This window comes from Arthrobacter sp. D2-10 (genome assembly GCF_054161285.1).
In genome coordinates this window covers 3486752-3598876 of sequence record NZ_CP096431.1, presented here as the reverse complement: position 1 = coordinate 3598876, position 112125 = coordinate 3486752, and the positions used below count along the sequence as shown (strand labels likewise).

Here is a 112125-nt window from a genome sequence, read left to right as displayed (position 1 = left end):
GGCAAGATAATGCTCGACGTCGATGGCCGCGACACATCCCGAACCGGAGGCTGTGATCGCCTGGCGGTAGGTGGGATCAATGACGTCCCCCGCTGCGAAGACGCCCGGGAGTGACGTCTTCGAGGTGCGGCCGAGCACGGCGATGGTGCCCTCCTCGGTCAGCTTCAGCTGATCCTTGACGAGGTCGATTCTGGGATCGTTGCCGATAGCGACAAACACGCCCGTGACAGCGAGTTCGCGGGTCGAGTCATCCACAGTACTGGACAGCGTCAATCCGGTGACCTTGTCGGCGCCGTGAATCGCGGTTACTTCAGCATTCCACTCGAACCGGATCTTTTCGTGAGCCAACGCTCGGTCTTGCATGATGCGGGAGGCCCGAAGTGAATCACGACGGTGTACGACGGTGACCGACCGGGCGAACTTGGTGAGGAAGAGTGCTTCCTCCATAGCGGAGTCGCCGCCTCCGATAACCGCGATGTCCTGGTTCTTGAAGAAGAATCCGTCACACGTTGCGCACCAACTGACGCCGTGTCCGGAGAGCCGCTTCTCGTCTTCGAGTCCAAGCTCCCGGTAGGCCGACCCAGTGGAGATGATGACAGCGCGTGCCCGGAAGGTTTCTCCGGTGCCGATAGTCACGGTCTTGATATCGCCCGAGAGGTCAACCGAGGTGACGTCCTCGAACAGGATTTCAGTTCCGAAGCGGGCTGCCTGCTTCTCAAAGTTCTCCATGAGGTCTGGTCCCATTACCCCCTCAGGGAACCCGGGGTAGTTCTCCACATCGGTCGTGTTCATCAGCTCTCCACCGGCGGTGACTGAACTGGCGATCAGCAGAGGTGAAAGGTTCGCCCGGGCGGTGTATACGGCGGCTGTGTAGCCAGCGGGACCGGATCCGACGATGATGACTTCGCGGATGTCGTCGGACGCTTTACTTCCGACTTGTGTCTCGGTGCTCACGGAATGAAGGAACCTTTCTATCGGTCAGAACGACCAAACCTGATAGTCCGATCGCGATCACTTGCATCAACGACACTCCGACCTGCGTTATTCCGCGAGATCGAAGAGCCAGGCGCAGGCGCTAGGAGATATTGATCTCTGCGATGCGCATACCCCAGGGGTACTGTGCCTGGACGTTTGAGAGGCGGGGCAGCTGCGTGAAGTTCACGATTACATACTGAGCTGTAGGCGGTACACCGTCGACATCCGGCACACTGAAGGTTGCTGATGGACTGGTGAACCCCGACTGTGCCACCTGGGTAGCGCCGTCCAGCGTAGGTTCGTCATTCAGCAACACGGTAAAGCTGCCGCCCGAACTGTTTAGCTGTTCAATCACGATTTCGGAGACGTTTGACGGCTCCTCCAGCTCAACTACCAGCGCCATATTCTGGGCCAGTCCACCGAAGGTCTCGTTCGCATAGACCAGGGTGCCCCAGAAGCTTGCGGGGTTGTCGTCGATGATTGCGGGAAGATCGGCGTCTGTCTGCGAGTTGAGTTCGGGATTGTCCGGTACAAGACGGGTGACATTCACTGCTACCGGCTCCACCAGTTCAGGCTCAGGAGTGGCTGAACTGGACGCAGGAGGCGTTGCGTTCTCACTGGCGGAGGCTTCCGGGCTGCTCTCTGCAGTTCCACTTTCGTTCGCGACCGGTGGGTCGAAGACAGGCCGAAGCTGAGTTACCGCAAGTATGACGGCGGCGACAATGACAATAGCGAGGACGATACCGACCAGCAGCCTGGTGAAGCGTGGATTGTTCTCGCGGTCCTCATCGTCGGCGTAGTCCTCGTACGCGTCGTCGTCGTCGTACTGGGTTGCGCCGGCGGCAGCACCACCGGCCGCAGCCCCCGCGGGAAAGCGGGACGGCGGCCGCCGGGAGGAAGCTTCCTCTGTGCGGTCCTGTTCGTCTTCAGACCAGAGGGAGACCTTCGGGCGCTGATTCTGCTCGTCCGCCGCAATCACACGGGGAGGCGCGCTCGGCGGCGGGGGCACACTGGCGCCGCCGGCGGGGCGGGATGCCGATATGTTCTGGGGAGCGGTGCCAGGCTCTGAGCGAGTTGACCCAGCCGCCGCAGCACCTGCAGCGGCGCCACCTGCCGCTGCACGCCCGAAGCGCGGCATTCTGGCCTTGGGGAGGCGTGAAGGGCGACGCTCCTCCTCGTGGTCATAATGATCGTCGTCGTCGTACGTTTCCGGCTCCGTGGAGCGGGCCACGCCAAAGATCTCCGAACCGAGCGTGTCCGTGAAGAACGGCTCGATGTAGGGTGCGTCCTGCTGGATCACGAGGTCCAGCAGGTCCGCAGCAGGAGCGCGGTTGGTGACGAGGTACGTGCCGGCGTCGGTGATTCCAAGATCGAGCACCTGAATGTTTCCTGGCCGCTCGCCGGTGGCAACTTCTCGCGCACTGGTAGCAACCTGGCCGGCATTGGAGGGCGATGCCACGAGTATGCTTACCGGCCGATTCAATACCTGATCGACGCCGTCCAACACCAGGTCCTTCTCAGCAGAGGACAGTACGTAAGCGGTGACCTTATAGCGGCCGCCCAGTACTGAACCAACATCTACTGCTTCTGGCACGTGTTCCTCCCGGATGTGGATACTTTGTACCAATGCTACCGGTGACTCCCGGGCCGATTTGCGTCTATGCCCCGGTGTCGCCCCCTAGCGCCGTTTGAAGCGAGACAGGAGCGGAGCAAGGAAGTCACTCAGCTCTGTGACTCGCAGGACCTTCAGCATGGTTACGTATACGGCCACCATCAGGGGACCTGCCACCAGAAGTACGACGGCGGCACTGCCGACAGACTGCCACACGAATCCATTGGGCTGGTAGCCACCGAAGAGCCAGAGGATGCCGGCGCCGACAGCGGCTGATACCAGCCCGGCGATGCTAAGCCGCACGTGGACGTCGTAGATGTGTCCGGCCCCGTAGCTCCCGATCTGCCGCACAAGGAAAAAATGACTGACGATGACGGCGATGATGTTGCCGACCGTGAAGCTCAGGGCAAGCATCGGGACGATCAGGGCTGGTTCGAACAGGCTCGCCGTGAGAGCCAGGGCTACCCCTGCCACAGAGAGAATGAGCTGGACCTTGAGCGGGGTGATCGCATCTTCAGCTGCGTAGAACACCCGGTTCATGAAGAAGTTGGCACTGAGGAAGGGTGCACCAACGGCAAGAAGGGTGATGATCAAGGCGTTGAGGGCACCGCCTTCGCGGATGCCTCCGGAGAAGACCATGCCGAGGGGCGCTGCCAGTGCCAGAAGGGCTGCGGCACCGAAGACAGTCGCAACGCCGATGGTCCGCAGGCCAAGCGAAAGAGTTTCCTTCGTGGTTTGCAGATCGTTCTCGGCATGCGCGGCGGCGAGGCGGTTGAACATGACGGTGGCCAGGGAAAGAGCGATCACCGAATGCGGCAGGACGTAGACAAGCGAACCGATATCCAGGTTGGTGAGGCCGGCGATGTAGGTGTCGTCGGGGAGGTCGGTTCGTGCCTCGGTAGCGATGGTGGCAACCCACTGGTTGACCATGTACAGGCCGTTGCCGATCAGCATCGTCACGATGGTGATGGAAGCCAGGCGGCCGGTTTTCCCCAGCCCGACACCGCGCCACCTGAACCTGGGCCGGAGGCCGAGGCGCAGGCGGCGCAGCGGCACGATGAGCACGAGCGCCTGGACGATGATTCCGAGGGTGGTTCCTCCCGCGAGGAGCAGGGTATGCGTGGGCGTCCACGTGTCCGGGGTGTGGCCCGTAGTCCGTTCAGCGCCCATCAGGGTGATGAAGGCGATGAGGAACCCGATGGAGACGATGTTGTTCACCACAGGAGCCCACATGTAGGGACCGAAGGATCCGTTGGCGTTGAGGACCTGTCCGATGATCGAGTACAGGCCGTAGAAGAAAATCTGTGGCAGACACCAGTAGGCAAAGACCGTCGTCAAGGCCAGCGCATCCCCGGATACATTCGTCAGCAGATCCGCAAGGAAGGGCGCCGCCAGTGTGATGAGTACCGTCAGGACGAACAGGACGATGACCGAGAGCGTCATGAGCCGGCTTACGAAGTCCGCTCCACGGTCCTCCTGCTGGCTGGCACGGATGATCTGCGGCACCAGCACCGCATTGAACACACCGCCTGCGATCATCAGGAAGATATAGGTCGGCAGGTTGTTGGCCGCGGGAAAGAGGTCCGACACCGCACCGGCTGTGCCGATCGCCGTTGCGAGGAGCGCCACCCGAACGAGGCCGAGTATGCGCGACACCAGCGTGCCTGCAGCCATGATTGCGCTGGAGCGTGCGGTTGAATCGGTGGGCGGAACTTCGCCCGCCGGGGTGGGACGGCGGCTGGGAACCACGCCCGCATCCTGGACGGGTATTGAGGCGGTGTTGGTATCAGACATCGTTACTCATCGTCTCACCAATACGCTCCCACGCCGGTCACCCGCCGTCGGTGCCCGGGAGGCAACCCACTTACAGGTACTGCGGAAGCACCTCTCGGGCAAGGTCGGCGATCCGACGCTCATTCGGGAACGAGAGCTTGCGGCCAAGATCCGCGAGGGGAACCCACGCCACATCCACGGCCTCATGATCGGGATCGTTCTCGATGGTGAGGTGTCCACCGGTCGAGACCAGCAGGAAGTGATGAACCGTCTTGTGAACGCGGTGCCCGCTGACGGTGAACCAGTAGTCGATGCTGCCCAGCGCTGCAAGGACACGGCCGCGAATGCCTGTTTCCTCTTCGATCTCACGCACCGCTGCCTGCTCGTTGTTCTCCTGGTTTTCCGGGTGCCCCTTGGGCAGGCACCACTCGAGGCGTCCACCCCGGTTCAGACGGGCGATGATCGCGACATTGAGCAGGTCGGTTGACGTGTCGACGACGATTCCGCCGGCCGATACTTCCTCCACTGTCGGAAGCGTCTGGTGGATCATAGGCGCGCTCGTCCGGCCCATTGACGCTGTCAATGGGGTGCGCTTGGGGGCGCTGGGAACGGGTCGGTCCATGTCCCCACTCTAACGACCTTTGCGGGGCGATGATGACGTGACGCCCGGGGCGGACGCGGCGGCGCGGAACGTGCGGCGTGTTGCCGTGCGCGAGCCGACGATTGGGGACGGATGCCCATCCTTGCTTCCCCGTAATGGTGTTTGGGCTGATCTCTGGCACGCTTAAACCACTATGGTGCACCTGTTGGAAAACTCCCCGCTGACCGCCCCGCTTCCGGCGGTGGTCACCGAGCTCGGTCGTCTCTTCGCCGACGCCGGCCACGAACTCTCTCTGGTGGGCGGCCCAGTCCGCGACCTTTTCCTTGGCCGCTCCTCGCCGGACCTGGATTTCACAACGGACGCCGACCCGGACCAGACCATCGCTGTCATTCGCCGCTGGGCTGACGCTTTCTGGGAGATCGGCCGGGAATTCGGCACGATCGGCCTTCGCAAGGACTCGTTCACGATCGAGGTCACCACCTACCGGGCGGAAGCCTACGATCCATCCTCCCGCAAACCCGTGGTGGCGTTCGGTACGAACCTGGAGGATGACCTTCTCCGCCGGGACTTCACGATCAACGCCATGGCGCTCCGGCTTCCCTCGTTGGAACTCGTGGATCCCTACGGCGGCGTCAAGGACCTCCACGCCGGCCTGCTGCGCACCCCGGGTGCGCCGTCGTCGTCGTTCTCTGATGATCCGCTTCGGATGATGCGCGCGGCGAGGTTCGCATCCCAGCTGGGAGTGGAAGTTGCTCCGGAGGTGCGCGAAGCCATGACGGCAATGGCCGATCGCATCACCATCATTTCCGCGGAGCGGGTGCGTGACGAGCTGACGAAGCTAATCAACGGGGCGCACCCCCGCCGCGGGATCGACATCATGGTGACCACCGGGCTGGCCGATCACGTTCTGCCGGAGGTGCCCGCCCTTCGCCTCGAGATGGACGAGCACCACAGGCACAAGGACGTCTACCAGCACTCCCTGACCGTGCTGGAGCAGGCCTGTGAGCTGGAAACCGACGATGACGGTGCGGTGCCGGCTCCCGACTTCGTGCTGCGGTTCGCTGCACTGATGCACGACGTCGGCAAGCCGGCTACGCGGCGCTTCGAATCGTCAGGTGCGGTGAGCTTCCGCCACCACGACGTCGTCGGAGCGAAGCTGACGGCGAAGCGGATGAAGGCGCTTCGCTTCGACAATGACACGATCAAGGCTGTGGCCCGCCTCGTGGAACTGCACATGAGGTTCTACGGATATGGCGAGGCGGGCTGGACTGACTCAGCGGTCCGCCGCTACGTCTCCGACGCCGGCCCCCACCTTGAGCGGCTGCACCGGCTGACGCGCTCGGACGTGACAACCCGCAACCGCCGAAAGGCTGAGCGGCTCGCGTTCGCGTATGACGACCTCGAGGTACGCATTGCTGCGCTCGCCGAGCAGGAAGAACTGGCGGCCATACGGCCAGACCTGGACGGAGAACAGATCATGGCCCTTCTAGGCATCCGGCCGGGTCCCGTCGTGGGGCGGGCCTACCGCTACCTGCTGGAGGAGCGAATGGAGCACGGCCCGCACACCCCGGACGAGGCTGAGGCGAAATTGCGCACCTGGTGGTCCAGCCAGCCCGAAGCCGCCGGGGATGAGTCGTGAGCCAGCCGGGCGCCGCTGCCGCCGACCTCACGCCCGCCGGCACGCCGCTGCCGAACCTTTGGCTCCTGCGACACGGCGAGACCGAGTGGTCGCGGGACGGCAACTACACGGGACTCACGGACCTTCCGCTGACCGAGGGCGGGGAGCAGCAGGCCCGCGACGCCGCCGGCCGGCTGACCGGCGTCGACTTCGACGTGGTCTTCACGTCGCCGCTGCAGCGTGCCCGGCGGACAGCAGAGCTGGCAGGCTTCCCGAACGCGGAAGTACTGCCGCACGCTCATGAATGGGACTACGGCGACAACGAAGGCCGCAACAGCGTGAAGGTGCGCGAGGAGAATCCCGGGTACCTCATCTGGAAGGACGGCGCGCCGAACGGCGAGACGCTCGCCGAGGTGGGAGCTCGCGCCGACAGAATCATCTCCCGCGTCCAGGCGGGCTGCGGAACGCCCGCGGATCAGGATCCGAACGCCGTTCCCGTCCGCAACGCACTTCTGGTCGCGCACGGGCACTTTCTTCGCATTCTCACCGCGCGCTGGCTGGAGTTCGACGCCGTTGAAGGACGGCGCTTCATCCTCGGTACCGCTGCGGTCTGCGCCCTCGGCTGGGACAAGCACACGCCGGCCATCCTGCGTTGGAACATCTAATTCCGCACAGCCTGTGCCCTGCGCGCGCCGTAAGTGATGTGGCGCATCAGCCACTCCATCGGACCCACTGAGACCCGTGAGAGCAGGATCCGGCTGAAAACCAGCTGGGCTGCATAAATAACGACGGCGATGCCTGCGACCGCGGCGGCGGGCAGCTGGTCCGATAGACGCAGCCCGTAGGCCGTGAAGAGGAAGGCCATGATCAGCGATTGCATCAGGTAGTTGGTGAGCGCGATGCGGCCGGCGGGGGCGAGGAAGTCACGGAACCTGCCTCCCGTCGTCGTGCGGAAGAACAGCAGGAGGAGGCTGACATATCCGGCCGTCAGCAAGGGCGCGGTGAGCGTCGAGATCCCGACCGCTAGAACGCTGAACTGCTCAGCGTCCACATAGTTGGTGAGGTAGGCCTGGATCGCCCCGGCGGTGAGGCCAACCGGGAGGGCTACTGACGCCGTCGTCGTGAGAGCGCGGCGGGAAAGCTGCCCTGAGAGGAGTCCAACCCTTCCGGCTGCGAGACCGAGGTAGAACATCGCCAGGGAGAGGGGGCCCTGGAACAGCACGACTCCGGCAACGTTGTTCAGGAAATTGTCGACGTTGGCGAAGAATGCGGAGCCTGGGCTCTGCACGAGCGCGTCTGCGTCGACATCGAAACCCACCGGCGGGAGGCCTACCGAGGCTACGGCGACGAAAAGTCCCACCACCAGAATGGCCGATCCGATGATTCCGATCAGGGCACTGCCCGCGATGACGGCTGTGGATGTCCGGATGGAGTACGTCGCCAGCAGAATGAAGCCCATCAGCGCGTACGTGAGCAGGATGTCTCCGAAGAACAGAAAAGTCCCGTGCAGCAAACCGAGGACAAGCAAGGCGGTCAATCGGCGCGACATCCGCTGAACCGGGGAGGCGGACGCAGCAACGGCCGCTTGCCACTGCAAGACGAAGCTGTATCCGAACAGGAAAGAAAAGAGCAGATAGAACTTTGCTTCGAACAGCGCTGCGACGGTGAACCGAACCGTCACATCGGCAGGAGAGTCGTGAGCGGGGCTGATTTCGCCGGCGAGGGTGAACGGGTCGGCGAAGTACCAGATGTTGACCATGAGGATGCCACCAAGCGCGAAGCTGCGCAGCGCATCCACCTCGCGAAGGCGCTTGGACTCCATCCGTTTGCTCCTCTCGACCCCCAATCAGCCTAACGTTGCGGCATTCTTTGGGGCGCAAAGCGCGGCTTATTCCTGATGGTGAAACTTTTTCAGATAATTCCCAGAAAGAGCTAGGCGAAGGGCCTTCCTTTGCGGTAACTTTGAGAAGTGCCATTGGGAGATCTCAATCTTCCGGTTTTTGCACAGTCCAGGTAAGCGCTAGATAGAAGTGGAGGTGGGATTCGGTGATTAACTTTCTCGGCGGCATGATGGCCGCGCGAACCCGCCCAGCCTCCACCGTCGCTGCGCACTGATTTCCTGCTGAAACTGGCACTTCTCTCCTAATTACTTCTGCGAGAAGTTTCTTTCACTACTTGTGTGCCAGGCGTAGTCCGCCTCTTTTTTCGTGCCCCCTTTACGGGATGTGCTTTTACGCGCCATTTCCACTTCATGCACCACAATTCCAGGAGATATCCATGCCTGCGTCTCAGGTCCTATCTGTCCCCATTTCCACAGAACGCACCGCGACCCAGGTCGACGAACAGCCGCGTTCGCAGGGGGAATTCATCATGTCAGGCAATCTCACCCGCCTCGACGGCAGGGCAGGCGATCCCAGCCCTGAAGCGATCGATTCTGCAGCGGTGATGCCCGACTTCATGCAGCGAAAGGAGGTGTACCTCATGATCAAGAAACTCCGCGAAAGTGTTTCCTTCTGGAAGCGAATACAGGAATTGTCGGTCGATAGCGCCTGGGACAACGCCCAGTCCTACGCCCTGCCACAGCATCACCTGTTCATCAAGTAGCAGCGTCCATGCGGCCGTGTAGCTGCGTCCTGTCGATCCGCGAAGGAGGGTCCGATGCAAGTCATCGATCCCATTCCAGGAGAAGCCCGCGCTTCCCAGCGCGGGCTTCCGCCTTTAACGGAGCTGCAGCCCCAATTCACCGCACCTGTCACGGAATGTAGCGGCTGTTGTGCGCGTTATATGGTCAGAGGTGGTTAGCGGGCAAGAGCAGGTGTGCCCTTAAGTGACGGTGAAGGGAGGGTGCGTGGCCCCCGTGAAGCGCGTTGCGATGCTGTCGCTTCACACATCGCCCTTCGACCAGCCCGGTGGCGGAGACGCCGGCGGGATGAATGTCTATGTCCGGTCAGTGGCGCTCGAACTTGCGAAGGTCGGCATCAACGTCGAAATCTTCACGCGTGCAGCCGCCGACGGGCAGCCCCACATTGAGGAACTTGGCCCGGGTGTCCTGGTGCGCCACCTCATTGCCGGGCCTACTCGACGGGTGCCCAAGGAAGTGCTGCCCCAGCTGTCCGATGACCTAGCGGACGCTATAGCGGACGCCACGGACCTCCTTGCCGACGGGCACTTCGACGTTATCCACTCGCACTATTGGGTGTCCGGGATGGTGGGCCTTACCGTTGCGAAATCACTCAAGTTGCCGCTGGTGCACTCGATGCACACCATGGCAAAGGTAAAGAACCTCAGGCTCCATGCCGGCGGCGTGATGGAACCCGAGTCCCGTATCGCCGGTGAGCACTCCATTGTCGACGGCGCCGACCGCCTCATCGCCAACACGAGTACGGAGGCTGCCGAACTCGAGTCCCTCTACGGAGCCGCCGCCGAAAAGGTCGATATTGTCGCTCCGGGCGTCGACCTCGATGTCTTCCACGCACTGCATCGCCCCGCTTCCCGGGAGCGTCTCCAGTTCCCGGCCGAGGCGTTCCACGTGGTCTTCGCCGGCAGGATTCAGAAACTGAAAGGTCCGCACCTGCTCGTGGAGGCTGCCGCGGATCTGCTCGCGAGGCGCCCTGACATTCCGCTGCAGGTCAGCATTATCGGCTCGGGCAGCGGGCCGGAGGCGCTGGAACTCCAGCCGCTGATCGACCGGCTTGGACTGCACGACGTCGTCCGGCTCTACCCTCCCGTCCTGCCCGCCCAGCTTGCGCACTGGTTCCGTGCAGCCGATGTCGTGGCCATGCCCTCCTACAGCGAGTCCTTTGGTCTGGTTGCCCTGGAAGCCCAGGCCTGCGGTACGCCCGTGCTCGCAGCCAACGTGGGCGGGCTGCCCCAGGCGATCAGCGATGGACGCACCGGCATCCTGGTGGACGGTCACGGTGTCGCCTTGTGGTCGGCCGCCCTGGAGCTCCTGCACGACGACGGCGACATGCGCCGCACGCTCGGCGCCCACGCTGCGGTACACGCGCTTGCCTTCGGGTGGCAGCGCACAGCACTGTTCACAGCGCAGAGTTACCGCACCGCCGTCGAGCAGTATGAGGCCGCTCCCGCCCTCTGAATCGCGAAGGCAGCCCACGTGCGCCGGGTGTGCCTACGATGGAGTGGTGAATGCCGCCGAAGAACTCGCCAGTTATCTCGACTCTGTAGGTATCACCGGTAAGGTTGCCACGCCCCGACAGGACAACCTGCGGCACATGCGGCTGTTCCTTGAGGGCAATGAGCACCTCGAGTTCGGCGTGCGGCTCACACGTGAGTGGACGTTCGACGAGGTGTTCGACCTGATGCACGAGCGCGTCGGCACCAGCGCCGACCCTGCGCTGCTCGAGGGTCAGGACACCATCGACGCCGGTAAGTGCGTTGCGGCGCTCGACCGTTTCGCGGACCGGTTGGGGGATGCTGTTCGCGCGAAGGATCGCATTCTGTTCGCTACCGGCCATCCCGCCGGCCTGCTGCCCGTTCATGCTGCGCTCGCTTCCGCCGCTGAGCGGGGCGGAGCCACAGTGGTGCGGGTGCCGGAAGGCCAACCGTTCCGGGACGGTGACATTCGGCAGCTCTTCGGCGTCCTGGCATGGCACCAGTACGGCGGACTCGTCCACACCCATTACCCGGAGCCGATGAGGCTCAGCCTCGAATTGTTGGCCTCGCAGGGTGCGCTGCCGCCACAGCTGGTGGTGGCCGATCACGGCTGGGCCGGACATGCCGCGTCCGAAGGAATACCGACCCTGGGGTTTGCCGACTGCAACGATCCCGGCCTGTTTGTCTCCGAAGCGCAGGGACAGCTCGAGGTTGCGGTTCCCCTGGACGACAATCTGTGTCCAGGGCTCTATGAGCCGATGACCCGATACATTCTCGAGCGGGCGGGATTGTCCTGACTGATGGCGACGAACGCATGTGATGCGCGGCATAACCGTCGCTCGCCCCGCTGGTAGATTGGTCGTGAGCTCACACCCGAGCCGCCCATAGTCCTGCCAGCACCCCGGAAGGATTCAGACGATGACGTCTATCCACGCCCCAGTGTCCGACCTCGACATTGCACGAGCCGCCCGCATGCGCCCCATCGAGGACATTGCAGCGACGGCGGGTATTCCTGCTGAGGCGTTGGAGTTGTACGGGCGGTACAAGGCGAAGATCGATCCCGCGCGATTACCTCTCGTCCCGGGCAAGGCGCCGGGGAGGGTGGTGCTGGTGAGCGCCATGAGCCCCACGCCAGCCGGGGAGGGCAAGTCCACCTGCACGGTGGGACTAGCTGACTCCCTGGCGAGGGCAGGTCAACGCGTGATGGTTGCGCTCCGTGAACCTTCCCTGGGTCCGGTGATGGGTATGAAGGGCGGCGCCACCGGGGGCGGCTACTCGCAGGTCCTGCCGATGGAGGACATCAACCTCCACTTCACCGGCGACTTTCACGCAATCACCAGTGCCAACAACACCCTGATGGCTCTGGTGGACAACTCGATCTACCAGGGCAATCCCCTCAATATCGATCCCCGCAGAATCACGTTCAAACGCGTGCTCGATGTCAACGACCGCGCGCTGCGGGAGGTGGTGATCGGACTCGGGGGTCCCGCGCAGGGGATCCCGCGCCAGGACGGGTTCGACATCACGGTGGCCTCCGAGGTCATGGCAGTGTTCTGTCTCGCGACCGACCTTGCCGACCTGAAGCGACGGCTCGCCGCGATGACTGTCGGCTACACGTATGACAGGAAACCCGTGACCGTGGCGGACCTCGGGGTTGAGGGTGCCCTGGCGCTCCTGCTGAAAGACGCGATCAAACCAAACCTCGTGCAAACAATCGCCGGCACGCCCGCGCTGGTACACGGTGGGCCGTTCGCCAACATTGCGCACGGCTGCAACTCGGTCATTGCCACCCGGACAGCCCGGGAGATGGCGGACGTTGTCGTAACCGAGGCCGGGTTCGGTGCTGACCTTGGCGCTGAGAAGTTCATGGATATCAAGGCGAGGTCGGCGGATGTGGCGCCGGACGCCGTCGTACTTGTGGCGACCATCCGCGCGCTGAAGATGCACGGAGGCGTGGCGAAGGATGATCTACGGGCGCCGAATGTCCCGGCGCTTGAGCGCGGAGTGGTCAACCTGCAGCGGCATGTGACGAACGTGCTGAAGTTCGGAATCACGCCCGTGGTGGCGATCAACAAGTTCGCTACGGACTCCGATGAGGAACTGGCCTGGCTGTTGCAGTGGTGTGCCGGCAAAGGTATCAGTGCTGCCGTTGCGGACATCTGGGGTGAGGGCGGCGGCGGTCCCGGCGGAGATGAGCTCGCCGCGAAAGTCCTGGAGGCCCTGGAGGCCCCCCGGTCGTTCCGTCACCTCTATCCTTTGGACCTTCCGGTGGACCAGAAGATCCGCACGGTGGCCCAGGAAATCTACGGGGCCTGTGACGTTGAATTCGCTCCTGCAGCGTTGCGCCGCCTGGCGGAGATCCGCGCCAACGGGTGGGACCGGCTGCCGGTCTGCATGGCGAAGACGCAGTACTCCTTCTCCGATGACGCCACTCTGCTGGGTGCGCCCGAGGGCTTCACTCTCCATGTGCGCGACCTGATGCCGAAGACCGGCGCCGGGTTCATCGTGGCCCTCACGGGCGCCGTCATGACCATGCCCGGACTGCCCAGGGAGCCGGGCGCCCTGCGCATGGACGTCGACGACGACGGCGGCGCAGTAGGTCTGTTCTGAGTAGCACCGTCTCCGGCTCCATCCCGTCGGTACCTCACCGCGCGAACCTGACGAAAGGACTTTGAGTGAAGGCGCTCTATAAAGCCGGTTCCCAGGCCGGTTTTGACCTCGTCGACAGACCGGAGCCCGTCCCCGGTATCGGGGAGGTGAAGATCCGCGTGCTGACCACGGGAATCTGCGGAACAGACCTTCACATCGAGTCATGGGACGCGTGGGCGGCTGGGATCATCCGGGCACCGCTGATTCCGGGTCATGAGTTTTACGGCGAGGTGGTTGAGCTTGGTGACGGTGTCCACGATGTGCGGGTGGGAGACCGGGTATCCGGTGAGGGCCACATTGTGTGCGGTATCTGCCGCAACTGCCGGGCCGGACGCCGTCAGATGTGTATCAGGACCGTCAGCGTCGGTGTGCAGCGTGACGGCGCCTTTGCTGAATTCGTGGTCCTTCCCGAAACCAACGTCTGGGTGCACCACGACGGCGTGACGCCCGAGTTGGGTGCGGTTTTCGACCCGTTTGGGAACGCTGTTCACACCGCGTTGAGCTTCCCCCTGGTCGGCGAGGACATTCTCATCACCGGCGCAGGACCCATCGGGCTGATGGCCATTGCCGTAGCCCGTCATGCGGGTGCCCGCAATATCGCGATCACGGACGTCTCTGCGCCGCGCCTTGATCTCGCCAGATCCATTGGGGTCGATCTCGCCGTCGATGTGAGCAGGATGAGGATCACGGAGGCGCAGCGGGAACTGCACATGGTGGAAGGCTTCGACGTCGGGCTTGAGATGTCCGGACACCCCACTGCATTGCCCGAGATGATCGACAACATGAACCACGGCGGCCGGATTGCGATGCTTGGGCTGCCCGCGCAGGACATCACCATCGACTGGGGGAAGGTCGTCACGCACATGCTCACCCTGAAGGGCGTGTACGGGCGGGAGATGTTCGAAACCTGGTATGCGATGAGCGCCATGCTGCAGTCCAATCATCGGCTGCGTGATGCTGTGGCGAGTGTAGTGACGGACGTGCTGCCGGCGTCGGACTGGCAGAAAGGTTTCACGATCGCGCGCAATGGGCGCAGCGGCAAAGTCGTACTCGACTGGTCGTCAATTTAGGGAGTTGGGAATGTTTGCTTCAGTCAAGGATCAGTTGCAGTCAGAGCTGCAGGAGATTCGGGATGCCGGTCTGTACAAGCGGGAAAGGACCATCTCGTCTCCGCAGTCCAGCGCGATCCGAGCCGCCCTCGGGAACGGTGAAGGAGCGCGGGTTCTGAACTTTTGCGCCAACAACTACCTCGGCCTTGCCGATCACCCCTCGATCATCGAATCCGCGAAAGGCGCGCTCGACGACCGCGGCTTCGGCATGGCGTCGGTGCGTTTCATCTGTGGAACCCAGGACCTGCACCTGGCGCTCGAACAGCGGGTCTCCCGGTTCCTCGGGACCGATGACACCATTCTCTTCAGTTCCTGCTTCGATGCGAACGGCGGAGTGTTCGAATCACTGCTGGGCGCTGACGACGCCGTGATCTCCGATGCCCTGAACCACGCCTCAATCATCGACGGGATCCGGCTGAGCAAGGCGCAGCGGTTCCGCTACGCGAACCGCGATATGGCGGATCTGGAAGCGAAGCTGCAGGAAGCCTCCGGCGCCCGCCGCCGGCTCGTCGTCACCGACGGTGTCTTCTCGATGGACGGTTACCTTGCTCCGCTGCAGGAGATCTGCGACCTCGCAGAGCGGTACGACGCCATGGTGATGGTGGACGACTCACACGCCGTCGGATTCATGGGCACCACCGGCGCCGGAACACCCGAGCATGCCGGTGTATCCGATCGCGTCGACATCTATACCGGTACCTTCGGTAAAGCCCTCGGTGGAGCATCAGGCGGCTATGTGTCCGGACGCCGCGAGATCGTTGAACTGCTCCGGCAGCGAGCGCGGCCGTACCTGTTCTCCAACTCGCTCGCCCCGTCGATTGTCGCAGCCACTCTGACGGCGCTGGACCTGGTGCAAAACAGCGCGGATCTTCGCGCGCTGCTGAGCGAGAACGCGGCGCTGTTCCGGAGGCGGATGACCGAGGAGGGCTTCGACCTGCTGGAGGGCGAGCATCCCATCATCCCGGTCATGTTCGGTGACGCGGCTGTGGCCGCCCGGGTGGCCGACAACATGCTGGAGCATGGTGTCTACGTGGTCGCGTTCAGCTACCCGGTGGTACCCAGGGGCGCGGCGCGTATTCGCGTCCAACTTTCGGCCGCACACAGCGCCGAGGATGTTGAGGCGTGTGTTTCGGCCTTTGTGACGGCCCGTCAGGCGGTGGTCCAGCGGTAACGTCGTGAACGTCCTTCCAACAGACGCCCCGGGGCGACACACTTCAGTGGGTGACGTCATACATCGCTGCGGAGATGGTCAATGCCTACACTGACGAGGATCACCCAGCCTGAAGGAGTCCTATGCCGTTCGACGCGGGCCGCCGAGCCTTCATTCTGGCCGGTCTTGGTATGACGCTGGCGGGATGCGCGGCAAAGGCGCCGCAGACCCTGCCGACCGAGAGCACGTCCCCCGCACTGACGCCCTCTACGGCGCCGTCACCGACACCACGACCCACACTCACGAGTCCGCCGCCGAAGCCGGAGCCGGCGCTGCCTACACGGGACGAGATCATCTCTACTTTCTCAGGTCTCGCTCCCCAGCACTGGGGGCTGGATGTCCCCGGAGTGGCCAGTCGTCTGCCCACAACTGCCGGAGGCGCTGCTCTGACCCTCGATTACTGCGGAGGGCCGGGAGGAAGCCAGACAGACCATACGATCCTGGATCTCCTGCGCCAACACCAGGTACCGGCCACACTGTTCCTCAACGCTCGGTGGATTGCCGGTAACCCGGGTCTGGCGAAGGAGCTGGCGGGCGATCCGCTGTTCGAAATCGCCAACCATGGCACGCAACATCTTCCGTTGAGCGTGAACGGACAGAGCGCCTACGGCATACCCGGTACAACCGGACCGGGCGAGGTATACGACGAGATCATGCAGAACACCGAGGTAATCTCCGAACTCGCCGGCAAGCCGCCGCGCTTCTTTCGGTCCGGGACCGCCCATTTGGACGACGTAGCCTCCCAGATCTGCCTTGCCCTCGGCCAGACTCCGACCGGATTCAGCATCAACGGCGATGCGGGAGCGACGCTTTCGGCGCAGGCGGTCACGCAGGAAGTGACCAGGGCTCAACAGGGTGACATCATCATCGCTCACGGCAACCAGCCGGCGGCGGGCACGGGCGCAGGGCTCGCGGCGGCAATCCAGTTCCTTCAGACCGAGTTCGTTGCACTGGAGTCGCTCAAACACCCGGTGTAGGCCACTTCATTCGCCCGCCGGTGACAATGGACGGGAAGTGCCTATGCCGGCGTCTTACGTGGCCGAACGAGGACCTTCGGTGCCTTTGACCGAGGTCGGACTGCGAGATACAGGGCGCCCGCGGTCAGGAGTACCAGGGCAGCGACGACGACCGCGGTGGCCGGGTCATCAGCCAATAGCAGTGGTATTGCGCGCCCGGGCACGGTGGCCGCGAAGACGAAGGCAACAGCGATCCCGATATAGCTGCCGATCATGTTCGCCCGGTGGGCCACGATGTTGCGGCGGATGGCGGATACCAGACCGAGCGTCACGGTGACGATGGTGAACGCAGAGAGGCCGTGTAGCCAGCTGAACTGCCCGTCGGAGACGATCCAGAAGCTGCTGATGCAGACGAAGTACATCGCGGCTATCCACGTATATCCGATGATTCGATGTGTCCGGTCGCGGCGTCGCCGGAAGATATTGATCGGCCCGAGCACCAGTACGTAAAGCGCCGCGATCACGTGGGCGGTTATCAGCGGGCTCCAGTCCATGCCTATAAGATAGGCGCACTATCCTATGAATGTATATCTGGATAGTTGCTGCCGATCTACTATCCGGTGAGGAGCACCCGATGCAGCTGAACGAACTGAGCGCCGCAACGGGTGTCAGCACGGCAAGCATCAAGTTCTACCTCCGCGAAGGTCTCCTGCCCCGCGGAGACGAGATTCATCCCACCCGAGCCGAGTATGGCCCCAGGCACACCGAACGTCTTGAGTTGATCACCGGGCTTCGATCGGTCGTGGGGCTTCGGATTGACCAAATCCGGTCCCTGATCGGGCTGATCGACGATCCTGCCGTCACCCGGCTCGAACTGCTCGGCAGGACCCAGGCAATGGTATTGGGAGCACCGCCGCAGACCCTGCCCGATCTTCCGCTCGTCAGGGAACTGCTGGACGCATATTCCTGGCCGGACGTACCAACTGACGCACGCGCGGTGCTCAATGGAACGCTTCGCGAAATGGAGGCGATGGGACTGTCGGTGAGCGCCGACGTCGTACTGGGTTACGCACGCGCAGCAGATCAGGTGGCGAAGCAGGACCTGGGAGTGGTGTTCGACGAGAAGTCCCGGGACAGGACGGTGCTCGCCGTGGCGGTGGGTGTGCGTGCCTATGGCAAGTTGCTGCTGAGTCTGGTGGCACTGGCGCAGGCGTCGCGCAGCATTCAGCGTCTCGGCGGTGAGGAATCCACATGACCCTACGCGGGCTGTTCAGGGTCGCGGCGCCGCCACCATTACGGTACCGGTCAGAGACACCGCAAGGATGACCCCGGTCGCGAGCAGGCCAAGCAGAACCGGTCGGTGGCCCACTCGCAGCAGGCTCCGCAAGTGCACGCCGACACCGAGCGCGAACATCGCTGCGGCGAGCATGAACGTCTGCACAAGCTGCGCCAGTTCCAGAGCACCTGGAGGAAGGGCGCTGACGCTGCGCATCAGCATTGCCCCGACAAATCCCAGTATGAACAGGGGGACTACGGGCGGCAGCGAAGCACCGGTCCGCGGGTCCGTCCGGCGCTGGTACATCGTGATTCCGGCGATGATCGGGGCCAGCGTCAGCACCCGGGCGAGCTTGACCGTGACGGCTACGGCCAGTGCCGTGCCGCCAACAGCTTCGCCCGCCGCGACTACCTGCGCTACCTCGTGGGTCGACGCACCTATCCAGATCCCGAGAGCCCTGTCGGATAGTCCCAGAAGTTCCCCGAGGAAGGGGACGGCGGGGATCATGAGGGTCCCGAAGAGTACTACGAGCCCGATGGCGGTCGCGACGTCTGTTTTGCGGGCTCCGGCCGCGCTCTCCGTCGCCGATACGGCGGCCGCGCCGCAGATTGAGAATCCGGACGCGATCAGTAGGCGCTGGGAAGGCGCGACCCCCAGAAGCTTGCCGAACCAGACGGTAGCTGCGAAGGTCACCCCAACCGATGCGAGAACGATCAACAGCACACCCGGGCCAAGCCCGAGAACCGCCGAGAACGGTAGCTGGAGTCCCAGCAGCACGATGCCGCCCCGCAGAAGGTGTTTGGCGCTTACGGCGATTCCCTGGAAGAAGATCGCCGGCATGGGTAGGACATTGCCCAGTACTGCGCCGAGCAGGATGGCTATCAGGAGGGGGCTGGCACCCGGGATCACGTTGCTTCCCAGCCACGACAGGGCAGCAGCGGCAAGGCAGAATGCGAGGCCGGGAAGTATGGGCAGCAGACGCCCCGAGCGATTGCTCATGTCAACAATCTCTCACGCATCGCGGGCCGCACTAGCCAAATCCTCCTGTGAACACGAAACGCTCCCGGCATGACCGGGAGCGTTTCGTCGAAGGAGCGTCGTTTAGCGCTCAACCTCGCCGCGGATGAAGGCTTCAACCTTCTCGCGGGCGATGTCATCGTTGTACTGCTCCGGCGGCGACTTCATAAAGTAGCTCGACGCCGACAGGATGGGGCCGCCGATCCCGCGGTCTGCGGCAATCTTCGCTGCGCGGATTGCATCGATGATCACGCCGGCCGAGTTCGGGGAATCCCAAACTTCCAGCTTGTACTCGAGCGACACCGGAGCGTCTCCGAAGTTGCGACCTTCAAGCCGGACGAAAGCCCACTTGCGGTCGTCGAGCCAGGCGACGTAATCGGATGGACCGATGTGGACGTCGTCGGCGTGAAGTTCGGCTTCCACATTGGAGGTGACAGCCTGCGTCTTGGAAATCTTCTTGGACTCGAGGCGATCCCGCTCAAGCATGTTCTTGAAGTCCATGTTGCCGCCGACGTTGAGCTGGTATGTGCGGTCCAGCGTCACTCCACGGTCTTCGAAAAGCTTCGCCATGACGCGGTGCGTAATGGTTGCGCCGATCTGGCTCTTGATGTCATCGCCCACGATGGGGACACCGGCTTCGGTGAACTTATCGGCCCACTCCTTGGTGCCGGCGATGAAGACCGGCAGGGCGTTGACGAATGCGACACCGGCATCGATGGCGCACTGGGCGTAGAACTTCGCAGCCGCTTCGGATCCAACAGGGAGGTAGCACACCATGACGTCGACCTGCGAAGCCTTGAGCTCGGCCACAACGTCAACAGGCTCGGCGTCGGACTCCACGATGGTCTCGCGGTAGTACTTGCCCAGACCGTCCAGGGTGTGGCCGCGCTGCACCTTGACGCCCGTTGCCGGCACATCCGCGATCTTGATGGTGTTGTTTTCACTGGCACCGATCGCATCAGCAAGATCCAGGCCGACCTTCTTGCCATCAACATCGAAGGCAGAGACGAACTGGACGTCGCCGACGTGGTACTTGCCGAATTCCACGTGCATCAAGCCCGGGATGGTGGCCGTTGCATCCGCATCCTTGTAATACTGCACACCCTGTACAAGTGATGCCGCACAGTTTCCGACACCGACAATTGCTACCCGAATGGGGTTAGTTCCCACTGTTCTCCTCTTTACGCGCATTCTGAACCGCTCAGACTGAGGTTATGTTGCCTTTGCCCGCGGCGAAATCCACAGCTCACACAGTCTACTTGTTATTGCCAACACGCGTTGTGGCTCGCGCATTCCGTCGCTGTCCAATGGGAACGGGCGAAGCGGCACATCGCGGGGAGGCGCCGTCGTCGTAGCGGTTCGCTAGGCTTCGGTACATGGAGCACGAGGAGAGCCCGCGCCGCCCGGTGAGCATCTCGGTGCCCTCCCGTAAAGATCCCCTCTTGAGGCAGCTCACCGAGTCCGTCGGGGGACCGCTGGGCAAGCATGCCGCGCCCGGCCGCGTACGGCCGGCAATCTTCACTGTCGAGCGGGTTCTCATTCTCATGACGACGGCGGCGGCCCTCCTTGCGGTGTTGGTCAAGGTGCCCTGCCGAACGGATGGTTGGGCACGTCCGGAACAGTTCTACCGCGCCTGCTATTCGGACTGGACCGAAGCGTTCAGGTTCCAGGGCATCGGGAGCGGACTGTCTCCGTTCGCGGAAGGATCCGCCTTCGATGGCCCATTGCTGGTCGGGGTGGTTGCGGGACTGACGGCTCTGCTGGTTCCGACGTCTGCGGATGGAATAGTGCAGACGCAGTCAGTGGTGCAGTACTTCGATGTGAACGCTGTGGTGATTGCAGCGGCGTGGCTGGGGATCGTTGTTGCGACGATGCGGCTGGCCAGCAGGCGGCCCTGGGATGCAGCGATTGTGGCCGTTGCGCCGATCGCCGTTCTGACCGCGACCTCGAGCTGGGTGCTGCTGTCGGTTCTTCTGAGCATCCTGGCTGTCAGGGCGTTCGCCCGGCACCACTACGCGGTGGCAGGAATACTGCTCGGATTCGGTGCCGGATTCAGCGTTCACGTTGTGCTTGTTCTTGCGGCGGTGGTTCTTCTGGCCGCACGTACCGGGCGGTTCAGGGGAGCGCTGGTAACCGCAGGTGCCCTTGCCGCGGTCTGGATTATTACCGTTCTCCCATTCGGCCCTTCGCAGGCGCTCGCCCTTCCATGGGAGTACGACCCCCCGCACCTGGGTATCTCGTCCTCCGTGTGGGGGGCGTATAACCTCCTTTCGGATCGGCTGGGACTGCCTCCCATGCCGCCCGGTGCGTTGGGGGTCGCAGGATCCGTCGGCTTCGTAGTGCTGGCGGCGCTCATTGTGCTGCTGGTGCTGCGCGCTCCGCGGCGCCCCCGGCTCCCACAAGTGATATTCCTCCTCATTGGCGCCCTGGTGCTCATCATTCCCGACTATGGTCCTGAGCTCAGCCTCTGGCTACTGCCCTTTCTTGCGCTCTCCTATGTCGACTGGAGAATACTTCTTGTCTGGCAAGTGGCGGAAGTGCTGCACTGGTGGGTGCACTGGATGTTCGCCGCGCGAGAGGCCTCCGCTGGAGCTGTAGCCAACAATATCGATCCGCTATACGTGGCATTGGCCGTCCTCACGCGGCTACTGGTCACCGGCTATCTGATGTGCCGGGTTGCCCAACATATACTTGAACCCGAATATGACCCGGTTCGCACACTCGGAATCGACGATCCGGCGGGCGGCCCCTTCGACGGCGCTTCGGATCGGATTCACCATGCTCGGGTAGGCTTGAGGGCGTCCGCTCAGGACCCGCCGATTCCCGCACCGAAAGACCCACAGTGACACGTTCCGTCTTCCGCAGCGAACGCCTGACGCCTGAAGCTTTCGAGATGATTGCATCGGCTCACCCAGGCGTCGTCATCCCCCTGGAGCAGACCCCGCAGTGGGCTGACTTTGAGCGGAGCCTCGGCCGGGAACCGTATGGGCTGTGGGCTTACTACGACGACGACGGCGCGCCGGCCGTGTTGATGAGCCTGCTCCGGGTGCGGCGGCGATTCCGCGAATCCCTGGTGGCCATCAACGGCCCCGTCTGGTTGGGGGACCGCTCGCCGGACGCGGAGCTTCGCCTCATGCGGACGGTCCAGGCGCAGTTCGACGAGGACGTCGATACCGATCCCCTCTACGTCCGGATGCAGGTCAAGCATCCCCAGGCTCCTGCTGACGGCCCGATCGAGCACGGCTGGTACGAGCGCGAGATCGTGGTGGACCTCACGCCCAGTGAGGACGCCATCTTCAAGTCCTTCCGACCAAACGCACGCAACAGCATCAGGCGGGCTGAGCGTTCGGGTGTCGAGATACGGACTATCGAGCGGCCCGAGTGGGTCGATGTGTTCCGGCGGGACCTTTATCCGATCCTGCAGGAGACAGCTGAACGGGACGGCTTCGCAAGCTTCGGTGCTGAATACTACGAGAGGCTTCTGGATCAACTGGGCGACTATCTGCGCCTTATGGTGGCGTACGTCGAAGGCCGCGCGGTGAGTTGGCTGATCACCACCGAGTACCGTGGCTACTCGGTGTATTACTTCGCGGGCAGCACGCACGATGCCCGGAAGACGTTCGCCCCCTACCTGCTCCTGTGGGAGGCGTTCAAGCAGCTCAAGGCTGCCGGCAACACCGCATGCGGCCTCACCGGGATCGTGAGCGAGAACTATCCCCAGCTGATTAATGTGACCACCTTCAAGCGGAATTTCTCGAAGAACGTGGTCGAAATTCCCACCACCTACGACATCCCCCTCAACCCGGGAAAATACCGGGTAGTTGCAGGGCTGCTGACGTTCCGCAGGACAGCACCGGCGAAGGGTCGCGCGCTGCTGATGGGGGCGGCGGCGTCGTTGTCCAGGCTGCGGACAGACCGCTCCGAGGCAAGGAACTAACCATGACTGACGTCGCGATTGTCGGTGCCGGACCCAACGGGCTGGCGGCCGGCGTCGTGATGGCACGGGCGGGACTCAGTGTCGAGGTGTTCGAGGCTGAGCATGCTATCGGCGGCGGCTCCCGCTCCATGGAGCTGCTCGAACCGGATCATCGCCATGATGTCTGTTCAGCGGTGCACCCGATGGCGTTGGCATCGCCCTTCTTCCGTGATTTCGCCCTCTCTGACCGCGTTCCCTTCGTTGTGCCGGCGCTGTCATATGCCAACCCGCTCGACGGCGGAAGGGCGGGGCTCGCGTATCGGGACCTCGGACGCACCGCCATGGGGCTGGGCAAGGACGGGCAATCCTGGCGGCGTCTGATGCGCCCGCTCGTGCAGCACATAGAGGGCGTGGTGGACACGGGCCTTAATTCGTTCCTGCGTGTTCCACGGAATCCTGTGGCCGCGGCCTTTCTGGGCCGGGCGACGCTTGAGCAGGGAACACCCCTGTGGGGCTTACGTTTTTCAACCGAAGAGGCAGCGGCATTGTTCACCGGCGTGGCCGCCCACGCCGTCTCCCCCCTTCCCACCCTCGCGGCCGCCGGAGCCGGCCTCACCCTGGGAGCGTTGGCGCACACGGTGGGTTGGCCGATCCCGGTGGGTGGGTCGCAGGCGCTGGTGGATGCCATGGCGGAAGATATCCGTGCGCACGGAGGGAGAATCCACACGGGCCGCCCGATCACATCGGTGAGCGAGTTCGACGGCGCACGCGCGGTCCTGCTCGACGTTTCACCCCGGGTTGCGGCCGATCTGGCCCGAGCCCGGCTGCCTCAGCGCTACCTTTCCGCGCTGGAGGGCTTCCGATACGGCGACGGAGCGTGCAAGGTCGACTTCATCCTCTCTGGTCCAGTGCCATGGGCAAATGAAGAAGTACGATCGGCCGGAACCGTCCATGCAGGCGGCAGCCGCCGGGAGGTTGCGGCGTCCGAGGCTGACGTCGCTTCCGGCCGACATCCGGAGAAGCCCTATGTCCTGGTATCGCAGCCCTCTGTATTCGACTCCACCCGCGCTCCGCACGGACGCCAGATCCTCTGGACTTACTGCCACGTCCCCAACGGATCGACGCGGGATATGACTGAGGCCATCGTGCGGCAGATCGAACGTTTCGCACCGGGGTTCCGCGACGTCGTCGTCCGTTCGCACGTGATGACAGCGGCGGATCTGGAACAGTACAACGCCAATTACGTGGGCGGGGATTTCAGCGGCGGGGCGGTCACCATCCCGCAACTGCTCGCGCGCCCCTCCTTCGGACCCAACCCATGGCGCATGCCGGTTGACGGTCTGTACCTGTGCTCTGCGTCGACACCTCCGGGGCCCGGTGTTCACGGAATGGGCGGGTACCACGCGGCCAGATTGGCGTTGAAGGACGTCTTCGGGCTGCCGGTGCCAGAGTTGGGGATGCTCCGTTGAACTGGTCCTGACCGGACCATTTCCGGCTCAGGAAGCGCAAGAGTAAGCTTGATCACGATCGCAACTAAATAACGCCCTTGACCCGCAGCGGGAGAGTTCTGCCGTTGACTTCACACACCGGTAGGCGCCGTAGGAGCAAACCCTCCCCAGGAATCTCTCAGGCCCAGCACCGCAGCGGAAAGGCAACTCTGGAAAGCAGGACAGCCGAGCCCGGCTGTCCTCACCGACGGTGCAATGCGAACCTCGCGTTCGCGGAATCTCTCAGGTCCAATACAGAGTGGGGAGGAACTCGACCCTGGTTCGCGCATATCGCGCACACTGATCTACGGAGTTCCCATGACCCACCTGACGGAATCAACCTTCTCCGACCGACACATCGGACCCCGCTCCGATGGTGCTGAGCAGATGCTGAAGGTTCTCGGCTATCCCTCCCTGGACAAGCTCGTTGATGTCGCGGTGCCGGCGAGCATCCGCATCGACGAGGGTTTGGACCTTCCCTCCGCGCTCAGCGAGCCGGAAGTTCTGGCCGAACTGCGCCGCATCGCGTCGAAGAACAAGACCGCCGTCCAGATGATCGGGCAGGGCTACTACGACACCGTGACACCACCGGTGATCCGCCGTAATGTTCTTGAGTCGCCGGCCTGGTACACCGCGTACACGCCCTACCAGCCGGAGATCTCCCAGGGCCGCCTCGAAGCGCTCCTGAACTTCCAGACCATGGTGCAGGACCTCACCGCGCTGCCCATCGCCAACGCCTCACTGCTCGATGAAGCGTCCGCGGTTGCCGAGGCCGTCCTGCTCATGCGCCGGTCGGGCAAGAACAAGGGCAGGACAGTGGTGGATGCGGATTGCCTGCCGCAGACCATCGCCGTTGTCAGGGGTCGCGCGGAAGCGCTCGGCTTCGAGGTGGAGATCGCGGACCTGTCCGAGGGTCTTCCTGACGGTGACATCAACGGCGTGGTGCTGCAGCAGCCCGGTGCTTCCGGCGCGCTGTGTGACCACACCGGCATCATCGCCACGGCGCACGACAATGGTGCGCTGGTGACGGTTGCCGCTGACCTTCTGGCGCTGACCCTGATCACTCCTCCCGGTGAGCAGGGTGCGGATATCGCCGTCGGCTCTGCACAGCGCTTTGGCGTTCCGCTCTTCTTCGGCGGACCGCATGCCGCGTACATGGCTGTCCGCAAGGGTCTCGAGCGGATGCTCCCCGGCCGGCTGGTCGGCGTGTCCAAAGATTCCGACGGCGCTCCCGCGTACCGCCTCGCGCTCCAGACACGCGAGCAGCACATCCGCCGCGAGAAGGCGACTTCCAACATCTGTACCGCCCAGGCACTACTCGCCATCGTCGCGAGCATGTACGGCGTCTACCACGGACCTGACGGGCTGAAGGCAATTGCAGAGCGCGTGCACGGGAAGGCCGCGAAACTTGCCAGGGCACTGCCCGGAACTGTTCACACCTCCTTCTTCGACACCCTCCTCGTGAAGGTCGACGGCGGCGCCAAAGACATCGTCACCAAGGCGGAAGAACGCGGGATCAACCTGCGCTTCGTCGATACCGACCATGTCGGTATCTCCTGCGACGAGACCACCACGAATGCACACCTGGAGATCCTCGCCGGAGTGTTCGGCGCGGACCTTCCGGATGGAGCCGAGGGAACCATTCCCGCGGAACTGAAGCGGACGTCGTCGTACATGACCCACCCGGTGTTTTCGCTTCACCGCTCCGAGACGCAGATGCTCCGCTACCTGCGCGGTCTCTCCGATCGGGACCTCGCGCTTGACCGCACCATGATCCCCCTCGGTTCCTGCACCATGAAGCTGAACGCGACGGTCGAAATGGAGCCGATCTCCTGGCCCGAGTTCGCAACCATCCACCCGTTCGCGCCGGAGCACCAGACCGAAGGCTGGCGTGAGCTCATCGGTGACCTCGAAGCGCGTCTCGCAGAGATCACCGGCTACGCCGGGGTGTCCATCCAGCCCAACGCAGGATCGCAGGGAGAGCTGGCCGGACTCCTGGCCATCCGGAACTATCATCTGTCCCGCGGTGATGAAGCCCGTAACGTCTGCCTCATCCCGTCGTCGGCGCATGGAACAAACGCAGCGTCCGCTGTGCTCGCCGGCATGAAGGTGGTGGTGGTCAAGACAGCGCAGAACGGCAACATTGACCACGACGACCTCCAGGCAAAGATCGAAGCGAACAGCGATTCCCTGTCCGCGATCATGATCACCTACCCCTCAACGCACGGCGTCTTCGAGGAGGACGTGCGCTGGGTGTGCGACCAGGTGCACGCCGCCGGTGGCCAGGTCTACATCGACGGTGCCAACCTGAACGCCCTCGTCGGTCTTGCCAAGCCCGGTGAATTCGGCGGCGACGTCTCCCACCTCAACCTGCACAAGACCTTCTGTATCCCGCATGGAGGCGGGGGACCGGGCGTCGGTCCGGTAGCCGTAGCGGAGCACCTCGTGCCGTTCCTGCCCGGAGACCCGAACAGCACGCAAAGTGCAGCGGGCGTTCCCATCTCCGCCTCACGGTTCGGTTCGGCAGGCGTGCTCCCCATCTCCTGGGCCTACATCGCCCTGATGGGCAGTGAGGGACTGACTGCTGCCACCAAATCCGCCCTCCTCGCGGCCAACTACGTTGCCGCCCGCCTGAACGAACACTTCCCGGTGCTCTACTCGGGTGAGAACGGCCTGGTTGCGCACGAGTGCATCCTTGACCTCCGGGAACTGACGGCCAAGACCGGCGTCACCGCAGAAGACGTCGCGAAGCGCCTCATCGACTACGGCTTCCACGCGCCGACCCTGAGCTTCCCCGTTGCCGGCACGCTCATGGTCGAGCCCACGGAGTCAGAGGACCTCGCAGAGCTCGATCGTTTTGTGGACGCGATGATCGCGATCAAGGGGGAGATCGACCGCGTAGCAACGGGCGAATGGCAGCTCGAGGAGAGCCCGCTCCGCCAGGCGCCGCACACCGCGCAGGCACTCATCAGCGACGACTGGGCCCAGGTCTACTCGCGTGAAGAGGCAGCATTCCCGCTGCGGTCCCTGCGCCATGACAAGTACTTCCCGCCGGTCCGTCGTGTCGACGGCGCCCATGGAGACCGGAACCTCGTGTGCTCGTGCCCGCCCCTCGAAGCTTTCGAGGACAACGCCGAGTCCCTTCACGAGAACACCGGAAACTAAGGAAGTCTCATGACCAAGCAGACAGCGCTCTACGCGCAGCATCAAGAACTCGGCGCCGCCTTCACCGACTTCGGTGGCTGGCAAATGCCCCTGAAGTACCGGAGCGAGCTGGAGGAACACCATACGGTGCGGCGTGCGGCGGGCATCTTCGACCTTTCACACATGGGCGAGGTGAAGGTGAGCGGAGCGCAGGCGGTACAGTTCCTCAACTACGCACTCGTCGGCAACTTCGCAGTCATGCCGGTAGGCAAGGCCAAATACTCCCTGATCTGCACTGAGGACGGCGGAGTCATCGACGATCTCATCGTGTACCGCCTGGAGGAGGACGAGTTCCTGGTTGTTCCGAACGCCTCGAACTCCGACACCGTCGCCGCGGAGCTGCAGCGCCGGGCGGCTGACTTCGAGGTGAAAGTTCAGGACCAGTCGGAAGATACAGCCCTGATCGCGGTACAGGGGCCTAACGCCGAGGCGATCCTGCTCGGTATGGCCGGCGCAGCAGACGCCGAGGCGATCACTTCACTGAAGTACTACGCCGCCGTCACAGTGGAGCTGGCAGGGCTCACGGTTCTCCTCGCCCGGACCGGTTATACCGGCGAAGACGGGTTTGAGCTCTTCATCGAGAACGGGCAGGCGCTGCAGTTGTGGAAGGCCGTGACCGAGGCCGGCGCTGAACACGGCCTTGCGCCCTGTGGGCTGGCTTCGCGGGACTCGCTCCGGCTGGAGGCAGGCATGCCGTTGTACGGACACGAGCTGGGGCTGGATACCAACCCCTTCGAGGCCGGCCTCGGCGGCGTCGTCAGCTTCAAGAAGACCGAGGACTTCGTGGGCCGCGCCGTGCTCGAACCACTCAAGGGCGGAACTCCCAGCCGGAAGCTCGTGGGTCTCCGTGGATCCGGAAGGCGTTCTGCCCGCGCCGGGTACGGCGTCGTTCAGGACGGACGCACGGTTGGAACAGTGACGTCCGGCCTGCCAAGCCCGACGCTCGGCTACCCGGTGGCGCTCGCCTACGTGAATTCCGAGCTGAGTGAACCCGGTACGGAACTGGAGGTGGACCTGCGCGGCCGCCCGGAAGGTTTCACCGTGGTGGAGTTGCCCTTCTACAAGCGTCCGGACCGCTCGTGACCATCAGCGCCTTCGACCTGTTCAAGATCGGGATAGGACCGTCGAGCTCGCATACCGGTGGACCGATGACCGCGGCATACCTGTTCACCAGGCTGCTGGCGGAGCAGGAGCTGATGGGGCAAGTCACGCGGATCTCGGCTGAACTGTTCGGTTCCCTTGGTGTCACCGGTCATGGCCATGGGACAGTCAAGGCCGTTCTGCTCGGCCTTGAGGGTGAGCAGCCTCATCTCACCGATTCCGAGCGCGCGGAACCGCGGGTCGGCGAAATCGATTCGTCCAGGACACTGCGGCTCGGCGGGGTTCGGGATATCAGCTTCGACCCGGAAGCTGACCTCGTCCTGCACCGCAGGCAGCGCCTGGATTACCACACCAACGGCATGCGTTTCACGGCATATAACGCTTCCGGAATGTCTTTGCTGGCCCGCGAGTACTACTCAGTCGGCGGCGGTTTCGTCCTGGACGAGGATGAAATCAACTCGGACGTATCCGTCGGCTCGACTGTTCCTCTGCCCTACCCCTTCGAATCGGGGGCCCAGTTGCTGGACATTGCGGCAGCAACAGGTAAGCCCTTCTCCGGCATCGTCCTTGCCAACGAATTGGTCTCCCGGTCCGAGGAGGAGGTCCGAAGCGGCTTGCTCGAGATCTGGGACGTCATGCAGGACACCATCCGCCGGGGGTCCTCGACCAGCGGTATCCTTCCAGGTGGGCTGCATGTCCGACGCAGGGCGGCACGGCAGCTGGAACTGCTCCGTAAGGAAGCGGACCCGAACGATCATCTCAGCACCATGGAATGGGTCACCCTGTTTGCGCTTGCGGTGAATGAGGAGAACGCGGCGGGCGGCCGCGTAGTCACCGCACCCACCAACGGTGCCGCCGGCATCATTCCCGCCGTTCTGAAGTACTACACCGATTTCGTCCCGGGAGCCGACGACGACGGCGTCATCCGCTTCCTGCTTGCCGCCACTGCCGTCGGCGTTCTCTTCAAGAAGAATGCGTCTATCTCCGGCGCAGAGGTGGGCTGTCAGGGGGAGGTCGGCTCCGCTTGTGCAATGGCGGCGGCAGGGCTCGCGGAAGTGCTCGGAGGCACTCCCGAACAGGTGGAGAACGCTGCCGAGATCGGCATCGAACACAATTTGGGACTCACGTGTGATCCGGTGGGTGGACTGGTGCAGATTCCGTGCATCGAGCGAAACGCGGTCGGTGCGATGAAGGCGATCACCGCCGCACGCATGGCCGTGCGCGGGGACGGTCAGCATTTCGTGTCGCTCGACGCCGCCATCAAGACGATGCGCGAAACGGGTGCGGACATGATGGACAAATACAAGGAAACGGCCCGCGGGGGGCTGGCCCTCAACGTGGTGGAATGCTGAATGGCGCTACCGACGCGGGTCGAGATCGTCCCTGGGGGCGGCGTCGTCGACCGTCTGCAGGGACTTGTTGCTCCTCCGGCAACGATCACGGTCACCTGCCTTCCACACCATGGTCCGGAGGAGACCGTTGGCCTCGCCGTGGAGCTTTCGGGTCTCGGCTATCGCGCGGTGCCGCATCTCGCAGCCCGTACGCTCACGTCCCGTCGGCAGCTCATGCACTTCACGACGCGCCTCGCTGACGCCGGGGTGCGGGATATTTTCGTCATCGCCGGCGATGCCAAGGACCCGGAGGGACCCTACGGCTGGAGCGTGCCGGTCATGGAGGAGATCGCGGAGGTCGGCGGGTTCGATACCGGTTTCGCGGCCTACCCCGAAGGTCATCCCTCAATCCCTGAACCGGAATTGACCCAGTTGCTGCTGAAGAAGCAGCAGCTGGGCAGCTGGGCCGTCACCCAGATGTGTTTCTCGGGCGATGTCCTGAACCGGTATGTCGCCCGACTGAGGTCCGACGGTGTGACCGTGCCGGTATGGGCAGGGGTTCCCGGGCGCGTGCGGCGGACCCGGCTCATTGCGTTGGCCGGTCGAATCGGCGTCGGTCCGTCACTGAAGTTCGCCAAGCGCAGCGGATCGCTGCTCCGTTCTGTGCTGGCGCCGTCGTCGTACGATCCGGCGCCGTTGGTTCGGTCCATCGAACGCAGCAACGCGTTTGCCGGGTTGCATGTCTACAGCTTCAACGACTTCTCGGGGATTCCCCGGGCCTGAGCCAGGAGTCAGTCGCCTTTTACGTTCACAATCTGGCGGAGGGTATGCCGGATACGGACCAGGTGCCGGGCGTCCTCCATCACCACGTCGATGTCCTTGTACGCCGCCGGAATCTCATCAATGAAGGCATCTGTATCGCGGTATTCGATGCCTCGCATGGCTTTCCTCAGCTCCTCACGGGAAAAGGTGCGACGCGCGGCGCTTCGGCTGTATTCGCGGCCCGCACCGTGCGGAGCGGAATTCAGGGCCGGTGCGAAACCGAGGCCTTCCACCACGTAGGACGCAGTGCCCATGGACCCTGGAATGAGCCCGGGGCGGCCGGGGGAGGCATCGATCGCACCCTTGCGGCTCAGCCAAACCTGCTTGCCGTAGTGCGTTTCCTGGGCGGTGTAGTTGTGGTGACAGTTGATGCGCTCAAGTTCCCGCACTTCACCGTCGGTCCATCGGGCGAAGCACCCAATGACGCGGTCCATCATTTCCTCGCGGTTCAGCAGGGCGAAGTCCTGGGCCCACCGAAGCTGGCGGATGTATTCCTCGAACTCTTCATCACCTTCCGTGAGATAGGCCAGATCGTTGTCCGGCAGGGAGATGCGGCGCTTGTCGCACAGATCCAGGGCGACCCTGATGTGCCGCTGGGCGATCCGGTTTCCCACACCGCGTGATCCACTGTGCAGGAAAAGCCACACATTGTCGTTCTCATCGAGGCTGACCTCGATGAAGTGGTTGCCCGATCCCAGCGACCCGAGCTGCAATGCCCACTGCTTTGAATACGACGCCGGATCGAAGCCCGCGCGCTCAGCGTCCCGTGCCAGCCGATCGACACGCGGCTGCGCGGAGTCAAGCACGCGCTTATTGCTGTGACCGGCGGAGAGCGGAATGGCCCGCTCGATGGACTGACGAAGTACCTTGCGGTCCAGCCTGGCCAGGTCTTCAAGGGTGAATTGGGTTCGTACAGCGATCATCCCGCAGCCGATGTCCACGCCCACCGCAGCTGGAATGATCGCGCCCAGGGTGGGGATGACCGAACCTACGGCGGCGCCCTTCCCGAGATGTGCGTCCGGCATGCTCGCCAGATGCGGGTAGATGAACGGCATAGAGGCCGTTTTCAGGTTCTGCGCCCGAGTCTGGTCATCGAGGATGCTGGCGAAGTTCACGTACGTGGGGCTGACGTTTTCCATGATCGTCCCATCGTCCTTCACCTGCACCAGAGCTTCAACCAACCTTTCCCCAAGGCCTGCGGGAAATCATGAAGCTTTCCTTCCCAGTGGCGGCTGGGAAGACCCGTCCGCAGGAGGATTCATGGATATTGAGATAGTCGGCGCCCTGGCGATCATGGCCGTGGCAGCCGCCGTCGGCCTGGCAGCCCGCCTTGCAGCGATGAGCCAGCGCCGGATTGCCCCTGAACCTGCAGAGCTGTCCTCTGCCGACCGCCGCCTGCTCCCCTACCTCAATCTCACTCCGGCGCAGTGGTTATCGCTCACGGACTTCCAGCGTGCCAACCTGCGCGAGAGGGCTCACCGGACGATGAGCTAGCGGATCGGTTCGGGAAATCGGCGCCAGCCACACCGCCCGGTTCTCCTCAGCTGTCGTCGATGCGCTAGCGGGTCCCATCCTACAAAAGACACTACAAATAGTAAGCCTGCTTGCTATCTGGGAAGACATCTGTCTAAGGTCGTAAGGCACGCCGGGATTAGAACCCCAAACTCTAATCGAAGGAGTACAACCATGAATACGAAGCGCACTATCGCCACAGTAGCCGTAACCGGAGCCCTCGCTTTCGGTGGAGCCGGTATGGCACAGGCTGCACCCCTTGAGAGTGTCGGTGTAGTCGGCGGACAGAACGCAGGGGCAATCGGCGGGCTGGTAGCAGCAGCCGTGAACCTCGACCGCACCGTCGACGTGGACCAGATCCAGTTGGTCAACGTAGAGGGCGATGTCCTGAGTGATATCGACGTGGACGTGGAAAACAACAACGTGCTGAACGGTCTCACCGTTCAGGCATTGAACGAGAATGACATCGATGTACAGGATGTTGTGGACGTGAACATCGTCGACAACGTTCTAGTTGTTGTGGTGGACGCTCTATAAACGGAGTGCTGGAGCAGGGCCGTCCCAATTGGGGCGGCCCTGCTCCCATTAACGGCGGAACTCAGACGGGTGGAACACTGGGACTGTGGCACACCTTGACGTTTCCAACATCGATTACTTCCTCTCCGACGGCCGCCAGCTGCTCAACGGCGTCTCCTTCAAAGTGGGCGAGGGCCACAAGACTGCGCTCATCGGCCCCAACGGAACGGGAAAGACCACCCTCCTGCGTATCGTTGCCGGTGACATCACCGCCGATGAGGGGGCCGTGACGAGGTCCGGCAGCATGGGCATCATGCGTCAGTTCGTTGGCCAGGTCCGCGACGACACCACCGTCCGTGACCTTCTGGTTTCGGCCGCCCCGCCGGTGCTCGCCGCAGCTGCCAAGCGGATCGATGACGCCGAGCTGGCCATGATGGAGCACGACGACGAACCCACCCAGATGCGCTACGCCCAGGCAATCGCCGACTGGGGAGACGCCGGCGGGTATGAGCTCGAGACGACCTGGGACGAAGTCACGATGGCGGCCCTGGGTGTGCCCTATGATCGCGCCCAATACCGTGCAGCGTCGTCGCTGTCGGGCGGTGAGCAGAAACGGCTGGTGTTGGAGGCCCTCTTCGCCGGACCGGATGAGTTGCTTCTCCTGGACGAACCCGACAACTATCTCGACGTACCCGGCAAACGCTGGCTCGAAGCAAAACTGAATGAGTCGAGCAAGTCCGTGCTCTTCGTCAGCCACGACCGCGAACTGCTCGACAATGCGGCGACGCGCATTGTGACGCTGGAGCCCGGGGCCCTAGGTGCTTCCAGTTGGGTGCACGGCGGCGGCTTCAGCACGTATCTCCAGGCGAGGGCCGATCGCAACGCACGGTTCGAGGAACTCCGGCGTCGCTGGGATGAGGAGCACATCAAGCTCAAAGAGCTCGTGAACATGTACAAGAACAAGGCAGCGTTCCGCTCGGACATGGCCAACCGGTACCACGCCGCCCAAACGAGGCTGGCGAAGTTCCTTGAGGCCGGCCCGCCGGAAGCGATCCCCATCGAGCAGAACGTCAACATGCGGCTCAAGGGCGGACGCACTGCCAAGCGGGCGGTGGTGGCACAAAAGCTCGAACTGACCGGGCTGATGAAACCGTTCAGCACGGAGATCTGGTTCGGTGACCGCGTCGGCGTCCTCGGTTCCAACGGCTCCGGCAAATCACACTTTCTGCGGTTGCTTGCAGCAGGCGGAAGCGATCCCGACAAAGAACATGAGCCGGTCTCCGAGGTGAGCATCGCTCCGGTGCCGCACACCGGCGTCGTGAAGCTGGGAGCACGCATCCGGCCGGGGTTCTTCGCCCAAACCCACGTCCGTCCGGACCTCCTGGGGCGCACCCTGCTCGACATACTGCACCGCGGCGACGATCACCGGTCCGGGCTGGGGCGCGAAGCCGCTTCCGCAGTATTGGACCGCTACGGGCTCGCAGGGCAGTCGGAGCAGTTGTATGACTCCCTGTCCGGCGGACAGCAGGCGCGATTGCAGATCCTGCTGCTTGAGCTCTCCGGTGCCACCCTTCTGCTCCTCGATGAGCCTACGGATAACCTCGACCTCCATTCGGCCGAGGCGCTGGAACGGGCTATCGACGCCTTCGAGGGAACCGTGCTCGCAGTGACGCACGACCGCTGGTTCGCCCGCGGTTTCGACCGGTTCCTGGTGTTCGGCGAAGACGGCAAGGTGTACGAGTCCGAGACCCCGGTGTGGGACGAGGGCAGGGTGCAGCGCGCCCGGTAGGTGCATGGGCAGTTAGGTCCTGATACGCCGTGCTGTGTGTAGACCGACCCGGTCACGGCACATAGGGTTTATGGGTGCAGAACAACGTCAACCCCGCCATGTGGGCAACCTTTGCAATCTTCGGACTCAACGGCCTGGTCTTCGCCAGCTGGGCGGCGCGAATTCCGGCCGCCTCCGACGTCCTCGGACTGAGTGACGGTGCTACGGGTGCGCTGCTTCTGGTCGCCGCCATCGGTTCAATGATTTCCCTCCCACTGTCCGGGGGAATCGCGGCCCGGATCGGAACCGCCAACACCGTGAGGGTCGGCGGAGTAGCCGCAACCATTGCGGCCTCAACGATCGCCGCAGGACTGATCGCGGAGTCGGTTCCCCTCGCAGCAACCGGCCTCTTCATCTTCGGCCTCGGTATCGGCTTGTGGGATGTCGCGCAGAACCTTGAGGGAGCCGACGTCGAACGCCGGCTCATGCGCACCATCATGCCCAAATTCCATGCAGCCTTCAGCGGTGGTGCCTTCATCGGTGCGCTCGCCGGTGCCGGGCTCGCTGCCGCCGGCGTGGAACTATCCACACATCTTGTGGGCGTTGCGGTTCTGGTGCTGATCATCTCGCTGTGGATTCCGCGCTACTTCCTGCCGGAGCACTCCCACGAGGAAAAGCACGACGACGGGGCCTCCCGCCGCAGCGGACTCACAGCCTGGAGGGAGCCGCGCACGCTTCTCATTGGTTTGGTGGTGTTGGGTGCCGCGCTGACGGAGGGTGCCGCGAACGATTGGGTAGCGAAGGCCACGGTCGACGGGCTGGGCGCGGATGAGGCTGTCGGTGCCCTGATGTTCGGCGTCTTCGTCGCGTCCATGACCCTGTTCCGATTCATCGGTGGAGGGTTCATCGACCGGTTCGGCAGGGTCCGGGTGCTGCAGGTCAGCCTGGCATCGTCACTGGCCGGCCTGGTGCTTTTTGTTTTCGCACCGAACGTGATTCTCGCCGGACTTGGGGCCGTTCTCTGGGGAACCGGTGCCGCCCTCGGCTTCCCGATGGGTATGTCCGCCGCCGCCGATGAGCCGCGGCTTGCGGCCGCTCGGGTCTCCGTCGTGTCGACCATCGGCTACATGGCATTCCTGGCAGGGCCGCCCCTGCTTGGGTTCCTCGGCGACCAGGTGGGCATCCGTAATGCGCTGCTGGCAGTCGGCGTGGCCGTCCTGGCCTCATTCCTCGTGGCTCCCGCGGCGGCCGAGCGCAAGGCCGGGGAACCGGAAGGAAGCCGCATTCCGTCCTGATGCGGCCGCCGTCGTACTGAGGATATGACTCCAGATATGCGGAAGGGCGGGCTGCTTAGCGCAACCCGCCCTTTTCCCTAATGGCGTCCGGGACGGCCTTGATCGGCGTCGTTCCGGCGGTCGTTGTCCCGGCGCGCGTCGTCGTTCCCCACCAGGGGATCGATTTCATCTGCGTGGCGGGCGCGATCTTCGGTTTCGCGGCGTAGTCCCTGTGCGTCCGCCTGGCGCTGTTCTGCCTCCTGGCGCAACCGCTCAGCGTCGACCTCGGCCTGCTGGGCCTCAGCGGCCGCACGGGTAGCGTGGGCCTCACGCTCGCGCGCCTCGAGGTCCTTGACCTGTGCTTCTTCACGAATCTGGTTGGCACGCTCGTGATCCTTCCGGCGCTTCTCCTGATCGTGTTGCTGCTTGCGCTTGCGTCCAAGGAAAACGATCAATCCGATGATGAGGAGCACTACGAGGATCCCGATGATGATCCACACCCATGTCATTGCGTCCATTGCCTTCGCCTTCCTGATGAATGGCTGCCACGCCGGGCCAGCCAGTATGCGGGGCGCCCGATAGGGACGTCTAGTAGTAACTCTTGACCTGTACTTGAGGGTCGTCAAGGGGTGGCTGTTATGCCGCCGTCTGGCCGCCGCCGAAGAGATCCTCCCTGAGGACGACGCCGGCAGCCGGCGTCGTGGCTATGCTCAGAAACGCTGCCCTCATCCGGGCACGGTAAAGCGTGAAGGAAGAGCAAGTGGAGCACAGTGCATCGATCGAGAAGTTCTCGGTAACGCAGAAGATCACGATGATGGTGAACCGGTACGAAGTGCGTTCGGTGGACCCGAGCGGCAATCCCGGTCAGCTCATGGCCCTCGCGCAACAGAAACGCGCCGCCTTCAAGGAGGAAGTCCGCTTCTTCGCCGACGAGTCACGGCAGACGGTGTTGTTTTCCTTCAAGGCGCGCCAGCGGCTGGACCTGGGCGCCACCTATGACGTGCTGGACGCGCAGGGGAACCCCATCGGCAGCTTCCGCAAGAACTTCGGGGCGTCTCTGCTTCGTTCCACGTGGCAGCTTGATGCACCTGGTATCCAGGCCGTCGGGAGTGAGCGCAGCCAGGGAGTTGCCATAGCGCGCAGGGTGTGGGAGATCGTTCCATTCCTTGACGCCATTCCGGCGCCCTTCCTGTTCCATTTTGACTTCCGTGACCCATCTGGGCAGCTGGTCCTCACCTCGGAGCGGCGCGCCTCCCTCCGGGACCGTTACGACGTGACGGTTCCGGGCGGTCGTTTGGACTGGCGGGTAGCGGCCGCGATGGCGGTCGCGTTGGACGCATTGCAGTCCCGTTAAGGACAGTCCAATTCGAATAGCGGACAGAAGCTGTCCGTGATGCGCTTCACCCTCCCTTGCCCCGAACTTAGGTTTGACCCATGACAATCATCCAGGCCGAAGGTCTGAAGAAAACGTATAAATCAAAGAGCGGACCGGTGCATGCACTCGCCGGTCTCAACCTTTCAGTTCCCCAGGGAACGGTGAAGGCTCTGCTCGGTCCTAACGGGGCAGGAAAGACCACCGCGGTCAAGGTGCTGACCACCCTCATCAAGCCCGATGAGGGGTCCGCGCACATTGACGGCATCGATGTCGTCCGCAATCCGAAGGCGGCTCGGAGAATCATTGGAGCATCCGGCCAGTATGCGGCGGTCGATGAAAACCTCACGGGGTTTGAGAACCTGGAAATGGTGGGCAGGCTGTATCACCTGGGGGCCAAAACCGCGCGGAAGCGGGCACAGGAACTCATCGAGCAGTTCGAGTTGACCGAGGCGGGAAACCGTCCGGTCAAAGGCTTCTCCGGTGGTATGCGCCGTCGGATTGACCTTGCCGGTGCCCTGGTTATCAATCCGAAGATCCTGTTCCTTGACGAGCCGACCACGGGTTTGGACCCGCGCAGCCGGCTCGCGCTGTGGGAAATCATCACGAAGCTCGTCAATGACGGCACCACCCTCCTGCTGACCACCCAGTATCTGGAGGAGGCCGACCACCTGTCGGACGACATCGCGGTGATCGACGGCGGCAAGGTCATTGCCGAGGGCACGTCGGACGAGCTGAAGGCCCAGATCGGCGGTCACAGGGTAGTGGTAACTCTTGTCGACGAGGCCGACGCCGGAGCCGCACGCGACATCTTGGCACGCCACGGCGACGGCACGCCCCTCGTGAACGACCGCACAGTGGAGGTGTCCGTCGTCGAGGGCCCACGCGCGCTGCAGTACGTGCTGTCCGATCTGGGGCAGGCGAACATCAGGCTGCATGATGCCGGGATGCGCAGACCCACACTAGACGACGTCTTCCTCACGCTCACCGGCCACAAAGCCGAAGACGAGAAGACCCGGAAGATTGACGCTGAATTGGAGAATGCACAATGACCGCGGTCACCCAACCCGCCTATGGGAGCGTAGGGTCTCCATTGACTCAGCTGATCTCTGATGGGTGGATCGCCACCCGCAGGAACCTGATCAAGATCAAGCGGGTCCCGGAGATCCTCGTCTTCACCATTCTCCAGCCGATCATGTTCGTTCTGCTGTTCAGCCAGGTGTACGCCGGAGCCATGAACGTGCCTGACTACGTGAACTTCCTGATGGCGGGTATCTTCGCGCAGACCGTTATCTTCGGTTCCACCTTCTCTGGTGCTGCCATGGCTCAGGACCTGAAGGACGGCATCATCGACCGCTTCCGGACGCTGCCCATGAGCCCTGCTGCGGTACTGATCGGCAGGACCAACGGAGACCTCGTCATCAACAGCATCTCCATGCTGATCATGATGGGAACGGGCTGGCTGGTTGGATGGCGCGTGACCACGTCTTTCTGGGGCTTCCTGGGCGGCGTCGCGATCCTCCTCCTCTTCTCCTATTCCTTCAGTTGGGTCATGGCACTCCTGGGAATGAGTGTGCGCAGCCCGGAGGTCATCAACAACGCGTCCTTCATGATCCTGTTCCCGCTGACTTTCATTTCCAACGCCTTCGTTCCGATCCACACCATGCCGGAGGTACTGAAGAACATTGCGGAATGGAACCCCGTATCCGCCCTTGTCGAGTCGGCGCGGATGCTGTTTGGGAACACTAACCCGGAATTCCCCGAGCCCACCGCGTGGACCCTCCAGAACCCGATCATCACTGTGATCGTCGGAATTGTCGTGATGCTCACCATCTTCGTCCCGCTCTCGGTGAAGAAGTTCAAGTCGATCAGTTCCCGCTAGGACCTAGGCACGACGACGGCGGCATCCACGTGTCGCCGTCGTCGTTTCCCGGCGGCACATCTCAGGGACGGTGCCGCACCCAACCGCGGCGGCCCGCTTCCGCGATGGCAGCAGAGCGGGTCTCCACACCCAGCTTGCGGTAGATGTGCAGGAGATGGGTCTTGACCGTGGTTTCGCTGACGTAGAGCTTCCGGCCCAACTCACGGTTGCTCAGCCCTGCGGCCAACAGTTCCAGGATCTCCGCTTCTCGCGGAGTCAATGCGCCTTCGGGTTGTTGCATCCGCTTCAGAAGGACGGACGCCACCGGCGCGGACAGCGCTGCCTGACCCTGGGCGGCAGCCCGGATTGCGGCGTACAGTTCCTCCGGCGTCGAATCCTTGAGCAGATAACCCGTGGCGCCGGCGTCGATGACGCGGACAATGTCGGCGTCAGAGTCATAGGTGGTGAAGACGAGGATACGTATGGCGGGAGCGTCGGCTGTTATTCGCCGCGTTGCTTCGATGCCGTCCATTCCTGCACCGATGGCGAGATCCATGAGGACCACGTCGGGCTGCAGGGCCAGGGCCTGGCGTACGCCGTCTGCTCCGTTGGCGGCTTCGCCCACTACTTCGATATCGGACTGCGTCCCGAGGATGGCGCGTAGTCCGGCGCGCACAACGTCGTGATCGTCGATCAGCAGAATCCTCATGAGGGGTCATCCTGCCGCGGCAGCCACGCTGTGATCACTGTGCCGTCGCCGGGTGAACTCTCCACCGAAAACGTGCCGTTGAGTTGCTCCGCACGCTGGCGCATCGCGCGTAGTCCGTAGCCGTGGTGTTCAGCGGCCGGATCAAAGCCCCTGCCGTTATCGAACAAATCGAGGCTGATACCGTCCGGAACATACGTCAGGGTGAGTACCGCCGTGTCGGCGCCCGAGTGCAGCCTCACGTTCGCCGCTGCGCTCTGGGCTATGCGGAGGAGGGCATGATTGATCTCCGGGCGGAGGTCATACTCCTCTCCCGTGACGGTGACCTGAAGACCCGGCACCTCAGCTGTAGCGGACCGCAGCGCCTCGGCAAGCGTCCGGTTACTGAGTTGCGGGGAGGTGAGGTTGTGTACCAGGCTGCGTGCCTCCATCAGACTGCCGCGGACGGATGCCGTGGCCTTTCCCAGATGTGACCGCGACGACGACGGCGCGACGTCCCACAGCTGGTCTGCTGCTTCCAGAAGCAGCACCGACTGGGTCAGATCCTGAGTGACTGTGTCGTGGATTTCGCGGGCGAGCCGTTCACGTTCGGCCAGTGCGCCCTCGCGCTGCTTGCTGGTGCTGAGTTCCGCCTGCGCCTCGGTGAGCTCATCGAGAAGTTTCTTTCGTGCGAGGCTTTCCTGCTCAACCCTGTTGTACACGGCCAGCATGAGTACAGCCACAGCCACCGGCCCGACGATGAGGGTGATGTCCAGGCCGCCGGTGAGGCGTGCCAGAGCGATCATCATCACCGCGACAACCACTATCAGGGAGAGACGGGCCGCCCATCCCTTGAGGAGATGCCGGCACACGAAGAACAGGGGAAAGGCGCACCAGAGGAAGCTCGGTGCGATATAGGCGACGATTCCCCACAACAGCAACACCGCGAAAAGCCAGCCAACGGCCGTTCGACCCGTCGATAGAAAAATGCTCCCTGCGGCATATAGAACAACGAGGAGAACGGACAGGGCCAGCAGAACCACCCACTCGCCGTCCAGCCCGTGTGACAGCAGGTACCGCACCGCGGACGTTATCAGGAGCAGGTAGAAACCGGCATGCATCCACATCAGAACGGTGGCCCTGCCGGGCAACTGCAAGGTCATGGGGGGCCGATCGGTAGCGGGAACTTCTTGGATTTTAGCCTGAGGAGAATTCAACTGCCCTCGTCCAAAGGTAGGAGACGGACCTGACTGTAGGTCGTACCCAAAGGTGGTCAAACAGGGGATGTACCGATGTGTCCAGCAGCGGGACACTGGAGGTCCAGTCAGCGTCCCGACCAGTCAAGGAGTGTCATGTCCAATACTCATCTTCCCCGCGCGTCCTTCGCCTTCCTCTCGGCGGCGGCGCTTGCCGCAGCCCTCGTCTCGTGTTCGTCACCCGACACGGACACCGCCGAGCCGGCCGCAGAGGTGACCTCGGAGTCTGCAGCTCCTGCAACCGAGTCTGCTCCCGCCGAGTCCGCACCGGCTGAGTCGTCCGGTGAGGCCGTGCTCACCATGCCGCGGCTTAGCATTCAGGCAGCCACGGAAGCCGCTCAGGCTGCTCTCGCGCAGTGCCAGGAGGACAATCTCGGATTCGTATCAGTCGCGGTAGTCGACCGGTTCGGTCAGGTACAGGCCATGCTGCGGGGAGACAACGCCGGTGAGCACACCATGGAATCGGCACGGTTGAAGGGTTATACCGCCGCAGCCTTCGGCTCGAATACCTCCGAACTCACGGAACGCGCTGCAGGAGACGGTGCCACGATCCGCGACATTCCGGGCACCCTGTTCCTTGCGGGGGGCGTGAGCGTGAAGGCCGGGGAGGCGTCCATCGCCGGCATTGGAGTCGGCGGTGCCCCGTCGGGCGAGGCGGATGAGGCATGCGCCCAAGCGGGTCTTGATGCCATCGCGGACTCCCTTGCAGGCTAGGTTTGCCGGGCTGGCCTGGACGGCGTTCCTGCTGCTCAGTGTCGGCTGCACCGGCCCGGCGCCCCCCGGGCCGCCACCAACGACGACGCCGGTCGCCTCCCCAACCGCGTCGCCTACTTCGCCCGTGTCACCGTCGTCCGCAGCGTCACCGTCGTCCGCAGCGTCACCGTCGTCTGCAGCGTCACCGCCGGCGCCAGCGACGACTGACGGGCCTGAAGAGGCGCCACCGGAGCCGTCGATCGTGCTTGCAACCCAGGCATCGGGAGACTCCCTCGCCTTCGTGGACCCGGCCGATCCCGCGAATCCTCTCGTGGCAAGTGTCGTGGTCGGGCAGGCACCGTGGGACGTGTTCGTCGCGGGGGGACAGGCGTTCGTCTCCACAGCGGAAGGCGTGGCGGTAGTCGATCTGGACGATCGGCGTCGTACTGGGTTGATCCCGTACGCAAACCCGGCGGGCCGTATCGAGTATGGGGAGTACCGGGCCGGCGGTACCGGCCTCGTAGCCAGCGCCGACGGCGCGTTTGTCTACGTGGCCGTGCTGCGGGCGGACGGTACCTCCGTGCTGGAGAAGATGGATGTCACGGCCAGCAGGACCGTGGATTCAGTGGAGGTGGGGCTGCGTCCTTTCGACGTCCTGCTATCGGGGGACGGTGCCCAGTTGTACACAATCGACCATGATTCCTTCTCCGTACACGTGGTCGACGCCGAGTCCCTCGCAGCACGCCGGATCGAGGTGGCGCCGTTCGGGATTCAAGGCGGATTAGCCTCCTGGGAGAAGCCCCACTACGCGGCCATCGACGACGCGGGCCGCCTTCTCCTGCCGTACCAGGGCGTTGCGCTCGCCGTCGTCAATCCCGCTTCGGGCGCCGTGACGGTGAAGGAGATGACCGCGAACTCCCATCAGCACGGCACGGCCATTGTGGAGGACACGCTGCTGGTGATTGGGACGGGAGCGTTCGGCAACTCGACAGGCACGCCGAATCTCACCGTGCGTGACCTCGCGACGGATGCCGAAGAGATAGTGCCGCTAAAGCGTCTGCACGAAACAGTAGCGCCGTGGGTTCATCCGGAGACCGGCAGGCGTTATGCACTCCTCTCCGGCGGCTACACACGGGACGGGTTTTGGGACGGCATCACCGTCATCGACCTGGAGACATTCGAGCAGCAGGAGCTTGCAGTGCCGGGCAGGCCGCAGGCGCTCGCCGTCGTGCCCTCCGGACAGCCCTAGCAGGGGTCATCCTTTCGACGTAGTGGGTTCGGCGCAGAATCATCCCCCCGGTCGGCGCCGCGAACGGCAAAGCTTCGTAGGGTTGAAGTAGTCCAGAAATCCCCCCTTCCCCAAGGATGCCCATCATGATTGAGGCAGCAGAACTGTCCAAACGCTACGGCGCCAAGACAGCAGTAGACGGTATTTCCTTCAGCGTTAAGCCGGGACAAGTGACAGGTTTCCTCGGACCCAACGGCGCCGGCAAGTCAACGACCATGCGCATGATTGTCGGGCTCGACAACCCGTCGGGCGGCGACGTACGGGTCAACGGAAAGCACTACGCACAGCACTCAGCGCCGCTGCGTGAGGTCGGCGCGCTGCTCGACGCCAAGGCTGTCCACACCAAGCGCACCGCGTATAACCACCTCCGTGCCATGGCGGCTACCCACGGCATTCCGAACAGCCGGGTCAAGGAGGTCATCGAAATGACCGGCCTGGGTCCCGTTGCGAAGAAGCGAGTAGGCGGGTTCTCCCTGGGCATGGGCCAGCGGCTTGGTATCGCTTGCGCCCTCCTCGGGGATCCGCATACGGTCATCCTCGACGAACCCGTCAACGGGCTGGATCCGGAAGGCGTCCAGTGGGTTCGTCACCTGGCGAAGGGGCTCGCCTCCGAAGGCCGCACGGTGTTCCTCTCGTCCCACCTGATGTCGGAGATGGCGCTCACCGCAGACCACCTCATCGTGATCGGCCGGGGCCGGATCATTGCGGATGCCCCGATCAAGGAAATCCTGGCCGGCCACGGTCAGACCCGCTCACGTGTCCGCACCGACCGCCCGGCGGACCTTATCCGGGCGCTTGCCGCGGACGGCGTTTCGAGCCAGCAGTTCGAATCTGACCTTCTGGAGATCACCGGGGCCGACTCCCGCCGCATCGCTGAGGTCGCCCTCAACCATCAGATCCTCGTCTACGAACTGACGCCGCTTCAGGCCTCGCTCGAGGACGCGTATATGCAGCTCACCTCCGACGAGGTCGAGTACCACTCACACACTCTTCCGCAGGCCGGCGTCACTGCCGGTGGCGGAGCCGGCCTTCAGGAAGGCAAGTAGCCATGGCACACACCGCCACCGCACCGAGCCCGCAGGGGACCACCAGCCACCGCCGACCGACTTCAGGATCCGGCGTCAATTTCGCTCGCGTCCTCAAGTCCGAGTGGATCAAGGTGACCACAGTTCCGTCCACGATGATCCTGCTATCCATCACGCTGGTCGTGATGATCGGACTGTCCGCGCTCTTCGCATGGTCAATGGCAACAAGTCAGGCCTCCGCTGAGTCATTCACGTCTTCCGACCCGGAAATCGCGGCTCAGCTCGCCGCGACCGACTACGGCGAGATGGCGCTGACCGCACCCAGTGCCGGCATCATCTTCGGCCAGCTCCTGATTGCCTCGCTCGCCGTTGTGCTGATCGCATCGGAATGGGGGACGGGGATGATCCGGTCGACGATGGTCGCCGTGCCCAAGCGAATTCCGGCCCTGCTCGCGAAGAACCTCATCATCGCCGCCATCGCCTTCGTGGTGGGCGCAGGTGCAGCCTTCATCTCCTACTTCGTGGCGCAGCCGCTCCTCGCACCCGAGGACATCGACTTCGCAATCACCACCGACGGCGTCCTGCTCAGCATCGTCAACACCGGTTCCGTACTCGCGCTGATGGCCGTAATCGCCATGTCAATCGGCGCCCTCCTGCGCAACACCGCCGGCGGCGTCGTGACGGCAATCGGCCTGTTGATGGTGCTGCCCATCATCGTCCAGATCTTCTCCGGCCTCGCGGACTGGATCCCCGACGCAGCCCGGTTCCTGCCCAGCAGCGCCGGTGAGGCGATGGTGGCCGTCACCACCGTGGAAGACGGCCTGACTCAGTGGCAGGGCGCTCTGGTGCTCGGCGGCTGGGCCCTTGTACTCCTGGTCCTCTCGCTCATCGTCACCAAGAAGCGGGACGTCTAGCGGGCTGAAGAAGCACACCCAATAAGCTCACTCCATGAGTGAAAAAGCCTTGGTGAAGGAGACGTCGGAGCGAACGGCCGCCGTCTCCTTCACCGAGATCAATGCACGACGACTCGGACCCATCCGCCGGTACTTCCGGTCGCATCCGCGGATGATGGACGCCGTCGTCGTTTTCCTGTTTCTCCTGGCCAGCCTGCCCAATGTCGTCCTGCCTGTTGAAGGCGCCCCGGGTTGGTGGGCCGCCCTACCCATTTGTGCAGCAGCACTCGTCCTGTTCTTCCGCCGCATCATGCCGCGGACAGTACTGGTAGCACTGTGCGTCATCGAACCGGTCGCCCTGCTCTACTCGGATGCCCGCTCCACCGTCGGCATCGGAATCTGGTTTGCGTTATATGCCGTCTCGGTTGCGTTTCAGCTGCGCACGGCGATCGGGGCCTTTGCCCTCGCGCTTGTCGCCTCGGTTCTGCCGCTCGCCTTCATCCCCGACATCGTCCCCGGAGAAGCTCCCTACCTGGTGTGGGTCATCATGGGCTTCGCTGTCATGTGGTACGTCGTGGCCGTTGGCGTCGGTGTGACCATCCGCCGGGAAAGGCTCCATGAGAATGAACTGCGTGAGTGGGCGGAGCGGAACGCCGAACTCGCCTCCGCCAATGAACGGAACCGGATTGCCCGGGAGATGCATGACGTGGTTGCCCACTCGCTTTCCGTGATGATTGCACTGTCCGACGGCGCCGCCGTCGTCATGAAGCGCGATCAAGACCGTGCGCGCGACGTGCTGAGCGAACTCTCGGCCACGGGGCGTACCGCGCTCGCGGACATGCGGAGGGTCCTCGGCGTCCTTCGGGAAGGACCCGACTCCGCGCCGTTGGCACCGTTGCCCGCGGGCGGTTCAGTGGCGGGGCTTCTCGAGGGATTCCGCGCCGCCGGGCTGCCCATCCGCGTGCAACTCAGCGGACCCGGGCTGCCGGAAGATGCTGCGTTCCAGATGACCATCCACCGAATCATCCAGGAGTCGCTCACCAATGTGCTGCGCTACGCCAAGGCCGTGACAACGGTTGACGTGCTGATCGCGCGGTTGGGCTCCACCGTGAGGGTGCGCGTCTCCGATGACGGCCGGGGTGCCATGGAGCCTGTGCCGTCGGTCGGCACCGGTCAGGGAATCGCCGGCATGCGGGAACGGGCGGCCATCTACGGCGGGACGGTAACCTGCGGGCCCGGACCGTCCGGCGGCTGGATCGTCACCGCTGAACTACAGATTCCACAAGAGAACCGTCAGGAGAAGTCTGCGTGAGTGAACCGATAAGAGTCCTCCTGGTGGACGACCAGCCGCTCCTCCGAATGGGTTTCCGGCTCATCCTTGAGGGCGAGGAGGACATGCATATCGTCGGGGAAGCGTCCGACGGCGCCGAGGGGGTGCGGTTGACCGAGCGGCTGCAGCCCGACGTCGTCCTCATGGACGTGCGGATGCCAACTATGGACGGCATCGAGGCGACCAGACGCATCACTGACTCGGGCAGCTTTGCCCGGATCATCATCCTGACGACCTTCGATCTTGACGAGTACGCGTTCGCCGGCCTGCGGGCCGGGGCCTCGGCCTTTCTTCTCAAGGACGTTGCACCGAACGAGCTCGTGCACGCAGTGCGGGTGGTTGCCAGCGGGGACGCCGTCGTCGCGCCCAGGGTCACCCAGCGCCTCCTCGAGGAATATGTGCGCTCCCAGCCGAGCGCGCCGAAAACTCCGCGGGACCCGTTGCTGCAGGATCTGACCCCGCGTGAGCTCGAGGTCCTCGGCGCAATTGCCGAGGGCCTGTCCAATGCCGAGCTGGCGCACCGGTTCTTCCTCTCGGAAGCCACCGTGAAGACACACGTCCGCCGGATCCTCACCAAACTGCACCTGCGCGACCGCGTCCAGGCCGTGGTCTACGCCTACGAGACCGGCCTGGTGACGCCGAGCCAGGGACTCGATTTCTGACCCGCTGCGGCTTGTAGGCTTGCAGTCATGACTGCCGCTCATGCTCACATTGCCGATCTTGGCGCCTACGTCAGCGCTTCGCCGTCGAGTTTCCACGCAGCTTATGAAGGCGGTGCCCGACTGCGGACTGCCGGATTCACCCAACTGCACGAGGGTGATGCCTGGGACGGTGGACCGGGCCGGTATTTCGTCGTCCGTGACGGCGCCCTGATCGCATGGGTTGTTCCGTCGACGGCAACCGAGACCACCGGGTTCCACATACTGGGAGCACACACTGACTCGCCCTCTTTCAAGCTGAAGCCGAAGCCGACCACCGGACGCCACGGTTGGCTGCAGGCCGGCGTCGAAATCTACGGCGGTCCGCTGCTCAACTCGTGGCTGGACCGCGAGTTGGCACTCGCCGGGCGGCTCGTGACGCACGACGGCGTCGAGCACCTCGTGCACACCGGACCGCTCCTGCGCTTCCCCCAGCTCGCCATACACCTCGACCGTGCCGTCAATGATGGCCTGAAGCTGGACAAGCAGCAGCACATGAACCCCGTGTGGGGCCTTGGCGATCCCGGGCGGGCTGACCTCCTGCAGCTCCTGGCCGTGGACGCCGACGTGGAGGCAGCGGATGTCGGCGGGTTCGACGTCGTCATCGCCGACACCCAGCAACCGCGGGTGTTCGGCGCGGAAGGCGAGTTCTTCGCCTCCGGTCGGCTCGATAACCTCTCCTCGGTACACGTCGGGCTCACCGCACTCATCCACGCCACGAAGGACGACGCCGGGAACGCACCGATCGCGGTGCTGGCCGCCTTCGATCACGAGGAGGTGGGCAGCGGTTCGCGCTCGGGGGCGAGCGGGCCGTTCCTGGAGGACATCCTGCACCGGATCTCGGCGGGGCTGGGCGCAAGTGAAGAGCAGCGGCGGCGCTCTTTCGCGGCCTCATTCTGTGTCTCCGCTGACGCGGGCCACGCCGTCCATCCCAATTACGCCGAACGCCACGACCCCGCAAATCATCCCGTCCTGAACGGTGGACCGCTGCTGAAGATCAACGCTAACCAGCGGTACACCACTGATGCTCCCGGCGCAGCCTATTGGGCTCGGTTGTGCCGCGACGCAGATGCTCCGTACCAGGAGTTTGTGTCCAACAACGTGATGCCATGCGGGTCGACCATCGGACCGCTGACAGCGACCCGACTGGGGATCCGGACGGTCGACGTCGGAGTTCCGTTGCTGTCGATGCACTCCGCCCGCGAACTGTGCGGCGTGGAGGATCCCTACCACCTGACCCGCGTTGCGCGGCGCTTCTTCACTGTTGCCTAAGCTGTAGTGCTTATCCACAGGCGGTTCGGTGACCCGTTTACAGTCCGGTAGTATTGATAAGTCCGTGCCGACGTGGAGCCGCTGGAAGTAAAGCGGTAACAGCTGCACGGGTCAACGCAAAAGAACCTCCTGTTGCGGAAGGACCGCGACCGTTTAGCCCAGAGGAGGTGGGTTCACAATGCGTGCATATGAACTGATGGTAATCATCGACCCCGATGTCGAGGAACGTACCGTTGAGCCAACACTTGAGAAGTTCCTGAACGTTGTACGCAACGGCGAAGGCACTGTAGACAAGGTGGACATCTGGGGACGTCGCCGCTTGGCCTACGACATCAAGAAGAAGTCCGAGGGCATTTACGCCGTCGTCAACTTCACCGCTACCCCGGCTATCGCAGCTGAACTTGACCGCCAGCTTGGTCTGAACGAGACCATCATGCGCACCAAGATCATCCGCCCCGAGGAGCAGAAGGTTTCTGCCGAGTAGTTTCGGCTTTCAACCACGTCCACCCCGGTGGACCAGTGACCGTAGGAGGCACCATGGCAGGCGAGACCACAATCACGGTCGTCGGTAATCTCACCAGCGACCCGGAACTTCGTTTCACCCCGTCAGGCTCCGCAGTGGCTAATTTCACCATTGCATCGACGCCGCGGACCTTCGACCGTCAGTCCAACGAATGGAAGGACGGCGAAACGCTGTTCCTCCGGGCGTCGGTCTGGCGTGAAGCGGCTGAGAACGTCGCGGAGACCCTCACCAAGGGAACCCGCGTTGTTGCACAGGGCCGCCTCAAGTCACGCTCGTATGAAACCAAGGAAGGCGAGAAGCGCACCGTCATGGAGCTGGAGGTGGACGAAATCGGTCCATCCCTGCGCTACGCATCCGCCAAGGTAAGCCGTACCCAGCGCTCCGGCGGTGGCGGCGGCTTCGGTGGGGGAGACAGCGGCGGCTTCGGCGGCGGCGGCGGCTCCAACCAGGGTTGGGGAGGCGGCGGCCAGCAGAGCCAGCCGGCTCAGGACCCCTGGGGTGCACCGGCCGGCGGTAACTCGTCCGGTTGGGGCAGCGGCCCGGATTCCTCCGAACCGCCCTTCTAGACCTTCCACGAAGCGTCGCCGCAGCGGCGTCGTCTTCACCACGTAATTCCCATCCCGCAGAACCGTTCTGCGGGCTCCACCAGACATAAGGAGCACCACGATGGCTAAGGCTGAACTTCGTAAGCCCAAACCAAAGTCCAACCCCTTGAAGGCCGCTGACGTCACCGTCATCGACTACAAGGACGTAGCACTGCTGCGTAAGTTCATTTCCGACCGCGGAAAGATCCGTGCGCGCCGCGTTACCGGCGTGACCGTGCAGGAACAGCGCAAAATCGCCCAGGCAATCAAGAACGCCCGCGAAGTTGCACTCCTGCCTTACTCCGGCGCAGGCCGCGGCTAAGGAAAGGAACACACCATGGCAAAGCTTATTCTGACCCAGGAAGTCACCGGTCTCGGAACCGCAGGCGACGTCGTCGAGGTGAAGAACGGTTACGCACGTAACTACCTTCTGCCCCGCGGCTTCGCTCTGACCTGGACCAAGGGTGGCGAGAAGCAGGTGGAGTCCATCAAGGCTGCACGTACTGCTCGCGAGCACGCATCCCTCGAGGACGCCCAGCGCCAGGCTGCTGCCCTCCAGGCAAAGCCGGTCAAGCTGACCGTCAAGGCCGGCGAGTCCGGCCGCCTCTTTGGAACCGTTAAGGCCGAAGATGTCGCAAAGGCTGTCGAGGCCGCTGGCCTCGGCTCCATCGACAAGCGCAAGGTCGAACTGCCGGCCCACATCAAGTCGACCGGCAGCTACCAGGCGAACGTCCGTCTCCACGAGGATGTTGCCGCTGTTATCGACCTGGATGTCGTAGCCAGCTAGATCAGTTTCGCTCAGGGAAGGCCCTGCTCCTTTGGAGCGGGGCCTTTCGCGTGTACTGATGCCGAAGGGCGCATCGGTGCGCATGCCAGTCCCCGTATATGTCCGGGCCACCATCAGGGCCTGAGAATAAACGGCCGTCACGTCGCTGCCCGCCCATCCCCCGCACATATACCCAGCTAGCTGTGGAGTTGTGGATATTGGGTGCATAAAGGGCCGGCCGTAGGGCCAAATTCACCTTCTGTCAACACGGAACCAGCGGGTGAATGTTGGGCTCAGAAAGTTTTTCTCCACAGGCTGTTCGGAACGTTTCGCCTAGTCAAACCGCTATTGTGAGTGGGCGACGGAGTAAATCCACATAGATATCCCCAGCCTCTACACACAACACGCCGAACAATTACCCACTTATGCACACCCCCTGTGGATAACTTGCTTGGCAGGGTGGCGCTTGGGCACTAGCGTTACGGGGTATCCCATCCCGCGCAAGGCTGTCGGTGGCGGCTGGTACCTATGGTTATTCAGCTCGGATCCATCGTCCCCCAAGGGCTTGGGAGCGGGGTTTGGGGAAGTTTCGGGAAGGAAGGCCGCACTAGTGTCTTTGACTCATGCGGATACATCAGAAGATACGCGCTCCCCGGAATTCTCACGGACACCACCGCAGGACCTGGTAGCGGAGCAGTCCGTCCTCGGCGGCATGATGCTTTCCAAAGACGCCATCGCAGACTGCGTCGAGGTACTGCGTGGAGTGGACTTCTACCGCCCGGCCCACGAGAGCATCTACGAGGCCATCATTGACCTGTATGGTCGCGGGGAGCCGGCTGACGCCGTCACCGTCTCGGATGAGCTGACCAAACGAGGCGAGATTTCGCGGATCGGCGGCCCGGCCTACCTGCACACCCTGATCCAGTCTGTTCCCACCGCAGCCAACGCGGGCTTCTACGCGGAGATCGTCCGTGAGCGCGCCGTTCTGCGTCGCCTGGTGGACGCCGGGACCAAGATTGTTCAGCTCGGCTACTCCAATGACGGGGAGGTCGATGACATCGTCAACGCTGCCCAGGCTGAGGTTTATGCGGTCGCCGAGCGGCGTACGGCTGAAGACTATGTGCCCCTGAAGGACATCATTGAGGGCACGGTGGATGAGATCGAATCTGCCGGCCATCGCGGGGAGGGGATGACCGGCGTACCCACGGGGTTCTACGAATTCGACGAGCTCACCCAGGGGCTTCACGGCGGGCAGATGATCGTCATAGCTGCGCGACCAGCCATGGGTAAGTCAACCTTCGCACTGGACTGGGCCCGGTCGGCTGCGATCAAGCACAACATGACCACAGTGTTCTTCTCCCTCGAAATGGGCCGAAATGAGATCGCTATGCGCCTGTTGTCCGCCGAGGCCACGATCGGGCTGCAGGACCTCCGTAAGGGCACGGTCAAGGACGAGCAGTGGGGCAAGATCGCCACCACCATGGGCCGCATGAACGACGCTCCGCTCTTCATCGATGACAGCCCGAACATGTCCCTCATGGAGATTCGTGCCAAGTGCCGTCGCCTGAAGCAGAGGCACGATCTCAAGCTGGTTGTCCTTGATTACCTGCAACTGATGTCCTCAGGTAAGCGCGTTGAGTCGAGGCAGCAGGAAGTCTCCGAGTTCTCACGCGCCCTGAAACTGCTGGCCAAGGAACTGAACGTCCCCGTCGTCGCCCTGTCACAGCTGAACCGTGGCTCGGAGCAGCGTACTGACAAGCGGCCCATGGTGTCTGACCTTCGTGAATCCGGATCGATCGAGCAGGACGCCGACATGGTCATCCTGCTCCACCGTGACGACGTCTACGACAAGGAGTCGCCACGCGCCGGTGAGGCGGATGTCATCGTTGCTAAGCACCGTAACGGACCTACCAAGACGCTTGTGGTCGGATTCCAGGGGCACTATTCGCGCTTCAACAACATGGCGGCTGACACCGGCGGGTTCTAACCAATTCAGTCCGTCAGGGCAATCGGCTCGGTTTGAGGCGGTGCGGCACGCCAGCCTGTGCCGGAACGAGTTCTACGGGGCTCACGAGCACGGCCGCGCCAGTATGCAAGGAACCGGTGGAGAGCGGCTGACATCGAACGCCACCGCGCCCGCGCATTGCCGCATGTGCTCCGGGGGCGAGCATCCTATCCATCCATACACACGGGTGGGCCGGCCTGCCACACCTCAAAGTGACGCTGTCTCCGCCGGACTCCAGTGCGAACTCCTGCCCGATGAGCGGTGCCAGGTGTGCACCCCTCAGAATCACATTGCGGCGCGTCAGCAGGGGATCGAAGGGACCGGCTCCCAGTTCCGCTGCGATAGCCTCCAGGGCTTCGACCGGGAACAGGGTTACGGCCGCGTCCATGTGTGCGGCCTTTCCGAAGAACCTGTCACCCACGATGCCCTTGCCCGCTACTACATCGGCTTTGTCGGCGTCGAGGGTGCTGACCTCGGCAGCGCCGTCGCGGGCCCTGCCGAAGTAGGCGTGCTGCGGCGACACCAGCAGATGAAGTATTTCGACGTTGTACCGGTACTCGGACATGTACACAAACTAGCGGTTCACCGGGAGGAGGACCGCCATGGGGATCGGGCAGCCTCTGCAGCAAGCCGCTGCGGAGACGGAAGCAACGTGCATGATGGACTCATGAGCGTCGAGGCGTCTGCAGCAGACCCCGCGGACACACCCTACGACACCGCAGGGAATGCACTCGGCCGTCGATCAGTGGAGTTGGTCCGACGCGTCCAGGATGATTCGGCCCGCTGGATCATCAGGCTGATGCTCGCCGGGCAGCACCATGAGGTGACTTTCGCCGGCCTGAAATCGCGGCCCCTGGATCTCCCGGTTGCCCTATCGCGTCACCTTGTCGGCTTCACCGGCGGTGAGGAGCTCGCACCGGTGCGACCGAGCGGCAGCTCGGGAGCTGCCGGCAGTACATCCCTCGCACAGCGCGCAGGAGCACCTGTGGCGTTGTCGGCCATGCTCCGGCATCTCTCGGACCAACTCCTCGTGGGAGACCTCGCCGTCCGGCTTGAACTGCCCGATGCCATTCACCAGCTACGCGTGACCTGCCGATCCCTGCGGGCCCTGCTGAAGGCCGCGGCACCGTTCCTGGAGCGCAGCCGCAGGCGGGAAGCTAGTCAGCGGCTGAAGACTCTCGCCAGGGTATGCGCACCGGCGCGTGATGCTGAGATCACGGCACAGTTGCTCACCATGGGCCTAGATTCACTTACCCCTGTGAACGAGGACCTGATCACCCATCTGCAGGAGCTTGCCTTCGCTCAATACACCGAGGGGTCCCGCGCTGTCAGGCAGGTCCTGCAGCAGAAAGAACACCATGATCTGTTGACGGAGATGAGCGCCTTCGCGCTGAATCCGCCGCTGACCGACAAGGTGACCGGCCTGACCGCCCGTCAACTTGCCAACAAACTCCTCCGACGAAGCCTGCGGGGCGTCCTGGAAAGCGCGGCTGAGCCGCCGGACCACGCCCTGTCTTCGGATGAGGCGGTGCTACAGCGCGCACACAACGTCCGCAAAGCCGCCAAAGCGGTCCGTTATGTTGCCTCGGTGCTGCACGGCGCGGGAATCAAGCCGCAGAAGGACCTCCACAGGGCGGCGAAGACCAGCAAGCGGTACCAGCGTGAACTCGGCGCCATCATCGACTCCTGGGTGGTGCTCAGGTGGCTCTCGAGCACCGCAGACCGCCAGGCCGGTGAGGGTGATCGCTACGACCTGGGTTTGATCCAGGGAGTCGCGGCCGCCCGGTACCGGGACAGCCTCCGGCATTCCGGGGAACTGATCGACGAATTCCTCTCGCAACTGGCCGACGGCTCACCAGCGTCCTAGCCGCCGGCGACGGACTGGATGATCATCACCTCTGATCCGGGGGTGACGGATGTGGCAAGCCCGTCCACCCGGCGGACGTCCTCGCCGTCGACGTAGACGTTCACGTACCGGCGCAGTGCGCCTGTCTCGTCGCGGATGCGTCGCGCCAACACGGGCCTGCCCTCTGAGAGGGCGTCGAGTACGGCGGACACCGTCGCCGGTGCGTCGACCGGAACCTCGACGGCCGACCGGTCCTCGACCAGTGGCCGCAACAGCGTCGGGATGAGCACCGTCACTGCGCTCATGGCGAGGGGACAGGTGCAGTAGCCCCGACGACGACGGCGGCACGTACGCACAGTACGTCCGGCAGGTGCGCTGCCACTTCCGTGAAGGTCTGGCCCTCGTCAGCGCTGGCGTAGACCGTTCCGCCGCGGGTGCCAAAGTAGACGCCGACTGGTTCTGCTGTGTCCACGCCTGCGGCGTCGCGCAACACGGCGTTGTATTCGCTGGCGGGCAGGCCGTTGTCGAGGCGGGTCCAGGTGGCTCCGGCGTCGTCTGTGCGGTGAACGGCAAGGCGCGCATCCGGTGGGATGCGCTCGCCGTCGGCCTTGAGCGGGATTACCCACGCTGTACCACCGCGCCGCGGGTGGGAGAGCATCACGAATCCGAAGTCCGCGGGCAGTCCGTCGGCGATCGATTCCCACGTTTCCGCACCGTCATCGGACCGGTAGACACCGTGGTGGTTCTGGGCATAGAGCCGCTCCGGGTTTTCCGAGTCGCGGGCGATCTTGTGAACGCACTGGCCGAACTCCGGATTCGGGTCAGGCATGAAGTAGGCCGAGATGCCCTTGTTGCGGGGTTCCCAGGACTGACCGCCGTCGATGGAGCGGTAGACGCCGCCGGTGCTCATGGCCACGTGGACGGTGTCGTCCACCGGGTGCGGTATGACGGTGTGAGCTGCCGCGCCGCCGAAACCGGCTCCCCATTCCGAGCGATGCGGGTGGTCCCATAGCCCCCGGTTGAGCTCGAAGTGCTGCCCGCCGTCGGTGGATTTCCACACCGAGATCGGTTCGCAGCCGGCCCAGACAACGCCGGGGCGGTCTTCCGAGTCCGGCTGCAACTGCCAGACCCGGCCAAGGGCGGTTTCGTCTGATTCGGCGAACTTGATGGCACCCTGCTCGGGTTCGGACCAGGTGGAGCCGAGATCGTCGGTGTAGACAACAGTTGGCCCCCAGTGCCAGTCCATCATCCCGACGAGGATCCTCGTCCTCCCGCCGCGCGTATCGATACCGATGCTCGGGATCTCCGACATCAGGTGATGAGGCTGGGACAGGGTCCAGTTCTGCCGGTCCGTGCTGGTAGCCAGCCACAAACCCTTTTTGGTGCCGATGGCAATGACGGTGGTTTCCATGAGTACTCGATTCACCGGAAGAGGAGTACGCGGCCGCCGTGGACACACCATCACATGACCGACCGCATGTGGACACTGTAAACAATGGCACAGCCGCCTTGGGCTGTACAGAGGTTTTTGAAGGAGAGGTCCCCTACAGTCCGGGCGCCGCTCGCCGGAACCGTAGGCCGATAAGCTTCTGCCCATGGCCGTGTACATTGATCCTCCCCTCTGGCCTGCGCACGGAACCGTTTTTTCCCACCTGATCTCGGATGCCTCGCTGGAGGAACTGCATGCTTTCGCAGCGGAAGCCGGCATCCCGGAGCGGGCCTTTGATATTGACCACTACGACGTGCCCGCCCGCCGGTACCGCCAACTCGTCACGCTCGGCGCACGGGAGGTCGACGGCGGCGCCCTGGTTCGTATCCTCATCGCGAGCGGATTGCGGGTTCCCGCACGACGAAGGCCTGCCAAAATCCAGCAAGCCCTGCAGGCTCGCTGGGAGCAAACCCTGCCCGGTGCGCAGCGGCTGGGGTCAGAGCTCCTGAGCCGGTGGTCTGAGCCGCACCGTCGCTATCACACGCCCGAGCACCTGCTCGATGTGCTGGAAGCGCTGGACCTCCTCTTCACCGAGAACGACGACGCCGACACCCGGCTTCAGGTCCGGCTCGCCGCCTGGTTCCACGACGCAGTGTATGCGGGCGAGGCCGGGAGGGACGAGGAAGCGTCCGCCGCACTCGCGGAGGCCCGCCTTGCACGCCACCTCGAGCAGCCCGCCGAGGTTCAACGGCTGGTGTTACTCACCGCCACCCACGCGCCAGGCCAAGGGGACCGGCCCGGGGAACTGCTGTGCGACGCTGATCTCTCCGTGCTGGGCCGCCCGCCGGGCGGATACCGGCGCTACCTGTCAGCCGTCCGCCAGGAGTACGCCCATGTGCCGGACGACGACTTCGCCCGCGGCAGGGCCGCCGTCGTCGACCGTCTCCGGTGCCTTGACCCGCTGTACCGGACAGGGGAGGGGCAGCGGCTATGGGCGGACCAGGCCCAGCAGAACCTGCGGGCTGAGGCCCTTACGCTGCGCTGAGGGGAGGCAGGGTGCAGCGGTAGCGTAAACGTCCGGGCCATCTCGGGTCGGGAGGGGCGGTCTCGACGGTGAAGCCGAGCCGGTGGTAGAAGCCGGCGGCGTCATCGTCGGTTTCCGCGATGAGGGGCATCCCGGGATCCTCGGCCCTGATGAACCGGATGAGAGCAGTTCCCGCGCCGCGTCCGCGGTGGGAAGCACGGACCGCAAGGTACTCCAGCATATTCGCCCTACCGTGAGCACGGTAGCTTGCGAATGCGACAGGTTCCGCGTCCTCAAGCACGCCTATGGTCGCCATCACCGGAAGAACGTCTGCAATCAAACGGTGCAGCTCCTGATCCTCCTGCCCGGCCGCGTCCCGCAGTAGGGCGACGAATGCCCTGGTGCGCAGGGAATCGTCAGGAAGAGCTTCGATCCGGTGCATGAGATCATGGTGGCACATCTTGTTTACAGTGTTTACATTCGGTGGGAGCTGCACAGTTTGGCCGCCGAGCAGCAAGGAGGTGGGGTGTCGCACCGGAAGCGCAATACCTATCGTCACGGCGACCTTCACCGCGCGCTGGTAGCAGCTGGCACTGACCTTGCCCGGGAAGGCGGGCCGTCCGCCGTCGTACTTCGTGAAGTGACGCGCCGCACCGGGGTGACACCGAATGCTGCCTACCGGCACTTCGCCGACAAGCGGGCCCTCCTGCATGCGGTGTCGATGGCAGCGCAGGCCGAGCTGGCGCGCTCGATCGAGGCTGAGCAGTCGAAAATCCTTCAGTCCGACGACGACGACGGCGCCACCGCGAAGGCCCGTCTACGGGCCGTCGGTGCCGGGTACCTGCGGTTCGCGCAGACCCAGCCCGGGCTTTTCCGGACCGCGTTCTTTGAACACGTTGACTTGCGTGACGCCGGTACGGCGGACTCGGCGGGGGACAACGGCCTGACGCCGTTTCAACTGTTATCGCTAGCGCTCGACGGACTGGTTGAAGCGGGCGTCCTGCCCCCGGAACGCCGCCTCGGCGCCGAGTTCCTTGCCTGGTCCTCGGTGCACGGGCTTGCAATGCTGGTCATCGATGGACCTTTGCAGGGTCTCGACGTGGAACAGCGGACGTTTGCCGCGAGCCGGCTGCTCGATATGGTCGAAAAGGGCCTATGACGCTCCGGTCGCAACAGTTTTATCTGGTGCCGCGCATCCGAGCCCTGTAGCGCAGGACGTGCCCGCGGGCGAACAGCGCGATCGCGGCCACCACCAGGACAGCGCCGATGGCGAGGAGCACTCCCGACATCGCCTGCACGGGTTCACCGAAAGCTGCAGACCTCGCAAATCCGGACATCCCTTCCGGAATGAAGAGAGTACTCAGAAGAATGAGCACACCACCGGCAATGAAGTGCTTCACTCCAACTTTCACGTTTCTCCTTCGCAGAGGCCTGAAGACCAAGCCTAGCGAGTGGAAAGGGAAGACACCTCGCCCGCTTTGTCGGGAGCGGCGCCTAGGCTTGGTTTCGTGACAGCCACCGTCCCCGACCGGCGCCAGCTCAGCCGTTCCATCCTCAGGCTCGCCGTACCCGCGCTTGGCGCGCTCATCGCCGAGCCTCTTTTCCTTCTGGCCGACTCCGCAATCGTGGGGCACCTTGGTGTGGAAGAGCTGGCAGGGGTGGGGCTGGCCTCAACGGTTCTGCAGACCGCTGTCGGCCTCATGGTCTTCCTCGCGTACTCAACCACCCCTGCGGTAGCCCGTTTCCTGGGCGCCGGCCGTATGCCGGACGCCGTCGCTGCAGGGCGCGACGGCGTCGGTCTGGCTTTTGTGCTCGGCGTTGTCCTCTCGGTCCTCGGCTGGGTTCTCGCGCCTGCGCTTGCATCCGCAATGGGTGCGGAAGGGCAGGTTCACCAATTCGCCGTGGACTACCTCCGCTATTCGATGCCCGGTCTCACGGCCATGCTGGTTGTCCTCGCAGCCACGGGCGTGCTCAGGGGGCTCCAGGACACCCGGACACCGCTGGTCGTAGCGGGAGCAGGGTTTGGGGCGAATATCGTGCTGAACTTCCTGCTGGTCTATGGAGCGGGGCTCTCCGTTGCCGGTTCGGCGCTGGGGACCAGCATCGCGCAATGGGGTATGGCAACCGTCTATCTCGTCATCATCGTTCGTTTCTCCCGCAGGAACTCCGTTGCGCTGCGCCCCACCTGGCTGGGGGTGCGTGCTACCGCCCGGGTGGGCTCCTGGCTGATGCTGCGCACCGCGAGCCTGCGCATCGCAATTCTGGCAACGGTGTTCGTCGCTACGGCACAAGGGTCTGTTTCGCTCGCGGCACATCAGTTGGTGATGACAATTTTCACCCTCCTCGCGTTCGCGCTGGATGCCCTGGCAATCGCCGCCCAAGCGCTCATTGGCAAGGAACTGGGAGCAGGCAACCGCCCGCTCGCCCACGCCCTGACCCGCACCATGGTTCGCTGGGGTGTGGCGTTCGGCTTCCTGACCGGGATCCTGCTTGCCGCCGTCGCACCATTCCTCGACTGGATCTTTACATCCGATGAAGGCGTGCGAACGGCCTTTACCGTCGGTCTCTGGGTCTTGGCCGCGGCGCAACCCATCTGCGGCTATGTCTTCGTGTTGGATGGCGTGCTCATCGGAGCAGGGGATGCTCGGTATCTGGCGCTCGCCGGCGTCGTCAATCTCGTCCTGTACATTCCATTGCTGGTTCTGGTGTTCGCAGCGGACCTCAGCGGGCCCGCGGGAATCGCCTGGCTGTGGGCTGCCTTCGGTGTGGGTTTCATGCTGGCCCGTGCACTGACCCTTGGCTGGCGTGTCCGCGATGATCGCTGGATGGTTACTGGCGTGGCCTAGGACTAAACTTGCAACGTCCAACCGCCCAGAGGAAGGCCTCGATGAGCGAGGAATCGGCTGACAAGTCCGCATCTCCCGCGCTGTGGCGCGCCTTTTTGCTGCACGCGGCGGTTGCCGGGGCCTTCGGACTGCTGACAATTTTCTGGAGCCAGCCCTCCGTGCACGTGATGTCTGTCGCGGGAGGCCTGTACTTTCTGGGGCTGGCTGTAGCCGTTCACCTCACGGAGAGGAGCCTCAGGGCACAGGACGCAGTGCCCCTGTGGCTCACCCGGACGGTGCCGGTCTTCCTGGCCGTTGCGGGGCTGCTTAATCTGTGGGTCCACTCGGACCGCATGTTCAGCGGAACCGGCGCCCTCGCCCTCGTCCTGATGGGCATCGTTTACCTGGTGGTATGGGGCAGGAACCGCGGCACGCATCTGGCCGCCCGGGATTTCCTCCTGACCGGCACTGTCTCCGTGCTGACAGGCGGATTGCTTCCGGTGTTCGAGGCCCTCGGGGCACACGCCCTGCTCGGTGTGGCGGGAGGCGGTGCGGTGATCACCGCCGTCGTGCTCGCTCTTGCCGCGCTCAGCTACCGGCACGATCTCAGTGCGGCTGCCGGTTCGGCCACCCGCACCAACCCCGTAAACTAGATTTCTACTATTCGTAGAAAATATTGAGGAGAAGGCACCGTGTCCAAGCAGGTTAAGGGCGTCAAGGGTCCGCTCATCTTCTCTGCCGTTCTCGCTGCGGTGGCCGGTGCTGCCACCATGGTCTTTGCAACCGGCGGTGGTACCCGCGAACCGCGCATAGACCTCGGTCTGACCGCCGCGGGCATAGCGTTCATCGCCTCGCTCGTTATCAGCGCCCTCCTGCTGATGACTGAGAAGCCCAACGACGATCACCTGGGCAAGGGAACCGGCATCAACCGCTCGTCCTCCAAGATCAGGGGCGGTGCGGCGAATCTCGATGAGCACGGCAATCCCCGCGGGACCAACCCCCACAACGGCGACAACGCCGGTTAGGAAAAGGAGCGTCCGTGGCTGTTCCCGAGATCAACGTCCTCGCTGTCATTATTGCCACCCTCTCCACCATGGTGGTGGGCACCATCTGGTACACACCGAGGGTGTTCGGCAACTACTGGATGCGGCTCGCCAAGGTGAATCCCAGCGGAGACGCAAAGGACGCCGTCAAGCCGATCCTCATCACTTTGGTAGTGAGCTTCATCAGCGCCTGGGTTCTGGCGGGCAGCGCCGCGATTGCCCAGGAGTTCTACGGCGGCAACTTCCTGATGAACACACTCGTTACCGCCGTCATCCTGTGGGCCGGTTTCACCGCCTCCCGATTCATCACCCATGACGCCTTCGAGGGACGGCCAGCCGGACTCACGGTGCTCAACTGTGCGCATGAGCTGGTGACCTTCGTTGTCATGGCTCTCGTCATCGGTCTCATGGGGATCAGCGGAGCCTAGGCGCAGCAGCACGCTCTGTTGCCTGAAAAGGTGAACTCTGGTTCACTGTTTGTACGGAGGGGAGTATCCCCCAACCAGTCCATCGTCATTACGGCGGCCCCAGCGCCTCCCGGTGGACGGGCCCGCCACCGGCCGGGAGAGACCTCCAGTTAGTACCAACTGACTGGAAGTGGGTTTCCCATGAATGTGCCCCTGTGGCTCTGGTTCGCCGTCATCGGTCTGATTCTTCTCATGCTGACCATCGACCTCGTCGCGCATCGGCGCGCTCACATCATCTCCGTCCGTGAAGCAGCCGCCTGGTCGGCGGTCTGGGTTCTCATGGGTGTCGCGTTCGGCGGCGTAGTATGGCTCGGCTATGGCGCGGAATTCGGACAGCAGTACTTTGCCGGATATGTGATCGAGAAGTCGCTGGCCGTGGACAACGTCTTTGTCTGGGCGATCATCTTCGCGTTCTTCGGAGTTCCCCGCGAATATCAGCACCGGGTTCTCTTCCTCGGCGTCCTGGGAGCCCTCGTATTCCGTGGGATCTTTATTGCTGCCGGCTCCGCCATCATCTCGGGTGCGGAGTGGGTGCTCTACCTGTTCGCTGCCTTCCTGATCTTCACCGGCTACAGAATGCTCAAACAGCGTGACGAGCACATCGATCCAGAGCGGTCACGGACGCTTAAGCTCTTTCGACGCTTCGTGCCCATGACCGACAGCTTCTATGGTCAGCGACTCCTCGTGCGCAAGGGCGGCGTGCTGCTGGCTACTCCGTTGCTGGCGGTCCTGGTGATGGTTGAGGTGACAGATATCGTTTTCGCCGTCGATTCCATCCCCGCGATCTTCGCCGTGACCGATGAGGTTTTCCTCGTATTCACCGCCAACGCGTTCGCGATCCTGGGCCTGCGTGCCATGTACTTCCTTCTGGCGGACCTGATTCACCGGTTCATCTACCTGAAGGTGGGGCTGGCTCTGGTGCTTGTCTGGGTGGGAATCAAGATGATGCTCAAGGTCGACCTCTACTACATTCCGACGACTGTCTCCCTCACGGTGATCATCACCATTCTGGCGGTCGCCATTGCAGCGAGCCTGGTGGCAACGCGGGGACAGGGACGGCGCGGGTTGTCCTCGCCGTCGGGCTCTCCCTTCCGGAAGGCAACAGAAGAAGAAATGGCTGAAATCCAGCCGCTCCGGGGTAAGAATGGCTTGGTGGCCGGATCGAGTTCCGGCAGCGGGCCCAACAGCGATTAAGGAGGCGGTATGTCGGGTGAGGCGGGGGACCCGACATCAGATGGGGAGCCTTCATCCACGAGGGGCGGCAGCCGCCGTCCCTCGTGGACGATTCTGACCAACCATGGTCACGTGCTGCTTGCTGTAGCCGCGGAACCGCACATCCGCGTTGAAGAGATAGCTCACCGCGTGGGCATCACGCGCCGCGCCACACTCAGCATCTTGAAGGATCTCGAGGAGGCCGGGTATATACAGCGGTTGAGGGAGGGGCGCCGAACGACTTATCGGGTGGATGGCGACCGGCCCTTCAGGCATCCGGCAGAATCCGACCATGAGATCGGCGCGCTACTGCGGATCTTCTCGGAAGCCCCGGGCTATGGGAGAACGGACGACGACGGCGATCGCTAGCATGGAGCAATGGCTCCACACGTGAATATCACCGGGGACAGCACGGCCGATGAGTTGCTGTCCAACGACCCGCTTGCCCTTCTGGTGGGCATGCTCCTCGACCAGCAGGTCGCGATGGAAACGGCCTTCGCCGGTCCGGCGAAAATCAAGGAACGGCTCGGTTCGTTCGATGCCGCCGCCATCGCTGATCACGAGGCGGAGAGTTTCATTGAACTGTGCCGCACTCCTCCGGCGGTCCATCGCTATCCCGGGAATATGGCCGCACGCATCCAGTCGCTGTGTCGAACCGTGGTTGGTGAATGGGACGGCAACGCCGCAGCAATCTGGACGCGCGGTGAACCGGACGGCCCGGAGGTGCTGCGCAGACTGAAGGACCTCCCCGGGTTCGGTGATCAGAAGGCGAAGATCTTCCTCGCGCTTCTGGGGAAACGCTACGGATACGCCGGGCAAGGTTGGCGAGAATCAGCCGGCTCCTACGGTGATGAAGGCAGCTATCGTTCCGTAGCCGACATCGTCGATCCTGAATCCCTGGCGAAGGTACGGGAAACCAAGCGGGCAGCGAAGGCGGCGGCCAAGAAGACTTCGTGACGTCATGGGTGTAATTGCGCTTGACTCATGACGAACCCGGCGTCTACCGTCATCACCATAGATTTGTTTTGGTTATGACGCCCTGAGGAGAGCAATGAGAAGCGGTACCGCCACCGGACTATGGTTCGCGTTGATGTCCGCCGCTTCATTCGGGGTATCCGGACCTTTCGCGAAGTCCCTCCTGGAGATCGGCTGGAGCCCTGGCGCCGCCGTCGGAATTCGCATCGGCGGTGCCGCCCTGGTGCTGGCCATCCCGGTGATCATTGCCCTGCGCGGACGCTGGGGCACCCTCCGCGGCAATGCCCTGACCCTGATCATTTACGGAGCGACCGCGATCGCCCTGTGTCAGTTCTTCTATTTCAGTGCGGTTCAGCGCATGTCTGTGGGCGTCTCCCTGCTGTTGGAGTATCTTGCACCGGTACTCATCGTTGGATGGTTGTGGCTGCGCTCCGGGCGTGCTCCCAGCAGGTTGACGGTGAGCGGGTCCGTTGCGGCTATGCTCGGGCTCCTGCTCGTCCTCGACCTCACGGGCGACCAGCGCCTCGACCCCGTCGGGGTGCTCTACGGGTTGGGCGCAGCTGTATGCCTGGCGGTTTTCTTCGTGATGTCCGCGAAGGCTGACGATGACCTGCCGCCTCTCGTCATGGCCGGCGGCGGCATGGTAGTCGGCGCACTCACTATTCTGATTCTCGGCCTCGTCGGCGTTATGCCCTTCGCCTTCGAATTCCGCGACGTCAGTCTTGCCGGCTGGCAGACTTCCTGGCTGGTTCCGGTTCTGGCGCTTGTCCTCATCGCCACCGTATTCTCCTACGTCACGGGCATTTTCGCTGCGCGCCGCCTGGGCTCGAAGGTGGCGTCTTTTGTCGGGCTCACTGAGGTTATGTTTGCGGTTCTTACGTCCTGGTTGATTCTGGGTGAACTCCCGTCGCTGGTTCAGTTGCTCGGCGGCGCACTCATTGTGGGCGGAGTGATTCTGGTGCGGATCGACGAACTGCGTCGAAACCCGGACGCAGCGGACCCGCTCGACCAGCCCAACGTCGTCGAGGCCGTGCCCACTGTTCCGGGTGGCTGAACCGGTCCGAGCGGCCTGAAGCGGACAGGTTCCGTCCCTATGCACCGTGTGTACTCCTCACCGCGGGCGATCGGCCGGGTGGGCTGGATGTAACGCGGAAGCGCCTTCAAGGAAACTTCACTGAAATGCCGGGCACCTACCGTTTTTCAAGCTGCCCAAGTTGGACCGCCTGAAGAGCCCTGGAGCCTGCCGCTATGTCTTATGTGAAGCCTAGTGACCTGATCACGACCATGATCGACGTCGGTGCGTCGAAGGTATTCATGTCCACCCGCGACACCGTAGTGCGCGCGGCAATGGCCGGTGCGCTGTTGTCCCTGGCTGCGGCGTTCGCCGTCACGGTGAGCGTCACCACCGGCATCCCACTGGCGGGAGCGGTTCTCTTTCCGGTCGGGTTCATACTCCTGTATTTGCTCGGCTACGACCTGCTGACCGGGGTATTCGTCCTGACGCCCCTTGCCTTGCTCGATAAGCGACCGGGCGTGACGGTGCGCGGTGTCCTTCGCAACTGGGGGCTGGTGTTCGTCGGAAACTTCATCGGAGCGTTCACCGTGGCCGTGCTGATGGCGGTAGTCGTCACCTACGGTTTCGCCATCCCACAGAACGAAGTCGGTGTCGCCATCGGCCACATCGGTGAGGGACGCACCCTCGGCTATGCCGAGCACGGCGCCTCCGGGATGCTGACACTGTTCGTCCGTGGAATGTTGTGCAACTGGATGGTTTCGATCGGCGTGGTCGGTGCCATGATCGCCAAGGATGTTCCCGGGAAAGTGATCGTCATGTGGATGCCGATCATGCTGTTCTTTTTCATGGGCTTCGAGCATTCGATCGTCAACATGTTCCTCTTCCCATCAGGTCTGTTGCTTGGCGGCCAGTTCACCGTTCTCGACTATCTGGTGTGGAATGAGATCCCGACGGTGCTCGGTAACCTCGTCGGCGGCCTGCTGTTCACTGCGCTTCCCCTCTACATCACGCACGCGCGGACAAAGGCGCCGTCCAACGCTGTCGAGAACCTTGAACTCACGAGGGTGGAGGACGTCGCACGCGCCGAAACCGGGATCAGCCACTAGCACGTCATCCGCCGAGCCGCCCTTGTAGCGCGCGTTCTTGTCCGTTCATGACAGGTGCCTTTTGGAGTCGGGCGGGCCGGCCCGCGATGATGGGGGAAGCCTCTCCTGTGGGTGCTCGGCCTGTGGCCGGGGAGGGGGCGTGCCTGCGTCACCGGTGGATTTAGAGCCCTAAGCCACACCATCCAGAGCAGCTGAGAGACCTGCCTCCGTGACGCTGCAGCTTCCCCCGGATTCCTGTCCGAAAGGGTGCTAATGGCAGGACCGATGGAAGGAACAGCACCAATGACGATCGATCGTATTCACACCAGTCACTCGGGATCCCTGCCGCGCACTCCGGAACTGATTGCCGCGAACGCCGCCAGAACCCTGGCCGATGACGGCTTCACCCTGGAGCGCACCACGGAGTTCGAGAGTCTGCTCGCCTCCTCCGTGGTCGACCTCGTTCAGTGGCAGAAGGACGCCGGAATCACTATTCCCGGCGATGGCGAGTACGGCAAAGCCATGTCGAATTCCGTGGACTACGGCGCATGGTGGACCTACAGCTTTCAGCGCACCGCCGGTCTTGAGCTGACCGACTTCAATCCGATCCTCGCCGACGCCGTGATCAGCGAACCCGGCGCGATCAAGCTGACATCGTTCGCCAACCGGCGCGACTGGACACGCTTCGCGGACGCCTATCAGGACCCCGAGAGCGGGATTCAACTGGGCAAGAACGCCACTGCGTTCCCGTCAGCGACCGGCCCCATTTCCTACATTGGACAGGAAGCGCTCGCTTCGGACATCGCCAACCTCAAGGCCGGACTGAACGCGGCGGATGTGCAGACGGGTTTCATCACTGCCCTCTCGCCGGGGTCGGCGAGCAGGATCGGCAACGATTACTACGGCACAGAGGAAGAGTTCATCTACGCGTGGGCGGACGTGCTCCGTGAGGAGTACCGGGCCATCGTTGACGCGGGTCTCATCGTTCAGGTTGATGACCCGTCACTGGCCGAGAACTGGGACCAGATCACCCCGGAGCCGAGCATCGAGGACTACCGGCGTTTCACCCAGATCCGGATCGAGGCGCTCAACTATGCGCTCCAAGGACTGCCGGAGGACCAGGTCCGAGTGCACGTGTGCTGGGGATCCTGGCACGGGCCGCACACCACCGACCTCGAATTCCGGCACATCGTCGACCTCGTGCTGGGCATCAACGCAGGGTCGTACTCCTTCGAAGCTGCCAATGCCCGCCACGAACATGAGTGGGCCATCTGGCAGGACGTCACACTGCCGGAGGGCAAAATCATCGTTCCCGGTGTGGTGTCCCATGCGACGAACGTGGTCGAGCATCCTGAGCTGGTCGCGCAGCGCATCGAACGTTTCGCGAGCCTGGTCGGGCGGGAAAACGTGATCGCTTCCACCGACTGTGGCCTCGGAGGCCGCCTGCATCCCCAGATTGCCACGGCGAAGCTGGAGGCCCTGGGCTCCGGAGCACGAATCGCATCGAACCGGTTGTTCGAGAATTCTGCGTCGCTGATCTAGCCGGGTGAAAGGAAGGACCGCACATCCTTCGATGTGCGGTCCTTCCTGGATACGGTTTCCCGCGCCCGGAATCTACTTCCCGAACCGGCGCAGCCGGAGCGAATTCGCAACGACCAGAACCGAGCTCGCCGCCATGGCCGCGCCCGCCACCATGGGGTTGAGCAGTCCCAGAGCCGCGACCGGAATGCCGATCGTGTTGTAGAAGAACGCCCAGAACAGGTTGCTCTTGATGGTGCCGAGCGTCTTCCGGGACAGCTCGATCGCCTGGGCCACCTGCTCGAGACTGTTGCCCATCACGGTCAGGTCAGCGGCTTCGATTGCGACATCGGTACCGGAACCCATCGCGATTCCCAGGTCCGCCTGGGCCAGGGCCGCGGCATCGTTGACGCCGTCACCGGCCATCGCCACGGTAGCTCCCTGTGCCTGAAGCCGCTTCACAGCGTCGACCTTCCCCTCGGGGAGTACGTCAGCCATGACATCCTCCGGGGCGATGCCGACCTCAGCAGCGATCTTTCGGGCGACGGCGGCGTTGTCTCCAGTCAGCAGCATCGGGCGCAGGCCCAGCTCCTTCAAGCGCGCAATCGCCGCTGCCGAGGACTCCTTGACGGTGTCCTTCAGGCTCACCAGGCCCGCAACCTCACCGTCAACCGCAACCCAGATGGCCGTGGATCCGGCCTCCTGTTCCGCCGCCAAAGCTGAACGGTGTGCGTCGGTGATAACGACGTCGTTTTCCTCCAGCCAGCCTGCACGCCCGGCGAGCACCGTGGAACCGTCAACCGTGCCGCGCACCCCGCCGCCGGCGGAACTCGTGAAGTCCGTCACCGCCGGGTGCCCGGGGCTTGCAGCTGCGATTGCCTGGGCGATCGGGTGCTCGCTGGCGGACTCGACGGCGGCGGCGAGCGACAGCACATCCTCTCGGCTGCGCGAACCGAGTACGACGACGTCCGTCACCGACAGGCGACCGCTTGTCACGGTGCCGGTCTTGTCCAGAACGATGGTGTCGACGGTGCGGGTGTCCTCGAGTACCTGCGGGCCGCGAATCAGGATGCCGAGCTGCGCACCACGGCCTGTTCCCGTGAGCAGGGCCGTCGGAGTGGCGAGGCCGAGCGCACACGGGCACGCGATCACGAGCACTGCAACGGCGGCGGTAAATGCAGCCTGCACATCTCCGCTGAGCAGCATCCAAGCGACGAAGGTGAGCACCGCGATGACGAGGACCACCGGAACAAACACAGCACTGATGCGGTCCGCCAGCCGGGCGATCGGCGCCTTACCGCTCTGGGCCTGACTGACCAGCCGGCCCATCTGGGCGAGCGTCGTCTCGCTGCCCACGCGGGTGGCACGGACAATCAGGCGCCCGGAGGTGTTGATGGTTGCACCTGTGACAGTGCTGTCCGGACCGACGTCGACGGGAAGTGACTCACCGGTGATGAGCGAGGTGTCCACGGCGCTGCGACCCTCAATGACGAACCCGTCGGTTGCAATCTTCTCGCCCGGCCGGACAACGAACTCATCCCCATGCACCAATGACGACGCCGGCACCTTCACTTCGACCCTCTTGCCGTGCTGCTCGCGCAGCACAGTTGCATCCTTCGCCCCGAGATTGAGGAGCGACTTCAGCGCGTCGCCTGCCCGCTGCTTCGCGTTCGCTTCCAGGTACCGGCCGAGGAGTAGGAAGGTCACGACGACGGCGGCAACCTCGAAGTAGAGCCCGTGCCCGCCCATGTCCATGCCCACGTGCTCGGTGAGCATCGGGTCGGCGAGGAGTTGGCTGAGTGAGAACAGGTAAGCCGCGGTAACGCCGATGGACACCAGGGTGTCCATCGTGGACGAGAAGTGCCGGGCGTTGATCGCGGCTGCCTTGTGGAATGACCAGGCTGACCACGTGACCACTGGCGTACTCAGCGCCAGGACCACCCAACCCCAGTGGGGAAACTGCAGCGCCGAGATCATTGAGATGAGAAACACGGGCACGGTCAGGATGGCAGCGGTGACCAGGCGCGGCCGCAACTGTGATGCAGTCCCGCCGTGTGCCATGTGGTCGTGTGAATCGTGATCGAGCCCATCGGCCGCCGGTTCCCCCTCCGAGGAGGGCCCCGGTTGGTGATGCGGCTTCTTCACCTGCGCGGTGTAGCCGGTGGCGTTGACCGTGTTGACGATGTCCTCGTCAGAGATATGTGCGGGTACGGTGACCACCGCCGATTCCAGCGGCAGGTTCACGCTCGCCTCAACGCCGTCGAGCTTGCCCAACTTGCGCTCCACCCGCCCCACGCACGAGGCACAGGTCATGCCCTGGATGTCGAGTTCAACGGTCCGGGTAGCGGTAGCGGTGGCGGTCCGGGTGATGCCGGGTTCGGTGGTCATGATGGTCCTTCCAGGCCGGCTTGCTGCCGGCAGCCTGTCGGCGTGTTGCTATGCGTCGTTTGAGACGACGACGTAACCGGCTTCAGCGACTGCCTCACCGATCTGCTCTGGTTCGATGTCGCGCTCTGAGGTGACGGTTGCGGTTGAGATTCCGCCCTTGTTCAGGTCAACTTCAACGTTCTGTACGCCTTCGATGGCAGAGATTTCCTCGGTGACGGAGTCCACGCAGTGGCCGCAGGTCATTCCCGAGATGCTGACGGTTGTAGTGCTCATGATTTCTCCTGATGGTTCAGGCAGTCAGCGCAACAGGCGGCTGATGGCCGCCGAGGCTTCCTGCACCTTTTCGTTGACAGCCCGGGGATCCCCGGATGTCTGGGATTCGTTGGCTGCACCCACAACGCAGTGGGCGATGTGTTCTTCGAGGAGCCCGATGCTGACGGCGTGCAAAGCCTTGTTCACCGCGGACACCTGGGTGAGGACGTCGATGCAGTATTTGTCCTCCTCAACCATTCGCGCTATCCCGCGTACCTGTCCTTCGATGCGCTTGAGACGGCGGAGGTAGGCCTCCTTGTCGGCGGTATAACCGTGTTCCGTAGTTGTCTGTGTCATGGTTCCTCCTTGGCTGCCTCATCGAATATATACCCATAGGGGGTATCGGCGCAACTACCCCCCGGGGGTATGTTTTGGGAACGCTCAGACGGGTGCTCTACGTTAGAGGGGAAGACATGAAAGGCAATCCCTTATGACCCTCAACCTTGAGGCGTGGCAGAAGCGCGCCCTCCTTGTCCTCGGCCTCATTGCCGTTGCAGGTCTGTTCGCTCTTGCCTTCACGGCAGGAAGGGTGGCGGCCGCACCGCAGCACCCCGGCAACAGCAGCCCTGACGCAGGCTTCGCCCGCGATATGCAGGTTCACCACTCACAGGCCGTGGAGATGTCGCGCATCGTCCGGGACCAGACGGACGACATCGTAATCCGCACCATCGCCTATGACATCGCGATGACCCAGCAGCACCAGGTGGGCCAGATGTACGCCTGGCTAAAGGAATGGGGCCTGCCCCAGAGCGACGGCGCTGAGCGCATGGCGTGGATGTCGGGCAGCAGTCATGCCCACACCGAGAACGACGGCGGGAGTGGCTCCGGTGCGATCGGCGCGGACGGGCTGATGCCCGGCATGGCGACGGACGAAGAATTGGCACAGCTCGCAGAAGCCACGGGTGAGGACGCAGAACGGCTCTACCTGGAGCTCATGATCGACCACCACGAGGCGGGCGCGGAGATGGCCCTGGCTGCAGTGGACCTCGTCCAGGAGCCCGACGTCCGCGAACTCGCCCGCAAGATGGCGGAGGGGCAGACCATTGAAATCGCGGAGATGGAAAAGCTCCTGGCACAGCTCTAGGCCGGCCGCCCGGTACATTTAGACCCGAACCCCTTGAAAGAACAGAAGGAATCAGCGCGTTGAACAAGAAGCGAGCTCAGGAGAATGCGGACCGCCAGGCGCGGTTGGCTGCAATCCAGTCACAGCAGCGGGCCAGCGAACGGAAGCGGAACAGCCTGATTTTCGGCGGTATTGCTCTGGTGATCGTGGCGATCATCGTGGCCGTAACGATCGTGATCGTGCAGCAGGTCCGGGAGAATGACCGCCTGGACGCGCTCGCTGAACAGGATATCGAGGGTGTTGAGACCATCGAGGTGAGCTCGTTCGAGCATGTCCCCGGGCCGGTCGAGTACGAGCAGGCTCCTCCCGTTGGAGGCGACCACAACGCTCTCTGGACCAACTGCGGCATCTACACCGAGCCGATTCCGAACGAGAACACGGTCCACTCCCTGGAGCACGGTGCCGTCTGGATCACCTACCAGCCGGACCTCGCGCAGTCGGAGATCGACGCCCTGACCGAGCTGGTCGGCGACCGCAGCTACGTTCTTCTCAGCCCGTACGAGGGTCAGGAATCTCCGGTCATGGCCAGCGCCTGGGGCTTGCAGCTCGGTGTCGATTCGGCTGACGACGAGCGCCTCGTCGCCTTCCTTGCGAAGTACGTTCAGGGCGAGCAGACCCGCGAGCCCGGTGCGGCCTGCAGCGGAGCCTTGGATCCCTCCGCGTAAACCTCCATCAATGGTCAGGACACGCCCCTTATCCCGCGGGATAAGGGGCGTGTCCTGCTGTATGAGCATTATGCGGACGGCTTGCGAAGGCTCCAGAAAGCCAGTCCGGCGGCCGCAACCATGAGCGCAGCGCCGATGCCGGAGGTAATCACGACGCCGCTGTCGAACGCGTGGAATGCGGACTCAAGCAGGGCAGACCCGGAGCCGGCGGGCAGTTCCGACGCAACGTTGATCGCGCCGCCCAGCGTCTCTGCCGCCGTCGTGCCCTGTGCGGCGGTGAGGCCGGCGGGAAGCACGAGGTGCTCCTGGTAAGAGGCCAGCAGGACGCTGCCAAGGAGCGCCGTGCCGAAGACGGAGCCTACTTCGTAGGCCGTCTCGGAAATCGCCGACGCGGCTCCGGCCTTCGCGGCGGGCACGCTGGACAGGATGAGGTCATTGGATACCGTCTCCGATGCCCCCACTCCGGCGCCGAGCAGGACGAAGGCTGCGAGCAGCAGCCCCACCGATCCGTCCTGGCTTGCGACCGCCACCACCACGTAGGCGCTCGCGGAGAGCAGCAGCGCGGTCGGGACGACCACGTGCGGCGAAATATGGCGGACCACCGGAACCACTGTGAGCCCCGCGATGATCGTTGTGATCAGGCCGGGCATCAGCACTATGCCGGCGTCCAGCGGGCTGAGTCCCACGACCAGCTGCAGATGCTGGGAAACAAAGTAGAGGAAGCCAACCAGCGAGAAGATCGCGAGCAGATTCACCAGGACAGCGCCCGTAAAAGGCCGGACGGTGAAGAGCCGCACGTCCAGCATCGGATTTCCGCGCTTCAGCTGCCGCCGCACGAAGGTGACGCCGGCTGCAAAACCAACGACGACGGCGGCAGCCGCTACCGCAGTGAACCCATCTTTGGCGAATGACTTGATGGCAAAGACGATGGGCAGCATGGCGCCGATGGACAGCGCGATACTGACGTAGTCCACCCGTCCGGGGTTGGGGTCAGCAGACTCGGGCACCAGCAGCGGGGTGACTGCGAGCAGGACCATCAGCACGGGGACAGCGAGCAGGAAGACCGATCCCCACCAGAAGTGCTCGAGCAGGATACCACCGACGAGCGGTCCCAGCGCTGCACCGGCAGAGAAGCCCGCGGCCCACACCGCAACGGCAAGGCGCCGCTGGTTGCGGTCGAGGAAGATGTTGCGGATCAGGGAAAGCGTCGAGGGCATCAGCATTGCGCCGAAGACACCCAACCCGACGCGGGCCGCCACGAGCAGTTCGGCAGTCGGCGCAAAGGCCGCAGCTACGGAGAACACCGCAAAGCCGGTCGCGCCGATCATGAGGAGGCGGCGACGTCCGAATCGATCACCGAAGCTGCCCATCGCGACCAGCAGGCCGGCCAGAACCAACGGGTAGCTGTCGATGATCCATAGCAGGGTTGTACCGCTCGTATTGAAGGCCAGCGAGATCTCCGGCATGGCGAAGCTCAATACGGTATTGTCCACGGCCACCAGCAGGACCGGCAGCATGAGCGCGGCAAGGGCAAGCCACTCCCGGCGTCCGGCGTGAGGGGATTCGACCGTTGGGGAAGCAACCGTCGAGGCAGGGGTGTACTGGGTCATGGGTTCCACGCTATACCGTCCAGCCGGTACAGTAAAGCTCCCAGGGTTCAGTATGATGAACGTCATGGCAACTGCCCGCGAGCGCATTCTCGACAGCTTCGAACACATCCTCATCATCGAAGGTGAGCGCAGCGCCACGATGGAATCGGTGGCTGCTGCCGCCGACGTTTCCAAGGGCGGCCTGCTCTATCACTTCCGGTCCAAGGAAGCCTTGGTCGATGGACTGGCCGACCGGCTTGTCGGACTTGTCGCACGTGACCGGGAGGCGATGGCCGCCGATCCGGAGGGGCCCGCGCGCTATTACGTCCGCACCTCGATGTATGAAAACAGCCCCTTGGACCGGGCCCTGATTGCGATGGCCCGCCTGGCCCAGCAGGGACACGCCAAGGCGCAGGCCACCTTCACGCTCATTCAGGAGCAGTGGCTCGGGGCGCTTGAGGCGGAGCTCGGCAGTCGGGGTGTCGCGCGCGCAGTGAAGCTGCTCGGCGACGGTCTGTATTACGACGCCGCCTTTTTCGCGGGTGCGAGCTCCGAGAAACAAAGCGGCGAGGAGCTGCAGGATGTTCTCGCGATCGTGGACTTAATCGTCCGCGAGGGTGCACAGGCGCAGCGGAAGGGCTGATTTCCGGAATTACAGGGTCCCGATTGCTTGGCCCCGGGTCTACGATGCTGCCATGACTCAGCGGGAGTGGTCCGGGCATGTATTCATTGGAATGAGCGTCGACGGCATGATCGCCAGGGCTGACGACAGCCTCGACTGGCTGATGGGCGAATCCGCCGGCGGGGCTGACGACCCCAGCGACTCGGGCTTCAACGAGTTCATGGCTTCGGTCGACCACCTGGTCATGGGAAGAAGCACGTATGACGTGGTCCGGGGGATGGGCGAATGGTTCTACGGTGAAACCCCTGTGTTCGTGCTGAGTACGACCCTGCAGGCAGAGGACCCGCGTATCCGTGTCGCGCGTTCCCTCGAGGAAGTCACCGCAATGCTTGACGACGACGGCGCCCGTAACGTCTATGTCGACGGCGGCAGGACTGTGCGCTCTTTCCTGGCTGCCGGCATGATCAGCACCCTCACGCTCACGCGGCTCCCGATACTCATCGGTGAAGGCAAGCCGCTCTTCGGTGCGGTGCCCTCCGATGTGCGCCTGCGGCTTGACGACGTGAAGACCTTCGACGGCGGCGCGGTGCAGACCCGCTACACGGTGCTCTAAACCGCCGTCGACATACCTCTTGACGAGGTCATGGCCCGGGGGTAATCTACAACCAAATGGTTGTAGATCAGCTTTCAGAATCCGAAGTGGACCTCCTGTTCCACGCCCTCGCGGACAGCACTCGCCGCAGCATTGTGGTCCGTGCCATCGGCGAGGAGCATTCCGTTTCGGCCCTGGCTGCCCACTACGCCATGAGCTTCGCGGCAGTACAGAAACACGTAGCGGTGCTCGAGCGCGCAGCGTTGGTCACCAAGGAGAAACGTGGAAGGGAGCAAATCGTGCGGGCTAACCCGGAAGCTATCAGGAGAGCCCGTCAACTGCTGGACGAGTACGAAAAGATCTGGCGTCAGCGGGTCGACCGGATAGCAGACATCCTCGCAGAGGACTAGAAGCCAACTCAGGAAAGGGCAACATCATGGGCATCATCAGCACCGACAGGGACCTTGAGGCTCTCAGCTTCACGCTCGTCGCGGAGTTCAACGCCGCCGTCGAACGCGTCTGGGAGATCTGGGAAGATCCCCGCCAGCTCGAGCGCTGGTGGGGTCCGCCCACCTGGCCGGCCACGTTCGAGAAGCATGACTTCCGCCAGGGAGGTTCGGCGAGCTACTACATGACCGGTCCCGAAGGTGAGGTCAGCAGGGGCTGGTGGAAGTTCACCGCCGTGGAAGCGCCCAGCCGCCTTGAATTTGACGACGGCTTCGCGGACGAGTCGGGAGCGCCGGTGGACGCGATGGGCGAGACCCATGCCGTTGTCACCCTGCAGGAGGTGGAGGCCGGCCGCACCCGGATGACCGTCACATCGAGCTTCGAGAGCGCCGACCAGCTCCAGCAGATGCTTGAGATGGGCATGGAAGAGGGCATGAAGCAGGCGATGGGCCAGATCGACGGCATCCTCGCCGAGCGGGCCAGCGTCTAGCGAACCCTGTCTCCCAAGCAACAACGCAGTCCCGCAGGCAACGACGCCGCCTCACACACGGGCAGTAAGGAGGCCCCCGGCATGTCGGTCAGGACACACCGGGGGCCCCTCTGCGTGCGCGGTCAGACCTGCACGTCACCGAGCCGGGGAATGCTCAGCCCTTCACGGCCAGCACGTTGCACGCCGCGCCGAGCAGGATCGACTGTGCGGTCGATCCCATGATGAGCTTGCCGACAGGAGTGCGGTGACGCAGCCCGATGACGATCAGTTCAGCCGCATTGCGTTCTGCCGCCTCGAGCACGTCCTCGGCCGCGGTGTCCTTGGAGGTGCCGTGATGGACGGTGAAGTCCACACCGGATTCCTGGAGCGTGACCTGCAGGCGTGACATGTCGTCGTCGTCGGCGAAGGCCGGATCCACAAGGCGGTCGGCACGGGTGGTATTGACCACCACCAGCTTCGCTCCACGCTGACGGGCTTCGCGCACCGCAGCGTTCGCTGCGGCGTCGCCCAACGCGTTCGGGACGTAACCCAGCACTACGGCACTCATTTTCCGCCTTCTTTCTGTTCAACGACTGCTACCGGTGTGGGGTCGACCACCTCGGACTCCATGGCTTTCTGGCGCTTCTTGAGCCAGAAGGAAAGGGCGAAGATGACGATCAGGACAATGTAGATCGTCGCAGCTATCGGCGTGCTCACCAGGGCAATCGGATCACCCTGCGAGATGGCCAGCGAGCGTCGCAGCTGGTCCTCGAAGATCGGGCCGAGAATGATGCCGACCACCAGTGGGGCAATCGGGTAGCCGTAGCGGCGCATGAAGAACCCCAGAACGCCGACCACGAGCAGCACGAACACATCCACCGGAGTGAAGTTCACCGAGAAGGCGCCCATCGCGGCGAACACGAGGATTCCGGAGTAGAGGTAGGGCCGGGGAATCTGCAGGATCTTCACCCAGATGCCGACGAGCGGCAGGTTCAGGACCAACAGCATCAGGTTGCCTACGTACAGACTCGCGATCAGCGCCCACACCAGTGCGCCCTCAACCTCGAACAGGAGGGGTCCGGGCTGGATGTTGTAACGCTGGAAAGCGACGAGCATCATGGCGGCGGTTGCCGTCGTCGGAATGCCGAGGGTCAGCAGCGGGACGAGGACGCCGGCTGCGGCTGCGTTGTTGGCCGACTCAGGACCGGCGACACCCTCGATCGCTCCCTTGCCGAACTGCTTCCGCCGCTCACCCTTCGCGAGTTTCCGCTCGGAGGCGTAGGAAAGGAATGTCGCGACGTCGGCGCCGCCGGCGGGGATGGTTCCCACCGGGAAACCGATGAAGGTGCCGCGAAGCCACGGCTTCCACGAACGCTTCCAGTCCTCCTTGCGCATCCAGCTCGTCCAGCGTCCGGCCACCGGGATGACCTTCACGGGACCGTGACGGAGCCGGGAGGCCACGTACAGCGCCTCGCCCACGGCGAAGAGCGCCACTGCAACGAGCACCACGTCGATACCGTCCGCAAGGAACGGGTTCCCGAAGGTGTACCGCTGCTGTGCGGTGAGTGCATCGACGCCGATCAGGGCGATGAAGAGACCAAGCCCAAGCGACGCGAGGCCACGCAGTACCGAGGAACCCAGGAGCGCGCCGACAGTCAGGAACGCGACAATCATCAGCGCCACGTATTCGGTGGGGCCGATCTGGACGGCGAATTCCGCGACGTAGGGTGCAACGAAGCTCAGCAGCACAGTGGCTACCGTGCCGGCGATGAAGGAGCCGATTGCCGCCGTCGCCAGCGCCGCCGCACCCCGGCCGGCCTTCGCCATCTTGTTGCCCTCGAGGGCCGTGACAATGGACGCCGATTCACCGGGAGTGTTCAGGAGGATGGAAGTTGTTGAACCGCCGTACATGCCGCCGTAGTAGATGCCCGCGAAGACGATGATCGCCGCCGTCGGGTCCAGGCTGTAGGTGATCGGCATGAGCAACGCCACGGTCATGGCGGGGCCGATGCCCGGCAGGACGCCGACGGCGGTGCCGACGAGCACGCCGCCCAACGCGTACAGCAGGTAGATTGGCTGCATCGCGACGCTGAAGCCTTCCATCAGCGCGAGGAAGTTATCCATTGAAGATCTCCACCCCTTCCAGGAGGAATCCCGGCGGCAGCGAGACTCCCAGGAGTCCCGCGAACACGAACTGAAGGATCAGCGCAAGAACGATCGCGATGATTGCGTTGCGCCACCACGGCTTCGCACCGAGCGACCAGGCAGATCCGAAGAACAGCACCGCTGCCGCGACTGGCCAGCCGAGGGGGACGATGAGCGCGATGTGAACAGCAAGGAAGCCGACGAGCTTGCCGACGGTCAGCCAGTCGGTCTTGACGTCGGGATCAATGTCCTCGCCTTCCTCGGCTGCGCCGGTGTGACCGCGGAGCAGCTGGATGATCAGGCCGATCCCGATCGCCACCATGATCCCCGAGACGAGGTAGGGGAAGACCCGGGGGCCGACGACGCCGGCCGATGGTGGGATCGGAATGCCGGCGCCGGCAACGAAACCGACAATGCCGATGCAGACGATGAGTCCGGCGAAGACCAGTTCGCCGACGGGCCGGGAGGGCGCGGCGTTGGTACCGCGCCCTCCCGACGTCCCGTTGAGTGAAGTGCTCATCGCTGTTACAGCAGACCGATCTCGGTGAGCGTGGTCTTGACGGCTGCGATGTCTTCGGTCAGGAAGGCCTCGAATTCCTCACCGGCGAGGAAGGCGTCGGACCAGGCGTTCGTTTCCAGCGTGGTCTTCCAGGCTTCCGTTTCCGCCATCTCGGTCACGAGTTCGGTGAGCTCGGCGGCCTTGGCCTCATCGATGTTGCCCGGTGCCACGACGCCGCGCCAGTTGGTCAGCACGAGGTCGACGCCCTCATCCGTCAGGGTCGGAACGTCGGGCAGCTGGGTAGCGGGCTCCTCGCCCGAAACGGCCAGCGCGCGCAGTTCGCCCGCCTTGACCTGCTCGGCGTACTCGCCGACACCGGAGATGCCTGCGGACACCTTGTTGCCGAGCAGCGCCGCGAGGGATTCACCGCCGCCGGAGTACGGGATGTAGTTGAGGTTGTCGGGGCTGATGCCGGCTTCCTTCAGCATCTGACCCGCGAGGATGTGATCCGCGCCGCCAGCTGAACCGCCGGTCATGGAAACTCCCTGGCCGTCCTTCTCGATCGCGGAAAGGAGGTCATCGATGGTCTGGAAAGGTGAGTCCGCCGGTACGACGACGACCAGAGGCTCCTCCGTCAGCCGTGCAATGGGTGTGGTGTCCTCAATGCGGGTCTGGGCAGCGTTGGTCTCGACCGCGCCAACCATGACGTAGCCCATGACCATCAGCGTGTCCGGGTTCTGCTCGGTGGCAAGCTGGGCGAGCCCATTGGTGCCACCGGCGCCGCCCACGTTGACGACCGATGCGTTGCCCACGAGGTCGTTCTCCTGGAGATCCTTCTGCATCGCGCGGCCGGTCTGGTCCCAGCCGCCGCCCGGGTCAGCAGGAACGATGATGTTGAGGCGGTCGATGCCTGCCTCTGCCTCTCCTCCGCCGGACGTGCTGCCGCAGGCGGACAGGGCAAGAACCGATGCGACGCCGATGACGCCTACAGTCGACAAGCGCCTCATTGTGCTTTCGAGCTTCATGGATTTTTCCTTCCTCAAGTGTGATGCGCCTCACCACACGTTTCCGGTTCATCGTAGGTTCGGGCAGGTGTGACGGAAATAATGCGGTCACAACGTGCGTAGTGGTCTTTGTGGTCACAGTGGAGGCGGGGGTCATTACACCCGATCGTGGGAGAATGAAAGCATGATCCGGTCAATGTCGCTTAGATCACAACTGTTCTTCCTGCAGTTGCTGATTGTGCTGATCATCGTCCTGGTCGCGGGAACGGTGGCCGTGCGGATGCAGGAGCAGCAGATCCGCGACGCCTACCAGGGCCGCATGGTCGGCGTGGCCCAGTCCATCGCACAACTGCCATCCGTCGTCGACGCGTTCGACGACGAGGACCCCAGCGCGGTCATCCAGCCGATTGCTGAGCTCACCACACAGGCCACGGGAGTCACCTACGTCGTGGTGACAGACGACGTCGGCATACGCTACTCCCACCCGAATCCGGACATGATCGGCCGCATGGTATCCACTGATCCCTCCGTACCCCTTTCGGGCGAAACGTTCATCGGCACCCAGACCGGAACGCTCGGGGAGTCCTGGCGCGTGAAGGTGCCCATCCGCGGTGCGGATGGCTCCGTCATCGGCACCGCCTCCGTCGGCACGCTGGAATCGACGCTCGCCGCCGACCTGCAGGAGGACCTGCCCGTGCTGCTCGCCTGGCTGGTGGCGGCCGCGCTCGTCGGAACCGCCGGTTCAATCTGGATTTCCCGGCTCATCTGGCGCCGTATCTACCGCCTGGAACCTGAGGAAATCGCTGTGCTCCTCGAAACCCGTGATGCAATGCTTCACGGAATCGGCGAAGGGGTAGTGGCGGTCGACGAACGTGGACGGTTGGCCGTGCTCAATGACGAGGCAAAGCGATTGCTCGACCTTGGGGATGAAGCGATCGGCAGCCCTGCCGACTCCGTACTCGAACCGGCTCTGGCGCAGATGTTCGGAGCCGCCGGTGATGCCGATGAAACCGTCCTTGTGGGAGAACGGGTGCTGCTCGCCCGCTCAAGTGACGCCGTCGTCGATGGGCGGCGGGTCGGCAGCGTCCTGGTGTTGCGCGACCGCACGGAACTGCACCAGCTCCTGCTGGATCTCGACGGCGCACGGGATGTCACGCAGGCGCTTCGCAGCCAGGCGCACGAGTTCGCCAACAAGATGCATGTTATTTCAGGTCTTCTGGAGCTTGGCCGTACGGAGAAGGCGGTCGACTTCATTTCCCGATCCGGCCACGGCGGCTCGGTGGTATCCGGCGATGTGTCACCGGGCGTCAGCGACCCGGATACCGCTAGCCTTCTGATGGCCAAGACCACAATCTGCGCGGAGAAGGGCATTTCACTGATCGTCGATGAATCGTCAACTTTCGAACCAGACGGCACCACTGATCCGGTGACGGTACTGGGCAATCTCATCGACAACGCGGTTGACGCAGTGGGCTCCAACGGAACCATTCACGTCGAACTGACCTCTCACGCCAAGGGCTGCATCATTGCCGTGTCCGATGACGGCCCGGGCATCCCCGAAAGTCTTCGGGCGCAGGTCTTCACTTCCGGGTTTTCCACCAAGGAGTCCGCGGGGGCCGCGTCACGCGGGTTCGGCCTCGCACTGGTGCAGAGAGTGGCGGAGCGCCGTGCAGGATCGGTGACGGTCGACGAGTCGGTGCTGGGCGGAGCCCACGTCCTTGTGACCCTCGGCCCAGTGTCTGCTCCGTTCGACGGGGCACAGCGGCAGGGGTCCCACGGGGTGCTGACCCCGTGAACCTCATTCGTACGCTGGTCGTCGACGACGATCACGAGATCGCCGGTGTGCACTCAGGGTTCCTCCTCGCGCACGGAGGGTTCGACGTCGTCGGCGTAGCGAAGTCAGGGGGCGAGGCGCTCGAGATGGTCCGGGAGCTGAGGCCGGAACTGATGCTGCTCGACATTCACCTGCCCGATATGTCCGGCATCGAGGTACTCCGTGCCGCTCGCAACCTGCCCGGGGATCCGGTGGACATCATCGCGATCACCGCCGCCAGGGAACTGGAAACGGTCCGTGCCGCAATGGCGGGCGGAGTACTGCATTACCTCGTGAAGCCCTTCAATTCGAAGGTCCTGATGCAGCGCCTGGACGACTACGTCCGCCACCGCGCGAACATTGTGGAACACAGCTCGATCTCAGCCGGCCCTCTCAATCAGGAGCACATCGACCGCCTGCTTGCGACGGCGCCGCGCGGAGCCGGCTCCGGCGTTTCGCCGGCCGTCCTGACCGCCACGCTGCCCAAGGGCCTCTCCCAGCCCACCCTCGAGGCCGTGGTTGGTGCGCTCCGCTCGTCCGGCGTCGGCTTCTCCGCGTCGGAGGTGGCGGCACAACTGGGCCTCGCCAGGGTGAGCGCCCGCAGGTATCTCGAATATCTCGTGACAAAGGGCAACGCCCGGATTGTCCCGAAGTATGGGGCGGCGGGCAGGCCGGAGAAGTTCTATGTCTGGACGGGCAACTGACGGGGTGCCGTGAGGCACAGGTACCGCTGGGGCCCCGTTACGGTAACCGTTCCCGACAGGAGTACTACTGTGTGCACATGCACGCCCAGCTGATCTTTCCGCACCAGCTTTTCGAGGAGCACCTCGCCGCCCCGGCCTCGCGGTGCTTCATCCTGGTGGAGGACGACCTCTTCTTCCGCCAGTACCGATTCCATGTGCAGAAGCTTGTCCTGCATCGGGCGAGCATGCGGGCGTTCGCGCGGCGTCTCCGGGAATCCGGGCGAGCAGTCGAGTATGTGGAGACGGATGCTTCCGGGTCCAGCCAGGCGGCGCTCGCAGAGGTGCTGGAGCGGATCGGTGCGACGTCCTGCAGCTATTACGACGTCGTCGATGACTGGCTGTCGCAACGTCTCACCCGGACTCTCGGACGATTATCGATCGAGGCGACCGTCGAGGACACGCCGGCGTTCCTGTGCACCAGGGCGGACCTGAGTCAGTACTTCACCCAGAGCGGGTGGCGGATGCAGAGCTTCTACGAATGGCAAAGGAAGCGGCTGGGCATCCTCCTTGACGCCTACGGTGGACCGACCGGCGGCCGGTGGAGCTTTGACACGGACAATCGGAAGAAACTGCCGAAGAAGCTGATGGTCCCTGCCCTCCCCACCTTCAACCACGCGAACGACGACGACGTCACCTCCGCCCGCAGCTGGGTGCGCACGGCCTTCCCCGACAATCCCGGCAGTGCCGACGGGTTCAACTGGCCGGTCACGCACCGTGACGCCGCCGACGCCCTGGAGACCTTCCTGACCGAGCGCTTCGAGCTGTTCGGACCCTACGAGGACGCCATAGCGGAGAATCAGTCCTTCCTCTTCCACTCCGCGCTCAGCTCCAGTCTGAACACCGGGCTGCTGAAGCCGGCCGACGTCGTCGACATTGTTCTTGATTTCGCGGAGCGGCACGGCACGCCGATCGCCAGCGTTGAGGGGTTCATCCGCCAGATCATCGGATGGCGTGAATACATGCGGGCTTCGTACGTCGTGCATGGCAGACGCGTAAGAGGCAGCAACTATCTTGGGGTGTCCCGGCGGATGGAGCGCTCCTGGTATGACGGCAGTACGGGGATTGAACCGTTGGACACCGTCATCCGCCGCGTCCTCGCCACCGGTTACGCCCACCATATCGAGCGGCTGATGGTGCTTGGGAACGCCGCTCTACTGCTCCGCCTGCATCCCGATGACGTGTACGAGTGGTTCATGACCATGTTCATCGACGCCTACGACTGGGTCATGGTGCCCAATGTATACGCGATGAGCCAGTTCGCTGCAGGCAACGCAATCATCACCAAGCCCTACGTCAGCGGCAGCAATTACCTGCGGAAGATGAGTGATCTGCGGCCGGGAGGGTGGGAAGCGGTGTGGAACGCGCTGTATTGGCAGTTCGTCGCCGATTACCGTGAGCTGCTGATCAGGAACCCGCGGTCCAGCATGAGCGTGCGGTTGCTGGATCGCATGGACGATGCCCGCCGCGAGGAGCTTGCCCTTGAGGCGCAGAGGTGGCTGGCCTGACGGAGACGGTCCCGGCGAACGGGTTCACAGCGGGGGGTGGAACGATTAGGCTCAGGGTTGTCAGGTCAGGCGGGTAGAGGGCGCCGGACAGAGTCGAATAAGTACAAGGAATTCGCCATGTCTGAGAACACCTCTGTTGAAAACAACCGCAGCATCCGCGACTGGGCCGACCTCGCTGAGGAGATGTGGTCCTATCTCACCGGTAAAGGCGCAGCCGTCAACTACAGCTTCATCGATATGACCATCGAGGTCCCCCGGGACATCGGACCGGATGCGCCGCGCGCAACCTGGAAGTTGAACGGCACCGTGCGGGTCACCACTAGTGACAACGACGCGCCGGGCTCCGACACCCACCGGCGCTGATCGTGGCACAGCGTGTCCGTCTGGACATCGACCTGACCTTTTCCCGCTCCCAGAACGACGACGACGGCACGCCGCAGGCGCTCAACGGCACCGTGAGTGCCGCCGGGTCAGAGGTCACCATCTACTGTGACGATCCAGCCGCAGCAGGAGGCGGCCGGGGTTTTCCCTCACTGGACGGCGTGCGGCAACTGGCAGCGAGCCTTGCAGACCAGGGTTTGACGGTGACGATCGCCGGGCCCAGCGGAAGGCTGGTCAGTATCGGGAAGGTGGAAACCTCCATGGCCCAGCGCCTCATGACGCGATCGCCGCATATCCGCGCGGGATCCATCGCGGCGCTGGCGCCCCTCATCAGGGGAGCGAACTGGCAGCAGGGATCGAGCGCGCCGCTGCTGCCGCCGTCGACCCCGTTTCCCCTGGTGCCCACCGTGAACCGCCGCATCCGACGGCAGGTGACCACCACCCACCACACGCCGGGCAGCGGACGGCCACGGCTCATTTTCGTTCAGGATTCCGACACCTGGAACGGCCAGATTCCGCGGGAGGTTAACCTGGTCGGGGAGAAGCTGGTCATCGGCGGTTCACCGGAGGCGGATCTGGTGCTCGACGGGCTCGAACCCGTTCATGCCACAGTGGAACACAACGCCGACGACGAGTACGTCCTGATCCCGCACGGACCGGTGCGCGGCAGCGTCCAGCCCGACGGGCCATCGATTCTGAGGACCGGCGCGCGCGTGCAGCTTGGCGGCTGGTGCCTCGCCTTCTTCCGCGAGGAATATGCCGACCACGGCAGGCCTTTCGGGGGACGCAGCGGGGGCGAGTTGGCCTATCAGCGACCGCAGTACGACCCCCGGACGGGCACTGTGGAGGAAGACGGCTCAATGGGTATCGGTGACTACCGGCAGAATCCGCACTAACCATGGACAGCGTGGAGCTCCTCCTCGATGATCCCGGGGAGGAGCACCTCCTCTCCGACTGGGACGTGCTCAGGCGTGCCGGCCTTCCATCACAGGCCAGCCACACCGCCACGTCAAACCGCCCTCACATCACCCTGCTCGCCGCTCCACGCATCCCGGGCGAGCACGACACCGCCCTGGCCTCAATCGCCCAGGCGTTGCCGCTGCCCATCCACATCGCGGGGCTCGTGCTTTTTCGAACCGGGCGCGGGCAGGTGCTGGCGCGCCTCGGCGTCGTGAGCGGCGCACTTCTGGAACTGCATAGGGCAGTGCATCACACCCTCATGGACATCCCGGGTGTTGCCGGAAACTGTGTGCCTGACCGGTGGGTACCGCACATCACGCTCGCTCGGGGAATGGACGCGGGCCAGGTCGCCCAGGCGACTGACCTTTTACCTGCCCTCAACGGACAGCTCCTGCTCACCACACTGCGGCGCTGGGACAGCCACGAAAAGACGACGACGGAGCTGGCCTTACGCCAGTAGCGCGGTCACGATGATGAGCGAGGGGACCGCCAGCGCGGAGGTCAGCACCACTACGTCGCGCGCGATCGGGACTCCGCGGTTGTAGCGGCTGGCGAAGAGGAACGTGTTCTGCGCGGTGGGCAGGGCGGACATGACGACTGCCCCGAAGAGCAGCTCGTCCTCCAGGCCGAAGGCGAAGCGGGCCAGCACGTAGGTGATGACCGGCATGAACGCGGTTTTGATGAGCGTAGCCACGATGACTTCGGTCCGTACTCCCCGCGCCCCGAGGGGGCGGCTTCCACGCAGGGACATACCGAACGCGAGCAGGACCAACGGCACTGCCGCTCCGCCGAGGAGGACGAGCGGTTCATAGACCGGCTCCGGAATGTCCAAACCGGTAAGCGCAACCAGCACCCCGAGGATGGACGCGATGATCATCGGGTTTCGCACCGGTTGGCTGGCGATTCGGGCGAAGGACGCCTTGCCGCCCGAGGAGATGTCCAGAAACGCGAGGTAGAAGGGAACGAGGATGAGCAGCTGCACCAGGAGGACAGGCGCTACGGGCGTGGCATCTCCGAGGGCGTAGACGGCTATGGGGATGCCGATGTTATTTGCATTGACGAATGACCCGGTCATCGCGCCGACCGCCGTTTCTGCTGCCCTCCGCCGGAACCAAAGCCGGCTCAGCAGGACGTAGAGCAGGGCAGAGGCCACCGAAGCCAGCAGGGCGACCGGCGCGTAAGCCGAGAACACGGCCTGCAAGTCAGCCGTCGCGAGGATGGTGAAGAGCAGTGCCGGGTTGGTGATGAAGAACGCCGTCCGGCTGAGTACCTGGCCGGCGTCGCGTCCTGCAAGTTCGTACCTCCCGGCAAGATAGCCGACAAAAATGACCACGCCCACGATGGCGAAGCCGATCAACACCCCCGCCATCGCCGGCCCCTATCCCTGAGTAAGACTGTTTAGCGGAGGTGATCCACGAGGGCATCCGCGATGCCTGTGTAGGTTCCCGGGGTCAGTGCCAGTAGGCGTTCCTGTGCTTCAGCGGAGAGACCGAGCCCAAGCACGAACTCACGCATCCGCTCCGCATCCACGCGCTGCCCGCGCGTGAGGTCCTTCAACCGCTCGTAGGGGTCTTCCATGCCGGGGGTCCCGGCGATTGCCTCTGCCCGCATCACCATCTGGATTGCTTCACCCAGTACCTCCCAGTTGGTGTCGAGGTCCGCGGCCAGGACCGGTTCCGCGACATCCAATCGCTCAAGGCCCTTCACCACATTGGAGATGGCCAGCAGTGAATGGCCGAAGGCCACACCGATGTTCCGTTGGGACGAGGAGTCGGTCAGGTCACGCTGCCACCGGGAGGTCACGAGGGTGGACGCCAGGACATCAAGGAGCGAGCAGGAGATTTCCAGGTTGGCTTCGGCGTTCTCGAACCGGATGGGGTTCACCTTGTGCGGCATGGTTGAGGACCCGGTGGCTCCCGCCACCGGCACCTGCGCAAAGTATCCGATCGAGATGTAACTCCACACGTCCGTGCAGAAGTTGTGGAGGACGCGGTTGAACCGCGCGACGTCGGCGTACAGCTCCGCCTGCCAGTCGTGGGACTCGATCTGGGTGGTGAGGGGGTTCCAGGTCAGGCCCAGTCCCTCCACAAACTCCCGGGCGATGCTCTGCCAGTCGGCGCCGGGTACCGAGGCAACGTGTGCGGCGAACGTACCGGTAGCACCATTGATCTTGCCCAGGTACTCGGTGCGGCGGATGCGCTCAAGCTGCCGCTCCAGACGGTGCGCCACAACCGCCAATTCCTTGCCCAGAGTTGTGGGGGTAGCCGGCTGCCCATGGGTGCGCGAGAGCATCGGGACGGACCGGGATTCCTCAGCCATCGCTTTGACCTGCTGCACGAGGGAGGCGGCGGCCGGAAGCCAGATGTCCTCCACAGCGCCTTTCACACCGAGCGCGTAGGACAGGTTGTTGATGTCCTCCGAGGTGCACCCGAAGTGGACCAGCGGCTTGAGGCGGGCGATGCCGATGCCTTCGAGTCGGCTCCCGATGAAGTACTCCACGGCCTTGACGTCATGGACTGTGACCCGCTCGATCTCCGCAAGTTCACTGACTGCGCTTCCGTCGAACGTGCTGACGATTTCCCGCAGCGCTGCTTCCTGTTCGCCGGTGAGCGGAGCTGCGCCCGGCAGCACGCTCTTGCGGGTGAGGTGAATCAGCCACTCCACCTCCACGTGCACGCGGTCCCGGTTCAGCGCCGCCTCGGAGAGATAGTCGACCAACGGAGCAACGGCTGGACGGTACCGTCCGTCAAGCGGTCCCAGTGCGATGGGGACCTGGCTGTCTCCCTGGTGGATTGAAACGGACGCAAGGGTGACCCGGGATGAAGGAGTGTGCGGCATGTAGCCAATCATTCCATGAGCGGGGACTTCCGCCCCATGCGTGACGACCCTCCACAACGGCCGGATGCAGGCGAGATGTCCACATACCGCCTGTGCGGTGGGCGGAGGCAGTCCGGCTGAACCTACCGTTTTGGGCAGTACATCAAACTCAAGGAGGGGAAGGCATGTATCGGAGCCCGACGTCGGGGCTCGCTCATGAGCAGGAGCCTTCGGAGGTGGTTCGCGACTTGGCGAGACAGTTACGCGTGCAGGCGGAAGCCATTGACCTGGTGCTGAGACGGCTGAGGGCAGCAGAACACCTCGATTGGGAGTCTCCGGCCGGCCGTAACTTCCGGTCCTTTCTTGGGGAGCGCACCACCTCCCTCGTTGTGACAACTGCTCGCTTGCGTGAGGCTGCGGTATCGATGGACGCCTACGGAAGCGCACTGCAGCTGGTTCTGAACGGCTCCCAGGTATGACCGCGGGGCACAACCTTGCACCGGTTCACAACCCGCCCGATGTCGACGGCGTTGCCAAGGTGATCGGAGGGGTGGGCGGCATCCGATTCCAGTGGGAGGAGCTGGAAGCCGGCGCGCGGATCGTCGCTGACGCAGCCAAGGACCTGGAGGGAGTGTGGAGCGATATCAAACAGGTGGAGTTGGGGCTGTCGGTCGCACGAATGAGCAATGACGTCATGTCACCCGGTATACCTGCTGCACTTGGCGCTTCTGCCGCGGAGGAGATTCAGACGGTCCTTCAAAAGCTCGCAGAGGGCAGCTCCAACTTGGAGGAAACTGCAGGCAGAATCAGAAGGAGCCGGCTGGCTTATGAGTTGGCTGAAATCGCCACGAGGGACTACCTAAGCCACGCGGCCGCCCAGCTTCTTCCCTCCGCATCGTACGTATCAACGCCGCTGACCCTGCAGCGGACGGGGAGCGATTCGGTCGTGTTGCAAGGATCGGTCGAGGGTTTGCTGTCGCAGGTTCCTCATGCCGCGGCTGAGCCCGGGTCTGCCTTCGAAGTCCTGGAAGTGCAAGGAAAATCTGAACCGACGTATGTCGTGGTCATTCCGGGGACGGAGATGCGGGATCCCGAACTTCCCTTCGGTCCGGGGGGAGTCGTTGAATCAAAGTTGGCGGACAGCGAATACGTGGGTGCTGCTGTCGCGAGCGCGCTTGAGGAAGTTGGTGCCGAGGAAGGCGCCCATGTAGTGCTTGTCGGTTACAGCCAGGGAGGAATGCATGCTGTGAATCTGGCGAACAGCGGGCGAGTGGGAGACCACTACTCGGTTGAGTTTGTTCTGACGGCGGGCTCACCCATTGCTGAGGAGGACGTGCCGACGGGGACCACCTTCCTTCACCTGGCTCACGAGAAGGATCACATTCCGGCTCTCAATCTGGTTCCCGTCGCGGACAGGCCCAACCAGGTGTCGGTGGTGCTCGACCACCAGCTGAAGCACGGGGAAGGCGCGCACAAAATCGACAGTTACCGGCAGGGTGCGCAGGCCGTGGACCTGAGCTCCCACCCGTCCATCGCTCCGGTCACGGCTACCCTCGGCACTGTTGTGGCGGGAGGGGTTGCCAAGCGACACGTCTTCCAGCTGACCCGTTCACCGTTCACCGGCGCGCAGCCGGCTTCACCGAAGGAGCCTGTCAGCGAACCCCGGATGAGGGAAGGCTCAGCGCCTCGTGCCGGTGATCGTCCCGGCCACAAGTGAGACCAGACTGATGATGATCGCTCCCAGTACGGCGGTCCAGAAGAAGTCATCGACGACGAAATCAATCGGGGTGAGCGAGGTAAGCCACGAGGTCAGCATGAGCATGCCCGCGTTGATGATGATCGTGAACAGGCCGAGGGTGATGATCGTCAGCGGAAGCGAGAGAAGCGAAACCACCGGCCGAACGAGCGCATTGACCAGACCGAACACCAGACCCACGAAGAGATAGGACACAACACTTGTCACGGTGCCGTTGCCGGACACCTCAGAGCTGGCTTCAGCACCCAGTTCTATGCCGGGAAGTAACCACGCTGCCACCCACAGAGCGAGCGCATTGATAAGGACTCTCACGATGAACCTGAGCATTTACTCATGCTGTCATACGAGGTGCCCAAATCCCGTGGTCGAATGAAAGTTCCCGCTGCTCAGGTCCGGCCCCTGTGCGACTGCCTCCCAGTACGCTTGTGCACATGAGCGCACCAGAAAACCAGGCCGATGTTGCCGCGGAAGAGGTAACACGCATTCACCCCCGGCGCGTACTGGGCCGTCTTCCCCGTTACGCAGCCGGCAAACCGCCGGTAGTCGTGGAAGGCCTGGAGAGCTACAAGCTCTCCTCGAACGAGAACCCTCTGCCGCCGCTGCCCGCGGTGCTGGAAGCCATCTCCGGGCAAACGCAGGTGAACCGTTACCCGGACCCCATGACAACAACCCTCCGCACCGAACTCGGCGGGTTCCTTGGGGTTCCGCCTGAAGACATTGTGACCGGGGCAGGAAGCCTCGGCGCGCTCAACCAGATACTCGCTGCCTTCGCGGGCCAAAATGACTACGACGCTCCCGACGAGGTCATCTACCCATGGCGATCCTTCGAGGCTTACCCCATCTGTGTGGGGCTGGCTGGAGCCATGAGTGTCCGGGTTCCACTACTCCCGGACTCTTCGCACGACCTTGACGCCATGGCAGCTGCAATCACAGACCGAACCCGGGTCATCCTGCTCTGCACGCCCAACAATCCGACAGGCCCCGCGCTCACGGAACAAGAAGTACGGAGTTTCCTCGAGCGCGTTCCGTCAAACGTCGTCGTGGTTCTGGATGAGGCGTACGTGGAGTTCGTCCGGAAAGCCGGAGCAGTTGATGGAATTCAGCTGTACCGCGACTATCCCAACGTCATTGTCCTTCGTACGTTCTCCAAGGCCCACGGCCTGGCGGGGCTGCGCGTGGGGTATTCCATCTCCCAGCCGGAGCTCACGGAGCACCTCCGTGTCAGCGCTACGCCCTTCGCAGTTTCGCAGATCGCCGAGCACGCAGCGGTCACCTCGCTACGCCACATCGATGAGGTCAGGGAGCGGGTGCAGGCCCTCGTCGACGAGCGAACCCGCGTAACCTCACGGTTGAAGGAGCTGGGGTGGCACATTCCGGAAGCGGAAGGTAACTTCCTCTGGCTCGCACTGGGCGAACAGACCCCGGAGTTCGCTGCGCTCGCTGAACAGCATGCGCTCTCCGTTCGAGCTTTCGGGACCGAAGGCATCCGGGTGAGCATCGGAGAACCCGAGGCAAACTCGCGGTTCCTGGAGCTCTGTGCCGGATATCCCAGCGGTCCGCGTGCCCTGACCGTTCATAAATAGGCGGCAGGCGTTGTCATCGTTACTCTAGGTAGACTGCGCATGCACTGTAGTGCATGAACATGCCGAAAGTATACTGCCCACGGAATATTACCTGCGAGGAACCAGAGTATGGCAACACCCCGCCTGCCTGCAGCCGAGTTCGATGCAGAGGATCAGCTCGACGCGCGCCACCTCCCCGAGCACCCGACCGACCCGTCAGGGATGGTCCAGATGCTCACGCCCGAAGGCGAGCTGAAAGACTCTCCTTTCCGAGGCTATGCGCCTGCGGACGATGAACTGGCTGCCCTTTACCGGGACATGTACCTGATCCGTCGCTTTGATCAGGAAGCAACTGCGCTGCAGCGCCAGGGCGAGCTTGCCCTCTGGGTACCCATGCGTGGCCAGGAGGGCGCGCAGATTGGTTCGGCCCGAGCCATGCAATCGCAGGATTACGCCTTCCCGACCTACCGCGAGCATGGCGTTGCCGTCGCACGCGGGGTTGCGCTCGCGGATCTGCTCAAACTGTTCAGGGGTGTCACCAATGGAGGCTGGGATCCGAAGGACTCCAACTTCCACCTCTACACCCTGGTGCTTGCCGCCCAATGTCTGCATGCGGTCGGCTACGCGATGGGAATGCAGCGGGACCAACTCGTGGATCAGGCCCTCCCCAAGGCAGCTACGGTTGCCTACTTCGGGGACGGTGCAAGCTCCGAGGGAGACGTCCATGAATCGATGGTTTTCGCAGCGTCGTTCAATGCACCGGTGGTCTTCTTCTGCCAGAACAACCACTGGGCGATCTCCGTGCCGACCGAGGTTCAATCGCGTGTACCGCTTGCTCACCGCGCGCATGGGTACGGCTTCCCCGGGATCCGCGTGGATGGGAATGACGTCCTGGCGGTGCAGGCGGTGACCCGATGGGCGCTCGACCGCGCCCGTAACGGGGGAGGACCCGTCCTGATCGAGGCCTTCACCTACCGAATGAGCGCACACACCACGGCGGATGACCCAACCAAGTACCGGCTCGCCGCCGAGGAAGAGCAGTGGGTGGCGCGCGATCCGCTGACCCGCGTCGAGGAACGCCTGCGCGCTACGGGCACGGGAGACGATTTCTTCAAGGAGCTCGAGGAGGAAGCGAAAGGTCTCGCCGGAAAGCTCCGGGCGGCCGTCCTGTCCATGGAAGCACCCGGGCTGGAACACCGCTTCGCCACTACCTACGCGGAAGCGCACCCGCTCATCCAGGAGGAACTGCAGGCCTGGAAGGACTATGAAGCCGGATTCGACGTCGAGGGAGGTTCACGCTGATGCCCGTCATGACCATAGCTAAGGCAATCAACGAGGGTCTTCGAGCCGCGCTTGGCGCCCACCCCACTTCACTGTTGATGGGCGAGGACATCGGTGACCTCGGGGGCGTCTATCGCGTCACCGAGGGCCTGAAGGCGCAGTTCGGGCCGGACCGCGTTGTGGATACCCCGCTCGCCGAATCCGGGATCATTGGGACGGCCATCGGGCTTGCGCTGCGTGGCTACCGCCCAATCTGCGAGATCCAGTTCGACGGGTTTGTCTTCCCGGCCTTCAACCAGATCACCACGCAGCTTGCCAAGATCCACGCTCGCAGCGATGGTCTCCTCACGGCGCCGGTCGTCATCCGAATTCCTTACGGCGGCGGTATCGGCAGCGTTGAGCACCACTCCGAGTCGCCCGAAGCCCTTTTCGCACACACCGCGGGCCTCCGAATCATCACACCGTCCAACCCACACGACGCGTACTGGATGATCCAGCAGGCGGTCACCTGTGCGGATCCAGTGATCGTCCTTGAACCCAAGCGCCGCTACTGGCTGAAGGGTGAAGTGGACGTGTCGGCCGTGCCGGCGAGTCCATTCCAGGCCGAGGTCCTCCGTGAGGGAACCGACGCCACCATCGTCGCCTACGGCCCTCTGGTTCCCGTTGCCCTCGCCGCAGCCAACGCCGCCGCCGAGGACGGCTCGAGCATTGAGGTCATCGACCTGCGGTCTATCTCGCCGATTGACTTCGACACGGTGACAGCGTCCGTGCTCAAGACCGGCCGGCTGCTGATCGCGCATGAAGCGCCGACCTTCGGCGGCATCGGCGGAGAGATCGCAGCCCGGATCACCGAGCGTGCCTTCCTGTCCCTCGAAGCGCCGGTCACGCGGGTCGGTGGCTTCCACCTGCCCTATCCCACGGCGCGCACCGAAGAGCACTACCTGCCGGATCTCGACCGTATCCTGCATTCGCTCGACACAGTCCTCGCCTACTAGAAGGATTCCCATGACGCTGAACACCTTCAACCTCCCCGATGTGGGCGAGGGTCTGACGGAAGCCGAAATTGTCCGCTGGCAGGTCCAGCCCGGCGCAACTGTTGCCGTCAATGACGTGATCGTGGAGATCGAAACCGCCAAGTCGCTGGTTGAGCTTCCCTCTCCTTACGCCGGTGTGGTCGCTGAACTCCTTGTTCAGGAGGGGGAGACCGTTGAGGTGGGAACCCCCATCATCTCGGTCTCCGACGTTCCGCTGGAGAATTCCGGCAAGACGGGAGAGCCACCATCCGCCGCACATGTGCCCGGCGAGCTCGTCACGCCGCCCGCGGCGCCGGCAACATCGACGGATACCAGCGCGCCGCTGGTGGGAACCGGGCCGAAGGCCGACTCCTCCCGACGCAGGCCCCGCGCCGGCCGTCCCAGCCCTGTTGCCGCCCAGACAACGACGACGGCGCCCGCTCCCGCTCCAGCGCAGGTTCCCGCTGCGCAGCCGGCCTCCGCTCCGCCGACGACCTCGGGCGCAGTGCGTCGGGCGCTCGCGAAGCCGCCCGTGCGCAAGGCCGCCCGCGACCTCGGCATCGACCTGGCCGATGTGCCCGCCACCGGCGGGTCCGGCGAAGTCACCAAGCAGGACCTCCTCAGCTATCAGGCGCAACGGGATGCCGAGCAGGACCACGCGCCGTCGTTCTGGGGTGCAGCCAGCCGCCCGCAGGACGAGCGGGTGGAACGGATTCCAGTGAAGGGCGTACGCAAGGCCACCGCCCGCGCGATGGTGGAGAGTGCCTTCTCCGCACCGCACGTGAGCATCTTCGTGGATGTCGACGCCTCCCGGACCATGGAGTTTGTGAAGCGACTCAAGGCTTCGCGCGACTTCGAGGGCATCAAGGTATCGCCGCTGCTGATCCTCGCGAAGGCCGTGATCTGGGCAGCAGCGCGTAATCCGTCAGTCAATGCCACCTGGACTGATCAGGAGATCCTGGTCAAGCACTTCATGAACCTCGGCATCGCGGCCGCCACACCGCGCGGGCTCATGGTGCCCAACATCAAGGACGCCCAGGACCTCTCGCTCAAGGAGTTGGCCGTAGCGCTCAACGAGCTCGCCCTGCGCGCCCGCGCAGGAAAGACTCAACCCGCGGAAATGCAGGGCGGAACGCTCACCGTCACCAACATCGGCGCGCTGGGCATCGATACCGGAACCCCGATCATCAACCCGGGTGAGGTGGCGATTGTGGCGTTCGGAACCATCAAGCAGAAGCCCTGGGTGCTCGACGGCGAGGTCATACCTCGCTGGATCACCACCCTCGGCGGCTCCTTCGATCACCGCGTGGTCGATGGTGACCTGAGCGCGCGGTTCATGGCCGACGTCGCCTCCATCCTTGAGGAACCGGCCCTGCTGCTCGACTGACGTGCACGGCCGGCAGCACCGGCGGACCGGATCGGCCGCTGGTGCTCAGGCCTTGACGGAGTTGCTTTCGATCGCAGCCTTCAGGATCGGGGCCAGGCGGCGTATGCCCTCCTCGATCTCCTCCGGAGAGACTGCGCTGAAGGCGAGGCGCAGTTCGTTGGACGGTTCGTCCGACGGCGTGAATGCGGCGCCCGGAATGAAGACGACGCCGGCGTCGATCGCCTGGTAGAGCAGCGGGTAGGTGTCTACTCCTTCGGGAAGGGTGACCCACACGAAGAAGCCTCCGTCCGGCGTCGTCCAACTGACGCCCTCCGGGAGGTGCTCGGCGAGGGCCTTCAGCATGGTGGAGCACCGCTCACTGTAGAGGGAGCGGGTGGTGGAGAGGTGCCCTTGCCAGTCGTAGTCGCTCAGGTAAGCGGAGACAAGCATCTGGGTCAACGGCGCCGGACAGAGCACCACTGCCTCACACGCCAGGTAGAACCGCCGGTGCAGGTGGCGCGGAACAAGCGCCCAGCCAAGGCGTACCCCGGGCGCGAAGATCTTCGAGAATGAACCGAGGTAGATGACGTCGTCGGGGTTGTCCGCCCGCATTGGCGGCAGGGGATGACCATCGAAGCGGAGCAGGCCGTAGGGGTTGTCTTCGAGAATGAGGATGTTGTTGGCCCTGCAGATCTCGACGATGCGTTGACGCCGGTCTGCAGCGAGCGTGATGCCGCTGGGATTGTTGAAGCTGGGGATGGTGTACAGCAGCTTGATGCGACGACCCTCGGCGAGGAGATCCGCGATGCGCTGCTCCAGCTTCTCCGGCACCAGCCCCTGGTCATCCATCTCGATGGCCTGCACGTCCACCTGGTAAGCCTCGAAGGTGTTGAGCGCGCCCACGTAGGTGGGGTCTTCACAGAGGATCACGTCACCGGGATCACAGAAGACCTTGGCGGCGACGTCCTGGGCAGACTGGGAGCCGGTTGTCACGACGATGTCGGCCGGGTCCGCGTCCATGATCCCTTCCGCGGCCATCACGTCGCAGATGTGCTGCCGGAGCTGCTCCATCCCCTGACCGCCGCCGTACTGCAGGGCCTCAAGTCCGTGCTCGGAAATGATCCGCCCGGCCGTCTTGCCCAGGTCATCCAGGGGCAGCGACTTCAGGTAGGGGCTGCCGCCGGCGAGTGAGACCAGCCCTGGACGGATGGAGATATCGAAGACGTCGCGGACCGCGGACTGCTTGATGTTGGCGGCTCGTTCCGAGAATAGGTGCTCGTGCCGGTGAGCCGATTCGACCGCCCGTTCGAGGGCTACCTCCGTTTCGGCGGGCAGCAGCGTCGAGTTCAGTTCATCCTGGGAAGTCACGCGTCGAGTCTAGAGGACCCGTTCACCGTTAGGCAACGGAAGTTGACTAAATCCACCCCGCCTGGTGAGCCTTGATGCCCGCCTGGAAGCGGCTGTCCGCCTGCAGGGTCTCCAGCATCCAGGCGATATGGCGCCGGCAGGTGCGAACGTTGATGTCCAGGCGTCGGGCTATCACCTCGTCGGAGTAGCCCGCGGCCAGACCCTTCAGGATGGCCTGCTGGGTGTTGTTCAGCGGGGATGGATTCGGGTCATCGATGAGGAACGGCTCGCTGAGCTCCCACGCGAACTCGAACAGTTGCGTGAAGATGTGAATCAGGTGCGGATCCCGAACCACCAGGGCTGCTTTGTCATCATGCCTGAGCTGACGCGCTACAAGCGCGAGCTTCCGGTCGAAGATGAGCATGCGCAAGGGAACCCGGGGTAGCGCGCCGAACTGTCCGCCGCCGGCGCTGATCGCCGCGACCGCCTTGCGGGTTGGCACGTGGTCCCGGGTGCTGATGTCGTACAGCGTCTTCCGCTCCACGCCCTTGCTGAGAAGCTCAAGATCCTTACGGACGTTCTCCTCGTGCACATCAGCCGTGGAGCCCTGACCGGGCTGGGCAATCAGCACCTTCTCCGTGACGTCCCTGCCATAGTCGATCAGGACCCTATGGATGAGGTGCGGATCCTCGAGCGTCTCTACGGATGAGCTCGTGATGACGCCCTTTCGGGCATCGAGGTACGTCGGCACCAACGTGGAAAGCTCACGACGCCGGGCACTGATCCTTGACCGCAGGTCCTGCACCGCACGCTCGTCAGCATCGACAAGATCTGCCAGGGCGACGTCCGGTGAGACGGCGACATAGGCGTGGGAAGAACCGTTCTGCTCGCTGAGCAACCGGCGCTCCACGAGCACTTCCATGGCCGAGTCGATCTCCCGTAGGGTGTACCCCAGTGCGTCTGAGGCTGCGGACCTCGTCCATCCGGGGTTGCCAACTGCATAGCGGTACAGCTCAATCGATATGCCGTCGAGCATCCCCGGTTCCCCTTTCCGACGTGACCGAGTTCTTATGGGTAGCCTACAGACCCGGTGTTCGAGTGCGATCCTCCGTTTGTTGCACCGACCGTAGCGCAGAGGCCGAAACCGCTCGTGAAAAAACATGACATGTCAGTTTAATGACATGTAAGGGAAACCTCGCCACAAAACCGTGCACATGGCCTTGGATCCGCGGGTTCAGGCGTCATTGCGGCGCCCTGGGGGCGTCTGTGAGAGTGGCGACCAAGGCTCAAATGTCCTCATCAGGTCATGTCCTGAATAGGGTGCCCTCCCAAGTGGACAACCGTCAGCCGTGGCACACATGCTGGGATCTACCGGCTCGACGGCGAGCGGGATCGCGTCACACGCAACCTTGACGGAAGGGAACGTCCAGTGAAGAAGATTATCGGCGCGGCCGCAGGCATCCTCGTAGCAGCCGCGGCTCTGGCACCGGCAACCCCGGCAGTTGGAGCAGCAAGCTGGGATTGGCCAAAGACCGTAACCGCAAGCTGGGACTGGCCAAAATAAGTCCATCCTCAAAGAGTTCCTGGCCTTCAACGCTGAAGCCGGAACACCCACAGACTCGCCCCAGCGGGGGTAACCATTAGCCCAAAGGAGGATGCCATGAGTCAGCTGACAGCAGTTCGAACCGCCTCACGAACAGCACCCAGCGCTCAATGGTGGCATCTCTCCACACAAGCAGGCGGCTTCGATGTAGCGGACGGCATCATTGGAGACCTGGTTACCCCGCTGGCGGCGCAGGCACAAGTACTGCGAGCTGGAAGATGGTTCTACACGCGGAGTGTAGAACCATCTTCTGTTCAGGTTCGGCTACACATCCTTGCTCAGCCCGGCACCATCGAGCGGTTGCAGGCAGTGCACCAGGTTCTCGTGAAGCGCAACAGCAGCACATTGGCCCCCCTGCCTTACCGCCAGTCCATCTCAACGCCTGCTACCAGCGGTTACTACCTCCGTGGAGCCGAGGACGCTGACCCTCAGCTCGAAGCAGAGCTCTTCAAGTACGGCGGCGTCGAGGGCCTTCAGTTGGCGGAGGAAGTCTTCGAGCTGTCCTCGGAGCTCGCAGCCTGGGGAACGCAACGGTTCTCAAGAATGCACAGCCGTTCGGCTTTCGCCGCACTTATCCTTTTCGATTCCGCTCGGAGCATGATGAAGGGTTCACGGTCCGCGAGCTGGGCCGATCGCCGTCGGATTTCCTGGGATTACTACTGGGACAGCCATCTCAAGACCTGCACACCCGACCTCGGTACACGCGGATCTGCTGTCCGCGAGGCAATGGCCAACCAGGTGAGCGCCAAAGCCCCGGCTTTCCAGAGCCTCATGGCCGCAACCGCTGCCGAATCAGCCGTTCACAACTGGCGACGCCGCTGGTTCCGAGCAGTAGACAACTACCTCTACCGGGCAGACAAGGCGCGCGTAAGCCGCAGCGCCCAGCACCTGACCGTTCACCAGGCGCACATGACCCTGAACCGTCTGGGTTTCAACTCCCGTGAGGAAGCAGTTCTGGGCTTGTATGCCCGCACGTGGAGCGCGGACCGTGAACGAGCCCTGTTCAACCGGAACTGACCACTCCTGCTCGATCGTCGCCACCTAGACGAGAAAGGAAAGTGCAGCATGGCCCACCACAAAGATGTCATCCTCGCCGCTGACGCACACGACCTGAGTAAAGCATTGGGATGCTCCCCCGACACCGTGGAGGATCTCCGCGGAATGGGTGTCATTGCTTCCCAGGGAGAGCTTTGGGAAGTCGGAGCGGCGCGCGACTACCTCCGCGACGCGGTGTGGGCAGACAATCTTTGGCACTGACCTCCGCAGACGTTCCACCAAAACTTCGTAAACATCCCCTAAAAGCAGCAGCCCGGACCCCCAGGGTCCGGGCTGCTGCTTCAGTTTGCTAGCCGTGAGGCTGCTCCACGGCGATGTCCTCCAGCGGCCTCTTACTTGGCGTCAAGCACTCCGCCGTCACGAAGCCGGCTGATCAGGGAGCTGAGTTCCAGGCGAAGCGTTGTGCTCGTCTCGGCAAAAAGCGCGTCCTCCAAGGTGCGCGCGTCGGCGAGGGTGCTGGCTCCTGCGTCGGTGATCCTATGAACACCCTGCTGCGTCTCGACGAATCCAAGCTGGGTAAGTTCAATGAGGGAGCGTTCACTGACCGACTCCGAGAGGAGGCACTGCTCGGCGATTTCCCGCGCCGTAGCTTCGCGCAGCTCTGCCAAGCCACTGAGCACAGAGAGGTCGAGCGGAGTGAGTCCCAACTCAGCCAGCTGGGAGTGCAGGTGCTGCTGCACAAAGTGGGCTGCTGTGGTGAGCATGAGGCGAGTGGAGTGTGTGTCCGTGGGGGCGCCGTCGTCGTGGGTAGTCTCGATGGGCGCAGAGGAAGCCGGCAGATCACTGCCGAGGTCTGTAGAAATTTGAGCGCTGGGCTCCGGTGCGGTGGCCATAGGGTCCCTTGGTACGAGGAATTCCGTGGCCACTGCTTGACCGATCAACGATCCTAGTACGGCTTCGCTCAGCCCGTAAACTCGGAGTCTGAATGCCGCGTCATGCCGAAGGCGGACTGCGGCCCTAGGGTTGGGGCATGGACACAATCAGGACTGCCCTCATTGGATTCGGTCTGGGAGGGCGTGTTTTCCACGCTCCCTTCATCAACGCGAACAGCCGCTACTCGCTCGATGTTGTTGTGACCTCCAACGAGGACCGGATCGCGCAGGTGCAGGAACAGTACCCGTCGGCCCGGATCGTGCACACAGTCGATGAGCTATGGCAGCAGATGGATCATCTGGACCTCGTCGTCGTGAGTACACCGCCGGCCACCCACGCCCCGCTCGCGGAGCGGGCGCTGCGGGAGGGCGCAGCCGTCGTCGTCGATAAGCCGTTCGTGGTGAACTCGGCCGATGGTGAGCGGCTCATCGACATCGCCCGGGAGGAGGGACAGTTGCTCACCGTCTTCCAGAACCGGCGGTGGGACGGCGACTTCCTGACGGTGCGGAAGCTCCTCGAGGAAGGCAAGCTCGGCACGGTGCGGCGGTTCGAATCCCGGATGGAGACGTACAAGCCTCTGGTTACCAAACCATGGAAGGCCGCGAGCCGCAGTGAAGACGGCGGCGGCATCCTCTACGACCTTGGGCCCCACCTGATCGACCAGGCACTGCAGCTGTTCGGGGAGGCCGAGCTCGCACACGTTGAGCGCGCTGCGCACCGTGAGGCCGAGGGGCCCGACGACGACGTCTTCCTCGCCCTGCGGCATTCTTCCGGCGTCATCAGCCACCTCTGGATGAACGCGCTGGCACCTCAGGCGGCGCCGCGCTTCCGGATCACCGGTTCGGAATCGGCGTACACCAAGTGGGGAGTTGACGTGCAGGAAGCCGCTGTCGATGCGGGCATGCTGCCCACCGATCCTGGGTACGGCGTGGAGGACCGGCTCGCATGGGGCCTGCTCGGCTTCGACCATGAGGCCACGCGTTTGCCTACGGAGAAAGGCACCTATCCCACGTTCTACGAGCTCCTCGCGGCGGCCCTGCAGGATGGGGGCGAAGTGCCTGTGGATCCGGCGGACAGCCTGCGTGCCCACCGGATCATTGAGGTGGCCCACACCTTCTAGACCAGCCGGCGCCAGTCCTCGGTGAGCTCAAGACCGTGCGCTACCGACACGGAATGGTGGGCAACGGCGCCGTCGGCAATGTTCAGGCCGTGCGCCAGTGCGGGAATCGCCTCGAATGCGCCGCGCACACCCTTGTCAGCCAGTGCAACGGCATAGCGGAGGGTGACGTTGGTCAGCGCGTAGGTGGACGTGTTCGGGACGGCGCCGGGCATGTTGCCCACGCAGTAGAACAGCGACTGATGCACCGTGAACGTCGGATCCTCGTGCGTGGTGACGTGGGAGTCCTCGAAACAGCCGCCCTGATCCACCGCGATGTCCACAAGGACGCTGCCCGGCTTCATGCGGGAGACCATGTCATTGGTGACCAGCTTCGGTGCCTTCGCTCCCGGGATGAGAACGGAGCCGATCACGAGGTCTGCATCGAGCACGGCGCGCTCGATCTCGAACGCATTGGACACAATGGTCCGGATTCGTCCGGCGTACTGCGCGTCGAGTTCCCGCAACCGCGCGATGTTGATGTCCATGACCGTGACGTCAGCACCGGTTCCAACAGCCATCGCCGTGGCGTTGGTACCGGCCACGCCGGCGCCCAGCACAACCACCTTCGCCGGACGCACGCCCGGTACGCCGCCCAGCAGCAGCCCGGGACCTCCCGCAGGCGCCGTCATGACCTGCGCGCCAACCTGTACGGAGAGGCGACCGGCGACCTCGGACATCGGCGCAAGCAGGGGAAGCGCCCGACCGTCCTGAACGGTTTCGTAGGCGATCGCGGTCACGCCGGATTCCATCAAAGCGTGGGTCAGCTTCGGTTCAGCAGCGAGGTGCAGGTACGTGAACAGGATCAGGCCCTTGCGGAAGCGGTGGTACTCCTCGGCGACGGGCTCCTTCACCTTCATCACCATGTCCGCGCGCGCCCAGACGTCATCGGCGTCGTCGACGATTTCTGCGCCCGCTGCAACGTATTCATCGTCAGTGATGTTGGAACCAACGCCCGCGGATCGCTCCACCAGGACCGTGTGGCCGTGCGTGCGGAACTCGTGCACTCCCGATGCCGTAATGGCTACGCGAAACTCGTTGTTCTTCACTTCTTTGGGGACGCCGATGATCACGGGATTCTCCGTCTGCTGTCAGGGTTCTGAAGTTGGGCAGGAGCTTGTGACGCCTGCAACTACAGGATACGAGCGGCGCTGCCGCGCGGACAGGGGCGGAACAACCGGCTTTCAGGCACCGGAACGACGACGGCGGGTGCGGGGGGCGTCGTCCGGTCCTACTGCTCCGCACACGCAAGCGGAAGGGAAGGAAATGTGATCGGGACCACTAACATGGGACCCGCACGTCCTCCAGTCGACAATTGTCGAGTTGTGGAGCGCCAAGTGTCGTCGCCGCGCTTCTACGATGGGGGAATGCAAACAACGCAGGTCGAGCTCGAGGTGGAGCGGATAGCCGAACGGCTGGGCCGCGGGCTCTCCCTGGAGGACCTTGACGGCATACTCATCGCGTACAGCAGCCAGCAGTCGTCGGCCGACCGCGTTCGCGTCAACTTCCTGCTGAGCAAGAAGGTTCCTGATGACGTCAACGCCTGGCAGCGGCAGCACGGCATTACGACGGCGGTGCGTCCCGTGGCCGTTCCGGCCAACCCGGAGCTGGGGATGCTTGGGCGGGTATGCGTCCCCCTGCTGGTGAGGGGCTTTCGCGTTGGGTACCTGTGGGTGCAGCAGGACGCCAGTGAGGACACAGCAACGCACATCCTCAAGCAGCTGCCGGCAGTGCGCGAGGACATTGATCGGCTCGCCGCGCTGCTGCTCGAGGACAACACCGCAGGCTCCGAGCACCGAACCCGCCGGGAGAGGATCTTCCTTGGGGCTGTTTCCGGAGACGGCCAGTCGTTGGAGGAGTGTGCGGGGTGGCGGGAACTCGACGGCACGTCACCGTGGCAGCTCGCAGTGTTGCTCGACCGTCCGACGGGTGCCCGCGAAGGGGTGGTGGACTCCCACGACGCCACCCTGGCCCGGCGTACGGCGGCGCTGCAGGCTACGGTGGGCGCCGACGTCGTCGTTTTCAGTGCAGGCGAGGCGTCGCACTCTGTCCTGCTGCTTCGCTACCCTGCCGGCCGTACCGATCTGGCGACGGTGCGCGGTCGTTACGGGAAGCGGCTGGCGGCCTTGACGGGAATGGACGCTTCGCTGACCAGCGGGTTCAGCGAATACTTCTCAGCGCCAGATGGTCTGGCGGGTGCCTATGCCCAGGCAAGGTCCTCAGTTCAGGCCGCCTCAGTTGATCCGCAATTGGGGGACGCGGTCGATTACCGCTCGATCGGTGTGTACCAGTTCCTGGCCGGTGGCGGTTGGCAGGCTTCTGCGCCGCGGTCGGTCTACTTCGCGGAACTCGAGGATGCGGACCGGGCCAATGAACTCCTCCCGCTGCTGGAGCTTCTGTATGACAAAAACGGTTCAGTGCAGGACGTCGCCCGGCAATTGCATCTGCATCGGAGCAGTGTCTACAACCGGCTGTCACGGGTCCGGTCAATCGTCGGTGCAGATCCATTGAGCGGGCCTGTCCGGCTCGAGCTTCATCTGGCGCTCAAGGCGCGTCGGTGGTCACGTCGGCCTCGCATCTGACTTCTTCTGTGAGGCCAGCCAGGCATCGATGGCGTCCCGTCTGATGCGACGGTGAGTTCCCCGGTATTCGACCGGGATGACCCCGGCGTCGGTCAGGTTGCGCAGGTAGGTGTGGGATATTCCCGCCGCCTCAGCTGCCTGGGACGTGGTCATCGTCTCCGCGATTGAGGAAACCGTGACGGAATCGCCCGCCGCCAGCCGTTGCAGGAGGTCGACGACGGCGTCCCTCGCCTCCCCTGGAAGCTTGACGGCTGTGCCGTCCACAAACACGGTGACATCGTTGTTCTCGGCCAGGGTTCGCGCCAGCGAACGGCGCGCCGCGTTTGGGAGGGCGGGGGCGATGCGGGAGCGGGGCCGGGTCATCCTCCTATTTTGCCCGTACAGCCGGTTATTACTTAGAGGAACTTCCTAAATTTGTGCACAAACGGTATCGTTATTAAACCTTAACTAAGCGAGCTTAGTTGTTGCTTCCGAAAATCATTGCTGTTGGATGGTGACAAACGATGACAATAATTGATCCGGAGCGTCGGAGTACCACGCTGCCCTCAACGGGCCAGCTTGCGGAGCGCGATGGGGCGCTTCCGTGGTGTGATCGATGCCGAACCGACGAATTCCTCATTTACGAGGACTTTGTACCCGCGCGAGTCTCCTCCGAAGGGCGCGACCTCCTTCCCGCCAGTGTCAGCTATTCCTGTTCCCTCTGCGGTTCCTTCAATGGACACCAGGTTCCTCCGATGTGGAGCCCGCCGCGTTGGTTCTGGTACAGCTGACCGTCCCTCAACATTCGTGAAAGCCCTCCGGAACTTACCCGGGGGGCTTTCGTTCGCCGGGGGTTGTCAGCCGCGTCCAATAAAGGGCATGCCGCTGGCCGTGATGATGACGGTGCCAATACTGGCCGACGCCGGTAGCTCCGCCATGTGCAGCACCGTGCGTGCTGCTTCTTCCACCGGGAAGGTGGGTTCGACCCGGCGGGAACCGTCCGCTTGCAGCGCCCCAACACCCACTCCGAGCGTTGTCATGAGCTCGGTATGCGTATTTCCGATGTCGATCTGGCCGCACGTGATGCCGTAGGCACGTCCGTCGAGTTCGATCGACTTGGTCAGTCCGGTCATCGCGTGCTTGGTCGCGGTGTAGGCAACCGATCGAGGCCGGGGAGAGTGCGCGGCTATCGAGCCGTTATTGATGATGCGGCCACCCTGCGGGTCCTGGTTCTTCATGCTCCGGAATGCTTCTGCGGCGCAGAGGAACGATCCGGTCAGGTTGGTCGCCACGGTGGCCGTCCAGTCCTCCACGCTGATTTCATCGATCGCACCTGCGGGACCGTAGGTCCCGGCGTTGTTGAAGAGCAGGTCGAGTCTGCCCCAGTGTTCGCGGACCTGCGCGAAGAGATGGGTGACGTCGTCGGGCCGGGTGATGTCGGTTGGAACCACTGAGGCAAGATCCCAGCCGGCGGCGGTTTCCTCCAGCGCTTCCCGACGGCGTCCCGCCAGGGCGACTGCCCAGCCTGCATCCAGGAGGGCGTGCGCCACAGCACGTCCGATGCCTGAACCCGCGCCGGTGACGACGGCGGTGCCTGGGCGGGGATGGAGTGGCTCGTTCATCGCGTCTCTGTCAGCCCTTCTGGTCGGCATTCTCATCTTCACACGGAATGACTCTATAGTAATGGAATAATAATTCCGTCTAGTGAAAACAGGTTTGGCATGGTTGCTGATCAGGGGATTGTGGGTACGGGTACCGGTGGGGACTCGGATCCGGAGGAGACGGCTGAGTGGGTTGAGTCCTTTGATCAGTTGGTCGACGTGCGGGGTTCCGAACGTGCGCGCGAGGTTCTGGGGCGTCTGTTGGCTCGGGCGGGTGGGCGGTCTGTGGGTCTTCCCAGTGTTGTGACCACCGATTATGTGAACACGATCCCGGTTGATGAGGAGCCGGAGTTTCCTGGGGATGAGGAAACCGAGCGGAAGTACCGGGCGTGGATGCGTTGGAATGCCGCGGTCATGGTGCACCGTGCGCAGCGTCCGGGAATCGGCGTCGGCGGCCACATTTCCACGTATGCGGGGGCTGCGACCCTGTACGAGGTCGGGTTCAACCATTTCTTCAAGGGTAAGGATCACCCCTCGGGTGGGGATCAGGTGTTCTTCCAGGGCCACGCCTCCCCGGGCATGTATGCGCGCGCGTTCCTTGAGGGCCGGTTGAGCGAGGAGGATCTTGACGGGTTCCGGCAGGAGAAGTCCAAGGAAGGCCACGCCCTGTCGTCCTACCCGCATCCGCGGTTGATGCCGGAGTTCTGGGAATTCCCGACCGTGTCGATGGGTATCGGGCCGATGAACGCGATCTACCAGGCGCAGAACAACCGTTACCTGCATAACCGGGGGCTTAAGGACACCAGTGATCAGCAGGTGTGGGCGTTCCTTGGTGACGGTGAGATGGACGAACCCGAATCACGCGGTCTGCTGCAGTTGGCGGCCAATGACGGCCTGGACAACCTGAACTTCGTGATCAACTGCAACCTGCAGCGCCTTGACGGGCCGGTGCGCGGTAACGGGAAGATAATGCAGGAACTCGAAGCGTTCTTCCGCGGCGCCGGCTGGAACGTCATCAAGGTCGTGTGGGGCCGGGAGTGGGATGATCTGCTGGCCAGGGACACCACCGGTGAACTCGTGAAGATCATGAACGAGACCGCTGACGGTGACTACCAGACCTACAAGGCCGAGTCCGGTGGGTTCGTCCGTGATCATTTCTTCGGCAAGACACCGCAGACCAAGGCCATGGTTGAAGACCTTTCCGCCGCGGAGATCTGGAACCTCAAGCGCGGCGGGCACGACTACCGCAAGGTCTACGCGGCGTACAAGGCCGCCACCGAGTTCAAGGGCAAGCCCACCGTCATCCTGGCCAAGACCGTGAAGGGCTACGGCCTCGGACCGCACTTCGAGGGCCGCAACGCGACCCACCAGATGAAGAAACTCACGCTTCAGGATCTGAAAGAGTTCAGGGACTATCTCCGTATCCCGATCTCGGATGAGGCGTTGGAAGCCGATCCGTATTGTCCTCCCTACTACCATCCGGGAACCGATGCGAGGGAGATTCAGTACCTGCTGGACCGGCGTCGGGCTCTTGGCGGATTTGTTCCGGAGCGTCGTTCCCATGCGGCGGCGCTGCAGCTGCCCGGAGACAAGGCCTATGAGGTTGCCAACCGCGGATCCGGGAAGCAGCAGGCAGCCACCACCATGGCGTTCGTACGGCTGCTGAAGGACCTCATGAGGGACAAGGGCGTGGGTTCGCGGATCGTCCCGATTGTGCCGGACGAATCACGGACCTTCGGGATGGACGCCTTTTTCCCCACGGCGAAGATCTACAACCCGAACGGCCAGAACTACCTCTCAGTGGACCGTGACCTGGTGCTCGCATACAAGGAGTCCCCGGCCGGAGCGATACTTCACCCGGGCATCAACGAGGCCGGCGCCGTTGCTGCATTCACCGCGGCCGGCACCGCCTACGCCACACAGGGTGAGCCGCTGATCCCGATCTACGTGTTCTATTCGATGTTCGGGTTCCAGCGCACCGGCGACTCCTTCTGGGCCGCCGGTGACCAGATGACCCGCGGTTTCATCATCGGTGCCACCGCCGGACGCACCACCCTCACCGGTGAAGGTCTCCAGCATGCTGACGGCCACTCACCTATCCTCGCCTCCACCAACCCCGCCGTCATCACGTATGACCCGGCGTACGGCTATGAACTGGGCATCATCATGAGGGCGGGACTCGAGCGGATGTATGGACAGGGGTCAGAGGAGGCCCCTGCTGATCGAAACGTCATGTACTACCTCACCGTGTACAACGAGCCGATCATCCAGCCGCCCTTGCCGGACGGCTTGGACGCCGATGCGGTGGTCCGCGGCATGTATCAGTTGAAGCAGGGCAATGATGACGACGGGGGCAGGCCGAAAGCCCAGATCCTCGCCTCCGGCGTGGCTGTGCCGTGGGCGCTCGAAGCGCAGGATCTTCTTGTCGAGCACTGGGGCGTGTCGGCGGACGTCTGGTCGGTGACTTCCTGGAATGAACTCCGGCGTGACGCCCTCGCCGCCGAGGAGGAAGGCTTCCTCAACCCCGGCGCCGAGACGCGCGTACCGTTCGTCACGCAGCAACTGGGCAACGCTCCGGGACCCATCGTGGCAGTCACGGACTACATGAAGGCAGTGCCGGACCAGATCCGCCAGTTCGTGCCGCAGGAATTCGCCACGCTCGGTGCGGACGGTTTCGGTTTCTCCGACACGCGTGCCGCTGCACGGCGATTCTTCAAGATCGATTCCCACTCCGTCGTCGTACGCACCCTTGAGCTTCTGGCTAAGCGGGGCGAAGTCGACCCAGAGGCACCACGCCAGGCCATCGAGAAGTACTCACTTCTCAGCATCCCCTGATGTTGACTTGCAGGACATGCCCCTCGTGCCGCGGCCAATGGGGTGTGTCCTGCGCATCGAACCAGGATGACCTGAGCTCAGGAGCGTGCCCAGGTGAGCAGCTTGTCCAACGGCCAGGTGGTGATGATGCGATCAGCGGGGACGCCGTTGGCTTCGGCTCGCTCTGCGCCGTACTGGAGGAAATCGAGCTGGCCTGGCGCATGGGCGTCGCTGTCGATGCTGAACAGGCAGCCTGCGTCGAGCGCCACCTGGATCAGGTCATCAGGAGGATCCTGACGCTCGGGTCGGGAGTTGATTTCAACGGCGACGTTGTTTTCGGCGCAGGCCGCGAAGACCCTCTGTGCGTCGAATTCGGATTGTGGGCGCTGCCCCCGCGAACCCTGTACGAGGCGCCCGGTGCAGTGCCCGAGGACATTGGTGTGGGGGTCGCGGATACCGCCGAGCATGCGCGCCGTCATGGTGCGGCGGTCCGAACGCAGCTTGGAGTGGACACTGGCTACGACGATGTCCAGCTGCCCGAGCATCTCCGGTGACTGGTCAAGCGTGCCGTCCTCAAGGATGTCCACCTCAATTCCCTTCAGCAGGCGGAAGCCGTCACCGCCGTCGTTGTTGATCTGTTCAACGATCCCGAGTTGCTCGGTGAGACGCTCGGCAGTGAGGCCGTTGGCGATCTTCAGGTTGGGGGAGTGGTCGGTGAGGGCAAGGTATTCGTGCTTGAGGGCGCGCGCCGCCTCGACCATTAGCGGAATGGGGCTGCCGCCGTCGGACCAGTCGCTGTGGCTGTGCAGGTCGCCCCGCAGGAGGGAACGCAGTTCCGAGCCGCCGTCGGCGAGGGCTGTCTGCGAGCGCTCGCGAAGATCGGTGAGATAGGTCGGGATCTCACCGGAAATCGCCTGGGTGATGACCTCAAAGGAGCGCGCGCCGATCCCCTTCATACGCTTGAGCCGGCCGTCGCGGGCACTCTGCGCGAGCTCCTCGGCGTCGAGGTCCGCAATCGCGGCGGCGGCCTTCCGGAACGCCTGGACCTTGAAGCTCGGAGCCAGTTCCCGTTCCAGCCAGAAGGCGATCTCGTTCAGGGCATCGGTGGCATTCATAGGCCCATCTTCTCCTATTCACGCATCGGTAGCCCGCTGCGTGACTGCAGATCTATGATGTGATCCGGATAACTCTTGACAACAACCGTGTGACGCGGACTACAATCAAATCGGAAACAAACTTCCACAATATAGAAATTCTCTGGTTTCTAACTATCGCCGGAACATCGAGTCAAATCGAATTTATTCGAGGGTAAGGGTGTTCAGCGCCGGTGATAGCGCTCTAACGAAAGCTGACACCCATGCGCCTTGAAACCCTCAATACCTGCTCCCCTGCAGAAGCCGCCGCGCAGCTAGCTCCCTGCGTCGATGTCCCCCGATGGATCGATGCCATTGTTGACGCGCGGCCCTTCTCCTCCGAAGCAGAGTTAATCGCGTTCGCCGAAACAGCAGCGCACCCGTGGACGGAAACCGAGATCGACGGCGCACTGGCGCACCACCCGCGCATCGGGGAGCGGGCGCGGGGCAACACCACTGAAGCCACCATGTCCCGCGGTGAGCAGGCCGGCGTCAGCACCGCCGTCGAAACCCAAAACGCACTCCTCGAAGGAAATCGCGCCTACGAGGAGAAGTTCGGCCGGGTCTTCCTGATCCGGGCCGCAGGACGGAGCGCCGATGACATCCTCACCGCGCTGAACCAGCGCCTGCACAATACGCCCGAGCAGGAGTTGGTCATCATCTCCCAGCAACTGCGCGAAATCGCCGTCCTTCGACTCAAGGGGGTCCTTGCCGCATGAACCGCAGCCACATCACCACCCACGTGCTCGACACCGGAACCGGCCGTCCGGCCGTCGGCGTAGCCGCCCGGCTGGACAGGCACACGCCGGACGGCTGGTGGGAAGTCGCCAGAGGAATCACCGACGACGACGGCCGCATCACCTCCCTGGGCCCGGAGGCGGTGGAGGCTGGAACCTATCGGATCGATTTTGAAACCGGCCGCTACTTCGCTGCCGCCGGAACCGAAACCTTCTTTCCGTCCGTCTCCTTGATCTTTGAACTCACCGACCCGGCACAGCACTACCACGTGCCGCTTTTGATTAGTCCCTTCGCCTATTCCACCTACCGAGGAAGCTGACAATGACGACACCGACCATCGAATCAAACACCCCCGCAACCACGGCCTCAGGAGAGTCCGCAGCCGGTACCGGCCGCATCGTCCTGGGCCGTAACCAGTACGGGAAGGCCGAATGCCGACTCGTCAAGATCACGCGGGACACCGCACGGCACTCGATCGAGGACCTCAACGTCACCTCGCAGCTGCACGGGGACTTTGAGTCCGCTCACACCGAGGGCGATAACTCGAAGGTTGTTGCCACCGACACCCAGAAGAACACCGTGTACGCCTTCGCCCGTGATGGCATCGGATCACCGGAGCAGTTCCTGCTGCGCCTCGGCAAGCACTTCACCGAGAGCTTTGACTGGGTCACGGGAGGGCGCTGGCAGGCGGAGCAGTATTTCTGGGTGCGCATCAACGATCACGATCACGCGTTCGCCCGGAACAAGTCGGAAACCCGCACCGCCGTCCTGCTCATCGAAAAAGGTGTACGGCACATCGTTGCCGGCATCCAGGACCTTACGGTCCTGAAGTCGACCGGTTCCGAGTTCCACGGCTTCCCGCGTGACCGGTACACCACGCTGCAGGAAACCACGGATCGCATCCTGGCCACCGACGTTACCGCCCGCTGGCGGTACACGCCGGATGCAACGACTGCTGATTTCAATGCCATCTACGCGAGTGTCCGCGGGATCCTCCTTGACGCGTTTGCCCAGACCCACTCCCTGGCACTGCAGCAGACGATGTACCAGATGGGCAAGCAGGTGCTCGAAGCACACCCCGAGATCGAGGAGATCAAGCTTTCCCTGCCGAACAACCATCACTTCCTCGTGGACCTCGAGCCATTCGGTCTCGACAACCCCGGCGAAGTGTTCTTTGCGGCCGACCGGCCGTACGGGCTCATCGAGGCAACCGTCGAACGCGAGCGGGACGGTGCCTCCTCCAGCGAGGCAGCAATCTGGGCAAACATCCCCGGATTCTGCTGAGAACGGTTGGGGCGGAAACCTGACAACGCCGCCCTAAACGCGAACGGCCGGACACCTGCACGTGTCCGGCCGTTCAACCAACTACTCATGTGAGACAAGGAAGTCATACTCATGAAAGCAGTCAGTTCCATGAAACACCAAGCCAAGTCCCAGCGCCGCCCCGAGGACGAAAGGTTGCCGCTTGGTCGATCATTCGCCTACGGGTTTCAGCACGTCCTCACCATGTACGGCGGAATTATCGCGGTACCGCTCATTGTCGGCACCGCAGCGGGCGTCTCGCAGGACGACATCGCCGTCCTGATCGCCTCCTGCCTCTTCGTCGGTGGAGCCGCCACCATCCTGCAAAGCTACGGCGTCAAGTTCTTCGGCTCGCAGCTTCCGCTGGTTCAGGGCGTCTCCTTCGCCGGCGTCGCCACCATGACCGCGATCATCAGCGGTGGCGGAGGCCTGCCGACGGTGTTCGGCGCGGTCCTCGTAGCAGCGGCGATCGGTCTCGTCCTCGCACCATTCTTTGCGAAGATCATTCGGTTCTTCCCGCCGGTTGTTACCGGCGTCATCATCACCACTATCGGGCTCACGCTCATGCCCGTTGCGGCCAACTGGGCCATGGGAGGAAACCGGAACGCTGACAACTATGGCAGCCTCACCAACATTGCGCTGGCCGCCGGAACCCTCGCCCTGGTGCTTCTCCTCAGCAAGCTGGGAAACGCAGCCATTTCCCGCCTCTCGATCCTGCTTGCCATCGTGGCCGGCACGATCATCGCCGCACTGTTTGGGCTCGCTGACTTCTCGAACGTCGGCAACGGCGCGATCTTCGCTTTCCCGCAGCCTTTTGCCTTCGGCTGGCCGGTGTTCGATGTCGCTGCGATCATCTCGATGACCATCGTGATCCTGGTCTGCATGACGGAGACGACGGCGGACATCCTCGCCGTGGGTGAAATCGCCCGGACGAAGGTTGATTCCCGCCGCATCGCCGACGGCCTGCGGGCCGACATGCTTTCGAGCGCGCTCGCCCCCGTCTTCAACTCCTTCCCGCAGACCGCTTTCGCCCAGAACGTGGGTCTGGTAGCCATCACGGGGATTCGCAGCCGCTATGTAGTCGCCGCGGGCGGTCTGATCATGGTTGTCCTCGGACTCCTGCCTATTCTGGGGCGCCTGGTTGCGGCAGTTCCGACCCCGGTGCTCGGCGGTGCGGGAATCGTCCTGTTCGGCACAGTGGCAGCGAGCGGGATCCGCACGCTGGCTAAGGTCGACTACGAGGGCAACATGAATCTGGTGATCGTTGCCGTAGCGCTCGCCTTCGGCACAATCCCCGTGGTCGCCCCCACCTTCTACGACGCCTTCCCCACCTGGTTCGGCATCATCTTCCACTCGGGCATCAGCTCCGCGGCAATCATGGCCGTACTGATGAACCTGCTCTTCAACCACCTGAAGGCTGGAAACCCGGAGCGCGCCTCCGTCTTCGTCGCCAGCCCGCCGCGCATGGTGCGGGAGGATGAACTCGCCGCGCTGCAGGACGGCGACAGCTTCCAGGGTGGCAAGCTGGTCGCTGCGGACGGCACGGAGATCCCCGTGGTGACCGCCGCCCAGTACCTTGTAGTCAAGGAGAAGCTGGACAAGGGCGAGATCAGCTGCGTCGACGACATCCGGAAGATCTGCGACGAGCCGCCCGGCCACCAGCACTAAAATCTCCTGCCTGCATCTACCAGGAGGCAGGCAGGGATCCCTACCTGGATCAGCAGACAGGACCACTGAGCTGACGGCACACGCCGCCGTCGTCTCGGTGGTCCTGTGCCGTTTCGCCTTCACAAAGGAGAACGCAATGTCTGTACGAATCTGGATCCGAAACCCGTTGGCTATCTTCACGGCAAACGAAGACGACGCCGGCGGAGGGCTGGTGATCGAGGGCTCCACCATCGTGGAGCTTGTCGGTCAAGGAGCGAGCCCCACGGTCCCGTACGATTCAGTCTTCGAGGCGAGGGATCATGCAGTGCTTCCCGGCCTCATCAACACGCACCACCACTTCTATCAAACGCTCACGCGGGCCTGGGCTCCGGTGGTCAATGTGCCGCTGTTCCCGTGGCTGGTGAATCTCTACCCGGTCTGGGCGCGCCTCACTCCACGGGACCTGGAGCTGGCCACTACGGCGGCGCTCGCCGAACTGCTGCTCTCAGGGTGCACCACTGCCGCCGATCACCATTATCTGTTCCCTACCGGCATGGAGGACTCGATCGACGTCCAGGTGTCAGTCGTCCGGCGTCTCGGGATGCGCGCCACCCTGACCCGCGGGTCGATGTCTCTCGGCGAGGACGACGGCGGTCTCCCGCCGCAGCGGACAGTACAGGAGGCGGAGGTGATTCTGGCCGACAGCGAGCGG

The 112125-nt window shown here is 63.6% G+C and carries 114 protein-coding genes and 2 riboswitches (2 of these 116 only partly in view); of the genes, 78 read left to right on the top strand and 36 right to left on the bottom strand.

Translation table 11 applies throughout. From position 1 onward, the window contains the following. From trxB to M1D74_RS16840, 4 genes are all read right to left on the bottom strand, one after another. On the bottom strand, positions 1-954 hold the 5' portion of the coding sequence (trxB, locus tag M1D74_RS16855) for a thioredoxin-disulfide reductase (protein ID WP_309072731.1). 81 nt of this gene lie to the left of the window's left edge; 954 of the gene's 1035 nt are visible here — the first part of the coding sequence; the start codon lies at positions 952-954; its stop codon lies beyond the left edge, outside the window. A gap of 121 nt (positions 955-1075) precedes the next feature. Further along, positions 1076-2569, bottom strand: a complete 1494-nt coding sequence (locus tag M1D74_RS16850) for an ABC transporter substrate-binding protein (protein WP_458116093.1) — start codon at positions 2567-2569, stop codon at positions 1076-1078. Between the two features lie 84 nt (positions 2570-2653). Further along, a complete protein-coding gene (gene murJ, locus M1D74_RS16845; protein WP_458116092.1) occupies positions 2654-4381 on the bottom strand; it encodes a murein biosynthesis integral membrane protein MurJ in 1728 nt (575 codons plus the stop codon). Positions 4382-4451: 70 nt separating this feature from the next. Further along, the gene (locus M1D74_RS16840) at positions 4452-4931 is read right to left on the bottom strand and encodes an NUDIX hydrolase (protein ID WP_309070384.1); all 480 of its coding nucleotides are present in this window, start codon (positions 4929-4931) and stop codon (positions 4452-4454) included. A gap of 223 nt (positions 4932-5154) precedes the next feature. Between M1D74_RS16840 and M1D74_RS16835 the strand changes: the two genes are divergently transcribed. Together M1D74_RS16835 and M1D74_RS16830 are read left to right on the top strand one after the other, a co-directional pair. Beyond that, a complete protein-coding gene (locus tag M1D74_RS16835; RefSeq protein ID WP_458116091.1) occupies positions 5155-6600 on the top strand; it encodes a CCA tRNA nucleotidyltransferase in 1446 nt (481 codons plus the stop codon). Next, positions 6597-7244, top strand: coding sequence for a histidine phosphatase family protein (locus M1D74_RS16830; protein ID WP_309070336.1), 648 nt, complete (start codon positions 6597-6599; stop codon positions 7242-7244). The genes M1D74_RS16835 and M1D74_RS16830 overlap by 4 nt, the downstream gene beginning before the upstream one ends. On the opposite strand, the gene M1D74_RS16825 is transcribed toward M1D74_RS16830, so the two are convergent. Then, positions 7241-8401 (bottom strand): DUF418 domain-containing protein, encoded by a 1161-nt coding sequence (locus M1D74_RS16825; protein ID WP_458116090.1) that lies wholly within the window; start codon positions 8399-8401, stop codon positions 7241-7243. The two genes, M1D74_RS16830 and M1D74_RS16825, sit on opposite strands and share 4 nt — an antisense overlap. A 455-nt stretch (positions 8402-8856) precedes the next feature. On the opposite strand from M1D74_RS16825, the gene M1D74_RS16820 reads away from it, so the two are divergent. The 7 genes from M1D74_RS16820 (at position 8857) to M1D74_RS16790 (ending at position 16637) form a co-directional block, all read left to right on the top strand. Next, positions 8857-9183 (top strand): hypothetical protein, encoded by a 327-nt coding sequence (locus tag M1D74_RS16820; protein WP_309070339.1) that lies wholly within the window; start codon positions 8857-8859, stop codon positions 9181-9183. A gap of 244 nt (positions 9184-9427) precedes the next feature. Further along, positions 9428-10675 carry a D-inositol-3-phosphate glycosyltransferase gene (mshA, locus tag M1D74_RS16815; RefSeq protein ID WP_458116089.1) on the top strand — a complete coding sequence of 416 codons (1248 nt, stop codon included), beginning with the start codon at positions 9428-9430 and terminating at the stop codon, positions 10673-10675. Between the two features lie 46 nt (positions 10676-10721). Next, entirely contained in the window at positions 10722-11489 is a 768-nt protein-coding gene (locus tag M1D74_RS16810; RefSeq protein WP_458116088.1) for a phosphatase, read from the top strand. Positions 11490-11610: 121 nt separating this feature from the next. Next, positions 11611-13302 carry a formate--tetrahydrofolate ligase gene (locus M1D74_RS16805; protein WP_458116087.1) on the top strand — a complete coding sequence of 564 codons (1692 nt, stop codon included), beginning with the start codon at positions 11611-11613 and terminating at the stop codon, positions 13300-13302. A 65-nt stretch (positions 13303-13367) separates the two neighbouring features. Then, complete coding sequence (tdh, locus tag M1D74_RS16800) at positions 13368-14411, top strand: L-threonine 3-dehydrogenase (RefSeq protein ID WP_458116086.1); 1044 nt, start codon at positions 13368-13370, stop codon at positions 14409-14411. Positions 14412-14421: 10 nt separating this feature from the next. Beyond that, positions 14422-15621, top strand: coding sequence for a glycine C-acetyltransferase (locus tag M1D74_RS16795; protein ID WP_458116085.1), 1200 nt, complete (start codon positions 14422-14424; stop codon positions 15619-15621). 122 nt (positions 15622-15743) lie between these two features. After that, positions 15744-16637: a polysaccharide deacetylase family protein gene (locus tag M1D74_RS16790; RefSeq protein WP_458116084.1), complete on the top strand. Its 894-nt coding sequence runs from the start codon at positions 15744-15746 to the stop codon at positions 16635-16637. A 41-nt stretch (positions 16638-16678) separates the two neighbouring features. Here the strand turns inward: M1D74_RS16790 and M1D74_RS16785 are convergent, their stop codons facing one another. After that, the gene (locus M1D74_RS16785) at positions 16679-17170 is read right to left on the bottom strand and encodes a DUF2306 domain-containing protein (protein WP_458116083.1); all 492 of its coding nucleotides are present in this window, start codon (positions 17168-17170) and stop codon (positions 16679-16681) included. Between the two features lie 80 nt (positions 17171-17250). Here M1D74_RS16785 and M1D74_RS16780 point away from each other — a divergent pair, with 80 nt between their 5' ends. Next, the gene (locus M1D74_RS16780; protein WP_458116082.1) at positions 17251-17871 is read left to right on the top strand and encodes a MerR family transcriptional regulator; all 621 of its coding nucleotides are present in this window, start codon (positions 17251-17253) and stop codon (positions 17869-17871) included. Between the two features lie 15 nt (positions 17872-17886). On the opposite strand, the gene M1D74_RS16775 is transcribed toward M1D74_RS16780, so the two are convergent. After that, positions 17887-18891, bottom strand: coding sequence for a YeiH family protein (locus M1D74_RS16775; RefSeq protein WP_458116081.1), 1005 nt, complete (start codon positions 18889-18891; stop codon positions 17887-17889). 102 nt (positions 18892-18993) lie between these two features. After that, entirely contained in the window at positions 18994-20079 is a 1086-nt protein-coding gene (locus M1D74_RS16770; protein ID WP_309070349.1) for an inositol-3-phosphate synthase, read from the bottom strand. A 206-nt stretch (positions 20080-20285) separates the two neighbouring features. Here M1D74_RS16770 and M1D74_RS16765 point away from each other — a divergent pair, with 206 nt between their 5' ends. From M1D74_RS16765 to M1D74_RS16735, 7 genes are all read left to right on the top strand, one after another. Further along, the gene (locus tag M1D74_RS16765; RefSeq protein ID WP_458116080.1) at positions 20286-21755 is read left to right on the top strand and encodes a hypothetical protein; all 1470 of its coding nucleotides are present in this window, start codon (positions 20286-20288) and stop codon (positions 21753-21755) included. Continuing rightward, on the top strand, positions 21752-22846 hold the full coding sequence (locus M1D74_RS16760; RefSeq protein WP_458116079.1) for a lipid II:glycine glycyltransferase FemX: 1095 nt from the start codon (positions 21752-21754) through the stop codon (positions 22844-22846). Before M1D74_RS16765 ends, M1D74_RS16760 begins: the two co-directional genes overlap by 4 nt. Before the next feature lie 2 nt (positions 22847-22848). Continuing rightward, positions 22849-24294 (top strand): phytoene desaturase family protein, encoded by a 1446-nt coding sequence (locus tag M1D74_RS16755; protein ID WP_458116078.1) that lies wholly within the window; start codon positions 22849-22851, stop codon positions 24292-24294. 78 nt (positions 24295-24372) lie between these two features. Next, a riboswitch (glycine riboswitch) is annotated at positions 24373-24476 on the top strand. Between the two features lies 1 nt (position 24477). Then, positions 24478-24580, top strand: a riboswitch (glycine riboswitch). Positions 24581-24630: 50 nt separating this feature from the next. Then, positions 24631-27477, top strand: a complete 2847-nt coding sequence (gene gcvP / locus M1D74_RS16750; protein WP_458116077.1) for an aminomethyl-transferring glycine dehydrogenase — start codon at positions 24631-24633, stop codon at positions 27475-27477. A 9-nt stretch (positions 27478-27486) separates the two neighbouring features. Continuing rightward, positions 27487-28599, top strand: a complete 1113-nt coding sequence (gene gcvT / locus M1D74_RS16745; protein WP_309070354.1) for a glycine cleavage system aminomethyltransferase GcvT — start codon at positions 27487-27489, stop codon at positions 28597-28599. Further along, entirely contained in the window at positions 28596-29969 is a 1374-nt protein-coding gene (locus M1D74_RS16740) for an L-serine ammonia-lyase (RefSeq protein WP_458116076.1), read from the top strand. The genes gcvT and M1D74_RS16740 overlap by 4 nt, the downstream gene beginning before the upstream one ends. Beyond that, on the top strand, positions 29970-30731 hold the full coding sequence (locus M1D74_RS16735; RefSeq protein ID WP_458116075.1) for a methylenetetrahydrofolate reductase: 762 nt from the start codon (positions 29970-29972) through the stop codon (positions 30729-30731). 8 nt (positions 30732-30739) lie between these two features. Here M1D74_RS16735 and M1D74_RS16730 read toward each other — a convergent pair whose 3' ends face one another. Continuing rightward, positions 30740-31909: an RtcB family protein gene (locus M1D74_RS16730; protein WP_458116074.1), complete on the bottom strand. Its 1170-nt coding sequence runs from the start codon at positions 31907-31909 to the stop codon at positions 30740-30742. Between the two features lie 121 nt (positions 31910-32030). On the opposite strand from M1D74_RS16730, the gene M1D74_RS16725 reads away from it, so the two are divergent. From M1D74_RS16725 to M1D74_RS16710, 4 genes are all read left to right on the top strand, one after another. Beyond that, complete coding sequence (locus M1D74_RS16725; protein ID WP_458116073.1) at positions 32031-32264, top strand: hypothetical protein; 234 nt, start codon at positions 32031-32033, stop codon at positions 32262-32264. 192 nt (positions 32265-32456) lie between these two features. Further along, complete coding sequence (locus M1D74_RS16720) at positions 32457-32819, top strand: hypothetical protein (RefSeq protein ID WP_090587398.1); 363 nt, start codon at positions 32457-32459, stop codon at positions 32817-32819. Between the two features lie 85 nt (positions 32820-32904). Next, the gene (locus M1D74_RS16715) at positions 32905-34587 is read left to right on the top strand and encodes an ABC-F family ATP-binding cassette domain-containing protein (RefSeq protein WP_309070359.1); all 1683 of its coding nucleotides are present in this window, start codon (positions 32905-32907) and stop codon (positions 34585-34587) included. A gap of 98 nt (positions 34588-34685) precedes the next feature. Then, a complete protein-coding gene (locus M1D74_RS16710; protein ID WP_309070385.1) occupies positions 34686-35861 on the top strand; it encodes an MFS transporter in 1176 nt (391 codons plus the stop codon). A gap of 77 nt (positions 35862-35938) precedes the next feature. Here the strand turns inward: M1D74_RS16710 and M1D74_RS16705 are convergent, their stop codons facing one another. Further along, a complete protein-coding gene (locus M1D74_RS16705; RefSeq protein ID WP_309070360.1) occupies positions 35939-36358 on the bottom strand; it encodes a hypothetical protein in 420 nt (139 codons plus the stop codon). 242 nt (positions 36359-36600) lie between these two features. On the opposite strand from M1D74_RS16705, the gene M1D74_RS16700 reads away from it, so the two are divergent. The 3 genes from M1D74_RS16700 to M1D74_RS16690 all read left to right on the top strand — a co-directional run bounded on the left by M1D74_RS16700 (position 36601) and on the right by M1D74_RS16690 (position 39094). Next, entirely contained in the window at positions 36601-37194 is a 594-nt protein-coding gene (locus tag M1D74_RS16700; RefSeq protein ID WP_309124386.1) for an LURP-one-related/scramblase family protein, read from the top strand. Positions 37195-37274: 80 nt separating this feature from the next. After that, on the top strand, positions 37275-38264 hold the full coding sequence (locus M1D74_RS16695) for an ATP-binding cassette domain-containing protein (protein ID WP_309070362.1): 990 nt from the start codon (positions 37275-37277) through the stop codon (positions 38262-38264). After that, the gene (locus tag M1D74_RS16690) at positions 38261-39094 is read left to right on the top strand and encodes an ABC transporter permease (protein WP_309070363.1); all 834 of its coding nucleotides are present in this window, start codon (positions 38261-38263) and stop codon (positions 39092-39094) included. Before M1D74_RS16695 ends, M1D74_RS16690 begins: the two co-directional genes overlap by 4 nt. 61 nt (positions 39095-39155) lie before the next feature. Here the strand turns inward: M1D74_RS16690 and M1D74_RS16685 are convergent, their stop codons facing one another. Both M1D74_RS16685 and M1D74_RS16680 read right to left on the bottom strand, forming a co-directional pair. Continuing rightward, entirely contained in the window at positions 39156-39782 is a 627-nt protein-coding gene (locus M1D74_RS16685; RefSeq protein WP_458116072.1) for a response regulator, read from the bottom strand. Next, complete coding sequence (locus M1D74_RS16680) at positions 39779-40921, bottom strand: sensor histidine kinase (RefSeq protein ID WP_309070365.1); 1143 nt, start codon at positions 40919-40921, stop codon at positions 39779-39781. The genes M1D74_RS16685 and M1D74_RS16680 overlap by 4 nt, the downstream gene beginning before the upstream one ends. A 189-nt stretch (positions 40922-41110) precedes the next feature. Here M1D74_RS16680 and M1D74_RS16675 point away from each other — a divergent pair, with 189 nt between their 5' ends. The 12 genes from M1D74_RS16675 to dnaB all read left to right on the top strand — a co-directional run bounded on the left by M1D74_RS16675 (position 41111) and on the right by dnaB (position 52073). Then, entirely contained in the window at positions 41111-41728 is a 618-nt protein-coding gene (locus M1D74_RS16675; protein WP_309070366.1) for a GlcG/HbpS family heme-binding protein, read from the top strand. After that, positions 41700-42956 carry a YncE family protein gene (locus tag M1D74_RS16670; RefSeq protein ID WP_458116071.1) on the top strand — a complete coding sequence of 419 codons (1257 nt, stop codon included), beginning with the start codon at positions 41700-41702 and terminating at the stop codon, positions 42954-42956. Before M1D74_RS16675 ends, M1D74_RS16670 begins: the two co-directional genes overlap by 29 nt. Before the next feature lie 125 nt (positions 42957-43081). After that, positions 43082-44041 carry an ABC transporter ATP-binding protein gene (locus M1D74_RS16665; RefSeq protein WP_458116070.1) on the top strand — a complete coding sequence of 320 codons (960 nt, stop codon included), beginning with the start codon at positions 43082-43084 and terminating at the stop codon, positions 44039-44041. 2 nt (positions 44042-44043) lie between these two features. Then, positions 44044-44934, top strand: a complete 891-nt coding sequence (locus M1D74_RS16660; protein ID WP_309070369.1) for an ABC transporter permease subunit — start codon at positions 44044-44046, stop codon at positions 44932-44934. Between the two features lie 34 nt (positions 44935-44968). Beyond that, a complete protein-coding gene (locus tag M1D74_RS16655) occupies positions 44969-46225 on the top strand; it encodes a sensor histidine kinase (protein ID WP_458116069.1) in 1257 nt (418 codons plus the stop codon). A gap of 47 nt (positions 46226-46272) precedes the next feature. Continuing rightward, positions 46273-46905: a response regulator gene (locus M1D74_RS16650; protein WP_458117208.1), complete on the top strand. Its 633-nt coding sequence runs from the start codon at positions 46273-46275 to the stop codon at positions 46903-46905. A 27-nt stretch (positions 46906-46932) separates the two neighbouring features. Further along, entirely contained in the window at positions 46933-48213 is a 1281-nt protein-coding gene (locus M1D74_RS16645) for a M18 family aminopeptidase (RefSeq protein WP_458116068.1), read from the top strand. A gap of 178 nt (positions 48214-48391) precedes the next feature. Then, on the top strand, positions 48392-48697 hold the full coding sequence (gene rpsF, locus M1D74_RS16640) for a 30S ribosomal protein S6 (protein WP_309070373.1): 306 nt from the start codon (positions 48392-48394) through the stop codon (positions 48695-48697). Between the two features lie 53 nt (positions 48698-48750). Beyond that, the gene (locus tag M1D74_RS16635; protein WP_458116067.1) at positions 48751-49302 is read left to right on the top strand and encodes a single-stranded DNA-binding protein; all 552 of its coding nucleotides are present in this window, start codon (positions 48751-48753) and stop codon (positions 49300-49302) included. Between the two features lie 100 nt (positions 49303-49402). Continuing rightward, positions 49403-49642, top strand: coding sequence for a 30S ribosomal protein S18 (gene rpsR / locus M1D74_RS16630; RefSeq protein ID WP_005273147.1), 240 nt, complete (start codon positions 49403-49405; stop codon positions 49640-49642). A gap of 15 nt (positions 49643-49657) precedes the next feature. Beyond that, positions 49658-50107 carry a 50S ribosomal protein L9 gene (rplI, locus tag M1D74_RS16625; protein WP_309070375.1) on the top strand — a complete coding sequence of 150 codons (450 nt, stop codon included), beginning with the start codon at positions 49658-49660 and terminating at the stop codon, positions 50105-50107. Positions 50108-50696: 589 nt separating this feature from the next. Continuing rightward, a complete protein-coding gene (gene dnaB, locus M1D74_RS16620) occupies positions 50697-52073 on the top strand; it encodes a replicative DNA helicase (protein ID WP_309070376.1) in 1377 nt (458 codons plus the stop codon). 13 nt (positions 52074-52086) lie between these two features. Here dnaB and M1D74_RS16615 read toward each other — a convergent pair whose 3' ends face one another. Beyond that, the gene (locus M1D74_RS16615; protein WP_458116066.1) at positions 52087-52656 is read right to left on the bottom strand and encodes an MOSC domain-containing protein; all 570 of its coding nucleotides are present in this window, start codon (positions 52654-52656) and stop codon (positions 52087-52089) included. 102 nt (positions 52657-52758) lie between these two features. On the opposite strand from M1D74_RS16615, the gene M1D74_RS16610 reads away from it, so the two are divergent. After that, positions 52759-53958, top strand: a complete 1200-nt coding sequence (locus M1D74_RS16610) for a CHAD domain-containing protein (protein WP_458116065.1) — start codon at positions 52759-52761, stop codon at positions 53956-53958. Here M1D74_RS16610 and M1D74_RS16605 read toward each other — a convergent pair. Both M1D74_RS16605 and M1D74_RS16600 read right to left on the bottom strand, forming a co-directional pair. Further along, entirely contained in the window at positions 53955-54242 is a 288-nt protein-coding gene (locus tag M1D74_RS16605) for a ubiquitin-like small modifier protein 1 (RefSeq protein ID WP_309070379.1), read from the bottom strand. The genes M1D74_RS16610 and M1D74_RS16605 overlap by 4 nt on opposite strands. After that, entirely contained in the window at positions 54239-55348 is a 1110-nt protein-coding gene (locus M1D74_RS16600) for an exo-alpha-sialidase (RefSeq protein ID WP_458116064.1), read from the bottom strand. The genes M1D74_RS16605 and M1D74_RS16600 overlap by 4 nt, the downstream gene beginning before the upstream one ends. Before the next feature lie 184 nt (positions 55349-55532). Between M1D74_RS16600 and M1D74_RS16595 the strand changes: the two genes are divergently transcribed. Beyond that, a complete protein-coding gene (locus M1D74_RS16595; protein ID WP_458116063.1) occupies positions 55533-56411 on the top strand; it encodes a DUF4031 domain-containing protein in 879 nt (292 codons plus the stop codon). Here the strand turns inward: M1D74_RS16595 and M1D74_RS16590 are convergent. After that, positions 56398-56832 carry a GNAT family N-acetyltransferase gene (locus tag M1D74_RS16590; protein ID WP_458116062.1) on the bottom strand — a complete coding sequence of 145 codons (435 nt, stop codon included), beginning with the start codon at positions 56830-56832 and terminating at the stop codon, positions 56398-56400. The genes M1D74_RS16595 and M1D74_RS16590 overlap by 14 nt on opposite strands. Before the next feature lie 84 nt (positions 56833-56916). Between M1D74_RS16590 and M1D74_RS16585 the strand changes: the two genes are divergently transcribed. Beyond that, positions 56917-57549, top strand: a complete 633-nt coding sequence (locus tag M1D74_RS16585; RefSeq protein WP_458116061.1) for a TetR/AcrR family transcriptional regulator — start codon at positions 56917-56919, stop codon at positions 57547-57549. A 19-nt stretch (positions 57550-57568) separates the two neighbouring features. On the opposite strand, the gene M1D74_RS16580 is transcribed toward M1D74_RS16585, so the two are convergent. Continuing rightward, the gene (locus M1D74_RS16580) at positions 57569-57802 is read right to left on the bottom strand and encodes a hypothetical protein (RefSeq protein WP_458116060.1); all 234 of its coding nucleotides are present in this window, start codon (positions 57800-57802) and stop codon (positions 57569-57571) included. A gap of 96 nt (positions 57803-57898) precedes the next feature. On the opposite strand from M1D74_RS16580, the gene M1D74_RS16575 reads away from it, so the two are divergent. The 10 genes from M1D74_RS16575 (at position 57899) to M1D74_RS16530 (ending at position 66554) form a co-directional block, all read left to right on the top strand. Further along, the gene (locus M1D74_RS16575; protein WP_309123954.1) at positions 57899-59236 is read left to right on the top strand and encodes an MATE family efflux transporter; all 1338 of its coding nucleotides are present in this window, start codon (positions 57899-57901) and stop codon (positions 59234-59236) included. Between the two features lie 41 nt (positions 59237-59277). After that, positions 59278-59868, top strand: a complete 591-nt coding sequence (locus M1D74_RS16570; protein WP_309072354.1) for a hypothetical protein — start codon at positions 59278-59280, stop codon at positions 59866-59868. A 39-nt stretch (positions 59869-59907) separates the two neighbouring features. Next, complete coding sequence (locus M1D74_RS16565; RefSeq protein ID WP_309072355.1) at positions 59908-60240, top strand: hypothetical protein; 333 nt, start codon at positions 59908-59910, stop codon at positions 60238-60240. 68 nt (positions 60241-60308) lie between these two features. Further along, complete coding sequence (locus M1D74_RS16560) at positions 60309-60686, top strand: DUF1761 domain-containing protein (protein ID WP_458117207.1); 378 nt, start codon at positions 60309-60311, stop codon at positions 60684-60686. A 180-nt stretch (positions 60687-60866) separates the two neighbouring features. Further along, entirely contained in the window at positions 60867-61919 is a 1053-nt protein-coding gene (locus tag M1D74_RS16555) for a TerC family protein (protein WP_458116059.1), read from the top strand. 111 nt (positions 61920-62030) lie between these two features. After that, a complete protein-coding gene (locus M1D74_RS16550) occupies positions 62031-62306 on the top strand; it encodes a winged helix-turn-helix domain-containing protein (protein ID WP_458116058.1) in 276 nt (91 codons plus the stop codon). A 9-nt stretch (positions 62307-62315) separates the two neighbouring features. Further along, a complete protein-coding gene (locus M1D74_RS16545; protein ID WP_309072359.1) occupies positions 62316-62894 on the top strand; it encodes an HhH-GPD-type base excision DNA repair protein in 579 nt (192 codons plus the stop codon). Between the two features lie 94 nt (positions 62895-62988). Then, positions 62989-63966 (top strand): EamA family transporter, encoded by a 978-nt coding sequence (locus tag M1D74_RS16540; RefSeq protein WP_309072360.1) that lies wholly within the window; start codon positions 62989-62991, stop codon positions 63964-63966. 194 nt (positions 63967-64160) lie between these two features. After that, entirely contained in the window at positions 64161-65033 is an 873-nt protein-coding gene (locus M1D74_RS16535; protein WP_458116057.1) for a formate/nitrite transporter family protein, read from the top strand. 282 nt (positions 65034-65315) lie between these two features. Continuing rightward, positions 65316-66554: a cobalamin-independent methionine synthase II family protein gene (locus M1D74_RS16530; RefSeq protein WP_458116056.1), complete on the top strand. Its 1239-nt coding sequence runs from the start codon at positions 65316-65318 to the stop codon at positions 66552-66554. A gap of 72 nt (positions 66555-66626) precedes the next feature. Here the strand turns inward: M1D74_RS16530 and M1D74_RS16525 are convergent, their stop codons facing one another. Genes M1D74_RS16525 through M1D74_RS16515 form a run of 3 tightly spaced genes read right to left on the bottom strand, consistent with a single transcriptional unit; the run spans position 66627 to position 69527 of the window. Then, positions 66627-68918, bottom strand: a complete 2292-nt coding sequence (locus M1D74_RS16525) for a heavy metal translocating P-type ATPase (RefSeq protein WP_458116055.1) — start codon at positions 68916-68918, stop codon at positions 66627-66629. A gap of 48 nt (positions 68919-68966) precedes the next feature. Further along, positions 68967-69191: a heavy-metal-associated domain-containing protein gene (locus tag M1D74_RS16520; RefSeq protein ID WP_309072439.1), complete on the bottom strand. Its 225-nt coding sequence runs from the start codon at positions 69189-69191 to the stop codon at positions 68967-68969. Between the two features lie 24 nt (positions 69192-69215). Next, positions 69216-69527 carry a metal-sensitive transcriptional regulator gene (locus M1D74_RS16515; RefSeq protein WP_309072438.1) on the bottom strand — a complete coding sequence of 104 codons (312 nt, stop codon included), beginning with the start codon at positions 69525-69527 and terminating at the stop codon, positions 69216-69218. 133 nt (positions 69528-69660) lie between these two features. Here M1D74_RS16515 and M1D74_RS16510 point away from each other — a divergent pair, with 133 nt between their 5' ends. Together M1D74_RS16510 and M1D74_RS16505 are read left to right on the top strand one after the other, a co-directional pair. Then, complete coding sequence (locus M1D74_RS16510) at positions 69661-70314, top strand: DUF305 domain-containing protein (protein WP_309072437.1); 654 nt, start codon at positions 69661-69663, stop codon at positions 70312-70314. 59 nt (positions 70315-70373) lie between these two features. Continuing rightward, a complete protein-coding gene (locus M1D74_RS16505) occupies positions 70374-71018 on the top strand; it encodes a DUF3105 domain-containing protein (protein ID WP_309072436.1) in 645 nt (214 codons plus the stop codon). Positions 71019-71086: 68 nt separating this feature from the next. Here the strand turns inward: M1D74_RS16505 and M1D74_RS16500 are convergent, their stop codons facing one another. Next, positions 71087-72628, bottom strand: coding sequence for an MFS transporter (locus M1D74_RS16500; protein WP_458116054.1), 1542 nt, complete (start codon positions 72626-72628; stop codon positions 71087-71089). A gap of 64 nt (positions 72629-72692) precedes the next feature. Between M1D74_RS16500 and M1D74_RS16495 the strand changes: the two genes are divergently transcribed. The 4 genes from M1D74_RS16495 to M1D74_RS16480 are packed head-to-tail and all read left to right on the top strand — an operon-like array spanning position 72693 to position 74758. Continuing rightward, positions 72693-73250, top strand: coding sequence for a TetR/AcrR family transcriptional regulator (locus tag M1D74_RS16495; RefSeq protein WP_458116053.1), 558 nt, complete (start codon positions 72693-72695; stop codon positions 73248-73250). Between the two features lie 52 nt (positions 73251-73302). Continuing rightward, positions 73303-73842, top strand: a complete 540-nt coding sequence (locus tag M1D74_RS16490) for a dihydrofolate reductase family protein (protein ID WP_309123960.1) — start codon at positions 73303-73305, stop codon at positions 73840-73842. Between the two features lie 56 nt (positions 73843-73898). Beyond that, a complete protein-coding gene (locus M1D74_RS16485; RefSeq protein WP_458116052.1) occupies positions 73899-74231 on the top strand; it encodes an ArsR/SmtB family transcription factor in 333 nt (110 codons plus the stop codon). 26 nt (positions 74232-74257) lie between these two features. Beyond that, positions 74258-74758 carry an SRPBCC family protein gene (locus M1D74_RS16480; protein WP_458116051.1) on the top strand — a complete coding sequence of 167 codons (501 nt, stop codon included), beginning with the start codon at positions 74258-74260 and terminating at the stop codon, positions 74756-74758. A 154-nt stretch (positions 74759-74912) separates the two neighbouring features. On the opposite strand, the gene M1D74_RS16475 is transcribed toward M1D74_RS16480, so the two are convergent. Genes M1D74_RS16475 through M1D74_RS16460 form a run of 4 tightly spaced genes read right to left on the bottom strand, consistent with a single transcriptional unit; the run spans position 74913 to position 78406 of the window. Further along, positions 74913-75305 carry a universal stress protein gene (locus tag M1D74_RS16475; RefSeq protein WP_309071033.1) on the bottom strand — a complete coding sequence of 131 codons (393 nt, stop codon included), beginning with the start codon at positions 75303-75305 and terminating at the stop codon, positions 74913-74915. Continuing rightward, positions 75302-76861 (bottom strand): tripartite tricarboxylate transporter permease, encoded by a 1560-nt coding sequence (locus tag M1D74_RS16470; RefSeq protein ID WP_309071032.1) that lies wholly within the window; start codon positions 76859-76861, stop codon positions 75302-75304. The genes M1D74_RS16475 and M1D74_RS16470 overlap by 4 nt, the downstream gene beginning before the upstream one ends. Beyond that, positions 76854-77402, bottom strand: coding sequence for a tripartite tricarboxylate transporter TctB family protein (locus M1D74_RS16465; protein WP_309071031.1), 549 nt, complete (start codon positions 77400-77402; stop codon positions 76854-76856). The genes M1D74_RS16470 and M1D74_RS16465 overlap by 8 nt, the downstream gene beginning before the upstream one ends. Positions 77403-77407: 5 nt before the next feature. Next, on the bottom strand, positions 77408-78406 hold the full coding sequence (locus tag M1D74_RS16460; protein WP_458116050.1) for a Bug family tripartite tricarboxylate transporter substrate binding protein: 999 nt from the start codon (positions 78404-78406) through the stop codon (positions 77408-77410). 175 nt (positions 78407-78581) lie between these two features. Between M1D74_RS16460 and M1D74_RS16455 the strand changes: the two genes are divergently transcribed. From M1D74_RS16455 to M1D74_RS16430, 6 genes are all read left to right on the top strand, one after another. After that, positions 78582-80180, top strand: a complete 1599-nt coding sequence (locus M1D74_RS16455; RefSeq protein ID WP_458116049.1) for a sensor histidine kinase — start codon at positions 78582-78584, stop codon at positions 80178-80180. Further along, positions 80177-80902 (top strand): response regulator, encoded by a 726-nt coding sequence (locus M1D74_RS16450; RefSeq protein ID WP_309071028.1) that lies wholly within the window; start codon positions 80177-80179, stop codon positions 80900-80902. Before M1D74_RS16455 ends, M1D74_RS16450 begins: the two co-directional genes overlap by 4 nt. Positions 80903-80979: 77 nt before the next feature. Continuing rightward, positions 80980-82446: a cryptochrome/photolyase family protein gene (locus M1D74_RS16445; RefSeq protein ID WP_458116048.1), complete on the top strand. Its 1467-nt coding sequence runs from the start codon at positions 80980-80982 to the stop codon at positions 82444-82446. Positions 82447-82563: 117 nt separating this feature from the next. Continuing rightward, on the top strand, positions 82564-82809 hold the full coding sequence (locus M1D74_RS16440; RefSeq protein ID WP_309071026.1) for a hypothetical protein: 246 nt from the start codon (positions 82564-82566) through the stop codon (positions 82807-82809). Between the two features lie 2 nt (positions 82810-82811). Further along, positions 82812-83723 (top strand): FHA domain-containing protein, encoded by a 912-nt coding sequence (locus M1D74_RS16435; protein ID WP_458116047.1) that lies wholly within the window; start codon positions 82812-82814, stop codon positions 83721-83723. Positions 83724-83725: 2 nt separating this feature from the next. Beyond that, a complete protein-coding gene (locus M1D74_RS16430; RefSeq protein WP_458116046.1) occupies positions 83726-84247 on the top strand; it encodes a 2'-5' RNA ligase family protein in 522 nt (173 codons plus the stop codon). On the opposite strand, the gene M1D74_RS16425 is transcribed toward M1D74_RS16430, so the two are convergent. Together M1D74_RS16425 and purB are read right to left on the bottom strand one after the other, a co-directional pair. Then, positions 84236-85156: an AEC family transporter gene (locus M1D74_RS16425; protein WP_309071023.1), complete on the bottom strand. Its 921-nt coding sequence runs from the start codon at positions 85154-85156 to the stop codon at positions 84236-84238. The two genes, M1D74_RS16430 and M1D74_RS16425, sit on opposite strands and share 12 nt — an antisense overlap. Positions 85157-85185: 29 nt before the next feature. Continuing rightward, a complete protein-coding gene (purB, locus tag M1D74_RS16420; RefSeq protein WP_458116045.1) occupies positions 85186-86625 on the bottom strand; it encodes an adenylosuccinate lyase in 1440 nt (479 codons plus the stop codon). A 164-nt stretch (positions 86626-86789) separates the two neighbouring features. Between purB and M1D74_RS16415 the strand changes: the two genes are divergently transcribed. Together M1D74_RS16415 and M1D74_RS16410 are read left to right on the top strand one after the other, a co-directional pair. Beyond that, positions 86790-87083 carry an SgrR family transcriptional regulator gene (locus tag M1D74_RS16415; protein ID WP_309071021.1) on the top strand — a complete coding sequence of 98 codons (294 nt, stop codon included), beginning with the start codon at positions 86790-86792 and terminating at the stop codon, positions 87081-87083. Further along, positions 87080-88321, top strand: a complete 1242-nt coding sequence (locus tag M1D74_RS16410; protein WP_458116044.1) for a hypothetical protein — start codon at positions 87080-87082, stop codon at positions 88319-88321. The genes M1D74_RS16415 and M1D74_RS16410 overlap by 4 nt, the downstream gene beginning before the upstream one ends. Here M1D74_RS16410 and M1D74_RS16405 read toward each other — a convergent pair. After that, positions 88283-88687 (bottom strand): phage holin family protein, encoded by a 405-nt coding sequence (locus M1D74_RS16405; protein ID WP_458116043.1) that lies wholly within the window; start codon positions 88685-88687, stop codon positions 88283-88285. The genes M1D74_RS16410 and M1D74_RS16405 overlap by 39 nt on opposite strands. Positions 88688-88791: 104 nt before the next feature. On the opposite strand from M1D74_RS16405, the gene M1D74_RS16400 reads away from it, so the two are divergent. The 4 genes from M1D74_RS16400 (at position 88792) to M1D74_RS16385 (ending at position 93603) form a co-directional block, all read left to right on the top strand. After that, on the top strand, positions 88792-89943 hold the full coding sequence (locus M1D74_RS16400) for a histidinol-phosphate transaminase (RefSeq protein ID WP_458116042.1): 1152 nt from the start codon (positions 88792-88794) through the stop codon (positions 89941-89943). Positions 89944-90051: 108 nt separating this feature from the next. Continuing rightward, positions 90052-91224 carry a pyruvate dehydrogenase (acetyl-transferring) E1 component subunit alpha gene (pdhA, locus tag M1D74_RS16395; protein ID WP_458116041.1) on the top strand — a complete coding sequence of 391 codons (1173 nt, stop codon included), beginning with the start codon at positions 90052-90054 and terminating at the stop codon, positions 91222-91224. After that, positions 91224-92198: an alpha-ketoacid dehydrogenase subunit beta gene (locus M1D74_RS16390; protein WP_458116040.1), complete on the top strand. Its 975-nt coding sequence runs from the start codon at positions 91224-91226 to the stop codon at positions 92196-92198. Before pdhA ends, M1D74_RS16390 begins: the two co-directional genes overlap by 1 nt. A gap of 10 nt (positions 92199-92208) precedes the next feature. After that, positions 92209-93603 carry a dihydrolipoamide acetyltransferase family protein gene (locus M1D74_RS16385; protein ID WP_458116039.1) on the top strand — a complete coding sequence of 465 codons (1395 nt, stop codon included), beginning with the start codon at positions 92209-92211 and terminating at the stop codon, positions 93601-93603. Between the two features lie 45 nt (positions 93604-93648). On the opposite strand, the gene M1D74_RS16380 is transcribed toward M1D74_RS16385, so the two are convergent. Both M1D74_RS16380 and M1D74_RS16375 read right to left on the bottom strand, forming a co-directional pair. Then, on the bottom strand, positions 93649-94950 hold the full coding sequence (locus tag M1D74_RS16380) for an aminotransferase-like domain-containing protein (RefSeq protein WP_458116038.1): 1302 nt from the start codon (positions 94948-94950) through the stop codon (positions 93649-93651). Between the two features lie 46 nt (positions 94951-94996). Further along, a complete protein-coding gene (locus M1D74_RS16375; protein ID WP_458116037.1) occupies positions 94997-95965 on the bottom strand; it encodes a LuxR C-terminal-related transcriptional regulator in 969 nt (322 codons plus the stop codon). Between the two features lie 393 nt (positions 95966-96358). On the opposite strand from M1D74_RS16375, the gene M1D74_RS16370 reads away from it, so the two are divergent. From M1D74_RS16370 to M1D74_RS16360, 3 genes are all read left to right on the top strand, one after another. Beyond that, a complete protein-coding gene (locus M1D74_RS16370) occupies positions 96359-96493 on the top strand; it encodes a hypothetical protein (RefSeq protein WP_309124169.1) in 135 nt (44 codons plus the stop codon). Between the two features lie 96 nt (positions 96494-96589). Continuing rightward, positions 96590-97549, top strand: coding sequence for a lantibiotic dehydratase C-terminal domain-containing protein (locus M1D74_RS16365; protein WP_458116036.1), 960 nt, complete (start codon positions 96590-96592; stop codon positions 97547-97549). A 48-nt stretch (positions 97550-97597) separates the two neighbouring features. Further along, positions 97598-97789 carry a hypothetical protein gene (locus M1D74_RS16360; RefSeq protein WP_458116035.1) on the top strand — a complete coding sequence of 64 codons (192 nt, stop codon included), beginning with the start codon at positions 97598-97600 and terminating at the stop codon, positions 97787-97789. A gap of 131 nt (positions 97790-97920) precedes the next feature. On the opposite strand, the gene M1D74_RS16355 is transcribed toward M1D74_RS16360, so the two are convergent. Beyond that, positions 97921-98421, bottom strand: a complete 501-nt coding sequence (locus M1D74_RS16355; RefSeq protein WP_458116034.1) for a helix-turn-helix domain-containing protein — start codon at positions 98419-98421, stop codon at positions 97921-97923. Positions 98422-98558: 137 nt separating this feature from the next. Between M1D74_RS16355 and M1D74_RS16350 the strand changes: the two genes are divergently transcribed. Next, positions 98559-99581, top strand: a complete 1023-nt coding sequence (locus M1D74_RS16350; protein ID WP_458116033.1) for a Gfo/Idh/MocA family protein — start codon at positions 98559-98561, stop codon at positions 99579-99581. Here M1D74_RS16350 and ald read toward each other — a convergent pair. Further along, complete coding sequence (gene ald, locus M1D74_RS16345; RefSeq protein WP_458116032.1) at positions 99578-100690, bottom strand: alanine dehydrogenase; 1113 nt, start codon at positions 100688-100690, stop codon at positions 99578-99580. The two genes, M1D74_RS16350 and ald, sit on opposite strands and share 4 nt — an antisense overlap. Positions 100691-100984: 294 nt before the next feature. Between ald and M1D74_RS16340 the strand changes: the two genes are divergently transcribed. Then, positions 100985-102199, top strand: coding sequence for a PucR family transcriptional regulator (locus M1D74_RS16340; RefSeq protein ID WP_458116031.1), 1215 nt, complete (start codon positions 100985-100987; stop codon positions 102197-102199). Here M1D74_RS16340 and M1D74_RS16335 read toward each other — a convergent pair. The 3 genes from M1D74_RS16335 to M1D74_RS16325 form a co-directional block, all read right to left on the bottom strand. Next, positions 102179-102562 (bottom strand): helix-turn-helix domain-containing protein, encoded by a 384-nt coding sequence (locus M1D74_RS16335; protein WP_458116030.1) that lies wholly within the window; start codon positions 102560-102562, stop codon positions 102179-102181. The two genes, M1D74_RS16340 and M1D74_RS16335, sit on opposite strands and share 21 nt — an antisense overlap. A gap of 182 nt (positions 102563-102744) precedes the next feature. After that, a complete protein-coding gene (locus M1D74_RS16330; protein WP_458116029.1) occupies positions 102745-102921 on the bottom strand; it encodes a hypothetical protein in 177 nt (58 codons plus the stop codon). 114 nt (positions 102922-103035) lie between these two features. Beyond that, positions 103036-103800, bottom strand: coding sequence for an SDR family oxidoreductase (locus tag M1D74_RS16325; RefSeq protein ID WP_458116028.1), 765 nt, complete (start codon positions 103798-103800; stop codon positions 103036-103038). A gap of 99 nt (positions 103801-103899) precedes the next feature. Between M1D74_RS16325 and aceE the strand changes: the two genes are divergently transcribed. Continuing rightward, on the top strand, positions 103900-106614 hold the full coding sequence (aceE, locus tag M1D74_RS16320) for a pyruvate dehydrogenase (acetyl-transferring), homodimeric type (protein ID WP_458116027.1): 2715 nt from the start codon (positions 103900-103902) through the stop codon (positions 106612-106614). A gap of 77 nt (positions 106615-106691) precedes the next feature. Here the strand turns inward: aceE and M1D74_RS16315 are convergent, their stop codons facing one another. Next, entirely contained in the window at positions 106692-107708 is a 1017-nt protein-coding gene (locus M1D74_RS16315; protein WP_458116026.1) for a PHP domain-containing protein, read from the bottom strand. Positions 107709-107950: 242 nt separating this feature from the next. Here M1D74_RS16315 and uraD point away from each other — a divergent pair, with 242 nt between their 5' ends. The 5 genes from uraD to M1D74_RS16290 form a co-directional block, all read left to right on the top strand. Beyond that, positions 107951-108445 (top strand): 2-oxo-4-hydroxy-4-carboxy-5-ureidoimidazoline decarboxylase, encoded by a 495-nt coding sequence (gene uraD / locus M1D74_RS16310; protein WP_458116025.1) that lies wholly within the window; start codon positions 107951-107953, stop codon positions 108443-108445. Then, the gene (gene uraH, locus M1D74_RS16305) at positions 108442-108783 is read left to right on the top strand and encodes a hydroxyisourate hydrolase (protein WP_309072499.1); all 342 of its coding nucleotides are present in this window, start codon (positions 108442-108444) and stop codon (positions 108781-108783) included. Before uraD ends, uraH begins: the two co-directional genes overlap by 4 nt. 2 nt (positions 108784-108785) lie before the next feature. Next, positions 108786-109748, top strand: a complete 963-nt coding sequence (gene pucL / locus M1D74_RS16300) for a factor-independent urate hydroxylase (protein ID WP_458116024.1) — start codon at positions 108786-108788, stop codon at positions 109746-109748. Positions 109749-109877: 129 nt separating this feature from the next. Beyond that, entirely contained in the window at positions 109878-111434 is a 1557-nt protein-coding gene (locus M1D74_RS16295; RefSeq protein ID WP_458116023.1) for a nucleobase:cation symporter-2 family protein, read from the top strand. A gap of 136 nt (positions 111435-111570) precedes the next feature. Beyond that, positions 111571-112125, top strand: partial view of an 8-oxoguanine deaminase gene (locus M1D74_RS16290; RefSeq protein WP_458116022.1) — the beginning only. 795 nt of this gene lie beyond the right edge of the window; only the first 555 of its 1350 coding nucleotides appear in the window; it begins with the start codon at positions 111571-111573; its stop codon lies beyond the right edge, outside the window.

What these genes read in the sequence shown, in the direction of transcription:
- murJ (WP_458116092.1), bottom strand. Translation starts at nt 4,381, where the DNA reads ATGTCTGATACCAACACCGCCTCAATACCCGTCCAGGATGCGGGCGTG.
- M1D74_RS16840 (WP_309070384.1), bottom strand. Translation starts at nt 4,931, where the DNA reads ATGGGCCGGACGAGCGCGCCTATGATCCACCAGACGCTTCCGACAGTG.
- M1D74_RS16835 (WP_458116091.1), top strand. Translation starts at nt 5,155, where the DNA reads ATGGTGCACCTGTTGGAAAACTCCCCGCTGACCGCCCCGCTTCCGGCG.
- M1D74_RS16825 (WP_458116090.1), bottom strand. Translation starts at nt 8,401, where the DNA reads ATGGAGTCCAAGCGCCTTCGCGAGGTGGATGCGCTGCGCAGCTTCGCG.
- M1D74_RS16820 (WP_309070339.1), top strand. Translation starts at nt 8,857, where the DNA reads ATGCCTGCGTCTCAGGTCCTATCTGTCCCCATTTCCACAGAACGCACC.
- M1D74_RS16805 (WP_458116087.1), top strand. Translation starts at nt 11,611, where the DNA reads ATGACGTCTATCCACGCCCCAGTGTCCGACCTCGACATTGCACGAGCC.
- M1D74_RS16795 (WP_458116085.1), top strand. Translation starts at nt 14,422, where the DNA reads ATGTTTGCTTCAGTCAAGGATCAGTTGCAGTCAGAGCTGCAGGAGATT.
- M1D74_RS16790 (WP_458116084.1), top strand. Translation starts at nt 15,744, where the DNA reads ATGCCGTTCGACGCGGGCCGCCGAGCCTTCATTCTGGCCGGTCTTGGT.
- M1D74_RS16785 (WP_458116083.1), bottom strand. Translation starts at nt 17,170, where the DNA reads ATGGACTGGAGCCCGCTGATAACCGCCCACGTGATCGCGGCGCTTTAC.
- M1D74_RS16780 (WP_458116082.1), top strand. Translation starts at nt 17,251, where the DNA reads ATGCAGCTGAACGAACTGAGCGCCGCAACGGGTGTCAGCACGGCAAGC.
- M1D74_RS16775 (WP_458116081.1), bottom strand. Translation starts at nt 18,891, where the DNA reads ATGAGCAATCGCTCGGGGCGTCTGCTGCCCATACTTCCCGGCCTCGCA.
- M1D74_RS16765 (WP_458116080.1), top strand. Translation starts at nt 20,286, where the DNA reads ATGGAGCACGAGGAGAGCCCGCGCCGCCCGGTGAGCATCTCGGTGCCC.
- M1D74_RS16755 (WP_458116078.1), top strand. Translation starts at nt 22,849, where the DNA reads ATGACTGACGTCGCGATTGTCGGTGCCGGACCCAACGGGCTGGCGGCC.
- gcvP (WP_458116077.1), top strand. Translation starts at nt 24,631, where the DNA reads ATGACCCACCTGACGGAATCAACCTTCTCCGACCGACACATCGGACCC.
- gcvT (WP_309070354.1), top strand. Translation starts at nt 27,487, where the DNA reads ATGACCAAGCAGACAGCGCTCTACGCGCAGCATCAAGAACTCGGCGCC.
- M1D74_RS16735 (WP_458116075.1), top strand. Translation starts at nt 29,970, where the DNA reads ATGGCGCTACCGACGCGGGTCGAGATCGTCCCTGGGGGCGGCGTCGTC.
- M1D74_RS16730 (WP_458116074.1), bottom strand. Translation starts at nt 31,909, where the DNA reads ATGGAAAACGTCAGCCCCACGTACGTGAACTTCGCCAGCATCCTCGAT.
- M1D74_RS16725 (WP_458116073.1), top strand. Translation starts at nt 32,031, where the DNA reads ATGGATATTGAGATAGTCGGCGCCCTGGCGATCATGGCCGTGGCAGCC.
- M1D74_RS16720 (WP_090587398.1), top strand. Translation starts at nt 32,457, where the DNA reads ATGAATACGAAGCGCACTATCGCCACAGTAGCCGTAACCGGAGCCCTC.
- M1D74_RS16710 (WP_309070385.1), top strand. Translation starts at nt 34,686, where the DNA reads ATGTGGGCAACCTTTGCAATCTTCGGACTCAACGGCCTGGTCTTCGCC.
- M1D74_RS16705 (WP_309070360.1), bottom strand. Translation starts at nt 36,358, where the DNA reads ATGGACGCAATGACATGGGTGTGGATCATCATCGGGATCCTCGTAGTG.
- M1D74_RS16695 (WP_309070362.1), top strand. Translation starts at nt 37,275, where the DNA reads ATGACAATCATCCAGGCCGAAGGTCTGAAGAAAACGTATAAATCAAAG.
- M1D74_RS16690 (WP_309070363.1), top strand. Translation starts at nt 38,261, where the DNA reads ATGACCGCGGTCACCCAACCCGCCTATGGGAGCGTAGGGTCTCCATTG.
- M1D74_RS16685 (WP_458116072.1), bottom strand. Translation starts at nt 39,782, where the DNA reads ATGAGGATTCTGCTGATCGACGATCACGACGTTGTGCGCGCCGGACTA.
- M1D74_RS16680 (WP_309070365.1), bottom strand. Translation starts at nt 40,921, where the DNA reads ATGACCTTGCAGTTGCCCGGCAGGGCCACCGTTCTGATGTGGATGCAT.
- M1D74_RS16675 (WP_309070366.1), top strand. Translation starts at nt 41,111, where the DNA reads ATGTCCAATACTCATCTTCCCCGCGCGTCCTTCGCCTTCCTCTCGGCG.
- M1D74_RS16670 (WP_458116071.1), top strand. Translation starts at nt 41,700, where the DNA reads ATGCCATCGCGGACTCCCTTGCAGGCTAGGTTTGCCGGGCTGGCCTGG.
- M1D74_RS16665 (WP_458116070.1), top strand. Translation starts at nt 43,082, where the DNA reads ATGATTGAGGCAGCAGAACTGTCCAAACGCTACGGCGCCAAGACAGCA.
- M1D74_RS16660 (WP_309070369.1), top strand. Translation starts at nt 44,044, where the DNA reads ATGGCACACACCGCCACCGCACCGAGCCCGCAGGGGACCACCAGCCAC.
- M1D74_RS16655 (WP_458116069.1), top strand. Translation starts at nt 44,969, where the DNA reads ATGAGTGAAAAAGCCTTGGTGAAGGAGACGTCGGAGCGAACGGCCGCC.
- M1D74_RS16650 (WP_458117208.1), top strand. Translation starts at nt 46,273, where the DNA reads ATGGGTTTCCGGCTCATCCTTGAGGGCGAGGAGGACATGCATATCGTC.
- M1D74_RS16645 (WP_458116068.1), top strand. Translation starts at nt 46,933, where the DNA reads ATGACTGCCGCTCATGCTCACATTGCCGATCTTGGCGCCTACGTCAGC.
- rpsF (WP_309070373.1), top strand. Translation starts at nt 48,392, where the DNA reads ATGCGTGCATATGAACTGATGGTAATCATCGACCCCGATGTCGAGGAA.
- M1D74_RS16635 (WP_458116067.1), top strand. Translation starts at nt 48,751, where the DNA reads ATGGCAGGCGAGACCACAATCACGGTCGTCGGTAATCTCACCAGCGAC.
- rpsR (WP_005273147.1), top strand. Translation starts at nt 49,403, where the DNA reads ATGGCTAAGGCTGAACTTCGTAAGCCCAAACCAAAGTCCAACCCCTTG.
- rplI (WP_309070375.1), top strand. Translation starts at nt 49,658, where the DNA reads ATGGCAAAGCTTATTCTGACCCAGGAAGTCACCGGTCTCGGAACCGCA.
- M1D74_RS16615 (WP_458116066.1), bottom strand. Translation starts at nt 52,656, where the DNA reads ATGTCCGAGTACCGGTACAACGTCGAAATACTTCATCTGCTGGTGTCG.
- M1D74_RS16610 (WP_458116065.1), top strand. Translation starts at nt 52,759, where the DNA reads ATGAGCGTCGAGGCGTCTGCAGCAGACCCCGCGGACACACCCTACGAC.
- M1D74_RS16605 (WP_309070379.1), bottom strand. Translation starts at nt 54,242, where the DNA reads ATGAGCGCAGTGACGGTGCTCATCCCGACGCTGTTGCGGCCACTGGTC.
- M1D74_RS16600 (WP_458116064.1), bottom strand. Translation starts at nt 55,348, where the DNA reads ATGGAAACCACCGTCATTGCCATCGGCACCAAAAAGGGTTTGTGGCTG.
- M1D74_RS16595 (WP_458116063.1), top strand. Translation starts at nt 55,533, where the DNA reads ATGGCCGTGTACATTGATCCTCCCCTCTGGCCTGCGCACGGAACCGTT.
- M1D74_RS16590 (WP_458116062.1), bottom strand. Translation starts at nt 56,832, where the DNA reads ATGCACCGGATCGAAGCTCTTCCTGACGATTCCCTGCGCACCAGGGCA.
- M1D74_RS16570 (WP_309072354.1), top strand. Translation starts at nt 59,278, where the DNA reads ATGAGCGAGGAATCGGCTGACAAGTCCGCATCTCCCGCGCTGTGGCGC.
- M1D74_RS16560 (WP_458117207.1), top strand. Translation starts at nt 60,309, where the DNA reads ATGGTGGTGGGCACCATCTGGTACACACCGAGGGTGTTCGGCAACTAC.
- M1D74_RS16555 (WP_458116059.1), top strand. Translation starts at nt 60,867, where the DNA reads ATGAATGTGCCCCTGTGGCTCTGGTTCGCCGTCATCGGTCTGATTCTT.
- M1D74_RS16545 (WP_309072359.1), top strand. Translation starts at nt 62,316, where the DNA reads ATGGCTCCACACGTGAATATCACCGGGGACAGCACGGCCGATGAGTTG.
- M1D74_RS16540 (WP_309072360.1), top strand. Translation starts at nt 62,989, where the DNA reads ATGAGAAGCGGTACCGCCACCGGACTATGGTTCGCGTTGATGTCCGCC.
- M1D74_RS16535 (WP_458116057.1), top strand. Translation starts at nt 64,161, where the DNA reads ATGTCTTATGTGAAGCCTAGTGACCTGATCACGACCATGATCGACGTC.
- M1D74_RS16530 (WP_458116056.1), top strand. Translation starts at nt 65,316, where the DNA reads ATGACGATCGATCGTATTCACACCAGTCACTCGGGATCCCTGCCGCGC.
- M1D74_RS16525 (WP_458116055.1), bottom strand. Translation starts at nt 68,918, where the DNA reads ATGACCACCGAACCCGGCATCACCCGGACCGCCACCGCTACCGCTACC.
- M1D74_RS16520 (WP_309072439.1), bottom strand. Translation starts at nt 69,191, where the DNA reads ATGAGCACTACAACCGTCAGCATCTCGGGAATGACCTGCGGCCACTGC.
- M1D74_RS16515 (WP_309072438.1), bottom strand. Translation starts at nt 69,527, where the DNA reads ATGACACAGACAACTACGGAACACGGTTATACCGCCGACAAGGAGGCC.
- M1D74_RS16510 (WP_309072437.1), top strand. Translation starts at nt 69,661, where the DNA reads ATGACCCTCAACCTTGAGGCGTGGCAGAAGCGCGCCCTCCTTGTCCTC.
- M1D74_RS16500 (WP_458116054.1), bottom strand. Translation starts at nt 72,628, where the DNA reads ATGACCCAGTACACCCCTGCCTCGACGGTTGCTTCCCCAACGGTCGAA.
- M1D74_RS16495 (WP_458116053.1), top strand. Translation starts at nt 72,693, where the DNA reads ATGGCAACTGCCCGCGAGCGCATTCTCGACAGCTTCGAACACATCCTC.
- M1D74_RS16490 (WP_309123960.1), top strand. Translation starts at nt 73,303, where the DNA reads ATGACTCAGCGGGAGTGGTCCGGGCATGTATTCATTGGAATGAGCGTC.
- M1D74_RS16485 (WP_458116052.1), top strand. Translation starts at nt 73,899, where the DNA reads ATGGTTGTAGATCAGCTTTCAGAATCCGAAGTGGACCTCCTGTTCCAC.
- M1D74_RS16480 (WP_458116051.1), top strand. Translation starts at nt 74,258, where the DNA reads ATGGGCATCATCAGCACCGACAGGGACCTTGAGGCTCTCAGCTTCACG.
- M1D74_RS16475 (WP_309071033.1), bottom strand. Translation starts at nt 75,305, where the DNA reads ATGAGTGCCGTAGTGCTGGGTTACGTCCCGAACGCGTTGGGCGACGCC.
- M1D74_RS16470 (WP_309071032.1), bottom strand. Translation starts at nt 76,861, where the DNA reads ATGGATAACTTCCTCGCGCTGATGGAAGGCTTCAGCGTCGCGATGCAG.
- M1D74_RS16465 (WP_309071031.1), bottom strand. Translation starts at nt 77,402, where the DNA reads ATGAGCACTTCACTCAACGGGACGTCGGGAGGGCGCGGTACCAACGCC.
- M1D74_RS16460 (WP_458116050.1), bottom strand. Translation starts at nt 78,406, where the DNA reads ATGAAGCTCGAAAGCACAATGAGGCGCTTGTCGACTGTAGGCGTCATC.
- M1D74_RS16455 (WP_458116049.1), top strand. Translation starts at nt 78,582, where the DNA reads ATGTCGCTTAGATCACAACTGTTCTTCCTGCAGTTGCTGATTGTGCTG.
- M1D74_RS16445 (WP_458116048.1), top strand. Translation starts at nt 80,980, where the DNA reads ATGCACGCCCAGCTGATCTTTCCGCACCAGCTTTTCGAGGAGCACCTC.
- M1D74_RS16440 (WP_309071026.1), top strand. Translation starts at nt 82,564, where the DNA reads ATGTCTGAGAACACCTCTGTTGAAAACAACCGCAGCATCCGCGACTGG.
- M1D74_RS16430 (WP_458116046.1), top strand. Translation starts at nt 83,726, where the DNA reads ATGGACAGCGTGGAGCTCCTCCTCGATGATCCCGGGGAGGAGCACCTC.
- M1D74_RS16425 (WP_309071023.1), bottom strand. Translation starts at nt 85,156, where the DNA reads ATGGCGGGGGTGTTGATCGGCTTCGCCATCGTGGGCGTGGTCATTTTT.
- purB (WP_458116045.1), bottom strand. Translation starts at nt 86,625, where the DNA reads ATGCCGCACACTCCTTCATCCCGGGTCACCCTTGCGTCCGTTTCAATC.
- M1D74_RS16415 (WP_309071021.1), top strand. Translation starts at nt 86,790, where the DNA reads ATGTATCGGAGCCCGACGTCGGGGCTCGCTCATGAGCAGGAGCCTTCG.
- M1D74_RS16410 (WP_458116044.1), top strand. Translation starts at nt 87,080, where the DNA reads ATGACCGCGGGGCACAACCTTGCACCGGTTCACAACCCGCCCGATGTC.
- M1D74_RS16405 (WP_458116043.1), bottom strand. Translation starts at nt 88,687, where the DNA reads ATGCTCAGGTTCATCGTGAGAGTCCTTATCAATGCGCTCGCTCTGTGG.
- M1D74_RS16400 (WP_458116042.1), top strand. Translation starts at nt 88,792, where the DNA reads ATGAGCGCACCAGAAAACCAGGCCGATGTTGCCGCGGAAGAGGTAACA.
- pdhA (WP_458116041.1), top strand. Translation starts at nt 90,052, where the DNA reads ATGGCAACACCCCGCCTGCCTGCAGCCGAGTTCGATGCAGAGGATCAG.
- M1D74_RS16390 (WP_458116040.1), top strand. Translation starts at nt 91,224, where the DNA reads ATGCCCGTCATGACCATAGCTAAGGCAATCAACGAGGGTCTTCGAGCC.
- M1D74_RS16385 (WP_458116039.1), top strand. Translation starts at nt 92,209, where the DNA reads ATGACGCTGAACACCTTCAACCTCCCCGATGTGGGCGAGGGTCTGACG.
- M1D74_RS16375 (WP_458116037.1), bottom strand. Translation starts at nt 95,965, where the DNA reads ATGCTCGACGGCATATCGATTGAGCTGTACCGCTATGCAGTTGGCAAC.
- M1D74_RS16365 (WP_458116036.1), top strand. Translation starts at nt 96,590, where the DNA reads ATGAGTCAGCTGACAGCAGTTCGAACCGCCTCACGAACAGCACCCAGC.
- M1D74_RS16360 (WP_458116035.1), top strand. Translation starts at nt 97,598, where the DNA reads ATGGCCCACCACAAAGATGTCATCCTCGCCGCTGACGCACACGACCTG.
- M1D74_RS16355 (WP_458116034.1), bottom strand. Translation starts at nt 98,421, where the DNA reads ATGGCCACCGCACCGGAGCCCAGCGCTCAAATTTCTACAGACCTCGGC.
- M1D74_RS16350 (WP_458116033.1), top strand. Translation starts at nt 98,559, where the DNA reads ATGGACACAATCAGGACTGCCCTCATTGGATTCGGTCTGGGAGGGCGT.
- M1D74_RS16340 (WP_458116031.1), top strand. Translation starts at nt 100,985, where the DNA reads ATGCAAACAACGCAGGTCGAGCTCGAGGTGGAGCGGATAGCCGAACGG.
- M1D74_RS16335 (WP_458116030.1), bottom strand. Translation starts at nt 102,562, where the DNA reads ATGACCCGGCCCCGCTCCCGCATCGCCCCCGCCCTCCCAAACGCGGCG.
- M1D74_RS16325 (WP_458116028.1), bottom strand. Translation starts at nt 103,800, where the DNA reads ATGAACGAGCCACTCCATCCCCGCCCAGGCACCGCCGTCGTCACCGGC.
- aceE (WP_458116027.1), top strand. Translation starts at nt 103,900, where the DNA reads ATGGTTGCTGATCAGGGGATTGTGGGTACGGGTACCGGTGGGGACTCG.
- M1D74_RS16315 (WP_458116026.1), bottom strand. Translation starts at nt 107,708, where the DNA reads ATGAATGCCACCGATGCCCTGAACGAGATCGCCTTCTGGCTGGAACGG.
- uraD (WP_458116025.1), top strand. Translation starts at nt 107,951, where the DNA reads ATGCGCCTTGAAACCCTCAATACCTGCTCCCCTGCAGAAGCCGCCGCG.
- uraH (WP_309072499.1), top strand. Translation starts at nt 108,442, where the DNA reads ATGAACCGCAGCCACATCACCACCCACGTGCTCGACACCGGAACCGGC.
- pucL (WP_458116024.1), top strand. Translation starts at nt 108,786, where the DNA reads ATGACGACACCGACCATCGAATCAAACACCCCCGCAACCACGGCCTCA.
- M1D74_RS16295 (WP_458116023.1), top strand. Translation starts at nt 109,878, where the DNA reads ATGAAACACCAAGCCAAGTCCCAGCGCCGCCCCGAGGACGAAAGGTTG.